Genomic DNA, 85,403 nt, shown 5'->3' on the forward strand with positions numbered 1-85,403 from the left:
GCGGTGGACCGTGTGGCCCTTGATGTCCATTCCGAGGATCTGCTCGGCCCTGGCCCGGGCGTCCTCGGGGCCCTCAGCGACCTTCACACCGCCGGCCTTGCCGCGACCACCGGTCTTGACCTGCGCCTTGACCACCACACGGCGGCTGATGCGGCCCGCTGCCGCCCTCGCCTGGTCCGGGGTGTCGGCGACCTCCCCCTCGGCGAGGGGGACCCCGTACTCACCGAAGAGCTGTTTGGCTTCGTACTCGTGGAGATCCACCGGGCCTCCTGGTGCCGTGGCTTCCTGGTCCTTCCAGTGATACTCCATACTGTATGCAGTATTCAATACCCCGGACGCGCCAACGCGTCCTTCACCCCTCCCGCCCCGCCCGGCCCCTCTTTCCGGACGGGCGGCGTTATTGCATACTGCATACAAGGAGGTTTCGCCATGTCCCAGCCCCCGCCCCCGCCGCCGGCACCCGACCCCTCCGACCGCCCGGAACACCCCGCCGACCACCGCGACGCACACGACGACCGGGACACGTGCCACCGGCGCGAGGTGCGTGACTGGCGGGGCAGGCGCTACGTGCTGGGCCCCTCGGCCCGTACCCTCACCGGCCTCCCCCGAGGCGTGATCCTCGCCCGCGCGCTGGCCGCCGTCGCCGCCGTCGGCGTCCTCCAGTTCGGCTACGGAACCGCCGCCCCCGTCCTGGTCGACGCGCACGGTTGGAGTCCGGCCACCGCGCTCGCCCCCTTCCTGGCCTGGACCCTGGCCCAGGGCGCGTGCGCCCCCGTGCTCCACCGGCTCCGGACCCGCCGGTGGACGGCCCCCGGCACCGCCGTTCCCGCGGGCGCGGTGCTGTGCGCCGCCGCCCTGGCCAGCCTGGGCCACGCCACCACCCCGCTCGCCGTCCTCCTCGGCTACGGGATCCTCGGCGGCGTCGGCGCCGGCCTGGTCTACCACTCCTGCGTCGCACTGGTCTCCGGCTGGTTCCCCGACCGCCGGACCGTGCGTTCCGGAGCGGTCGGCTGCGCCTTCGCCCTGGGCGCGGTTCCCCTCGTGCCCGCGATCGCGGTCGGACTCTCGCCCGCCTCGCTCGCCCCGGCCTGCACCGCGCTCGCACTGACCGTCCTGGCCGTCGGAGCGTCCGCCGGACTCGGCCAGCGGTCGGCCCCGCCGCACTGGTGGCCGCCGGGTTCGGACCCGCGCGCCCGGAGCGTACACACGAGCGCCGACCCCCCGGCCGCCGCCGACTTCACCCCCTCCCAGGCGTGGGGCACGGGCCGGTCCCTGCCCACGCTGCACGCGGTGGTCGCCCTGTCCGGCGCGGCCGCCCTGTTCACCCTCGCCGCCCTGCCCGTCGTCCTGCTCACGGGCGCCTACTCCCCCGCCGCCGCGGGCGCGGCGGTGGCCGTCTTCACCGCCGCCAGCGGCCTGGGGAGGCTGGCCGCGGACACCGCCGCGGCCCGGTTCGGACGCCGGCCCACCCTCACCGCCCTGCTCGCGGCCGGGGCGCTCGCCCAGGCCGGGCTGGCCGCCGCCCTGTCGGCGGGGCAGCCCTGGCTCCTGGTGCCCCCGCTCCTTCTCACGGGTGCGAGCGCGGGCTCGGCCTACCCGCTGACCCGCGCGATCGCCGAGGACCACTTCGGTTCGCGCGACGCGGCGGGCATCCAGAGCCTGGTCTACGGTGCCAAGGCGGTCGGCGGCCTGCTCGGCGCGGGGGGCGCCGTGTGGGCGCTCGCCCAGGCCCCCGCCCACACCGGGGCAGCCGGGTTCACCGCCGCCGGCCTGGCCCTCGCCGCGGCCGCGGTCCTGTCCGCGGGGCTGCGCCGCCCGTTGCCGGTCCGCACGCTCCCGGTTTCCGGAGGGGCCTGGACAGCGACGCGGCGCCGTGCTCCAATGTGACGTACACGGTATACAGTATTCCGTCTACACGACGGCGCGGAACCACCCCGGGAAACACCGACGGAGAACACGCCGCGGGACACCGGAAGGACCGCGGGAAGAAGCACACGAAGGGGGTCGTCGCACCGATGGCCGACGCCACACCAACCAGCGAGCCCGACAAGGACGAGACCACGATCTCCGGCGGCCACCTCGTGGCCAAGGCCCTGAAGGCCGAGGGGATCGACGTCATCTTCACCCTCTGCGGCGGGCACATCATCGACATCTACGACGGCTGCGTCGACGAGGGCATCGACGTCATCGACGTCCGCCACGAGCAGGTGGCCGCGCACGCCGCCGACGGCTACGCCCGGATCACCGGCAAGCCGGGGTGCGCGGTCGTCACCGCGGGCCCCGGGACCACCGACGCCGTCACCGGTATCGCCAACGCCTACCGGGCGGAGAGCCCCATGCTCGTGATCGGCGGGCAGGGCGCGCTCAGCCAGCACAAGATGGGTTCACTCCAGGACCTGCCGCACGTCGACATGATCAGCCCCATCGCCAAGTTCGCCGCGACCGTCCCGCACACCGAGCGGGCCGCGGACATGGTGTCGATGGCCTTCCGCGAGGCCTACAGCGGCGCCCCCGGCCCCTCCTTCCTGGAGATCCCCCGGGACGTGCTCGACGCCAGGGTCCCGCTGGAGAGGGCGCGCATCCCGCGGGCGGGGCGCTACCGCGCCTCCACCCGGCAGGGGGGCGATCCCGCCGCGATCGAGCGGCTGGCCGACCTCATCGTGCGTTCCGAGCGGCCCAGCATCCTGCTCGGCAACCAGGTGTGGACCACCCGGGCCACCCGCTCCGCCGTCGACCTGGTCCGCGCGCTCAACATCCCGGCCTACATGAACGGCGCCGGACGCGGCACGCTGCCCCCGGGCGACCCCCACCACTTCCAGCTCTCCCGGCGGCACGCCTTCACCAACTCCGACCTCATCATCATCGTCGGCACGCCCTTCGACTTCCGCATGGGATACGGCAGGCGGCTCTCCCCCGACGCCACGGTGGTCCAGATCGACCTCGACTACGCCACGGTCGGCCGCAACCGCGACATCGACCTCGGGATCGTGGGCGACGCCGACGCCGTGCTGTCCTCGGTGCTCCAGGCCACGTCCGGCTACGGGGACACCGGGGCCCAGGGCCGCAAGACCTGGCTGGAGGAGCTGCGCACCCGGGAACAGGAGGCCCTCGACAAGCGCGCTCCCCTCCTGACCTCAGACTCCGTCCCGATCCACCCGTACCGGCTGGTCAACGAGATCAACCGGTTCCTCACCGAGGACTCCATCTACGTCGGCGACGGCGGAGACGTCGTCACGTTCTCCGGGCAGGTGGTCCAGCCCAAGGCGCCCGGCCACTGGATGGACCCGGGCCCGCTCGGCACGCTCGGCGTGGGTGTCCCGTTCGTCATGGCCGCCAAGTACGCCCGCCCCGACCAGGAGGTGGTCGCGCTCTTCGGCGACGGCGCCTTCAGCCTCACCGGCTGGGACTTCGAGACCCTCGTCCGATTCGACCTGCCCTTCGTGGGGATCGTCGGCAACAACTCCTCGATGAACCAGATCCGCTACGGACAGATCGCCAAGTACGGCGCCGACCGGGGCGAGGTCGGCAACACCCTGGGCGACGTGAACTACGCGGACTTCGCGCGCATGCTCGGCGGCCACGGCGAGGAGGTGCGCGACCCGGCCGACATCGGCCCGGCGCTGCGCCGCGCCCGCGAGTCCGGCAAGCCCTCGCTCGTCAACGTCTGGATCGACCCCGAGGTCTACGCCCCCGGGACGATGAACCAGACCATGTACAAGTAAGCCCTGGGAAGGAGACACATGGGCAAGGCACTCGACGGTGTCCGCGTCCTGGACATGACCCACGTGCAGTCCGGCCCGTCCGCCACGCAGATACTCGCCTGGATGGGCGCCGACGTCGTCAAGGTGGAGGCGACCGGCGGGGACGTCACCCGGCGCCAGCTCCGGGACCGGCCCGGCGTGGACAGCCTGTACTTCACGATGCTCAACTCCAACAAGCGGAGCGTCACGCTGAACACGAAGAGCCCCCGGGGCAAGGAGATCTTCCTCGACCTGGTGCGCCGCAGCGACGTCCTGGTGGAGAACTTCGCCCCGGGCGCCCTGGACCGGATGGGCTTCACCTGGGAGGTGCTGTCCGAGGCCAACCCGCGTCTGGTCTACGCCTCGATCAAGGGGTTCGGCCCCGGCACCTACGCCGACTTCAAGGCCTACGAGGTGATCGCCCAGGCGATGGGCGGTTCGATGAGCACCACCGGGTTCGAGGAGGGCCCGCCGCTGGCGACGGGCGCCCAGATCGGCGACTCGGGCACCGGAGTGCATACAGTGGCCGGTATCCTCGCGGCCCTGTACCAGCGCGTCCACACCGGCCGGGGCCAGCGGGTCCAGGTGGCCATGCAGGACGCCGTGCTCAACCTGTGCCGCGTCAAGCTCCGCGACCAGCAGCGGCTCGAACACGGGCCCCTCGCCGAGTACCCGGGCGAGGAGTTCGGCGACGAGGTCCCCCGTTCCGGGAACGCCTCCGGCGGCGGCCAGCCCGGCTGGGCCGTGCGCACCGCCCCCGGCGGCCCCAACGACTACGTGTACGTCATCGTCCAACCCGTCGGGTGGGCCCCGATCGCCCGGCTGATCGGCCGTCCCGAACTGGCCGAGGACCCCGGGTGGGCCACCCCCGAGGCCCGGCTCGACAAGCTCGACAAGATGTTCGGCCTCATCGAGGAGTGGTCCCGCGAGCTGCCCAAGTGGGACGTGCTGGCCGCCCTCAACGAGCACAACGTCCCCTGCGGGCCGATCCTGTCCACCCGCGAGATCATCGACGACCCCGTGCTCCGGGAGAACGGCGTCGTCACCACGGTCGACCACCCCGAACGCGGCCCCTACGCGACCGTGGCCTCCCCCATCCGCCTCTCCGACTCACGGGTCGAGGTCGCCCGCTCACCGCTGCTCGGCGAACACAACGCCGAGATCTACGGCGGCGAGCTGGGGCTGACCGAGGAGGAGTTGGCCGCACTGGCGTCGAACGGAGTGATCTAGCGCATGGCCGTCTACACCCCCGAACGTTCCGACCGCGACCGCGCCGCGGTCCGCGCGGTCCTCGACCGGGCCCGGTCCGAGGGGCGGACCGCGCTCACCGCCCCCGAGGCCCGGGTGGTCGCCGACGCGTACGGGATCCCCGTACCCGGCGAGGCCCTCGCGCACTCCGCGGAGTCGGCCGCCGAGGTCGCCGCCGAGCTGGGACTGCCGGTGGTCGCCAAGATCGTCTCCCCCGACATCCTGCACAAGACCGACGCCAAGGGTGTGGAGGTGGGCCTGCGGACCCCGGAGGAGGTCGCCGCCGCCCACGACCGCATCGTGGCCAACGCCCGCGCCCACGACCCCGACGCCCGCGTCGACGGCGTCCAGATCCAGCGGATGGTCGGCGGCGGCCAGGAGGTCATCATCGGTGCGACCACCGACCCCACCTTCGGCAAGGTCGTGGTGTTCGGCCTGGGCGGGGTCCTGGTGGAGGTACTCAAGGACGTGGCCTTCCGGCTCGCCCCCGTCACCCGCGAGGAGGCCCTCGCCCAGATCGGGGACATCCGCGCCGCCGAGGTGCTCGACGGGGTGCGCGGCGCCCCGCCGGTGGACCGGCGGGCCCTGGCCGGGATCATCGAGCGCCTGTCGGACCTGGTCACCGACTTCCCGGAGATCGCCGAGGCCGACCTGAACCCCGTGTTCGCCGCCGAGGACGGTGCCGTCGCCGCCGACCTGCGGTTCGTCCTCGACTTCGCCCCCGCCGAGCGGCCCCGGTCCTTCTCGCGCGAGGAGATCCTGACCGCCATGCGGCGCGTGTTCGACCCGCGGTCCGTCGCCGTCATCGGCGCCTCCAACGAGCAGGGCAAGATCGGCAACTCCGTGATGCGCAACCTCGTGGACGGTGGCTACGAGGGGGAGATCCACCCGGTCAACCCCAGGGGCGGCGAGGTCCACGGCCGCCCGGCCCACACCTCGATCACCGACGTGCCCGGGGACGTGGACGTCGCCGTCTTCGCGATTCCCGCCCGCTTCGTGCCGGCCGCGCTGGAGGAGGCCGGACGCAAGGGGGTGGCGGGCGCGATCCTCATCCCGTCCGGCTTCGCCGAGACCGGCGAGCAGGAACTCCAGGACGAGGTGCTGGCCGTGGCCCGCCGACACGGCGTCCGCCTGCTCGGTCCCAACATCTACGGCTACTACTACACGCCGCGGAAGCTGTCGGCGACCTTCTGCACCCCCTACGACGTGGCCGGGGGCACCGCTCTGACCTCACAGTCGGGCGGGATCGGCATGGCCATCCTCGGTTACAGCCGCAGCACGCGCACGGGGGTGTCGGCGATCGTGGGCGTGGGCAACAAGGCCGACATCGACGAGGACGACCTGCTCACCTTCTTCGGCCAGGACGAGAACACCAACGCCGTGGCGATGCACCTGGAGGACCTCAAGGACGGCCGCGCCTTCGTCGCCGCCGCGCGGGAGGTCGTGCCGAGGAAGCCGGTGGTGGTGCTCAAGGCCGGGCGCACCTCGGCCGGGGCCCGCGCCGCCGGGTCGCACACCGGCGCGCTCGCGGGCGACGACAAGGTCTACGACGACATCCTCCGGCAGGCGGGCGTGGTGCGCGCGCCGGGCCTGACCGAACTCCTGGAGTACGGCCGGGCCCTTCCCGTCATGCCCGCCCCGGCCGGGGAGAACGTCGTCATCATCACCGGCGCGGGCGGCTCGGGTGTGCTGCTGTCCGACGCCGTGGTGGACAACGGGATGTCGCTGTACGAGATCCCGCCCGACCTCGACGAGGCGTTCCGGGCGTTCATCCCGCCGTTCGGCGCCGCCGGGAATCCGGTGGACATCACCGGCGGCGAGCCTCCGTCCACCTACGAGAGGACGATCCGGCTCGGTCTGGAGGATCCCCGGGTGCACGCACTGGTGCTGGGCTACTGGCACACCATCGTCACGCCGCCGCTGGTCTTCGCGGACGTGGTGATCGACGTGGTGAGCAAGGCGCGCGCCGCCGGGACCGACAAACCGGTCGTGGTCTCGCTGTCGGGTGACACCGAGGTGGAGGCCGCCAGCGAGCGGCTCTTCGGGCACGGGATCGTCGCCTACCCCTACACGACCGAGATGCCGGTGAAGGTGCTGGGCGCCAAGTACCAGTGGGCCCGGGCCGCCGGGCTGCTCTGATCCGCGCCGGGCCCGCCCGCCGGGCCCGGCGGCCGTCCCGGTGCGTGCACGATGCCGCCGCGCGCGCACCGGGCGCGTCGATCACCGTACGTCACCGCCGGGAGCCGCCCCGGCGTCCGAGGAAGGAGCCCCGTGTCCCTGGGGGCTGTCGGGGGCAGTGAATCACACATGTAACGACAGACAAGGGAGTCCTCCTTGGCCCCGTCACCCGGTCCCTCCGACCCCACAGGCGACGAAGCCCGAACCGACACCACCTACGAGCGCCCCTTCATCCCCGCCCAGCGCTCCTCCGAATCCGAGCCCGCCGCGGGCGCCCCCAGGCCCGCGGACGGTGAACCCCCCGCCCCCGAGGCGGCCCCCGGTTCCCAGCCGGCCGCGGCCTCCGGCCGGACGATCCGCCTGGCGGCGCCCGGCACGGGTGTGCGCGACACCTGGCGCGCCATGGGCCCGGGGATCGCCGCCGCGATGACGGGCATCGGTGCCAGCCACATCATGCACGGACCCACCGCGGGCGCGCAGTACGGCTACGTGCTGCTGTGGGTGATCCCCTTCGCCTACCTGCTCAAGTACTGCGCGTTCGAGTTCGCGCACCGCTACACCCTCGTCCGCGGCGAGAGCATCATGGAGGCCTACGAGCGGGCCGGCCGCGGACGCGGGAACTGGCCGCTGTGGTACCTGGGATTCCAGTCACTGGCCAACACCTTCGGCATCGCCGGACGCGCACTGGGCTGCGCGGCCATGCTGTGGGCGGCCTTCCCGTTCCTGCCGCTGGAGGCGTGGGCGATCCTGGTCCTGCTCTCCAGCGTCGCCGTCCTCTGGGCGGGCAGGTACAAGGCGCTGGAACTCGCGGTCAAGATCGCCATCATCGTGTTCGCGGTGTGCGTGCTGCTCGCCTTCGTCCTCCAGAGCCCGGCGCCCGGGGAGTACCTGACCCGGTTGGCGCCCACGCTCCCGCCGGCCGGGGCGCTCCTCCTCTTCGGCGCGATGTGGGGGTACTTCCCCACCACCGTCGAGGTCGCGCCGATGCAGTCCAACTGGGCGGTGGACAAGAAGAGCGGCATGGTCCGCGTCCGCGAGCTCCAGCGCCAGGGGTACACGGTCGACGTGGACCCGAACTACCTGCGCAACCACCTGAAGCTGTTCAAGCGCGACATGAACATCTCCTACGTGATCTCGATGCTCACGGGGATGGCGTTCCTCATCGTCGGCGCGGTCGTGCTCAACCCGATCGGCCTGGTGCCGGAGTCGCGGGAGATGGGTTCGACGATCGCCAGCATCTACACCGACACGTTCGGCGCGTGGATCTTCCCGGTGATCATCGCGGGCGGCGTGGCCGCGCTGTGGTCGACGGTCTTCACCTACTTCGACGGCCAGGCCCGGGTCTTCGAGGAGGTGTGCGTCCGGCTCCGCCGCGCCTGGGACACCGAGCGGACGCGGCTGTTCGTCTACCGCGGGTTCCAGCTCCTGTGGGTGGTCGCGGGGACGGCGATCATCCTCGGCCTGCCCCGCCCGATCCTGGTCGTCCAGTTCGCGTCCTTCCTCGCCCTGCTGTTCGCACCGGTGCTGTACTGGCTGAACATCAAGGCGGTCAAGGACAACTTCACCGCCGAGGACCGTCCCTACCTGCCGTCTCGGCTGATGTTCGCGTGGGCCTGGACCGGTGTGACCGGGCTGGTGGTGATCAGCGGCTACGTCCTCTTCCTGGAGTTCCTGCAACCGATGTTCACCTGACCGCCGGGCGGTCAGACGGCTCGGCACGGGCGGGCCCGCCCCCCTTGGGGGAGCGGGCCCGTTCCGCGGCGACCGGCGAACCGGCGCCGCGTCGCCCCTCCTTCACGTGGTGACCGGCTAGCGGGCGAAGCTGAACACGTCGAACGACGCCGCGCCGCTGGGTCCGGCGAAGTTGCCGCTCTGCGAGAAGAGCGCGCCGCCGTAGTAGCCGTCGTAACCGCCGAAGTGGCCGCCGTGGCCGCCGAAGCCGGCCTGGCTCACGATGTTCAGGTTGCTCGCGCCCCCGAAGCCCGCCATGGACTCGTTGTAGGACCAGAAGGCTCCGCTGCCAAAGCCGTCGGTGTGGTTGGCGGACGCTACGGCCGGGACGGCCAGCACGAGCATGGGCGCCGCGAGAACCGCGGCCGCCACACGGCGAACAGTGCGCCTGGGCATGGTCTGCTCCTTTGCAACCGGGGCCTGGTGCCCCACCACCGCGTCCCGACGGATCGCTACGCGGCGGCCTGCCATTGCTCTGAGGTGAACCGCGGGGCCCGGCCGAGGCGCACGGCCGGTGATGTCTGCGGGAGCGGCTGACGCTCTCGTACGCGCCTGATCCCCGCGCGTTCGTGTACCGCATGAAGTCGCGATCGCAACTGTTAACCAATCAACCACTTGCCCGGTCACCGTGGAGTCATATTGTCGCCTCGGTGACCCAATCGGCCCGGATTCTCCTCCGCACAGGAGCGGACCCGCCCCCGAACGGGAGCGGGTCCGCGCCGCGGTGACCGGGGAGCCGGCACCGCGTCGTCCCTCCTGCACCTGGTGGGCGCCTAGTAGGCGAAGCTGAACACGTTGTACGAGGCCGCGCCGCCAGGCCCGGCGAAGCTGCCGCTGGTCCCGTAGAACGAACCGCCGTACCAGCCGTAGTTGCCGTACCAGCCACCGTCGTACCAGCCGTAGTACGGACCACCGCCGTACCACCCGTAGTCGTAGCTGTAGGCGGACGCGGCCGCCGGGACGGCCAGCGCGAGCATGGGCGCCGCGAGAGCCGCGGCCACCACACGGCGAACAGTGCGCCTGGACATGGTCTACTCCTCTGCAACCGGGGCCTGGTGCCCCACCACCGCGTCCCGACGGATCGCTACGCGGCGGCCTGCCATTGCTCTGAGGTGAACCGCGGGGCCCGGCCGAGGCGCACGGCCGGTGATGTCTGCGGGAGCGGCTGACGCTCTCGTACGCGCCTGATCCCCGCGCGTTCGTGTACCGCTGAAGTCGCAATCGCAACCATCCACCAATCAACCACTCACATGGTCACCGTGCGGTCATATTGTCGCCTCGGTGACCCAATCGGCCCGGATTCTCCTCCGCACGGGAGCGGACCCGCCCCCGAACGGGAGCGGGCCCGCGCGTTCCCCCGGCGCGTGCCGACCGCCCGGCGGGCGAAGCCGAGGATGTCGGACGACGCCGCGCCACCGGGTCCGGCGGGGCTGTCACCCGGCGGGGGGGAACGCGCGGTCACGGCACAGCACCGCCGTCTTCCCGGCACTGTCAGCCCATGTGGCCGCCGTGGGCCTTCCTGGACAGCCCGTCGGGGTCGAGGATCTCGATCGCCGCGTACCGCATCTCGATCAGCTGCTCCCGTTCCAGGCGCTTCAACACCCGGTTGAGTGACGGTCGGCGGACGCCGAGCATCGCGGCGAGCGTGCGCTGGGGCAGGGGGACCACCGAGCTGGACGCCTCGTCGAGCAGCAGCCTGGCGGTCTGCTCGGTCAGGGACTTGCCCAGGAGCTCCATGATCCGCCCCTGGCTGGCGTCCAGACGACCGGCGATGCTGGCCAGCCAGCGCCGGGCGAGGGCGCGGTGCTCGGACATGAGGTGCTCGAAGTCCTCGGTGCGCATGTACAGGAGCTCGACGTCGTCGGTCGCGCGCGCCGTGTACGGCAGGGGTTTGTCCAGGAGGAACTGGATGTCGCCGTCCACGTCGCCGGCGTGCCTGATCTCGACCACCGTGCGGTCCTCGCCCGAGCCCACCGACAGCTCCACGTGCCCGGACCGGACGATCCACACCCGGGCGGGGGGATCGCCCTCACGGAAGGCGACCGCGCCCCGGGAGAGCGACTGCCGGTGCAGGAACGTGGCGAGCGCGTTCAGGTCCCGGGGGGTCAGCGGTGCGGCCGATCCCCGGCCGACGCAGCGCGCCACCCACGCCGCCTGCTGGACCCGCGGGTCCGCTGCCTCGGTCCCGTTCAGTCGGCGGTCTGCCCCCGCCGACGTCACCCTCGGGTTCATTTCCGTCCTCCGTCCACGCCGTGGCGCGTTCACAGGCCCCTGGCCCGACGCGCCGCGTGTACGCGGCCGCCGGGGTTCCCCGGCCGCACACGCAAGGGCGGAGGTCCCGCCACGGGGACGAGACCTCCTCGAGGTCAGGTGGGCGATCCCGTGAGGGGGTGCCCGCCTTGCTTCCTGCTAGTTGGCGAAACTGAAGAGGTTCTGCGAACCGGCGCCGTTCGGGCCGGCGAAGGAGGCGCTCGCCTTGTAGAGCGCGAAACCCCCGCCACGGCCACCGAAGCCTCCGCCGTAGTAGCCGTTGCCGGCCGCGGCCGTGATGCTCTGGGACATGGATCCGTTCGGTCCGGCGAACTGGGAGTCCCCGTGCCAGAAGCTGCCGGCCAGGGCGGCCGACGGCAGACCGAATGCCAGCATCGGGGCCGCGACGCCGGCCACCAGAACACGTGCGATCGTCTTCGCCTTCATGGAAGTTCCTTCCTGTGTGACGGACGGGCCCCGAGCCCGCCCGGACCACCAGCGAGTCCCGCCGATCACGCCCTTGTGGGGCGCTCCGGCGGCAACGGGCACCACACAACCACATAAATTCCCCATAATCAGGTTCATCTGTTACCGAAGCGACAGTATTTCTGTCATTTTGCCCGCAACTAGAAAACTGCCGACGATCGCCGCCCGAATCCATACGCACGCCAATGGAACGTCAGAAATCCCGCAGCGGATGCGATTTACCTCGTTTCCGAAGGGGCCGGAACCCAAAGAAGTGTCAGAAAAGCGACACAGTTACGCCCGCGACTCGGCGTGCCGGTCCCCTAATGACCCATGAATCTACGAAAAGCTGCGACTACCTGCATCCGATCCATAGGAGTGCAAATGTCTGAACTCGTTCGACGCGCTGTGCTGGACAAGAGATTCTGGCCCGGGGTCGCGATGGCCGCGCTCATCGGCGGTTCGCTGTCCGTCGCCGGCGTCGCCACGGCCGACACCGTCGACGAAGCCGACCCGGCAGCCCAGGAGCAGGCGGAGCAGCCCGCCGACACCGAGGCGGCCGAGCAGGAGGAGGGGCGTGACGGCGGTCCGTTCAGCGGTCGTCCGCACCACGACGACAACGGCAGCGGGGTGCACGCCGAGACCGAGGACAGCGAGTTCCACGAGGTCTGTGACGGAGCCGGCCCCGGCGGATCCTTCATCGGCCCCTGCCCCCGCCCCGAGGGCGGCGGCGGTGGTGGCGGCGGCGTGGTGACGGGGGAGGCTCCCGAAGAGCTCGCCGTCACCGGTCCGTCCGAGGACCTCGCCCTGGTCGGCGGTGCGATCGCCCTGACCGGTGGTGTGATCATGTACATCACCCGGCGCCGCTCGGAGCGGGCCGAGGAGGCCGCCTCGGAGGCCACCGCGTAACACCTCCGGGACGCCGGAGTCACGGGGTGGGGACCGCACCGGTCCCCACCCCTTCCTCCTGCCCGGAACCCGTGGGGGCCTCCGGCGGCCGGATGCGGCCGCCGGAGGCCCCGGGGACGGCAGGAGCCGCCCGGGTCAGTCCGCCCGCTGCGCGAGTCCGTAGGGATCGAGGATGTCCACCGCGCCGTAGCGCAGTTTGATCAGCCCCTGCCCCTCCAGATCCTTGAGCACCTTGTTCAGGGAGGGACGGCAGACCCCCAACATCTCCGACAGCTTCTGTTGGGGTACGTCGACCACACCGCCGCTGGCCTCGTCCAGGAGCAGCCGGGCGCTCTGCTGGGTGAGCGTGCGGCCGAGCATCCCGACGATCCGGTCGTGCGACTCCGACAGCCGCTCGGCCATGGTCGCCATCCACAGCCGGGACATCTCCGGGTACTCGGCCAGCAGCTCCTCGAAGTCGGGCGGCGCCATGGTCAGGCACTCCGACTCCTCCAGCGCGCGCGCACGGTACGGGAACGGCATGCCCAGCAGCTTCTGGATGTCTCCGTCGATCCCGCCGGGGCGCAGGATCTGCACGATCAGGGGACGGGACCGCCCCTTGACCGCGAGTTCGAGACGACCGGACCGGACGATCCACACCCCCGCGTCGCGGTCCCCCTCCCGGAAGGCGAGCTCCCCCCGGCTGAGCAGGCGGGGCCTGAGCCTGCCGGCCAACGCCGCCACCGCCGCCCGCCCGGGGCGGGCCGCTCCCCTGCTCTCCAGACACGACACGACCCACTCAGCGAGGTGGAACCGCTCGGGGTCCACCGTCTCGCCGCTCACCCTGGGGGCCACGACCCGGATCTCGTCGGTACGTCCCACACCTGTCGCCTGCATGTTCCTCAACGGCTCCTCACCCGAACTCGTGCTCGCCGGCATCCACGGGGATGCGGACGAGGCGGACGGTGGATTCGTGTGGCCGGACAGCCACGCGCAGAAGATGGACGGACGTTCGCCGCGGGAACGGCGCGGGCCGGGAGACGTCTCCCTGGCCTCGGTCACCGGAATCCACGGAGAGTACTGTCACCGATCTGTCGGGGGACGTCCGCGACGGCCGTGGCCGTCGCCGTCGTCGGGAACCCCTGGGGGCGTACGGACGGCCCCAGGGCCGCGGTTCCGTCGCCGGAGCACCCACCGGTCCCCCATCGCGATTAGAGCACGGGGCCCTCCGCGGAGCGGGGAGGACTCCGCGATCCCCACCGCCGAAATAACGAAAAGCTTCCTTTACCGAGAAACGACGAAGGGGCGTCCGACCTCCGGCCGGACGCCCCTCCACACGAACGCGGGTGCCGCTACAGCTTGCCCTCGATCTGGTTCGCGTGGACGTGGACCGACTGCTGGTCCTCGTCGTCGGTGATCGTGAACTGCGCGCCCTTGCCCTTGCCCTGGACCGAGTGCACCTTGCCGGTGCGGATCTGGTCGTCGTGGCGGCTGCTGCGGAACTGCACGCGGTCACCCTGCTTGAACGTCATACCGACTCTCCAAGTGATGAGAATTGCTCACGACCGGCCCCACTCCGCCGCCGATCACCGGCGCCGGACGGCCGACCACTTCGCAACCTAGACCGATCCGCCGTCTCGCCAGGTGAAACGCCAAGCCGAGTGTCACGTGCATGACACTTCTTGTCAGACGGGCGCCATTCTGGGCATGAGACAAGCAAGGTGTTGAAATCCCAACAAAAGAGTCATGATCACCACAGTTCGCTCACATCGCGTCACGGATTGTGCTTTCGTGTGGGTGTCGACTGACGGCAGCACCCGGGCCGCGTCCCAGGACCTCGGCGGGGGTCATGGGTGCAAGGGGCGCCCGTCGACCGGATGGTCACGCTGCCGGGGATGACAACGCCGCACGCCGCCAAGGCGTACCGAAGGGGGGTTTCCATGGGCAAGGGGAAGATCGTGAGTGCCCTGGTCTCCGGGTTCGCGGTCCCGGCCCTGGTGTTCGGCGTGCCGTCGGTCGCGATGGCCCAGAGCGACGGCTCCAGCGGCCAGACCGCCAGCCAGCAGGGCGGCATGTCGTTCCGCCAGGGGGACGACGGATCCAGGGGCGGTGGCGACTACCGCGGCGGTGACCGGCACGGCGACCGACACGGCGACCGACACGGCGACCGGCACGACCGGAACAAGTTCCGGCACGGCCACGCCAACTTCCGCCACTACGGATACGGCAACTACGGCTACCACTGCCACGGCCACTGGCACTGGTACGGGTACCACAACCACTGCCACAACTACGGTCACCACCGCTAGAGACACTCGGGTGATGCCATAATCACAGAGTGTTATCAAAGGGCGTGTCCTCCGCGCTGGTTCCAGCGCGCATGGGACAGGCTCGGGGGAGCGGCCCCGGCCCACGGGCCACGGGCCGCTCCCCATGAGACCGACCGTGTGCCGACGCGTCGGCACACCTGTGGCCGGGGAGGCCCCGCCGGGCGGGGCCTCCCCTTCACGTGCCACCAGCGACGGAAGGACGACCGTTGACCGACCACCGCACCCACCGACCCCCTCGGACAACCGACGCGGGCGGACGCCTCCCCGCCCTGCTCCGTGCTCCGCTCCGGGGCCTGATCATCCTGACCGTCGCCGCGGGCGCGGTCGCGGCGGGATCCGCGACCGCGGCGGCCGCGGGCACCGAGGTCGGCTACGAGCACCGCACGGTCCACCTCACCCGGTTCGAGGCCCGCCTGACCGTGGTCCGGACCACGGTCGGCGAGGACGGTTCCGTGGTCCACACGGAGAGCGAGTACTACGCCGGACCCGAGGGCGGGGGCGCGGACACCGTCCGCACCTGGGTCGACTGACCGGCGACGCGCGCCCTCGCGGACCCGCGGGACACGTCAGTGCAGGAGCTTCAGCCCGACGACTCCGGCGACGATGAGCACCAGGCACAGCACCTTGGCCACGCCCATGCCCTCACCGAACAGGGCCGCACCGACCAGGGCCGTCCCGACGACCCCGACGGCGACCCAGACCGCGTAGCCGGTCCCGAGCGGGATGGTGCGCAGTGCGAACGCCAACCCGCCCATGCTCAGGGCGAGCGTCACCCCGAAGACGACCGAGGGCCACAGGCGCGTGAACCCCTGGGACGCGGTGAGCGCGGCGGCCCACGCCGCCTCCAGCAGGCCGGAAACCAACAGAACGATCCAGGCCATGACCCGAGATACCTCCACGACGCGGCGAACATGTCCGCGCCGTCTTGTCGTTCCGGGTACGGCGCACCTCGTCCGGGGTACCGGGGGCCGGTCCGCGGCGACGGGCACGCGAGACGCCCGTCGGCGGAGGGCCACAGCCCGGTCGTACGGTACAACGCCGCCCTCCGCCCGGGGCTTCCGCCCCGGGCGGAGAGGCGGATCACCACCGCCGGAACGGCGGGCCGGGGCGTGGGCGGGGAGGGCGGAGAGGAAGGGGGCGGGGTCCCCGTCCGCGGACCGGGGTCCCGGGGCCGCGGCGCCCCGGGACCGTCCGCCCGCCGTTCACCGCGCCAGACGACCGCTCACCGCGCGCCGGGCGACCACTCGACGCGCGGCGCCAGCGTTCGGCGCTCGTGAACGCGCGCCTCCTCCCCCGCGGACGTGTCCCTCCTTACAGTTCCGAGTAACGCAGGTCACACCGACGAAACACGGGTGTGACCGGCAGGGCACGTGTCCGCGGACCACGCCCAGGCCCCGCACATCCCCCAGAGGAGTCCACCATGGCACCAGACAAGCAGACCGGGAGTCCGCCCCCGCCGGGCGGAAAGGGCGCGGCCCGGGACGCGGCCTTCGTCGAGATGCACCATGACCCGCGGTTCGCCGAGCTCAAGCGTCGGCTCTACGTCTTCGTCTTCCCCATGAGCCTGGCGTTCCTGGCCTGGTACCTGCTCTACGTGCTGATGTCCGCCTTCGCCCGCGACCTGATGGGGACCGTGCTCTTCGGCACCGTCAACGTCGCCCTCGTGTTCGGCGTGCTCCAGTTCGCCACCACCTTCGGCATCGCCGTGTCGTACACGCTCTACGCGCGTCGGCGGCTCGACGGCCTGGCGACCGAACTGCGCGGGGAACTGCCCGCCGTCACCGAGGAGGGCGGCCGATGATCCTCGCACAGGAAGCGGCGAGCGAGGGCAGCCGCGTGGTCACCCTCGTCCTCTTCGGCCTCATGGTCGCGGCCACGCTCGGTATCACCGTGTGGGCGAGCCGCTCCACGCGCACCGCCACCGACTTCCACTCCGGCGGACGCTCCTTCACGCCGCTCCAGAACGGTCTGGCGATCGGCAGCGACTACATGTCCGCCGCCTCCTTTCTCGGCATCGCCGGGCTCATCGCCCTGTTCGGCTACGACGGCTTCCTCTACTCGATCGGCTTCCTCGTGGCGTGGCTGGTCGCACTCCTGCTCGTCGCCGAGCTGCTGCGCAACTCCGGCCGGTACACCATGGGCGACGTACTGTCCTACCGCATGCGCCAGCGCCCGGTCCGGACGGCCGCGGCGGTCTCCACCGTCGTCGTGTCCATCTTCTACCTCCTCGCCCAGATGGTCGGCGCGGGCGCGCTCATCGCCCTACTGCTGGGCATCCAGCCCGGCGAGACCTTCCTGGGAATGAGCGCCGAGGTCGCCAAGGTCGTCGGCATCGTGGTCGTCGGCCTGCTCATGACCACCTACGTCACCCTCGGCGGGATGAAGGGCACCACCTGGGTCCAGATCGTCAAGGCGATCATCCTCATGTCGGGTGCCGCGCTGCTGACCCTGCTCACCCTGTCGGTGTACGGGTTCGACCTGGGCGCCCTGATGAGCGACGCCGCCGAGGCCAGCGACCACGGCGCCGCCTTCCTGGAGCCGGGCCTGCGCTACGGGGTCGAGGTGTCCGGTGACGCCGTCCAGACGATGTGGAACAAGCTGGACCTGATCAGCCTGGGCATGGCCCTGGTGCTGGGCACCGCGGGCCTGCCGCACATCCTCATCCGCTTCTACACGGTTCCGGACTCCCAGAGCGCCCGTAAGTCGGTCAACTGGGGTATCGGCCTCATCGGCACCTTCTACCTCATGACGCTGGTGCTGGGCTTCGGCGCGGCGGCGCTCGTCGGGCACGAGGCCATCACCGCGCAGAACCCGGCGGGCAACACCGCCGCCCCGCAGCTGGCCCAGACCGTGGGCGAGACGGTCGGCGGCCCGCTCGCGGGATCGGTCCTGCTGGCGCTCATCGCGTCGGCCGCCTTCGCCGCGATCCTGTCCACGGTGGCCGGGCTGGTCATCGCCTCGTCGTCCTCGCTCGCGCACGACTTCTACAACTCCGTGCTGCGGGGCGGTAAGGCGAGCGGCCTGGAGGAGGTCCGGGTCGCCCGGATCGCCGCCATGGCCATCGGCGTCGTCGCGGTCGTGCTGGCCGTGTTCGCCCAGGGTCTGAACGTGGCCTTCCTGGTCGCACTGGCCTTCGCCGTCGCCGCCTCGGCCAACCTGCCGACGCTGCTGCTCAGCCTGTTCTGGAAGCGGTTCAACACGGCGGGCGCCCTGGCGGGGATCTACGGCGGCCTGATCAGCGCGGTCGGCCTGGTCTTCTTCTCCCCGGTGGTGTCGGGGTCGGAGAACGCGCTCATCCCGGGCGCCGACTTCGCCTGGTTCCCGATCCCGAACCCGGCGCTGGTGTCGGTGCCGCTGGGCCTGCTCTGCGCGGTCGTCGGAACCCTCATGTCGAAGGAGCGCGACTTCGACAAGTTCGCCAGGCTCCAGGTCCGCGCGCTGACCGGTGCGGGCGCGGAGAAGGCGGCGGACCACTAGGCAACCGCGGACCACAACGAACACGGGCCCGCCCCGACCGTCCGGGGGCGGGCCCGACCCCTGTGCGGGTTCCCGACGAAGGAGACCACCCAAACGTGACCATCGACACATCACGCTGGGATAGGGTCGTTCTGTGTCATACAGGTGGCTGTCGCGGTTGTCCCCCTCCCGACGGCGCCCGGCGTCCTCGGAGCGCCCGTCGAGTGCCGAGTTGATGCGCCAGATCCACGCCCTGGGGCTCGATCTCCAGGACGGTCTGCACGGTCGGGGCGCGCCCGCCGCCGCCCGGCGCCTGCGTCGGCTGCTCACGGTGGACGGCGTGGTCCTGGCCGACCTCGACGGCCCGGTCGCCGCCCACGGCCGGCGCGTCGGTTCGTCCGACGTGGCGGGCCTGCTCGCCCAGGTCTTCGAGTACGGGGGCGGCACGCGCGGCCGCCTTCCGGACGGCACCCCGGTGTACGCGGTCCCGCTCATGGTGGCCGAGGAGCTGTCCGGGGCTCTGGTGGTCGCGGGCGAGGCGGTGGAGGCCGACGTCGAGGCCGCCGCCGCGCTGGTGGCCGAGCACCTCGACCACGCGGCGCTGCGCCGGGCCCGGGCCCGCATCGCCGCCGCCGACCTGCGGTCGCTCCGGGCGCAGATCTCCCCGCACTTCGTGCACAACGCGCTCGCCGTGATCGCGGCGCTCGTGCGCACCGACCCCGACCGCGCCCGCCACCTGTTGTCGGACTTCGCCGACTACCTGCGCTACGGCTTCTCCGACAAGGGCGACTACGCGACGGTCGCCGACGAGCTGGAGGCCACCCAGACCTACCTCGAACTCCAGCGGGCCCGGTTCCACGACCGTCTCGACATCACCGTGCGCATGGCGCCGGAGGTGCTGCCGGTGGCGGTCCCGTTCCTGGTGGTGCAGCCGATCGTGGAGAACGCCATCCGGCACGGCCTGGAGCGCAAGGAGGGGCGCGGGCACATCAGCGTGTCCGGCTACGGCGAGGGGCCGCTGTGCGTGATCGAGATCGAGGACGACGGGATCGGCATGCACCCGGACCTGGCCCGGTCGCTGCTGGCGGGAACCGGCCCCGAGTCGCGGGGGGTGGGGCTGGCCAACGTGGACCAGCGGCTGCGCGCCGTCTACGGACCCGAGTACGGTCTGGTCATCGAGACCGCGCTGGGAGAGGGGACGAAGGTGACCGTGCGCGTACCGAGGTTCACCCGGGGTGTGGTGGCACCGTGAGGGCACGGCTCAGGGTCCTGGTCGTCGAGGACGAGGCGTCGACCCGGCAGGAGATGGCCGCCCTGCTCGGGGACATGCCCGAGGTCGCGGAGGTCCTGGTCGCCGAGAACGGCGCGACGGCGGTGCGGCTCCTGGGCACGACCACGATCGACGCGGCCTTCCTCGACATCCTCATGCCCGGGCTGGACGGCATGGACGTGGCCCGGGTGCTGAGTGTGCTGTCGGAGCCGCCGTCGATCGTGTTCGTGACGGCCTCGGAGGCGCACGCCGTGGAGGCGTTCGGGATCGGTGCCGTCGACTACCTGCTCAAGCCGATCCGCCCCGAGCGGCTGGCGGAGGCGGTCGGCCGGATCGCCCAGCTGCGGCGGCCCGCCGACGCGGCCCCGCCCGCGGAGGACCTGCACGTGGTGCAGATCGACTCCGGGCGGCGAACGGTGTTCGTCAAGCGCGACGACGTGCAGTTCGTCGAGGCCCAGGGCGACTACGTGCGCCTGCACACCGCCGACGGCACACACCTGATCCGGCTGTCGCTGTCCTACCTGGAGGAGGTGTGGGCGGCGGCGGGGTTCGTCCGCGTGCACCGCGGCTACCTCATCGCCATCCCGTGGGTGCGCGACCTGCGGGTGACCTCCTCGTCGGGTCTGGTGGCGGGAACACCGGCCGGTGACGTTCCGGTCAGCCGCAGGCACGGTCGCCACCTGCGCGAACAACTGCTGGAGGCGGCGCGGCGGGACCAGTTGGGACGGGCCGCGAACGGACGCGGCGCGCCGACCGGGCGGAGCGCCGCCAGGGACGATGACGGCCCCCCGCACCGGCCGGCGCCATGAGCGCGCGCCGTGAGAAGCTGACGAGCCCCCAGACCCGGGTGGCGCTGGCCAGGGGCAACCGACCGGTGCAGCACCTGCTGCCGATCCCGGAGCCGGTGGACACGGAGCGGGCGCGACGCCTGTTCCGCTCCCAGCGGCGGATCGCGGTACGCACGGTCGCGCTGCTGTCGGTGGTGCTCTTCGGGATGAGCGGGGCGTTCGCCCTGTTCCCGGTCCTGGGCAGGATCCGGTGGGCGGAGCTGCCGGTGTCGTGGCTGCTGTTGGCGGTGGCGGTGTACCCGCTGCTGTTCGGGCTGGCGCTGTGGCACGTGCGCTCGGCCGAACGCGCCGAGGAACGGGAGGCGGGGGCGCCCGCGCCCGGGAGCGACGGCACGGGCGGGGACGGACGGTGACCTCCGTCCTGGCCATCGGTCTGGTCCTGGTCACCAGCCTGGTGATCGGTGTCTACGGTGTGCGGGCGGCACGGTCGGCCTCGGACTTCCTGGTGGCCTCGCGCCGCGTCACCCCCCACTGGAACGCGATGGCGATCGCCGGGGAGTACCTGTCGGCGGCATCGATGCTCGGACTGGCGGGCCTGGTGCTCAAGAACGGGGTCGGCGCGATGTGGTACGCGGTCGGGTTCACCGCGGGCTACGTCGCGGTGGTGGCGCTGGTGGCGGGACCGATGCGCCGGTCCGGGGCCTACACCGTCCCCGACTTCGCGGAGTACCGGCTGGGCGCGCCGCGGTTGCGCAAACTCTGCGGCCTCGTGGTGCTGGTGATCATGCTCCTGTACCTGGTGCCCCAGTTCAAGGGGGCCGGGGTGGTACTGACCCTGGTCAGCGGGACACCGTACTGGGTGGGCGTGGTCCTCGCCGGGGTCGTGGTGAGCGGGTCGATCGCCGCGGGGGGCATGCGGTCGGCGACCTACGTGCAGGCCTTCCACTACGCGGTCAAGCTGGCCTTCATCGCGGTTCCCGCCGTGTACCTCGTGGTGGTCGCGGGGGCAAACACCCGGTCCGAGGCGCTGCACCCGGAGTGGGGGACGCACTTCCCCGAGACGACGCCCGTGGAGTTCACCGTGGGCACGCGCTTCCATCTGGAGGAGCCGGTGACGGTGACCGACCCCTCCGGCGCCGCGGTGGAGCTGACGGCGGGCGGGCACACGGTGACGGCGGGGACCGAGTACGTGTTCCCGGCCGGCGCGGGGGTCCCGCACCCGGCGGGCCTACCGGAGCTGGGCGGCGCCCAGTGGAGCAGGCCGCTGCTGGGCACGGGCGGTTTCCCGCTGTTCGAGACGTGGTCGACGCTGCTGGCGATCACACTCGGGTGCATGGGCCTGCCGCACGTCATCATGCGTTTCCACACCAGCCCGACCGCGCACGTGGCCCGTCGGGTGGGTGTGGGCGTGATCGCGCTGCTCGGGCTGTTCTACCTGTTCCCGACGGTGTACGGGCTGTTGGGCCGGGTGCTGACCCCCCAACTGGTGCTGCTGCGCGGCACCGACACGGTGGCGGTGGTGCTGCCCGCAGAGGCGGCTCCGGGGACGGCCGGGACCCTGCTGACCGCGTTGGTGGCGGCCGGGGCGTTCGGCGCGTTCCTGTCGACGTCGTCCGGGCTGCTGCTGGCGCTGGCGGGCGGGTTGTCGCACGACCTGTTCCAGGGGAGCGTGCCCCGGCTGCGGCTGGCGGTCGCGGTGGGGGCGTGCGTGGCGGTGCTGATGGCGCTCCCGGTCCAGGGCATCGACATCAACGTGCTCGTGGTGTGGGCGTTCACGGTGGCCGCGTCGACCTTCTGCCCGCTTCTCGTCCTGGGCATCTGGTGGCGGCGGCTGACGCTGCCGGGGGCGGCGGCCGGGCTGGTCGTCGGCGCGGTGACGGCGACGGGCGCGGTCGGGTGGTCGATCCTCGCGGACACACCGGAGGGGTGGCCGACGGTCCTGCTGGCGCAGCCCGCGGCCTGGACGATCCCGCTGGCCTTCACGACGATGGCGGTCGTCTCCCGGTGCACCCGGCCGCCGGACTGGGCCGAACACGCGGTCCTGCGCCTCCACGCGCCCTGAAGCCGCGGTTTCGGGGGCGCGGCCTAGCCTGACGTCGTACGATCACACCACGGCCCCATTGCACCACAAGGAGTGACGTGCCCCCCTCCCGACATACCCTGCCCGCCCTGATCGCGGCCAGCGGGCTCGTACTCGCCTGCTCCGCGGCGGCCGCGGCCCAGGAGACCGACATCCCGGGCGGAACCGTGGCGACGCCGGACGCGCGGATCCAGGTGCGTGCCGGGTCCTACGTCCTGGTGTGCGCCAACGGGATGCGCGTGGCGGTACGGCCGGGCGCGGCCCCGCCGTGCGAGCCCGCCGGACCGGAGCGGCCGGAACCCGAACCGACCCTTCCCCCCGATCCGGTACCGCCGGTCGAGCCGGAGCGCTCGGCCGACCCCGGTGTCCCCGAGCCGCCGGCCGAGGCCGGGCGCGAGGTGACCGAGCCCGCGACCGCCGCCCCGGCGCCCGCCCCCGCGGAGCCCGGGGCGTCGGCCCCGGCGGAGGATCCCGTCGCCGAGGACCCCTCCGCGTCGCCGGTACCCGCACCCGACGCACCCGAGCCGGTGGACGGGGAGATCCTGGCGGGCCTCCCCGCCCCCGGCGGCCAGGAGACCGCGGGGGCGTTCACCCCCATGCGCACCATGGCCGTCGCCGTGGTCGTCGCCGCCCTGGCCGCGGGCGGTGCGGGCCGCGCCGCCGCTCGACGGACGGTCTGACGGACCGGGGTCAGCGGGCGTCGAGGGCGCGGTCGGTGCGGTCGAAGGCCGCCAGCGCGTCCTCGATCCCCCCGGCGTCGCTGGCGAGGATCCCGTCGTAGGGCGTGCCCAGGTAGAACAGCAGCACGATGGTGCCGAAGACGAACACCAGGTTGACCGCCGCCCAGAAGTAGGCCACCGTCGCACCCCGCCTGATCATGGCGAACGGCAGCACGGCGACGGCCACGGCGGACACGACGGCCAGGATCAACAGGACGGTCGGGACCGTGTCGCCCGCCGCGCCCGCCCGCGCGACGCGCGCGTCGCTCAGATTGGTCAGCTCCTGGCGGGCGGTCAGCCGGTCCAGGCCGTCGCCCGTGTCGGAGACCGACAGGGCCCGGACCGAGGCCGCCAGGTCGGCGAGAGAGTCGTCGCCCTCGGGGCTGACCTCGCCGGACCGCGCCATCAGCGGCCAGTCGTCCTCCACCACCGTGGTCAGGTAGTCGCGCAGGTGCGAGCGCACCACCTCGCCCTCCTCCTCCGGGAAGGCGGTGGTGCTCCAGTACAGCGACTGGGCCGCACCCGCCTCGGAGACCGTGCCGTCCTGGGCCCCCGTGAAGTCCTCCCACCCGATGACGACGCCCATCGCCGCGGCCACCAGGTACAGGGCCAGCGCGCAGGGGGCGACGACGACGCCGACGGCGCCACCGGAGAACTCGTCGCTGACACCGAACCTGCGGGTGGCGAGCACGGCGCCGCCGACCATGGCGACCAGGACTGCGAGGACCAACAGGAGCGACGTCATGAGTTATCCCGGAGGAAGGCGACGGGTGACCGTCCATGCGTAGCACGGGCGGCGCCGTCACCCGGGGCGAAAGGGAGAACGCCCCGAAATGTGCCCGGGCCGGTCAGGGACCGGGGGTGACCGCCCCCGACGGACAGGCGCCCAGCGCGCGGTCGAGCGCCTCGGCGTTCCCCTCCGCGTCGGGGTCGCCGTGCACCACCACCAGGCCGTCCCCGGCGTCCTGGTCGCACAGGCCGGGGGCGGTCAGCGCGCACATGCCGGAACCGATCCGGCGGCACCCGCATGGCGGAGGTGGGCGGGTTCCTGGAACAGATCAACGACGACCTGCTCCGGTCGGCCGAGACATGGCGGTGGGTGTTCGCCGAACGCCGGGGGCGGGGGCCGGAGGCCGGGTAGCGGACGGCGGGCCAGCCGCGGCCCCCGGCGGCTGACCTCCGGCCCCGCACGGGTCTACGCTGGTGGTACCGCCAGTGGACCACGGCGCCGCAGGGGAAGGCACGCACCATGGCGACGTTCAGGATCAACGAGGGGTTCAGCGACACCGTCGACGTCGAGGCCGACCACTTCGTGACCGTCGGAACCTTCGTCGACTTCACCAAGGAGGGCATCGGCGTGGTCTTCCGTATCGCGGCCGACCGGGTGCGCACGATCAAGCGCATCGAGGAGTGAGCCCGCGGCCCGGAGCGGCCCGTCCTCCGTCCCCCGGGCGGGGCGGGCAACGGCCCACGGGACCCAGGGCGGGTTCAGCCAGGTGACGACCGCGGGCACGTCCGACTGGTCGAAGATCCGGTGCGGCACAGGACCGCAACCATGACATGACTCTAAGTAGCTTAGTTATTACACTCTGACCATGCCCACGAAACACATCAAGGACATCAGCGGCAGGAAGACCAAGAAGAGGAGCGTCCTCGAGATCAGCGACATCACGCTGACTCCCGGGGCGCCGGAGCCCGGGAACGTGATCCGCTGCGACATCGACGCCGTCCTGAGGGAACCCGTGGACCTGAGCCAGGTCCAGGTGCGCCAGGTACGCAAGGTCGGCGACCTCAAGCTCGGCGAGAGCACCAGGCCGCTGACCGAGCGGCTGGCGGAGGCGGGCGCCGAACTGTCGGGCGACGTCGACGCCCTGGCCGGTCCCTGGCGGCAGAGCTGGACGGTCAAGGTCCCCTGGCAGGCCCACTCCGGTGAGCTCTGGCTCTGGTGGTACGCGACCACCGGGGACGGCAGGGAGTTCGCCTCCCTGGAGGGGTGGTTCGACTTCAGGCAGGGCTGACGCGGAGAGGTCCCCCGCGGTCCGCGCCGGGTCGCGGGGGACACGGCGGCGGGGGCGCGGGGGCCACGGCTCCCGCGCCCCCGGTGCCGACCCCGTGTGCGGAAGGCGGGGTCGGCGAGGCGTCCGCTGGCCGGTCGGTTACTGACCGAGCCGGTCCAGCAGCGCGTGGTACTCGTCCCAGAGCTCGCTGGGAAGGTGGTCGCCGAAGGTCTTGAAGAACTCGGGGACCAGCGCGGCCTCCTGCTTCCAGATGTCGCGGTCCACGGAGAGCAGGAACTCCAGGTCCTCGCCGGACAGGTCCAGGCCCTCGGTGTCGATCCCGTCGGGGGTCGGCACGTTGCCGATCGGGGTGCCGACCGCCTCGGCGCGGCCCTCCAGGCGCTCCACGATCCACTTGATCACGCGGCTGTTCTCACCGAACCCGGGCCAGACGAAGCGGCCGTCGGCGTCCTTGCGGAACCAGTTCACGTAGAAGATCGTCGGCAGCTTGGCCTGGTCGGCGCCCGCGCCCACCCGCAGCCAGTGGGCGAAGTAGTCACCCATGTTGTAGCCGCAGAAGGGCAGCATGGCGAAGGGGTCGCGGCGCAGCTCGCCGACGGTGCCCTCGGCGGCGGCGGTCTTCTCGGAGGAGACGTTGGCGCCCATGTAGACGCCGTGCCGCCAGCTCAGGGACTCGGTGACCAGCGGGACCGCGGTGGCGCGGCGGCCGCCGAACAGGATCGCCGAGATCGGCACGCCCGCCGGGTCCTCCCACTCGGCGGCGATGGTCGGCGCCTGCCCGGCCGGGGTGGTGAAGCGGGAGTTCGGGTGGGCGGCGGGCTCGGGGGAGTCCGGCGTCCAGTCGCGGCCCTTCCAGTCGGTCAGGTGCGCGGGCGGCTCCTCGGTGAGGCCCTCCCACCACACGTCGCCGTCGTCGGTGAGGGCGACGTTGGTGAAGATGCTGTTGCCCCACAGCGTGTCGATGGCGTTGGCGTTGGTCTCGACGCCGGTTCCGGGCGCGACGCCGAAGAAGCCCGCCTCGGGGTTGATCGCGCGGAGCTGGCCCTCGGAGTCGAAGCGCATCCAGGCGATGTCGTCACCGACCGTCTCGACCTTCCAGCCGGGGATGGTCGGCTGGAGCATGGCGAGGTTGGTCTTGCCGCAGGCGCTCGGGAACGCGGCGGCGACGTAGTGCGACCCGCCCTCGGGGGAGGTGACCTTGAGGATCAGCATGTGCTCGGCCAGCCAGCCCTCGTCGCGGGCCATGACCGAGGCGATGCGCAGCGCGTAGCACTTCTTGCCGAGGAGGGCGTTGCCGCCGTAACCGGACCCGTAGGACCAGATCTCACGCGTCTCGGGGAAGTGCGAGATGTACTTGGTGCTGTTGCACGGCCAGGGCACGTCCTGCTGGCCGGGCTCCAGGGGGGCGCCGACGGAGTGGACGGCCTTGACGAACTCGCCGCGCTCCTCGATGAGGCGCAGGGCCGCCGAGCCCATCCGGGCCATGATCCGCATGGACACCACGACGTAGGGCGAGTCGGTGATCTCGACGCCCAGCTGGGAGATGTCACCGCCGAGGGGACCCATGCAGAAGGGCACGACGTACATGGTGCGGCCGCGCATGGCGCCCCTGAAGACCTCGCCGAAGGTGGCGCGCATCTCGTCGGGAGCGATCCAGTTGTTCGTGGGGCCCGCGTCCTCCTCGCGCTCGGAGCAGATGAAGGTGCGGTCCTCCACCCGGGCGACGTCGGTGGGGTCGGACGTGCAGTAGAAGCTGTTGGGCCGTTTCTCCGGATTGAGCCGGGTGAACGTGCCCTGCTCGACGAGCAGGTCGGTGAGGCGGGTCCACTCCTCGTCGGATCCGTCGCACCACACGACCGCGTCCGGCTGCGTGAGCTCGGCCACCTCGCGCACCCAGGAGACCAGCTCCTCATGGTCGGTCGGGGCAACACCCACATCGATACCCACGTCAGTCACAGCCGCTCCTCTTCGAATGTCGAGATCACTCGCATCATGAACGACGACGCGGGGTAGTGACCAATTGGTATAGGCCAATGGTCTAAATATGTGAACGAGGGACCTCGGATTCCGCTGCACAGCAAGGGATTCGTGTCGTGCACCAGCGTGCCGGACAGCACCCTCCGAGGTCACGCTCCGACACAGGTGGGAGCAGCTTTTCCCAGAACACGGGGCGGTTGCCCCACCAGCCACAACCAACACCGGCGGCCGGTGCTCTTCGTCACACCGCGGGCACCGGCCGCCGTCGGGATCCACTAGACCTCTCCCCTCGGCCGACACGTCACCCCCACTCGTTCTCCCAGGTGGGGGCGGGCGAACCGGGGCTGGGCCCCGGGGAGGAGGACGTGGAGCGGTCAGCGCAGTATCGCGACGGGGCCCTTCGCACCGTGGAGGACGGAGTGGCTCACCGAGCCCAGCAGCAGCCCGCGTACGCCGCCCCGACCCCGGGAGCCCACCACGATCAGGTCGGCGGGGGTGGCCTCCTCCAGCAGCGCGACCACCGGGTGGGCGCGCACGACCCTGGGGACCACGGGCACACCCGGGTGCCTCAGCCGGGCCTCGGCGATCTCCTCCTCCAGGGACTGGCGCGCGGCCTCGGCGGCCGTGGTGTCGTCGAACAGCTCGGGCGGGATGGGGCCGGTGGCCGCGGCGAAGGCCACCAGGGGCTGCCAGGCGCTGACGGCGACCAGCTCGGTGCCGGCGAACTCCGCCTGGGCGAAGCCGAACTCCACGGCCCGGCGGCTGGGTTCGGAGCCGTCGACACCGACGATCACGCGCCCGCGGACACCGTGCGCGGAGGCGTGTGCGTGCGGCATGACCACGACGGGGACGGGAGAGCGCGCGGCCAGTTCGATCCCGACCGACCCCACGAACGCGGCGAGGAAACCGCCGAGCCCGCGCGACCCGACCACGACCGCCGCCGCACCGGGGCCCTCCGCCTCCGAGAGCAGCGCCTCCAGCGGCCGGGCCCGCGACAGTACGGTGTCCGTCGCCAACTCCGGGAAGAGCCGGGACACCCAGTCGGCGGCGTAGGCCAGCAGGCGCTCGGCGGAGGAGGTGTCCGCCCCGCCCGCGTCCGCGGGCCCCTCGTCGGGGACGGGCGCCTCGAAGACGCCCACGGAGGCGGGGGAACAGGCCGCCACGACGATCCGCAGACCGAACCCGCGCAGCACGGCCTGGTGGGCCGTCCACTCCAGCGCGTGCCTGCTGGAGTCGCTGCCGTCCACTCCCACGACCAGCCACCGTGTCGTGGCCGCACCGTCCATCACGTATGCCTTCCTGTCGGACGTGTCCCGGTCCGCGCGGTTCCCGACGGTCACGCACGCGGTGTCTGATGATCCCCCTTACTCCGATCATGGCGCGCCAACACGCACCCGCGGATAACGGTGCCGCCGCGAGTTGGCTGACGTAGGTTCGGAAACGACCCGTGTTCCGCCGGGGAACGGAACGTGAACGGGCCCGGCCACGTCTCATGGGGGAGAAGACGCCGTCGGCGGAACGGGAGGGCGGCATGCCTGACACGAGCACCGCGAGCCTGCACTGGGACTACCGGGACGGAAGGGTGGCCGCCGTGGCGGCGGCCGTGGTCTACAGCCTCTGGGTCCTGGAGGTCGTCCTGCCCGGGGGCGGAGCCGCGCAGGGGGCGCTGGCCGAACCGGGATCGACCTTCGGCCGGTTCCTGGACAGCACCCACCGCACGGCGTCGATCCTGGTCATCGCGGCTGCCGCGCTGGGGCTGTCCCTGGGTGCGAGGCAGACGCGGCGCTGGCTGCGGGTCTCCTGGTGGTCGATGGCCGTGTTCGGCGCGCTCTCCCTGGCCACGTCGCTGATGCCGGGCGCCTGCCGGGTCTCCACCGACGTCGCGTGCGCCGCCGAGTCACTGGCCGAGGGCGTGCACGGCGCCACGGTCGCGCAGGCGCTGATGTCGTTGGCGGCGGTGGCGGCGGCGCTGCTGAGCGTGGTCGCGCTGGCGGTGAACCGGTGGAGCGCCGACGACCCGGCGTGGCTGTTCGTGGCGGTCATGGCCGTGCTCCAGGCGGTGGCGGCCGTCGCCGTCCTGATCCTGGCCGGGATCCTGTACTGGTCCTCCGGTGACGGCGACCCCGGGGTCCCGCTGGGACTGGTGCAACGCGCGCACCTGGCGACGGTCGCGCTGTGGCTGCTCACCGCCGGGATCGTACCCGGCCCCTGGAAACGGGCGCACGACGGTCGGGCGGCAGCGGCCGCCGGCTGACGGGACGGCGGTCCGTCCGTACGCGAGGAGCGGCCCGGACCCCGGCCACCGCCACGAAGGCCGTGGGCCCGGACCGCGGTCTCACCGGAGCGCCGCGGGAAGCGGCCGGGAGTGCACCACGTGGAGCGTGCTCACCGCACGGGTGAGCACCACGTAGAGCCGGTTGGCGCCGCGCTCCTCCGCCGCCACCACGGAGGCGGGTTCGGCGACCACGACGGCGTCGAACTCCAGGCCCTTGGCCAGGCTCGCGGGCACCGCCACCAGGCGGCCCGCGTCCGGACCGGCCTCGCCGAGGAGCGGGGCGGTCAGCCCCTCCGCGACCAGGGCGTCCCGCAGCAGGGGGAGTTCGTGGTCGGCGGCGATCAGTCCCACCGAACCCTCGCCCTTGAGCGCGTCCCGGCACGCCTGGGCGACCGCGGAGGTGACCGGCCCGTCGGCCGCGGTGACGGTCAGGGAGCCCTCCGCCCGACGGACGGCCGACGGGGCGCCCAGCCCGGGGGCGATGACGGGCAGCAGACGGGCGGCGAAGTCGATGATCTGCGCGGGGACGCGGTACCCCCGGTCGAGGACCCTCAGGTGGCCGGTGGGCTTGCCCAGGTGTTCCAGGAGCGTGGACCAGTTCTTCGCCGCCGAGGGGCTGGTGCCCTGGGCGATGTCGCCGAGCACGGTCAGCGACCCCGACACGCAGCGCCGGCCGATCGCGCGGCACTGCATCGGGCTGAGGTCCTGGGCCTCGTCCACGACGATGTGCCCCAGCCCGGCGGGGCGCTCGACGAGCGCCGCCGCCTCGTCCACCAGGGCCAGGTCCTCCTCCGACCACCGCGCCGACTTGGGGCCGCGCGGACTGCCGGGCAGCAGGACGGACCTCTGTTCGTCGGGGCCGAGGACCCCGTCGGCGGCACGGGCGAGCCGTTCGGGGTCGGTGAGCAGACCCAGGACGAGCCTGAGGGGGTCGACCTTGGGCCACAGGGCGTTCACCGCCGACCTGACCGCGGGGTCGCGCCGCACCTGGGCGTGCGTGCGGTCGTCGCAGACCTCCCCCGCGGACTCCATGAGGGACAGCACGGCGTGCGCGATGCGGTGCGAGAGCAGTTCACGGCCCGCCCCGTAGGCGACACCGCGTTCGGCCAACTCGTCCAGGAGGGGGCGCAGGTCCTCGGGGTACAGGCGCCAGCGGCGCGCGCCCCGGCGGACCACCACGGTCTCCTCGGGTTCGCGCAGGTGGGACCACAGGTCTCGGCGCAGGACCTCCGCCATCCGGGCCTCGCCCTTGATCCGGGCGGCGTCGGGTTCCTCGGTCCGGCGCACCCATCCGGCGGCGGGGCGGGAGCGCTCGGGCAGGTCGGCGGTGAGCAGCTCGGTGACCGTGGTCTGGGCGACGTCGACCTCGCCGAGGGCGGGCAGGACGTCGCGGATGTAGGAGAGGAAGGCGCGGTTGGGGCCGATGATCGCCACGCCGGAGCGGGCGAGGCGTTCGCGCTCGGTGTAGAGGAGGAAGGCGATGCGGTGGAGGCCGACGGCGGTCTTGCCGGTGCCGGGTGCGCCCTGGACGCACAGGGTGGTCTCCAGCGGAGCCCGGACCAGGTCGTCCTGCTCGGGCTGGATGGTGGCGACGATGTCGCGCATCGGTCCGGTGCGGGGCCGTTCGATCTCGGCGGCGAGCAGCCCGTCGGCGGGGGCCGCACTGGTGTCGGCGGCCGTGAGCGGTTCGTCCTCGAAGGCGGTGAGGACGACCTCGGATCCCTCCCCGTCCGCCGTGGCGCCGAAGCCGTAGCGGCGACGGTTGAGGACGCCCATGCGGTCGGTGGGCGAGGCCCGGTAGTAGGCGACGCACAGGGGTGCCCGCCAGTCCAGGACCATGGGGCGGCCGTCGGCGTCGTGGACGTGGCGGCGGCCGATGTGCAACCGGTCGGGCCCCCGGCCCCGGTCGGGGGCGGGTCCGTCGTCGACGAGGACGCTGCCGGGGTCGAAGTCGAGGCGGCCGAAGAACAGCGGGGCCCCGGGGACGTCGGCCAGGGCGGCGAGGCGGCGCTCGCGGCCGCGGCGGAGGGCGGCGTTGGTGACCTTGTCGTTGACGACGTCACCGAGCATGAGGGCGGTGCCCTGGACCTCCTCGCGCATCCGGGTCAGGGCTGCGCGGGCGGCGGCGAGGTGGTCGCGTTCGGCCTGGAGCTCGGGGCTCACGGGCACGTCGGAGGGATCGGTCGTGGTCATGGGCGGACCTCGGAGGGGCTGGGCGGGACATGACGCGGCCGCGTCGCGTGCGCGGGTCCCGCCCCGGTCGCCGTGGAAGGCCCGGTTCGTTCCGATCCGTCAGAGCGCACCACACCCCTGGGGGCGCGGCCGGAAAAGAAGCCCCACCCTAGCCGTCGCGGCGGGCGACGGCAAACCCCGACGACGGACAGGACGCGAGGGGCGCACCGGGGTGTGCAGGAGGAGCCGAGCCGCCAGCGAGGAACGAGCCAGGCGAAAGCGACGACGAACACCCCGGTACTCCGCGCCCCAAGCCCTGGCCGAGCCCGCGAGGCCGCATGAGCACGCTCAGGTCTTGCGCAGGCGGACCCGCTGTACCCGGTGGTCGTCTCCCTTGTGGAGGACCAGGGTGGCGCGGCCCCGGGTCGGGCGGATGTTCTCCACCAGGTTGACCTCGTTGATCGTGCGCCAGGTGTTGGCCGCGAACTCCACGGCCTCCTCCTCACCGATGGTCGTGGCCATGTGGTGGAAGTAGGAGCGCGGGTCGGCGAAGGCGGTGCGGCGCAGCTCCCGGAAACGGTCGAGGTACCAGTTGCGGACGTTCTCGACCCGGGCGTCGACGTAGAGGGAGAAGTCGAAGAAGTCGGCCACGGCCAGGTGTCCGGCGGTGGCGGGCTGGAGGACGTTGATGCCCTCGACGATGAGGATGTCCGGGCGGCGGACGGTCTGGCGCTCCCCGGGGACGATGTCGTAGGCCAGGTGGGAGTAGACGGGAATGTCGATGCGCCCGGCGCCCGCCTTCATCTCCGACACGAAGCGCACCAGCGCGCGCCGGTCGTAGCTCTCGGGGAAGCCCTTCCGCCGCATCAGCCCGCGCGCCTGGAGGACGGCGTTCGGATAGAGGAAGTTGTCCGTGCTGACCAGTTCCACGTCGGGGTGGTTGGGCCACTGGGCGAGCAGGGAGCGCAGGAGGCGCGCGGTCGTGGACTTGCCGACCGCGACGCTGCCCGCGACGCCGATGATGAACGGGGAGGGCCGGTCGGTCTCCCCCAGGAAGGCGCGGACGGCGGCGTGCCGCTGCTGGGTGGCGCCCACGTAGAGGTTGAGCAGTCGCGACAGGGGCAGGTAGACGTCCCGCACGTCGTCCAGGGACGTGGGGTCGGTGGTGCCGCGCAGAGCGGCCAGGTCCGCCTCGGTCAGGGACAGCGGCGTGGAGGCGCGCAGGGCGGCCCAGGCGTCCCGGTCGAGCTCCACGTACGGCGAGGAGACGCCGTTCTTCGTCGTGTAAGACACGGTTGACCACCCTAGACGAGGCTCCGAGGCGTACCGGGCAGCCGGTCCCCCCTATCCCTCACCTGGAACGGGAACGTGCCCGAAACCACACGTTCACGTGGCCGACCCGGAAAAAATTCCGTCGGGCCCGGAAGGTGCGAACCGGGTTCCACTCTGCGTGAGCACCCTGCCCCCGACCTGCGCGGTCTACCCCCCATACACCAAATGGTCTATACCGTTACCTGCGAAAACAACCAGTGGTATGGGGTACTGGTTGGTCGATTTACCGTCCGCTTTCACCTACGCTGGCGCTCATGTGCGGAATCGTTGGCTACGTCGGGCCGCAACCGGCGCTTGAGGTCGTCGTGAACGGCCTCGCGAGGTTGGAGTACCGCGGATATGACTCCGCGGGTGTCGCTGTGCAGGGCGGGGGCGCGCTGCACACCGAGAAGCGGGCGGGCAAGCTCGCCAACCTGCGCCAGGCCCTGGAGAACCATCCGATGGCCGGGGACGGCGCGGGTATCGGGCACACGCGTTGGGCGACCCACGGCGCGCCCAACGACGTCAACGCCCACCCCCACGTGGACAACGACCAGCGGGTGGCGGTGGTGCACAACGGCATCATCGAGAACTTCGCCGCCCTGCGCGTCGAGCTGGAGGACCTGGGCTGCAAGTTCACCTCCGAGACCGACACCGAGGTCACGGCCCACCTGCTGGCCACCGAGCTCGGGCAGCGCGGCGACGGTGACCTGGCCGCGGCCATGCGCGCGGTGTGCCGCCGCCTGGAGGGCGCGTTCACGCTCGTGGCGACCTCCGTCGACGATCCCGGCCTCGTGGTCGCGGCCCGCCGCAACTCGCCGCTGGTCGTGGGCCGGGGCGAGGGCGAGAACTTCCTGGCCAGCGACGTCGCGGCGTTCATCGCACACACCCGCGAGGCCGTCGAGCTGGGCCAGGACCAGGTCGTGGAGCTGCGCGCGGACTCCGTGGCCGTCACCGACTACGACGGCAACCCGGTCCCGGTGCGCGAGTACCACGTGGACTGGGACGCGTCGGCCGCCGAGAAGGGCGGCTACGACTACTTCATGCTCAAGGAGATCGTCGAGCAGCCGCAGGCGGTGGCCGACACCCTCCTGGGCCGCGTCACGATGGACGGCCAGCTGACCCTGGACGAGATGCGGCTGACGCCCGAGGAGCTGCGCACGGTCGAGAAGATCGTCATCATCGCGTGCGGCACCTCCTACCACGCGGGTCTGATCGCCAAGTACGCCATCGAGCACTGGTGCCGCATCCCGTGCGAGGTCGAGGTGGCCAGCGAGTTCCGCTACCGCGACCCGATCCTGAACCAGCAGACGCTGGTCATCGCCATCTCCCAGTCCGGCGAGAGCATGGACACCCTGATGGCGGTGCGCTACGCCCGCGAGCAGCGCGCCCGGGTGCTGGCGATCTGCAACGTCAACGGGTCGACCATCCCGCGGGAGTCGGACGGTGTGCTGTACACGCACGCGGGCCCCGAGGTGGGGGTCGCCGCGACCAAGACCTTCCTGACGCAGCTGGCGGCGTGCTACCTGATCGGCCTGTACCTGGCGCAGGTGCGGGGGCTGAAGTTCGGCGACGAGATCAACGCGGTCATCGCGCAGCTGGCCACCATGCCGGAGCAGGTCGAGCGGGTCCTGGACACCGTGGGACCGGTGCGGGACCTGGCGCGGTCGCTGGCCGACGCCGACACCGTGCTGTTCCTGGGCCGCCACGTCGGGTACCCGGTGGCCATGGAGGGCGCGCTCAAGCTCAAGGAGCTCGCCTACATGCACGCGGAGGCGTTCGCGGCGGGCGAGCTGAAGCACGGCCCGATCGCTCTGATCGAGGACGGCCTGCCGGTCGTCGTCGTGGTGCCGTCGCCGAAGGGCCGCAGTGTTCTGCACGACAAGATCGTGTCCAACATCCAGGAGGTCCGCGCACGCGGCGCCCGCACGATCGTGATCGCCGAGGAGGGCGACGAGTCGGTGCGGCCGTACTCGGACGTGCTGATCGAGATCCCGGCGGTGCCGACCCTGCTCCAGCCGATCGTGTCGACGATCCCGATGCAGGTGTTCGCGTGCGAGTTGGCCCTGGCCAAGGGCAACGACGTCGACCAGCCGCGCAACCTGGCCAAGAGCGTCACCGTGGAGTAGCCCTCCACCGGACGAGGACGGGGTGTGCCCGGGGGAGTTCCGTCCCCGCCGGGCGCGCCCCGTCCGTGTTCTCCGGGGCGGTGCCCGCCGCCTCCGCGGTCCCCGGCGGACGCCGCCCCGGGGCCCCCGTCACCGGCTCCGGACGGCGGCGCGCTCGTGGGCGGCCCGTGCGGCGGCCACGTCGGCGTGGGTGGTCAGCAGGCAGCGCAGCGACAGGACGTCGAGGATCCGCGACAGCTGGCGGGGCGGGGAGGCGAGGAGCAGGTGGTGCCGTGCCCCGGTCGCGGTGTGCAGTGCGGCGATGAGGGCGTTCACCCCCGAGGCGTCGATGAACTCCACCGCGGACAGGTCGACGATCACGCAACCGTCGACCGCCTCGGCCACGAGGCGGGCGTACACCTGGTCCGCCGTGGCCAGATCGATCTCGCCGTCCAGCTCGACGACGACGGTCGCACCGCACGCGAACCGACCCTGCTCCGTGTCCAGCACGGTCACGCCTCGCTCCCGGGTTCGGATGGAAGAGAACTCTGCGCAGAACACCGCCGGTCAAATACCGACATGCGCTGACAGCCTACTCCGCCCGAACGGCGAGGCCGATGTACCCCGGAGACATCGGGTGACCGTTATCCGGCCTGGACGGGGCTTATTTCAGTCTTCACCGCCACAAACAGCCCAAACGATCTTTCCTTCGCCCCGGACCGGATCCCATCCCCATGTCCGGCTGAAGGCGGCGACGAGTCCGAGTCCGCGCCCCGATTCGGCGAAATGGTGCGCCTCCACCCTCACCGGACCGTGTTCGACCTGGTCGGAGACCATGCACACCACCTGACGCCGCGCGCCGAGGAGTCGGAACTGCACGAGAACACGCGCGCCCTCCGGGGACCGGCCCTCCGGAACGGCGTGCCGGCAGGCGTTGCCGACGAGCTCGGAGACGACCAGCCGGAGGTCCTCGGCGACCTCCGCCAGCGCCCACTCCCGTGCCGCGCCCGTCGCGAGTTCACGCGCCGCGCGGACCGAGTCGGGCGTCGCCTCGAAGGCCCGGGCCACGGTCTCCGGCGTCCGCGCGCACTCCCCCACGTCGAGGCGGCTCAGCGTGCGATCCCACCAGCCGCCCAGGCGCTCGCTGCTCGCCTCGGCGAGCGGAGGACGGCCCCAGGTTGCCTCGGAGTCGAGTTCCGAAGACACCAACTCTGCGTTCATCACGTTCCTCACGAGGTGATGTCGGTTCACGCGGCCCTGCTTGACGTGGTCAACGTTGCTTACATCTGTAAGTCACGGATGCACGTGCAGCGTAACGGTTGGCAAGACTATAGGACGAAGCACCCCAAACGGTAGGTCCTCGGAGAAGAATTCACGCGCCGGTACACACGATTACACCGGGCACGGTGCCGCAGTTACGGCACACGAACCCAATGCCGACAACCCTGTGCACTTCCGTGACCTCTGGGTATACTGAGCGGTCGCCAGCGCCGACACCGCTACAGGGAGGGTGACGTGGTCGCCGACCGGGCAGAGAATATGCAGGTCACTCAGGATTTCCTGACGAATTCCAGTGGTGGGCCCACCGTGCTGCGCATTCTGCTCGGCACCCAGCTCCGCCGCCTCCGGCAGGCCAGGGGCATTTCCCGCCACGACGCCGGATACGCCATCCGCGCGTCGCACGCCAAGATCAGCCGGATGGAGCTCGGCCAGGTCAGCTTCAAGCCACGCGACGTGGACGACCTGCTCAAACTCTACGGAGTGGACGACGCCGGGGAGCGCGAGGCACTCCTGGGCCTGATCTCCAGCGCCAACGCCCAGGGCTGGTGGCACCAGTACGGTGACGTCCTTCCCCAGTGGTTCAGCGTCTACATCGGACTGGAGGAGGCGGCCTCGGTCATCCGCACCTTCGAGGTCCAGTTCGTGCCGGGCCTGCTCCAGAGCGAGGACTACGCCCGATCGGTGATCCGCCTGTCGCGTACGGCCACCTCCGAGGACGACGTGACCAACCGCGTCAGTATGCGCATGCACCGCCAGCGCCGTTTCGTCGAGCCCAGGGCGCCCCGCCTGTGGGCGGTCATCGACGAGGCCGTCCTGCACCGCCCCTACGGCGACGCCGACGTCATGCGCGGCCAGATCGAGCACCTCATCGAGATGGCGCGGCGGCCCAACATCACCATCCAGGTGGCCACGTTCGCCATGGGCGGCCACGCGGCGGCGGGCGGCCCCTTCAGCATCCTGCGCTTCCCCACCCCCCAACTGCCCGACGTGGTCTACCTGGAGCAGTTGAGCAGCGCCCTGTACTTCGACAAGTACGACGACACCCACCGCTACGCGCTGACGATGGACCACCTCGCCACCCAGGCCCCTCCCCCGAACGAGACCGAGGGCATCCTCCGGGGCTTCCTGGAGCGTTACTCCTAGCGCTCCGGCCGGAGATCGCGACCTTGCTGGCGCGGGGTGGCCGGAAGGCGGGCACGGCCACCGCTGATCATCGGAGTGTGAAGACCGATGATCAGCGGTGGCGGCAGGCCACAGCGCGGACCCCGCCCGCCGCCAGGAGCCGTCCGAGGTCCTGACGGCCCGGACAGTGGGCCGATGGACGCGGGTTGAACCCCGGCGCCGGGTGAGCCACTGCCGGCGACAAGCCGCACAGCCGTGGAGATCACGAACCGCGATGGACGGTCAGTGATCGTCCGACTCGACGAACCGGCCCACCCACGCCCTGAACCGGTCGTCATCCTTCTTTCGCCCGGCCCAGAGCGCGTCCAGGTCCTCCGGCGGCCCAAGGCCGAAATTCCGGTTCAACCAGGTGAGGAACTCATGGTGGCCGTCGCTGTGTTCCTCGACGTCTCCGGAGGCGAGGAACCCGAAGTCGGCGACGGGCTCGCTGTCGACGGCCAGGAGCCGGAACAGCTCCACCAGGTTCCGCGCGATCACATAGAGCTGCCCCTCGTCGCCGACCAGGACGACGGGGAGGGTGGCCAGGTCGGTCCGATCGTCGCACCGCCACAGCGCGTAGTCGGATCCGGAGCCGTTGGCCTGCGCGAAGGGGACGAACCGGCCCAGGAACTCCGGATGCTCCGACCAGGTGTGGAGGCCGGCGTCCGCGCCGTACGCGCGCAGCTCGAAACCCTCCGAGTAGCGGACCGGACCGATCCGGTCCTCGAACTCCTTGAGCAGGTTCAACTCCGGGATCGGCGAGTACGCCTCGCTCATACGGCCTCCTTTCCGGGCCGGGACGCCCGGCGCGGTCGCGGACGTCCTCCACCGGCCGGGTGATGCTCTCCGCGGCGCCCGAACCGCGCCGACGCGCTCGGCGGGGTGGAGCCGGAGGAGGCCCTTCTGGCCAACCCCCGGCGCGACCGGGGGTGAGGGCGGTCACACTACTTTCCGGGCATGTTGTTCACGAATGACCGATTTCGGCCACGACTCAAGAACGATCCCCGGAGAGTGAACCGCCCGGCCTCCTGAAACGTAAGCCATGACGTGCGACGACGCCGACGGGTGACCCCCGGTTCTTCCTCATGTACTTACCGATGTAATCACGTCTGCACGTGCATGAGTTACGCTTTGGGCCGCACCAAGGACGAGACGAACCAGCACGGATCACGGGTCACCCCTGTACTCGGGGCCCGGTCCGCCCGGCGAGAGCCCGGTGGTTCGGACAAGGCGGGCGCGACGCGCCGGACAGCCGCGTACGGACGCCCGCCCACGAGTCCCCCCGAAGTTCCAGGAGGTTGACATGCACTCGATCTACAACGGCGTTCCCGCCACCGACCTGCCGGACGTCACCTGGACCAAGAGCAGCTGGAGCAACCCGGAGGGCAACTGCGTGGAGATCGCGGCCCTCCCGGACGGGGACTTCGCCATGCGCAACTCCCGCGACCCGCAGGGCCCCGCGCTCGTGTACACCACGGCCGAGATCGAGGCCTTCGTCAAGGGCGCCAAGACCGGCGACTTCGACGCGCTCATCGCCTGATCCGGCCTCTGGCGCGGATCCGGCGCCCTCCCCGTGGAGGACGCGGCCGCCCCGCTCCCGGGCCCCCTCACCCCCCACACAGGCCCGCCCGGGAAGCGTCCAGGCCGTCGACCGCCATCCCATCCCACTCCCGGCGGTCGCCGTCCACGGCCAGGACGTGCGTGGAGCCCGGCACCGCGAACGGTGCCGGGCTCCGTGTCCTTCAGTCCCGGTCGCCTACAGGCGGGTGGGGTCCACCAGGCCGTTGGCCTCCACGGGGGCGTTCTCCCACGGGAAGTGGGTCGCGCCCAGCGCGGGCTTGAGGTCGAACAGCCAGGCCGCCTTCTCGTCGTACTTGGCGAAGAAGGGCCTGCCGACCAGCTCGGGGTCGCGCGCCTGGATGAAGTGCAGGACGAACACCTTCTCGCCCGCGACCTCGGTGACGCCGTCGACGCACACCTTGCCCGGGGTGGCCGACATCGACGGACCGCGTACGGTACGCGCCAGGCCGGACACCTTCTGGTAGGCGCCCCGGAAGATGTCGTAGGCCTCGGCCAGCGGCACGGCGAAGTAGTCCTGCGGGCCCGTGTCGCGCTCGACGAACATGTAGTAGGGGACCATGCCGTGGCGCAGGTGCGTGCGCCACATGCTCTCCCACGTGGCCGAGTCGTCGTTGATCGTGCGGATCAGCGGGGCCTGGGTGCGGATGACCGCCCCGGTCCCGCGGATGCGGCGCACGGCCTCCTGCACGAGCTCCGGCGTCATCTCGTTCGGGTGCGAGAAGTGCGCCATGAACGCGAGGTTCTTACCCGAGGCGACGACCTTCTCGAACAGCCGGAGGGTGTCGTCGGCGTCCGGGTCGGTGACGAAGCGCTGCGGCCAGTAGGCCAGCGCCTTGGTACCGATGCGGATGGCCTCGAGGTGCTCGATCTCCAGCAGCGGCTCGATGTACTTGGAGATCACCCCCTCGCCCATGATCATCGGGTCGCCACCGGTGAAGAGGACGCTGGTGACCTCGGGGTGCGTCCGCACGTAGTCGACCAGCTGGTCGATCTCGCTGGAGGCGAACTTCAGGTCGGCGTCACCGACGAACTGGGCCCACCGGAAGCAGTACGTGCAGTACGCGTGGCACGTCTGGCCCTGCTTCGGGAAGAAGAGGACCGTCTCCTTGTACTTGTGCTGGACACCCGGGATGGGCTCCTCGTTGCCCGTCTTGGGCACGTTGAGGTCCATCTGGCCGGCCGGGTGCGGGTTCAGGTTGGCCCGGATCTGGTTGGCGGCCTCGTTCAGCTCCTTGCGCGAGGCACCGGAACGGATCAGGTCGGCGATCCTGGCGACATCGCCAGAGGGCAGCATGTCGGCCTGCGGGAAGACGAGCCGGTAGATCGGGTCGTCCGGCGCCGCGTCCCAGTCGATCAGCTCGTCGACGACATAGCTGTTGACCCGGAACGGAAGCACGTTGGCCACCGCTTGCACCGCGAGCCGCTCGTCTGCGGCGAGACCAGCTCGCGCCGTGAGCTCGTCGAGGTGTTTCGTCGTGTAGGCACGAAACCGACGTCCGGCGGACGGGGACGGTGCCGCGTCTGGCGTTACGCTCACGCCTCTCCTCTCCTGCATGTAGGCAGGGCCGCGACGGGAGACCGCCGGGCAGCCCTGATCAGGCGGGTCCGGTGTGCGCGGACACCGGTGGACCACCTGGTACGGAAATTCAGTGTGTAGTCACACGCGTCCGGACCTCACACGAAGCCCGGACCAGCAAGCGGGTATACCCCGACAAGGGGTTTTGTACCCACCAAGCGCAATATCCAGCCCTGACCTGGACATACGGGAAGTATCCTCGCACGAGCATACGAACCATCCGAACCCAGACGTTCATCCCGCGACCCGATACCGTGGCTGCGGGCCCGCCGCGCGCGACGCGACCACGCGTGACGCCGGCACCGGCCCGTACCGAGGGACCTGCGCGAACACCGGGCGAGCCGCGCGCCCGCCCGCCGACCACACCCGTGGAGGACGGACCGAGTTGAGTGGCACATCCGACGCGGACGCGGACGCCTCCGTCGCACCGCGCACGTCCGCACCGATCATCGCGGTGGACGCGATGGGCGGCGACCGGGCCCCGGGCGAGATCGTCCGGGGGGCGGTCCTGGCCGTCCGGGAACTGGGTCTGCGCGTCGTACTGGTGGGGCGGCGCACGGAGATCGCGACGCTGCTCGCCGAGGAGAACGCGCTCCGCGACGTCCCCGTGGTGCACGCCGAGGACAGTCTGGCGATGCACGAGGGCGCGCTGGCCAGCTGGCGCCGCCCCCGGTCCAGCGCCGCCGTCGCCTGTCGGCTGATCCGGCGCGGTGACGCCGACGCGCTGGTCTCGGCCGGATCGACGGGCGGTGTCGTGGCCACCTCGACCGTCCGCCTGCGCACGCAGCCCGGGGTGCTGCGTCCCGCCCTGGCGGTGACCCTGCCGACCGGGGAGACGCCGACGGTCCTCGTGGACGCGGGCGCCAACGCCGACGCCAAACCGGAGATGCTCGTGCAGTTCGCCCACCTGGGGTGCGCCTACGCCCAGACGGCCTTCGGCGTGGAGCGGCCGAGGGTGGGGGTGCTCACCATCGGGTCGGAGCCGGGCAAGGGCAACAAGCTCGTGCGCCGGGCCACGGAGCTGCTGGCGGCCACCGCCGAGGACTCCGAGACCATGGACTTCCGCGGCAACGTCGAGGGCCACGACCTGCTGTCCCGGAAGGTGGACGTGGTCGTGACCGACGGGCACACGGGGAACGTCGCGCTGAAGTCGGTGGAGGGCACCGCGGCGTTCGCGATGGAGGCCTTCCGGGACGCGCTGACGTCGTCCATGGTCGCCAAGGCGGGCACGCTGCTGCAACGCAGGGCGCTCCGGGACCTGCGCGCGCGGCTGGACAGCGAGACCTACGGCGGAGCGGCACTGCTGGGACTCAACGGGACCGTGGTGATCGCGCACGGCGACAGTCGCGCCTGGGGCGTGGCCCGCGCCTGCCAGCTCGCGCACGACCTGGCCGCGGGCCGGATCGGCGAGCGGATCCGCCGCCGCGTGCACCACCGCCCCCCGAACTGGCTGCACCGCCTGGCCCAGTCCGAGGAGCGCTGACCGGGGCGGACGGCCGCGGGACGCGCGTCACACCGGCCGGTGTCACAGGGTCCCGGGCTTCCTCGTCTCCAGGGGTGTCACCACCGACGAGCACGGAGGAGCACCCCATGGACGCACGACTGGACTTCCTCGCCGCACCGAGCGCCGGCAAGGCCATCAAGCACCTCATGGCAGCGGGCAGGGCCCTCAAGGACCTGCCCCTGCCGGCCAGGACGCAGGAACTGGTGGAGCTGCGCGTGAGCCAGATCAACGGCTGCGCCGTCTGCGTCGACATGCACGCCAAGGAGGCCGCCGCGGCCGGGGAGACCGCGGTGCGGCTGAACCTGGTCACGGCGTGGCGGGAGGCCACGGTCTTCACCGGGGCCGAGCGCGCCGCCCTGGAGTTCGCCGAGCAGGGGACCCGGGTCGCGGACGCGGGCACCGGGGTCAGCGACGAGGTGTGGGCGAACGCCGCCGAGCACTACGACGAGGAGCAGCTCACCGCACTCACGCTGCTGGTCTCCTTCATGAACGCGGCGAACCGGCTGAACATCATCACCCGGCAGCCCGCCGGCGACTACGTACCCGGCCGGATCCACCAGTAGACGGTGCCATCGACCGGCCCGGAGCCCCGCCGGGGCTCCGGGCCCCAGAGCGGAGGGATGCGGTGTGGGCAAGGTGGAGGAGTTCGAGGAGCTGCGGCCGCTGCTGTTCTCGATCGCCTACCGGATTCTGGGCAGTGTGGGCGAGGCCGAGGACGCCGTGCAGGAGACCTGGCTGCGCTACGACGGCTCGACCACCCGGGCCGGGTCGCCCAAGGCCTTCCTGTCGACCACGGTGACCCGGATCTCGATCGACGTGCTGCGTTCGGCACGGGTCCGGCGGGAGGAGTACGTCGGCCCGTGGTTCCCCGAGCCGCTGCTGAGCGATCCCTACCAGGATCCGGCGCGGACGGCGGAGCTGGCCGACTCGGTGTCGATGGCGGCGCTCCTGCTGCTGGAGCGGCTCAGCCCGCTGGAGCGCGCGGTGTTCGTGCTGCGGGAGGTGTTCGCCTTCGGGTTCGACGAGATCGGCGCGACGGTGGGGCGGTCGGAGGCGGCGTGCCGACAGCTGGTGGTGCGGGCGCGGCGGCACATGCGGACCGGACGGCCGCGGTTCGAGGCGGACCGCCGGGACCGGCTGGAGCTGGCGAGACGGTTCTTCGACGCGCTGGAGGAGGGCGACGTGGAAGGGCTGCGGAACCTGCTGACCGCCGACGTGCAGCTGGTCGGGGACGGCGGCGGCAAGAGCCCGCAGCTGGCCAGGACCGTCGTGGGCCCGGACAAGGTGGCCCGGCTGCTGGGCTCGGGCTTCGCCCTGCTGTTCCGGATCGGGGTGTCGTACGAGCCGCACGAGGTCAACGGCCAGCCCGGCGCGGTCTTCCGCGACCGGGGCGGCGGGATCCTCTACGTCATGGCCCTCGACGTGCTCGACGGGCGGATCCAGGCCGTCCGGACGGTGGTCAACCCCGACAAGTTGGGCCACCTCGGGCCGGTCGCCGACGCCTGGTCCGTCGACCGCGAGGTGCGGCGGGCCCGGAGGCGGGAGAGGAGGGACGACTGATCGGGCCCCGCCCTCCCCGGCGACCGGCCGGGACGACCCGGCACGGTCGGTACGCTTGTGCCATGGCCGACCCGCAGGAAGTACTCTCGCGACGGGTCCAGTCCGCCCTCGGCGCCGCCTTCGGCCCCGAGTTCGCCGACACCGACCCCGTCATCCGCCCGTCCCAGTTCGCCGACTACCAGGCGAACGCCGCCCTCGCCCTCGCCAAGCGACTGGGCCGAAAGCCGCGCGAGGTCTCCGCGGCGATCATGGAGCACCTGGACGTGGCCGACGTCTGCCGCGACGTCGAGGTCAGCGGGCCGGGCTTCATCAACCTCACCCTGCGCGAGGACTGGATCGCCGCGCGGACCCGCGACCTGCTCGACGACCCCCGTCTGGGCGTCCCCGAGCAGGAGTCGCTCAACATCCCGGTCGACTACTCCGCGCCCAACGTGGCCAAGGAGATGCACGTCGGGCACCTGCGCACCACCGTGGTGGGCGACTCCCTGGCCCGCACCCTGGAGTTCCTGGGCCACAACGTCATCCGCCAGAACCACATCGGCGACTGGGGCACCCCCTTCGGCATGCTCATCGAGCACCTGCTGGAGGTCGGTGAGGACTCCGGCGACGCCGACCTGCTCACCACCGACCCCAACGCCTTCTACCAGGCGGCCCGGGTCAAGTTCGACTCCTCCGGCCCCGACGCCGACGACTTCGCCCCCCGGGCGCGCCGCCGCGTGGTCGCCCTCCAGGGCGGCGACGAGGAGACGCTGCGGCTGTGGCGCAAGCTCGTCGGGCTGTCCCGCGTCTACTTCAACAAGGTCTACGCCAAGCTCGGCGTGACGCTCACCGACGACCACCTGGCCGGTGAGAGCACGTACAACCACATGCTCGCCGACGTGTGCGACGAGCTGGAGGCCAAGGGCATCGCCGAGGTCAGCGACGGCGCCCTGTGCGTCTTCCTCGACGAGTTCACCGGCCGCGAGGGCAAGCCGGTCCCGCTCATCGTCCGCAAGAGCGACGGCGGCTACGGCTACGCCACCACCGACCTGGCCACCGTCCGCCACCGGGTGGAGGACCTCAAGGCGAACCGCATCCTGTACGTGGTCGGCGCCCCGCAGGCGCTGCACTTCAAGATGGTGTGGGCCACCGCGCGCAGGGCCGGATGGCTGCCGGAGGGCGTGGAGACCACCCACGTGCAGATCGGCAACGTGCTGGGCAGTGACGGCAAGATCCTGCGCACCCGCAGCGGTGCGCCGATCCGGCTCATGGCGCTGCTGGACGAGGCCGTGGACCGCGCCGCGGCGGTCGTCGCGGAGAACCGCCCCGACCTCAGCGCCCAGGAGCGGGCCGCGATCGCGGACAAGGTCGGCATCGGCGCGGTGAAGTACGCGGACCTGTCGGTCTCGCACGACACCGAGTACACCTTCGACTTCGACCGCATGCTGGCGCTGACCGGCAACACGGGCCCCTACCTCCAGTACGCGCAGGCGCGGATCCGCTCCATCTTCCGCAAGGGCGGGCTGGACCCGGAGCGGGCGCGCGGCGCGATCACCCTCGCCGAGGGCGCCGAGCGCGACCTGGCGCTGAAGCTGCTGGCGTTCGGCGGGGTCGTCGCACAGGTCGGCGACCTCCTCCAGCCGCACCGGCTGTGCGCGTACCTGTTCGACCTCGGCCAGGCGCTCACGGCGTTCTACGAGCACTGCCCCGTGCTCACCGCCGAGACCGACGAGCAGCGCGAGTCGCGGCTCGCACTGGTCGCGGTCGCGCTGCGGGTCCTGGTCCAGGGACTGGACCTGCTGGGCGTGGAGGCTCCCGAGCACATGTAGCGACCGTGTCGGGCGCACCGCGTCCCACGCGAACCGGGGAGGCCGGGGCCGGAGGGCTCCGGCCTTCCGCGTGTCCGCGGGACTCCCCGTACCCGCCGCTCCGGGGTGTGCCGCCCCGGCCGGTTCCGGCCGTCCCCCCGGCGAACCGCTCGCGGCCCACGTCATCCCCCGTCAGAGGAAGAGGAGGTGTGTCCGTCCCCGCCCGGGTGGGAGTCGAATGTCTCGCGCCGACCGGCCCCGAACCCGGCGAGCACGGTCGGCACCCCATTTAACGTGGACAAAAGCCAGATAAGCGACAAATGGGAGATTTGGGATGACCGACTTCCCCGCCGAGGTGGGTCCGGGCCCGGGGACCTGGTACCTCGACCCGTTGCACTCCAGCCTGATCTTCGTCGCGCGCTACCTGCGTTTCGGCCGGGTCCAGGGGACCTTCGGCCGGGCCGGGGGCCGGTTCGACGTCGGCGGGGACCCCGCCGACTCCTCGGCGGAGGTCGTCCTGCGGGCGGACAGCGTCAACACCGGCGTCGGTGCCCGCGACGCCCACCTGCGCTCCGCCGACTTCCTCGACACGGACCGCCACCCCGAGATCCGCTTCGCCTCCACCGGGATCGAACCCGGACGCCGGGGCCCGCACGCCTTCCTCCTGCACGGCGAGCTGACCATCCACGGCACCACCGCCCCGGTCACCCTGGACGCCCACTGGGTCGGCGACGCGCCGGACTACGCCTCCCCCGACGACACCCACGGCCACTTCTTCTCCGCGACCGCCCGCATCCGGCTCTCCGACTTCGGCGTGGGCGACGGCGGGGACCTGCCCTGGGGCGGACGCCTGGTCGGCGACGACGTCGACATCGTGCTGGAGGTCCGCGTCCAGAACCAGGACCCGGCGCCGTTCCTGGAGCGGATCGGCCACACCGCGTCCTGAACGGGACCCACCGGGCTGCTGGTCAGCGGTCCGGAGGTCGACGCCTCCGGCCACGCGGAAGGGCCCGAGTCGCTGTTCGTCGGCCTGGACCCGGCGGGCCTCGTCGGAAGGGGCACGACCGTCGTCTCCGCGTCCGCCGAACGCGTCCTCCCGCCGGGACGGCGGGACGCCGTCCCGGCGGCGAAGCGGTCACTCCGCCAGCAGGGCCTCGACCTCGTCCCGGGTGGGCATCGACGAACTCGCGCCCGGCCGCTGTACGGACAGCGCGGCGGCAGCGGCGGCGAACCGCATCGCCTCCTCCGGCGAACGGCCCTCGGCCCGCGCGACGGCGAAGGAACCGCAGTAGGTGTCCCCGGCCGCGGTCGTGTCCACGGCCGTCACCCTGCGCGCCGGGACGTGCACCGGCTCCGCGCCGCGCCGCCCGAACAGGCACCCGTCCTCGCCCAGGGTCAGCAGCACCTCCGGCACGCGCTCCAACAGCGCCGCCAGGGCCTCCCGGGGCTCGGTGCGGCCGGTGATCGCGGCGGCCTCGTGCTGGTTGGGGACGAGCACGTCCACGCACTCCAGCAGCTCGTCGGGCAGCTCGCGCGCGGGGGCCGGGGTCAGGTAGACCGGCACGCCCAGGGCGCTTCCGGCCCGCGCGGCGGCCACGACCGCCGCCATCGGCAGTTCGAGCTGGAGCAGCAGCGCGGCGCGCCCCTCGATGAGGGCCGCGTCGCCGTCGACCGTGCCCCGTACCTCGCCGTTGGCGCCCGGGACCACGATGATCCGGTTGCCGCCCCGGCCGTCCACGACGATGTGCGCCACGCCCGACACCCCGGGCACGGTGCGCAGCCCGGACACGTCGACACCGCTGTCGAGCAGGTTGGCGCGCAGCTCACCGCCGAAGGAGTCCTCGCCCACCGCGCCGAGGAAGGCCACCTCGGCCCCGGCCCGCGCGGCGGCGACCGCCTGGTTGGCGCCCTTGCCGCCGGGCACCTGGCGGAAGTCGGTTCCGGCGACGGTCTCACCGGAGGAGGGCACCTGGTCGACGTAGGCCACCAGGTCCATGTTCACGCTGCCGAAGACGGCGATCCTTGGTGCGCTGCTCACTCGCTCGTCTCCTTCTCACCGTCGAGCTCGACGATCACGGGGGCGTGGTCGGAGGCCCCCTTGCCCTTGCGCTCCTCGCGGTCGATCAGCGCGCCGCTGACCCGGCCGCTCAGCGCCTGGGAGGCGAGCACGAAGTCGATCCGCATGCCCTTCCTCTTGGGGAAGGACAGGGCCTTGTAGTCCCAGTAGGTGTACACGCCGGGGCCGGGGGCGTACCCGCGGACGACCTCGTCGAACCCGGCGTCGACGAGCTCGGCGAACGCGGCGCGCTCGGGTTCGGTGACGTGTGTCCTGCCCTCGAACTCGGCCATGTCCCACACGTCGTCGTCCTGCGGGGCGATGTTGAAGTCACCCATGAGCGCGATCTGCGCGTCCGGGTCGGCGGCCAGTTCGGCGGCGTTCGCCTCGCGCAGCGCCTCCAGCCAGCGCAGCTTGTAGGCGTAGTGCGGGTGGTCGATCTCGCGGCCGTTGGGCACGTACAGGCTCCAGATCCGCACGCCGCCGCAGACGGCGCCGATCGCCCGCGCCTCGACCTCCTCGGGCTCCCCGTACCCGGGCTGCCCGGGGAAGCCGGTGCGCACGTCCTCCAGCCCGACGCGGGAGGCGATCGCGACCCCGTTCCACTGGGAGAGGCCGAAGTGGGCCACCTCGTAGCCGCGGTCGGTGAAGACGGCGGCGGGGAACTGGTCGTCCCGGGCCTTGGTCTCCTGGACGGCGAGCACGTCGACGTCGCTGCGGTCGAGCCAGGCGCCGATCCGCTCCGCCCTGGCCCGGGCACTGTTCACATTCCATGTCGCGATACGCACAGGAAAAGGCTAGGCCATACGGCCGACACGCACGGCAGACCGAGAAAAGGGGTGACGGCGCCGGAGGCGTCCGTTGAGGGTGCCCTGCCCCCTCGCGAAGCGACACCCCAGGCGGTGGGGGGTGACGGGAGGGGGAACCGCGCCGGAGGCGTCCGTTGAGGGTGCCCTGCCCCCTCGCGAAGCGACACCCCAGGCGGTGGGGGGTGACGGGAGGGGGGAACCGCGCCGGAGGCGTCCGTTGAGGGTGCCCTGCCCCCTCGCGAAGCGACACCCCAGGCGGTGGGGGGTGACGGGTGGGCCCCGGTGCGGCCGTCCTCCGCACCGGGGCTGTGCGACTCCCAGCACACGCTCGGTGGTTTGTGTCGCGTCTCCTTTGACGTACGAGCGCTACCCACGGTTCGCATCAGCCCGAACTTTTCTCTGCGGAGGCCGTCGGCCCGTGCCCGCGGAAGGCCCGACCGAGCGTCAGATCGGACACCGACGGGTAGTGCTGTGATACAGGACACATCCCTTCCCGCGATGAGGTGAGCGATCCATGTCGACCGTCGAACCCGGAGCCACCCCCACCGACGCGTCCGAGGTCGACGAACGCCGGGCGCGTGCCGTGGCGGAGCAGGCGCGCGAGGCCGGGTGGAACCGCCCCAGCTTCGCCAAGGAGCTGTACCTGGGGCGGCTCCGCCTGGACCTGATCCATCCCCTCCCCCAGCCCGCCCCCGCCTCCGTCGAGGCCGGGGAGGCCTTCCTCGACCGGCTCCGGGAGTTCTGCCGGGGTATCGACCCCCAGCGCATCGAACGCGAGGAGCGCATCCCCGACGAGGTCGTGAACGGCCTGCGCGCCCTCGGCGCCCTCGGCATGAAGATCCCCACCGAGTACGGCGGGCTGGGGCTCAGCCAGCTCTACTACAACCGCGCCCTCACCCTGGTCGGCTCGGTCTCCCCCGCGATCGGCGCCCTGCTCTCCGCGCACCAGTCGATCGGTGTCCCGCAGCCGGTCGCCATGTTCGGCACCGAGGAGCAGAAGCGGGCCTTCCTGCCCCGCTGCGCGCGCTCGGACATCAGCGCGTTCCTGCTCACCGAGCCCGACGTCGGCAGCGACCCCGCGCGCCTGCGGTCCACCGCCACGCCCAGCGGGGACGGCGACGAGTACGTGCTCGACGGCGTCAAGCTCTGGACCACCAACGGGGTGGTCGCCGACCTCCTCGTCGTCATGGCCCGCGTCCCGGAGAGCCCCGGGCACCGGGGCGGCATCACGGCCTTCGTGGTCGAGGGCGGCTCCCCCGGCATCACCGTGGAGCACCGCAACCGCTTCATGGGCCTGCGCGGCCTGGAGAACGGTGTCACCCGGCTGCACCGGGTACGGGTTCCGGCCGCCAACCGGATCGGGCAGGAGGGCCAGGGGCTGCGGATCGCCCTGTCCACGCTCAACACCGGGCGGCTCTCCCTGCCGGCGCTCTGCGTGTCGGCGGGCAAGTGGTCGACCCGGATCGTCCGCGAGTGGTCCCGCGAACGGGTCCAGTGGGGCCGACCCGTCGGCAGGCACGAGGAGGTGGCCAAGCGGATCTCCTACATCACCGCCACCACCTACGCCATGGAGGCGATGCTCGACCTGGCCGGGCAGCTCGCCGACGACAAGGGCGCCGACATCCGCATCGAGGCGGCCATCGCCAAACTGTGGGCGTCCGAGCACGCGTACGCGATCGCCGACGACCTCGTGCAGATCCGCGGCGGGCGCGGCTACGAGACCGCCGGGTCCCTGGCCGCACGCGGCGAGCGCGGCGTGCCCGCCGAACAGCTGCTGCGCGACCTGCGGATCAACCGGATCTTCGAGGGCTCCTCGGAGATCATGCACCTGTTCATCGCGCGTGAAGCCGTGGACGCGCACCTGTCCGTCGCCGGGGACCTGATCGATCCCGGGACCGCGCGGGCGGACCGGGCGCGGGCCCTGGCCAGGGCGGGCGGGTTCTACGCGAAGTGGCTGCCCACGCTCGTGGTCGGGCGGGGTCAGGTGCCGTCGGCGTTCACCGAGTTCGGGCCGATCGCCCCTCACCTGCGCTTCGTCGAGCGGACGGCGCGCAGGCTGGCGCGGTCGACGTTCTACGGGATGTCGCGGTGGCAGGGGAGGCTGGAGGTCAAGCAGGGGTTCCTCTCCCGGATCGTGGACATCGGAGCGGAGCTGTTCGCGATGAGCGCGGTGGCGGTGCGGGCCCGGCACGACGCCGACGCCCATCCGGAGCGCGGGGACACCCCGTTCGAGCTGGCCGACGCGTTCTGCCGCCAGGCGCGGCTGCGGGTCGAGGCGCTCTTCACCGATCTGTGGGCCAACACCGACGACGTGGACGGCAAGCTGTCCCGCCGCATGATGGACGACTCCTACACCTGGATGGAGGAGGGGGTGCTCGACCCGTCCCTGCCCGGTCCGCTCATCGGTCCGGCCGAACCGGGCCCGTCCGAACTGCCGGACCAGCACCGCCGGATGGGGTGACCGGGCAAACGCCCGTGAACCGGCACCGCGAACTGTCGGCGGCGGGGGCTAGCGTGTGCGGATGGCCGAACCGCACCCCCGCCGCGACGCGGAACTCTCCCTCCCCCAGGCGCGCCGGATCGCCCTCGCCGCGCAGGGCTTCGCCGACCACCGACCCACCGGACAGCCCACACTCGCCCACCTGGCCAAGGTCGTACGCAGGGTGGGGATCGTGCAGATCGACAGCGTGAACGTGCTGGCGCGCAGCCAGTACCTGCCGGTGTTCGCACGGCTCGGCGGCTACGACCCCGCGGTGCTCGACCGGGCCACCACCACGAAGGCGGGCACCAGCGCCGCGCGCCTGGTGGAGTGCTGGGCGCACGAGGCCAGTCTGGTGCCGCCCGCCACCCGTCAGCTGATGCGGTTCCGCATGGAGTACAACCGGGCCCGCACCGACGCGAGGTGGATCAACGGCGTCCAGCGAGAGAAGCCGGAGCTGGTCAAGGCGGTGCACGAGGAGGTGGCCCGGATCGGTCCGGCCACCGCCCGCGAGGTGGAGGCGGCGCTGGCCCACGACCTCCCCCGGGCCAAGGACCACTGGGGGTGGAACTGGTCGGAGGTCAAGAAGTGCCTGGAGTACCTGTTCTGGGTGGGTGACGTCATGGTCGACGGGCGCAACGGGCAGTTCGAGCGCCGGTACGACCTGACCGAGCGCGTGCTGCCCCCGGACCTGCACGGCCTTCCCCTGCCCGAACCCGCCGACGCCCACCGCGCACTGGTCGCGATCTCGGCCCGCGCGCACGGGGTGGCGACCGAGCCGAGCCTGCGGGACTACTTCCGGCTGCGGCCCGACGAGTCCAAGGCGGCCGTCCGGGACCTGGTGGACTCCGGCGAACTGGTCCCGGTCACCGTCGAGGGGTGGCAGCGGCCCGCGTACCTGCACCGGGACGCCCGCGTGCCGCGCCGGGTCGAGGCCCGCGCGCTGCTCAGCCCGTTCGACTCGCTGGTCTGGCACCGCGACCGGACCGAGGAGCTGTTCGGGTTCCGGTACCGGCTGGAGATCTACGTCCCGGCGGCCAAGCGGGTGCACGGGTACTACGTGCTGCCGTTCCTGCTGGGTGATCGGCTCGTGGCCCGGGTCGACCTCAAGTCCGACCGCGCCGGTGGGGTTCTGCTCGCGCGGCGGATCACGCTGGAGGAGGACGCGCCCGCCGACACCCTCGACCAGCTCACCGACCAGCTCGCCCGGATGGCCGAGTGGCTGGGCCTGGTGCGGGGCGTGGGCGGTCCGGCACTCACCGGACGCTGACACGGGTGTTCCGTGCGCCGGGCGGTGCACGGAACACCCCCTTGTGCTCGGTCGCCCCACCCGGCGTTCTCGAACCGGAGGCCCCGCCGCCGAACGGCCCGCCCCCACCACCGCCGCGCGGCGCGTACGGCAGCCCGCACAGAACCGCTATCCCTCCGGCAGCAGGGCGAACCCCTCCATCGCGGCAGCGCCCCTGAGACCCTTGTCGAAGACGGCGAAGGTGGAACAGCCTGGGTCCACGAAGCGAACGGCCTTGCCCGTAGCCAACTGCACCGCGTCATACGCACGCAGTCCGTGCACGGCCGTGAGGCGCACGGCCTCCTCGAGAATCTCCGCGGTCACCGTCACAGCGGAGAAGCGGCGGCCTTCCCCCGGCGCACCGAAGTAGTCCGCCTCGAACCCGGAGACCAGGACACGGGTGTCCGCCACGCCCAGGTCTCCCGTACGGTGCTTCCTCCACAGGGCCGAGGGGACCTCCACACGGGTCAGCTGGGACACCACCATCGGCTCGGCCACCGCCAGCATCACGTCGGATCCGTGCTCCACCGCGTACAGCTTGACCACGGCGGACGTGTCCGCGAAAACGCTCATTCACGCCCCTGCGCAACGAGGTCCTCCAGCGAGGTCCCCCCTCCAGCCGCCCGCCGCGCCCGCTCGAAGGCCTCCCGGCTGGGGCGCGTTCGAGGCGTTCCCGAGGAGTCGAGCAGACCAGCCTGGGCGAGCTTCGCCCGGATGGCCTGTGCCTCGTCGCCCTCCAGATCCGGGTCGGTCGCGGCGCGCAGCACCCGGGTCAGGTACTCGTTCATGCTCACCCCACGGCGCTCTGCGGTGCACTTCACCCGCTGGACCAGCTCGTCTTCGGCTCTCCACGTCACCTGGCTCATAAGGGGAGCCTAGGTGGATGCATGCATGAATGCAACAGTGAGGCGTTCACACACGCACATGGCCAGTGCGGCCACGCTGGACACCCGCTGGGAGCAGGGCAGCCCACCACCTGGAGGCCCCGCCGCCGAACGGCCCGCCCCGACCACCGCCGCGCGGAGCGGTCACCGCAACGGGACCACCGCTCCGGGCGGGGAGAGAGCCCCCACGCGGTGCGGGTGCCCCGTGGGACACCCGCACCACGCCCGACCCACCCGTTCCTCAGCTCCGGCCGCGATCGGGGTCGGCGATCCCGCGTACGGCCCCGGCGACGGCCCGGTAGTCCTTCCTCAGGATCGCGCCGTGGTTGCTGGGGACCTTGGCGTGCATTTTGATGTTCGGGTTGCGGGCGGTCACCGCGTCGAGGCCGGTGCGGATCCGCTCCTGCTCGCCGCCACGGCTTCCGAGGGAGGTCCCCGAGGCGATCACGTACCGCGCCGGAACGGTGACGGCGTCCAGCACCGGACCCAGCTCACGCTCGCGGGAGAGCCTGCCGAGCTCGATGTTGCTGTCGGCCTGCTGTCGGGCGGTCATCCGCGGCACCAGACCCGTCGGGCGCAGCAGCGGCGTCAGCCAGCCCAGTCGCCGGAACAGCGTCCGGATCCGCCGCTCCATGGCCTCGTCCAACCAGTCGTGCGGAAACGCACCGTCGACCATGACCGCGCCCAGGGCGCGCTCCGGGTTACGGCTGGCCCAGTGCGCCGCGACGACCGCCCCGTAGGACCAGCCCACCACCAGCGCCCGTTCCACGCCCCTGGCCGCGAGAACCGCGTCGACGTCCCGGACGGCCGCCTCGAAGGAGTAGTCCGCCGAACGCTTCGACCTCCTGCCCCTGGCCCGCTCGTCGTAGGTGATGTGCCGCCACCCGTCCCCCAGTTCGGCGACGACCCGCCGCCAGTACCCCTGGGTGGCGAACTGGCCGTTGAGGTAGACCACGGGGACACCGGAGCCTCCGGTGTCGGTGACGGCCAGGGCCGTGTCGTCGACCGGCACCATGCCGGTCCATGTCGTGTCGGTCGCGGAGCCGTCGTTCTTCGTCATGGGGGGTCTCCTGGTCGTGTCGGGCGTCCGGTGCGGTTTCGGCGGGACCCGCGCGCGGACCGGGTTCGCGGGCCCCGGAAGCCGGCGGGCCGAGGCCGGGTCGGCTACAGGCCGCGCGCGGTGATGTCGCCCTGGTCGGTGGTCGCGCTGATGGTCAGGGCGGCGTCGGCGCCGTCGGTGTTGGCCAGGGCGTTGTGGATCCGGCCGTGGGAGGTACCGGCGTCCAGGCTGGCGGACACCCCCCGGGCGGCGCCGACGGTCACGTCGCCCATCCGGGTGCGCAGCACGACGGCGCCGGAGACGGCCTCGGCGATCCGGATGCCGCCCTTCTGGGTGCTGATCTGCGCGGGGCCGCCCAGGCGGCCGACCGAGACGCCCTCGAAGGCGGTCAGGCGCGCGCTCGCGGCCTCGTCGACCCTGACCGCGGTCACGCCCTCGACGTCGATGTCACCGAGGCGCCCCACGCCCCGGAACTCGGCGGCCTCCGCCTTCGCCTCGACCCGGGAGTCGGCGGGAAGCTGGACCGTGACCTCCACGGCCCCGGAGGGACCGAAGTACTGGCTCTTCGCCTCCGGGGCCTCGACCCGCAGGACACCGTCGGCGTAGGCGACCGTGACCCGCTCCGCCGCCTTGACGTCGCGGCCCCTGGCGGCGTCGGCGGGCCGAACCTCGACCGTGGTGTCGGACCGGTCGGCCGCGATGACCTGGATACGCCCGGCCGGGATGTTCAGGACGGCGGTGACCGGAGTGGGGGTGTCGAACTTCTGCATCATGCTCTCCCTGCGCGCTCTTTGTTTCCGATGATGGAAAAGCTACGTTGCGTTCTATAATCTGGCAACTACTTCGTTGCGAAGAATCGACATCACAGCAGTTAGATCCACATATTTTGTTGCAATGGATGTAGAACTAACGCAACAATGAGCACTCCATTTGTTGCATTGAGTATGAGCGAACGCTACGTTGCCGACATCAGGGAAGCGCGAAGGGAGACCGCGGTGCCGGGAGGCAGACTCACCCAACGGGAACGCCAGCAGATCTCACTGGGTCTGGCCGACGGCCTGGCCTACGCGGAGATCGCCCGGCGCCTGGAGCGCCCGACCTCAACGGTCACCCGCGAGGTGATGCGCAACGGCGGCCCCACCGGTTACCGCGCCGACCTGGCGCAGCGCGCCACCGAACGCCGCGCCCACCGGCGCAGGCAGGCCCCGCCCCGGGGACAGCGGGGACCGCGCGAGCACGGGCGCGACGACGAGGCCGTGCGCGAGTACGAGGAGACGTTCACGACCCTCCTGATGCACCAGGGGCTGCCCAAGATGGCGGCCCGGGTGCTGGCCTGCCTCTTCGTCGCGGACGCCGGGAGCCTCACCGCGTCCGAACTCGTCGGGCGCCTCCAGGTCAGCCCGGCGTCCGTCTCCAAGTCGATCGCGCTCCTCGAACAGCAGGGCCTCATCCGCCGCCAGCGCGACGGGGGCCGCCGTGAGCGCTACCTCGTCGACGACGACGTCTGGTACCAGTCGACGGTCGACAGCGCCCGCGGTATGGCCCTGATCGCCGAGACCGCACGGCAGGGCGTCAGCGTCCTCGGACACGGCACCCCGTCCGCCAACCGCCTGGAGAACATGGCCCGCTTCAGCGACTTCATCAGCGAGAGCATCCTCCGCGCCGCGGAGCAGGCCCGGGAAGTCCTCCACACGAAGCCCCCCGAGGCGGACCCGGAGACCTCCTGACGCACTCCCGCGCGTGGGGCCCCGGGCGGAACCGCCACCGACTCCGTCTCCGTGGTGGTTTCCGTGGTCGGCACGGAAGCCATCCGCACCCCTGCCGGGAGATGCTGTGACCACAGCGAACGACACCGGGCCGAGCACGGCCCACGAGACCACGGGAGTCACCATGGCCAGCACCGACAGCGACACCTACGGCGGATTCACGGCCGAGGAGCGGGCCGCGATGAAGGAACACGCCCAGGAGCAGAAGAAGGCGGCGCGGCGCACCTCCCGCGCCGACAAGGCCGCGCAGGCGGCGCGCGACGTCCTCGACAAGATCGCCGAGATGGGGGACTCCGACCGGATCATGGCCGAGCGCGTCCACGCCGCCGTCACGGCCAGCGCCCCGGAACTCGCGCCGAGGCTCTGGTACGGGATGCCCGCCTACGCGCTGGACGGCAAGGTCCTCTGCTTCTTCCAGAGCGCGGCCAAGTTCAAGGCGCGCTACGCGACGCTCGGGTTCAGCGACGCGGCGAAGCTGGACGAGGGGGCGATGTGGCCCGCCGCCTTCGCCCTGACCGAGGTGACGCCCGAGGTGGAGGCGCGGATCGCCGAACTGGTGAGGCGGGCCGTGGGCTGAGCGCGCACGCCCGGTGAGCGTCGGGGGCGGCTACCGCGCGGCCCCCACCGCGAGACCGCGGGCGGCAAGCGCCGCCGCGCCGACGGCGGCGTGCTCGCCGCCCGCGAGCAGCAGGGTGCGCGCCGACTGGTACGGGCAGTCGGCCGCGTCGAACGCCGCCGCGGCGGCGAGCTGCCGGGACAGGTCGCCGTCGAGCAGCGCCTCCGCCCGGTCCACCTGGGCGGAGGCGACCGGGTTACCGGCGACCAGCGGCCGGGCGGTCCCGATCCGCTCCCGTGCCTCCGGGTGCCCGGCGAGCACCGCCGCCTCCGCCCGGAGCGCCACGTACCAGTGCAGCCAGACCCAACACACCCACTTCCACACCTCGTCCGGCCTCGGCGCGACCCGTTCCAGCGCGGCGGCCGTGTCCCCGTGGTGGAGCAGGACCATGGCGTCGAAGACCGCGCCGTAACCGTGGCGGTGCTGCTCCGCCGTGTCCGCCCGGTCGGCGATCCCGAGCCAGTCCGCCCGGGCGTCCCGGTCACCGCGCAGGCCGTGGACCATGGCGACCGACGCGGCGGCGGCGCCGAGGGTGAGCGACCGCTGACGGCCGCTCCGCTCCCACGCGTCGCGGAACCGCGCGCTACGGCCGATGACCTCGTCGGCGTGTCCGGCGAACGCGTCCGCGACCAGGGTCCAGGACGTGGCGTTGTGCCCCGCCTCGGCCAGCGGCGGATGGTCGGCGAGCCGTCTCCCCCACCGCCGGGCCTCCGGCAACCGCCCCACCCCGAGGGCGGTTCCGGCGGCCATGGCGAGGGCGTCCGTCAGCTCGTGCGTGCTGGCGGGAGTGGCCGGTACCCCGTCCAGGACATCGATCCGGCGCCGGGCCCCCGCCGCGACGGCGAAGGCGTCACCGGTCCAGCTCCGCCCGCTGGAGAGCGCGTCGAGGGCCGCGGACTCCGCCACCGGGTCGTTCAGGCGCCGGGCGAGATCGACGGCCCGTTCGGCGTATCCGATCGTCTCCGGCACGGTGTGGCCGGTGTCCCCCTGGAGCGCGCCGAACGCGTCCGCGACCACCGCCGCCTCGGCCAGCGCCACGGCCGCCTCGGCGGCGGGGGCGTCACCGGACAGCTCCCGGGCCTGCGCGAGCATGGACGTCACCTCGTCCACGGCGGGAATCCGCGTGAACGAGGTGGAGAAGCGGTACGCGACGGTGGCGGCGGACGCCAGGTCACGGCTGGCGCCGGAGCGGTCCCCCGCCCGGCGGGCGGCCGCTCCGGCGGCGCGGTGGAGACGGAACATGTCGTCGCCGAGTCTTCGGCACCCGGCCACGGCGGCGGCGTGCCGCAGTTCCTCGGCACCGGCGGCGTCGGTGAGCCGGGCCGCCTGCTCGTACCGCTGCTGGGCCTCGCCGAGCAGGTTGCGGCCGAACGCCAGCCCGGCCAGGGCCACGGCGAGACGGTGCGCGTCCGCGCGGCGTTCCACCTGGTCGGCCGCCCAGGTGAGAGCGCTCCGCAGGTCGTCCGCCACGGTGTCGAACCGGGCCCACCGGTCCGTGTCCGACGCCTCCAGGAGAGCCGTCGTGGTGGCCAGGCACCAGTCCACGTGGCGGGACCGGACGGCGGTCGGCTCACCGGCGTCGTCGAGCCGCTCCGCACCGTACTGCCGGATGGTCTCCAGCGCCTGGTACCGGGTACCGGACTCGGACGGCAGCACGGTGAGCAGGCTCTGCTCGGCGAGCCTGCCGAGCCCGTCGACGACCTCACCCGGATCCAGCGGGGCGAACCCGGCGACCTCGGCGGCCGCCTCGGCGGTGAACGGCGCGACGAACACCGACACCCGGCGCAGCAGCGTCCGGTCCTCCGGTTCCAGCAGGTCGTGGCTCCAGTCCAGCACCGCGCGCACCGACCGGTGCCGCTCGGCGGCGCGGGCTCCTCCGGTGAGGATCCGCAGCTGGTCGGAGAGGCCCGCGGTGAGGCCGTCCAGGCCGAGCGTGGCCCACCGCGCCGCCGCCAGCTCGATCGCCAGCGCCATCCCGCCGAGTCCCTCGCAGACGGCCACGACCCCCTCGCTCACCGCCGGACCCGGCGGCCAGCCGACCGCCGCGACCCGCTCCATGAACAGGGCCACCGCCTCCGACTCGTCACCCCCGGCCCGCGACAACGGCGGGACCGGGAACACCCGCTCGAACGGCACCATCAGCCGGGCCCGGCTCGTGGCGAGGACACGCACCCCCGGACAGGCCGTCAGGAGCCGTTCCAGGAACGGCGCCACCCCGTCGAGGACGTGCTCGCAGTTGTCCAGCACCAGCAGCGCCTGACGGTCCGCCAGCTCGGACAGCACCGCGTCGTCGACGTCGCGCCCGGGCTGCTCGCCCGCGCCCACGGCCGCGGCGACCACCGCCCCCACCCGGCCCGGGTCGGTGACCGGGACCAGGTCGACGAACCACACGCCGTCGGCGAAGTCGCCGGACACCTCGGCCGCCACCGCCAGCGCGAGCCGCGTCTTGCCCACCCCGCCCGGGCCGACCGCGGTCACCTGCCGGTGCGCCCGCACCGCCTCGGTCACCTGTTCGCGCTCCCGCACCCGGCCGACGAACGTCGTCAGCGGTGTCGGCAGCGCGGGAGCCGGACGCGACCGGCGCTCCCGGGCCGAGTCGGCCGCGTGCCGGGACAGCGCCCTCCGGTCCGGCACCCCCAGCTTGCGCAGCAGCGACGAGACGTGCGACTCGACCGTGCGCACCGAGATGAACAGACGCGCGGCGATCTCCGCGTTGCTGAGGTGTTCGCCGAGCAGAGCGAGTACTTCGGCCTCGCGGGCCGAGATTCCTGGGGTGGAGGGCACCGACCCATTATCCGTGGGCGCTTCCGTGGTCGGCACGGAGGCGGGGTCCGCCCCCGTCGGGAGAGGCTGTGACCGCGCCGACCGCCGCCGGGAGCACCGGGGCGGCCACGGGCCACGACCCGCGACGAACGGAGTGACCATGACCCCCGCCGAACCCCGCCCCCGAGCCCAGCGCCGCCGCGACACCGAGCACCGGCTCGCCCACGACGTCGACGTCTGGGTGGCCAGCGCCTCGCTGGACGGCACCCCCTACCTGGTGCCTCTGTCCTTCGACTGGGACGGCGAGCGGCTGCTGCTGGCCACCCCGGCGGACAGCCGGACCGGTCGGAACCTGGCCGCCACCCGGACCGCGCGGCTGGCGCTGGGACCCACCCGCGACGTGACGGTGGTCGAGGGCCGGGTCGAGGTCCTCGGGATGGACGCGCTGTCGCGGCGGCGGGGCGACCGGTTCGCCGCACGCACCGGATTCGACCCGCGCGCACTGGCCACGCCCTACCGCTGGTTCAGCGTCACCCCGCGCCGCGTCCAGGCCTGGCGCGAGGTGGACGAACTGGGCGACCGCGAGCTGATGCGCGACGGCCGGTGGCTGGTGTCGGCTTCCCGGTCGTGAACGGCCGCGGCGACCCGATCCCCCGGGACACGCGCGGCCCCTCCTCCGTCAGCTCCCGGTCGGCGGCGGCGCGAGCCCGGCCGCGACCTCGACGGCGATCTCGATGGCCCGGCGGGCGAGCGGTGCGTGGGTGCGCCCGGCCCGCCAGTGCAGGTGGATCTCCCGCGGCGGCGGGGACGGCCGCAGCTCGTGGACGCGGAGCCGGTCGTCAGAGGGGACGCCGGCACCGTGGACGGCGAGCCAGGGCAGCACCGCCGACCCCAGACCCGCCCGCACCATCGACAACAGGGCGTCGTTGACCGCGGTGCGGAAGACGGTGTGCGGACGGGCGCCGCCGCGGGCGATCGCCTGCTCCACCAGGGGCTGGTCGCAGGTCAGCGGCCAGGCCACCATCGGCGCGCCGTCGAGCCGCTCCAGCGGGACCGGGCCCTCGGGGAAGGTACCGGTGTCGGCCACCAGCAGGTACGGATCGTCGAGCAGCTTGAGGTGCTCGACGTCGCCGTCGAGGCGGCCGTCGTGGAACAGCAGGTCCAGGTCACCGATCCGCGGCTGCTCCGGTTCCTCCTCGGACAACCTGATGTCGCAGTCGGGGTACTCGTCCCGCAGGCGGCGCACGACCGCCGGCAGGATCACGTTGGACACGCTCTGGAACGTGCCGATGTCGATCCGGCCGCCACCCGCCCCGAACCGGTCCACGGCGTCGGCCAGTTCCTCCGCCTTCGCCAGCAGCTCGCGCCCCCGACGAAGGACCACGGAGCCGAGGGGGGTGAGCCGTACCGGCCTGGGGCCGCCCGGCCGGTCGAACACCGGGCCGCGCACGGCCCGCTCCAGCGCGGCGATCTGCTGGCTCACCGTGGACTGGGTGTACCCCAGACGGGTGGCCGCACGGCCGAACGAACCCTCGTCGACGACGGCGGCCATCGCCGCCAGGTGGCGCAGTTCGACATCGGTCACATGTTCCAGCGTAGTGTCCTCTATCGCGATGAGCGATCGAACTGATCGGAGATCATCGCTTTTCACGATGGAGTCACGGGGCCTAGCGTGCCGGACATGACCACTCACTCATCCCACGGCGAACAGCTCCTCAGGATCAACGGCGTCGAGCTGTGCGTCGAAACGTTCGGAGACCGCGCGGCCCCGGCGGTCGTCCTGGTCGCCGGGTCGGCCGCCTCGATGCTGTGGTGGGACGCCGGACTGTGCGAACGGATCGCCGCCCGCGGCCGGTTCGTGGTCCGGTACGACCACCGGGACACCGGCCGCTCGACCTGTTACCCGCCGGGGCGGCCGGAGTACTCGGTCACCGACCTGGCCCTGGACGTACTCGGCATCCAGGACGCCCTGGGCGTCGGGCGCGCCCACCTGGTCTGTCAGTCGATGTTCGGCGCGATCGGGCTCATCCTCGGTGTGGACCATCCCGACCGGGTCGCGTCACTGACGTTCGTCTCGGCCTCGACCGGGGCCGACGACCTGCCGCCGCCGTCGGGCGACCTGACCGTGCCGGCCGAACCGGACGCCTCCGACCCGGCCGCGGTCGTCGAGTACGTGGTCGCCGGCGCGCGGGCGTACGCCGGCGGCTCGCCGCACGTCGACGGATCCGCGCTCCGCGCGTTGGCCGAACGCGACGTGGCGCGCGCCGTGAACTACGCGTCGACCCTGGTCAACCACTACGCCATCGAGCTGGACGGACCGGCCCGGGGCGGTTTCGGCGACATCACCGCTCCGACGCTCGTGATGCACGGCGACCACGATCCGCTCCTGCCCCCGCCGCACGGCGAGGCGCTGCGCGACGCGGTCCCCGGCGCGGAGCTGGTGGTCCTGGAGGGGGCCGGACACGACCTGCCGGAGCCGGTGTGGGAGGACTTCGTGTCGGCCCTGGTGCGGCACTCGGACGGCGGACACCCGTGAGCCGGGCCCAGGCCCCGGCGCGGGTCCCGGCGTCGTGCGCGGTGCGCTCCGCGGCGACCCGGCGGAACAAGGAGGAGACGGCGTTGTTCGACTACGACTCGGAGCTGGCCCGCTACCACCGGAGGCTGCGCGGCGCCCTCGGCGTCCGACCCGGTGACCGGGTCCTCGACATCGGCTGCGGTGCCGGCCAGACCACCCGGGACGCGGCCCGGGACGCCGCGCCGGGGACCGCGCTCGGTGTGGACGTCTCCGGCCCGATGCTGGCGCGGGCCCGCCGGCGGGCCGAGGCCGAGGGGCTGCGCAACGTCGGTTTCGTGCGGGCCGACGCCCAGGTCCACGACTTCCCTCCGGAGCACTTCACCCTGGCCGTGAGCCGGTTCGGCACGATGTTCTTCTCCGACCCGGTCGCCGCGTTCGCCAACATCGGGCGGGCCCTGCGCCCGGGTGGGCGCCTGGTACACCTGGTCTGGCAGGCCGCCGACCGTCAGGAGTGGCACACCGCGATCCGGGCGGCGCTCTTCCCCGGACACACGCCGTCGGCGGCGGACGCAGCGACCGGCTCCCCCTTCGCGCTGGCCGACCCGGATGTCGTGTCCGGTGTCCTGACCTCGGCCGGGTTCGCGTCCGTGGACGTCGTCGACGTACGCGAACCCGTCTACTACGGCCCGGACGCCGAGCGCGCGCGTGCCGCCGTACTCCGCCTGTGGATGGCCGAGGAGGCGGTCGCCGATCCGGATGCGGCGGCCGCGGGGCGCGCGCTCGACCGGCTGTACACGACTCTGGACGAGCACGACACCGGCGACGGCGTGTGGTTCGACTCCCGGGCCTGGCTGGTCACCGCGCACCGGCGCTGACCACCCGCGAGGCGCCGCCGCCGGACCTCCACTGAGCACGCATGATCAGGCAATTTTCGTTCAAAGTGGGCTTATTTCGACGCGGGTCACCGGCCTAGGCTGGGAGGTAGGGAACAGCGGCGCGCCCGCCCCGCGCCGCTCCGGCCCCGCCACGGCGAGGGGGACAGCCATGGCCCAGCTCAAGACGGCGATCTCCGACACCGCGCTCGAAGCGCTCCGCTCCGGGCTGACCGGTCCCGTGCTCACTCCCGGAGGACCCGGGTACGAGGACGCCCGCACGGTCTTCAACGCGATGGTCGACCTGCGCCCGAGCGCCATCGCCGAGTGCGCGTCCGTCGACGACGTGCGCCGCTGCGTCGAGTGCGCACGTGAGGAGGGCCTGGAGCTCGCGGTGCGCGGCGGCGGCCACAGCGTCGCGGGCATGGGGCTCACCGACGGCGGCCTGGTCGTCGACCTGCGCCGCATGCACTCCGTGACGGTGGACCCGGAGGCGATGGAGGTCAGGGTCGGCGGGGGCGCCCTCATGCGCGACCTGGACGCGACCACCGCACCGTTCGGACTGGCCACCACGGGCGGCCGGGTGTCGACCACGGGTGTCGCGGGTCTGACGCTCGGCGGCGGCTCCGGATGGCTGGAGCGCAAGTTCGGCCTGGCCTGCGACAACCTGCTCAACGTGGACCTGGTGACCGCCGAGGGCGACCGGGTGCACGCCTCGGCCGGGGAGAACGCGGAGCTGTTCTGGGCGCTGCACGGCGGCGGCGGCAACTTCGGCGTCGCCACCCAACTGGCCTTCCGCCTCCACCCGCTGCCGAGGTTCTCGTTCGGCGTGCTGCTGTTCCACCCCGACACGGGCCCGGGCGTGCTCCGGGTGTACCGGAACCTCATGGAGCGGGCCCCGGACGAGCTCGGCGGCGGCGTCATCTACATGGTTCCGGGCCCGGAACCGTTCGTCCCCGACGAGCTGGTCGGCAGACTCATGTGCGCGGTGGTCCTGACGTGCGTGGGCGACGAGCGCATGCTCCGGGACCTGGCCGCTCCGCTCACCCGGATGGGCGCCGAGGCCGAACTCCTCACCGACATGCCCTACGCGGAGGCGCAGAAGGCCCTGGACGACCCGCCCGGACACCGCAACTACTGGTCGGCGGAGCACATGAACTCGCTGCCGGACGAGTTCATCGAGCGGTTCTGCGCCCGCGCCCACCAGATGCTGGTCCCCTCACCGAGCCAGCACGTCCTCTTCCCGTTCGGCGGCGCCATGGACCGCCCCAAGACCGACTACCCCGTGCCCTGGCGCCATGCCGCGTGGGCCGTCCACCCGCTGGCGATGTGGGAGGACCCGGCCGACGACCACCACGCGCGGGAGTGGGTGCACGACGTGCGGGAGGACACCAGCCCCTGGCGGACCGGGGACGTGTACCTGAACTTCGTCGGGGACGAGGACGCCGAACGCGTCGTGGCCGGGCGCGGCCTGGACAACCACCAGCGGTTGGCCGAGGTCAAGCGGGAGTTCGACCCGGACAACGTCTTCCACCGCAACCACAACATCTGGCCCGCCCACACCGGGTACCAGCCCCCGAGGCCCCGGGCGGGCTGAGGCCGGACGAGGCAGCCCCGCGTGCGACCGCGTGAACTCCAGCCGCGCGCGGGGTCAGTCGTGCGGTGCCCGGGAGACGGCCTCAGACCCGCTCGATGATGGTGACGTTGGCCTGCCCGCCGCCCTCGCACATGGTCTGGAGGCCGTAGCGGCCACCGGACCGGTGCAGCTCGTTGACCAGCTTGGTCATGAGGACGGCACCGGTCGCGCCCAGCGGGTGGCCCAGGGCGATCGCCCCGCCGTTGGGGTTCACCTTCGCCGGGTCCGCGCCCAGCTCCTCGATCCAGGACATCGGCACGGGGGCGAAGGCCTCGTTGATCTCGGTGACGTCGATGTCGTCGATGGTCAGCCCGGCCTTGTCCAGCGCGATCCGGGTCGCGGGGATGGGCGCGGTGAGCATGTACACCGGGTCGTCGCCGACCAGGGACAGCTGCACGATCCGGGCGAGCGGGGTCAGACCGTGCTCGCGCACGGCGCGCTCGGAGGCGAGCAGGACCGCGCCCGCGCCCACGGAGATCTGGCTGGCGACGGCGGCGGTGAGCTCCCAGCCCTCGCGCAGCGGCTTGAGGCCCGCCATCTTCTCCAGGGTGGTGTCGGCGCGCACGCCCTCGTCCCGGGTGACCCCGGCCAGGGGCGCGATCTGGTCGTCGAAGCGGCCGTCCTCGATCGCCCGCGCCGCGCGCTGGTGGCTCTCCAGGGCGAAGCGCTCCAGCTCCTCGCGCTTGTAGCCCCACTTCTCGCACATGAGCTGGGCGCCCCGGAACTGGGAGATCTCCTGCATCCCGTAGCGCTCGACCCAGCCGTCGCCGTACAGGCCCAGGCCGTTGTCGATGGCGAACTGGACGTTGGCGCCCATGGGGACCATGCCCATGTTCTCCACACCGGAGGCCACGACCAGGTCCTGGGTCCCGGACATCACACCCTGGGCGGCGAAGTGCACGGCCTGCTGGGAGGAGCCGCACTGGCGGTCGATGGTGACGCCGGGGACGGACTCGGGGAACCCGGCGGACAGCCAGGCGGTGCGGGCCAGGTCGAGGGCCTGCGGCCCGGCCTGGGTCACGCAGCCCATGACGACGTCCTCGACCGCGGCCGGGTCGACCCCGGTGCGCGTGACGAGTTCCTTGAGCACGTGCGCTCCGAGGTCCGCGGGGTGCACGGCCGCGAGAGCGCCCTTCTTCGTGCCGACGGGGGTGCGTACTGCGCCGACGATGTATGCCTCGGCCACGGGGGTCCTCCAGGGACGTGGGTGACGGTTCTAAACCGAACTGTATTCGGTTTGGCTGCCGGGGCAAGCCCCCGCCCCGGCCTTTCCCCTCCGCCGCAGGTCAGCGGACCCCGCTTCGGGGTCCCCCGGTTCGGTCGGCGCCGCGGTCAGCCACCGCCGCCTCCTCCGCCGCCCCCACCGGCACCGCCGCCTCCTCCCCCGCCACCGCCGCCACCGGCGCCCGCGCCCGCGCTCCGGGAGCCGCTCCCCGATCCGGACCCGTCCCCGAAGAGGTACTCGGCCAGGTGGTTCAGCCCGACCGCCAGCCCCGCGAAGCAGCCGAGGACCATGATGCCGACGACCGCGGCAAGGAGGCCTCCGGAGGGCGGTTCGGGCCGGGCGGAGCCCTCGTCCCGATCCGCGGGGTCGGCGGAGTACACGGACGGGGGAAGGGACAGCCGCACGCTCATGGCCTGTCCGGGGGAGAGCCTCCCGTGCCCGGCGGTCAGCAGCGGCCCGGCGGTGTCCGCGCCCGTCTCCGCCCACGCGACGTCGGCGCAGCCTCCGCGGTCGCCGACGTCCCCCGCGTGGCAGTCGGCACCGATCCCGTCGCGGAGCTCCTCCGACTCCCCCCGTTCCCCCGCCTCTCCCGTTCCGGCCCGGGCGGGCAGGTCGGGCAGGTGGAACGTCGCGGTGGTCGACTCGACGGGAACACTCCATCCGCTGCCGACGATGTCGGCGTAGTAGTCCGCCCCGCCGTCCACGGCCGGCGTGGTGAGTCGTTCGTAGGTGTAGGCGATCTCGAAGACGTGCTCACCGGTGAGCGCCGGGTCGGCCCCGAAGTCGCCGACGCGCACGACGGTCCGGCTCTCCGCACGGGGGTCGCCCTCGCCCGGGCTGATCCGCACCGGCAGGCCGTCGGTGCTCCGGGCCCGGACGCCGGTGAGGGCGAAGTCGCGCCATCCGTAGCCGTCGATCCACCCGGTCTCGGGCAGTTCCCGGGTCAGGCCGTGGGAGGGCCGGTCCCCGAAGTCGTAGGTGATGGTCTCGACCATGTCGACCGATCCCGAGGCGTGGACGGTGACCCGGGCGTCGAACCCCGTGACGCGCCACTCGGCCGGCGGGGACTCCCAGTCCCCGAGGAGGTAGGCGCCGAGACCGAGCAGGAGCAGCAGGGCGACACACCCCGCGAGGACGGCCACGGCACGGCGCCTCTCGCGCCCCCCGCGGGGCCTGGTGGTGCGGAGTGTGTCGCGCTCCTCCCGGCGCTCGTCCGCGCGGCGCGCGTCACGCCTGCGTCGGCGCTCGGCGGCGCGGCGCTTGTCACTCCTCCGTCGGCGCTTGGGGGACCGGGACGCGGGGGCCATCGGGCTCACTCTCTCAGGGGGCAACGCACCGGCCATGATCCCCCGCGGAGCCGGGTCTACGCCTCCCGGGGGCCCGGGTTCCGGCCCAGGGCCTCGGCGTCCTCCTCGTCCCCGAGGGTGTCGGCGGTCATCCGCTCCACCGCGGCCACCACCTCCGGGTGTTCGTCCGGACCGTAGTCGGCCAACAGCGACCGCAGCGCCGTGCGCTGGGCGTCGAACACCGCACGGGCCGCTGCGGCCCCGCTCCGGGTGAGCTCCCAGCGACCGCCCTCCTCGTCCAGGTACCCGGCCTCCAGCAGCTCCCGGTGGATCCGCTCCCACCACTCGTCGGAGACACGGGCGACCCGTTCCTCCTCCTCCCGGCTCAGCGGCCCCATCGTCCCCAGGTGGCTGAGCGCCCAGCACGCCTCGGAGGAGACCGTCAACCCGCTGGCCTCCCGCAGGCGGTCGTACATCCCGCGGGCGCCCTCCTTCCCGCAGTGCCGGAACACCGCCTTCTCCACCTGTGCGAGGGGGCCGCGTCCGGCTGCGACGACCGGCGAGACGGCCTCGTCCAGGTCCGGGGACTCCACGGTGGTGCGCAGCGGGACCTGCCGGAGGAACACCGCGAGGACGAACCCGGCCAGGGCCACGGGCACCGCCCACAGGAACACGGTGTCGATGGCGTCGGCGTAGGCCGCCAGGAACGAGGCCTGTGTTTCGGGGGACAGCTGGTCCACGGTGCGCGGATCGCTCTCCAGCGTGGACAGGTCCACCCCGGGCGGAAGCCGGATCTGCTCGGCGCGGTCGGCGAGGTTGGCGGACAGCCGCCCGGCGAACACCGAGCCGAACACGGCGGTCCCGAAGGAGCCGCCGATCGACCGGAAGAACGTGACCGAGGACGTGGCCACGCCCAGATCGCGGTACTCGGCCCCGTTCTGCACGGCCAGCATCACCACCTGCATCACCAGCCCCAGGCCGAAGCCGAGGACGAAGAAGTAGGCGCCCATGGCCACGTCGGCGGTGTCCGGCTCCATGGTCGAGAGCAGGTACAGCCCCACCGACGTCACCGCCATGCCCGCCACCGGGAAGACCTTGTAGCGGCCGGTGCGGGTGACCAGGCGGCCGCTGCCGATCGAGGTCAGGAACAGACCGCCGACCATCGGCAGGAGGTACAGACCCGAGGCCGTGGGCGAGAGACCGTGCGCCACCTGGAGGAACAGCGGCAGGAAGGCCATCGACCCCATCATCGCGACGCCCACGCAGAAACTGATCGCCATGGGGACCACGATCACCCGGTCGCGGAAGAGTCCGAGCGGCATGACCGGTTCCTCGGCGCTGCGGGCCGTCCACCACCAGGCGGTCCCCAGGGCCAGCGCGGCGGCCGCCAGGCCGAGGATCACCGGCGACGTCCACGGGTACATCGATCCGCCCCACGCGGCCACGAGCGTCAGGCACACGGCGGTCGAGGCGAGCAGCAGGATCCCCGCGTAGTCCACGTGCCCCCGGCCCTCCGGGCGGTGCCGGGGCAGGACCGCGAGCACGAGGAGGAAGGCGACGACGCCCAGCGGCAGGTTGACGTAGAACACCCAGCGCCAGCTCAGGTGGTCGACGAACAGTCCGCCGATCAGTGGACCGGCCACGCTGGCGACACCGAACACGGCCCCGAACAGCCCCTGGTACCTGCCGCGCTCCCGGGGCGAGACGACGTCGCCGATGATCGCCGCCGCCAGCACCATCAGCCCGCCCCCGCCGATGCCCTGGATCCCGCGGAAGACGATGAGCTGGAGCATGTCCTGCGCCGTCCCGCAGAGGGCGGAGCCGACCACGAAGACCGAGATGCAGGTGAGGAAGAGCCTCTTGCGGCCGAACTGGTCGCCGAGTTTGCCCCACAGCGGGGTGCTGGCGGTGACGGCGAGCAGGTAGGCGGTGATCACCCAGGACAGGTGGTTGAGCCCGCCCAGCTCGGACACGATCGTCGGCAGGGCGGTCGACACGATGGTCTGGTCCAGCGCCGAGAGCAGCACGCTCAGCATCAGCGCCGTCATGATGGCCGCGATCCGGACGCCCTGCCCCTCCCGCCGCTCGGTCCCGCTCCGCGCCATCGGTGCTCCCTCCGCCCGGGCCCCTCCCGTCGACGGCGGCCCCTCCGGCCACGGTAGGGAGCGGACACCCGCGGGGAGCCGGGGAACCGCCCCGCGCGTGGGAACCTTTGCCCGCCCTTGCCCGCCCCCCTTCAAAACCGAACGTGATTCGGTTACCGTGTGAGCGCACGTGACCGACGACACCCTCGGGGCAGCACATGAAGCGGGAACTCTTCGACGCCGACCACGACCTCTTCCGCGAGAGCGTGAGGGAGTTCCTCAAACGCGAGGTGGTCCCCCACCACGACCAGTGGGAGAAGGACGGGATCGTGCCACGGAAGGTGTGGACGAAGGCGGGCGAGGTCGGCCTGCTCGGCCACGGCGTCCCCGAGGAGTACGGCGGCACCGGGGTCCACGACTACCGGTACAACACGATCGTCAACGAGGAGATCTGCCGCGCCCACGGCAGCGGCCTGGGCATCACCCTCCAGAACGACGTCATGGCCCCGTACATGGTCGGGCTGACCACCGAGGAGCAGAAGCGCCGGTGGCTGCCGGGCTTCGCCAGCGGCGAGCTGATCACGGCGATCGCCATGACCGAGCCCTCGACCGGGAGCGACCTGCAGGGGATCCGCACCACGGCCGTGCGGGACGGCGACGAGTACGTCGTCAACGGGCAGAAGACCTTCATCACCAACGGCGTCAACGCCGACGTCGTGATCGTGGTCTGCCAGACCGACCCCGACGCGGGCGCCCAGGGCTTCTCGCTCGTCGCCGTCGAGCGCGGCACCCCCGGCTTCGAGCGCGGGCGCAACCTCGACAAGGTCGGGATGAAGGCCCAGGACACCGCCGAGCTCTTCTTCTCGGACGTGCGCGTGCCCGCCGCCAACCTCGTCGGGACGGAGAACCAGGGGTTCATCCACCTGATGCAGAACCTGCCCCAGGAGCGGCTGTCCATCGCCACCTGCGCGGTGGCCTCGGCCGACGCCATGCTCCAGCACACGATCGGGTACTGCCGGGAGCGCACCGCCTTCGGCCGCCCGATTGGGCGTTTCCAGAACTCGCGTTTCGTCCTGGCCGAGATGGCCACCGAGGTGGACATGGCCCGGGTGTACGTCGACCGGGGCGTCGAGCTGCTCAACCGGGGCGAACTCACCGTCGAGGACGCCGCCATGGCCAAGTGGTGGACCACCGAGATGTGCAACCGGGTGATGGACCGCTGTCTCCAGCTTCACGGCGGGTACGGGTACATGATGGAATATCCGGTGGCGAAGGCCTGGCAGGACGCCCGCGTCCAGACGATCTACGGTGGCACCACCGAGATCATGAAGGAGATCGTGGGGCGCGGCCTGGGCCTGTGAGACAGTCCCCGTTCGGGAAGGGTCGGATCGGTCATGAGCGGTGCGTGGGACGGCCTCATCGTCATGGGCCTGCTGGTCGTGCTGCTCGTCATCGGCGTGCGCAAGCTCCGGCCCCGGGTGCACATCCCGTGGACGACCAGCGGGATCGTGGTCTTCTTCGTGTTCGTGTGCCTGCTGCTGTGGGCGTGGTCCTGGCGCTGAGCCCGCCGGACACCGCGAACAGGCGCACGAACACCCGCACCGTTGCGCCCGGGTTCGGGCGCTGAGCCTCCCCGGCACCGTGGACCCGGCTCGCCGCCCCGACCGCCCCGCGGCCGTTCGCCGGCACTCGGCGACCCGGCGTCCGCACCGTGACCGGGCCCGTGTCAGAGGGCCCGGCCGAGGGCCTCGGTCAGGGCGACCGGGGTGACCTCCAGGCGGTCGAAGCGCCAGCCGTCATCGGTGCGGCGCGCCCGGTAGCGGTGGATCCCGGCCGCGACGGCCTCCGTCCCGTCGTCGATGACGAAGACGGCGACGTCGTGGGCCCGGACCGTGGCGACCGCGCCGTCGACCTCGATGACGAGGTTGGACTTGGCGTGCATGGTCCGCTGGTAGCGGTCGTGGCCGGAGCGGGCGAGTCCGACGAGCCCGGCGATACCCCGGGCCTCCCCGCGGACGGACGTGACGACGACGTCCTCGGTGAAGAGCCGGTCGGTCTCGTCGTAGCGGCCCTCGTCGATCCACAGACTGTGGCGGGCGACCAGGTCGGCCAGTTCGGCGCGGTCGGCGAGTTCGCGAACCAGGGTCCCGGTGTCGGTCATGACGACTCCCAAAAAGTTAGTCTTTCTAACGTTAGCTACACGAACGAAAGTACATCGTTAGTGCCACTAACACAAGCGGGGTAGGCTGTCCGCATGGAGATCGGCGACGAACTGCGGTTCGACCGCGGCGACCAGACCCCCGAGCGGCTCAGGGGCCAGTTCTCACGCCTCGTCGGGATGACGGCCGTCCAGGCGCGGCGCGCCGCGGGCGACGCGCTCAGCGCGGTGGGCGCCCGCAAGGACGACTTCGTGGTGCTCGCCGCCCTCGCCGAGTTCGGCCCCGCGAGCCAGGCGAACCTGTCCGACCGCACCCGGATCTACAGGAGCGACCTCGTCGCGGTGCTCAACGGACTCGCGGAGGGCGGCTGGGTCCGCCGCTCCCCCGACCCGGCCGACGGGCGCCGCAACGTCATCACCCTCACCGACGACGGCGAGCGCCGCCTCGCCGAACTCGACCGCGTCCTCGACGGTGTCAACGAGCACATCATGGCCCCGCTCGGCCGCGACGAGCGCGCACAGCTGTTCGCCCTGCTCGGCCGGGTCAACGACCACCTCGCCGGGGAGCCGGAGCGCACGTGACCGGCGCGGCCGGGACGGGCGCCCGGACCGCGCCCGTCGTGGGCCTCAGCCCCGGGTGTCGGCGGCGTAGGGGTCGAAGTCGATGCCCGGGGGCATCGCCCGCGCGAGCGCGCCGCCGAACCGGTCGTCCCTGAGGTCGAGCTGGGCGCTGCCGAAGTCCGCCGACGTGAGGACGTCGCGGATGCCCGGCGGGAAGTGGTCCCAGCCCACCAGGTCCGGGTACTGCCACACCCCGTGGTGGTTCTCCGGCGGGTCGTCGTGTCCGGCGGCGAACCGGAAGGCGTGGGTGGACCAGCCGTCCTTGTGGTAGACGATCCTGGCGTGCGTCCCCTCCCACAGGACATCCGAAGCGGGACGGGTGTCGTACTCGCCGTGCGCCGAGGCGGACACGTACCGCGCCTCCCCGCCCTGGACCCACACCACGACGTGCTCCAGGTCGTGCCGGTGCCCGCAGCAGCCGGGGAGGACCTGGTCCTTCTCGAAGTACAGGGCGTACATGTACGCGCACCAGCCGCCGGCGTCGCAGCGGGAGCGCGAGTAGGAGTTGGTGTTGTCCAGGTCGTGGGCGTCGCGGCAGTTCCCGTTGAGCGCCCCGGAGGTGTTCAGCCCCCCGTTCAGGGTGCCGTCCGGACCGATCGCGGGGGTGGGGTAGCAGCCGTCGGTGTCGTAGTCGAAGGCGGGCTGCCACCGCCCTTCGGCCTCGGTGTGGCTCGCGGGCAGGGCGGCCGGCGGGGCGGCCAGGGCGACGCCCGGCAGGGCGAGGACGAGGAGCAGGGCTCCGAGGAGGGCACGGGCGCCGACCCGGGCGGGTCCGGACATGGGGGGTCCTTCCGGAGGGGGGATCCGGTCGCGTGTGCGGGGGGACACGCGTCAGAGCGCACGTTACTCAGCGTGCTCGACGAGGACAAGGAGTGTGCCGGGGATTTCCCCGGAGCCGACGGGTCGGGGGCCGGGTGTCCCACCGAGGCGGAGGGTCAGGCGGGGCCCTCCGCCGACGCGCCCTCGGTCCGCTCCCCGTCCGCCAGCTCGTCGGCCTCCTCGCCGTGCATCGGCATCTCGAACCACACCGCCTTGCCGTCCGGTGTGGGCCGCGAACCCCAGCGCGCGGCGAGCTGCTCGACGAGGTAGAGCCCCCGACCGCCCTCGTCGTCCGCGGCGGCGCTGCGGATACGGGGCAGCCTCAGGTCGTGGTCGAAGACCTCCACCCACACGGCGGACGCGCCGCGGCGCAGGCGGAGCAGGAACTCCTTCTCCTCCGTGTCCTCGTCCGGCTCGTCGGTGGAGGCGACCTCCTCCAGCAGGTCGGTCCAGTCCTCGTCGAACTCGTCGGCCATGCCGCCCGCGTCGAAGGGGGTCTCGGAGTCCAGGACCCCGTTGCCCGTGAACTCGCGGTGCACCGGGTGCGGGGTGGCGTGGATGACGACGTTGGTGACGATCTCCGAGACCAGCAGGCACGCCAACTCCGCCTGGTCGCGGTCCATCCCCCACTCCTTGAACGTGTTGGCGGCCAGGTGGCGCGCCTCGCCCACGGTGGAGGCCTCGGACCGGAACCAGCCCTCGCGCAGAGCGAGTTCGTCGGAGTGGGTGCGCACGACCAGGAGCGCGGTGTCGTCGTCCATCTCGCCGGGCACGCTGTGCACGGCCGCCTCGGCGATCTGCTCGACGTCCTTGTCGGCGACCTCGGTGACGCGTTCGGCCAGCCGCAGGAGGGCCCCCTCCGGGTCGGGCCGGCCGCCCGCGGGGCGCCGGTCCACCAGGCCGTCGGTGTACAGGACCAGGGTGGCGCCGATCGGGAGCCGCAGGTCGGCCTGGTGGTAGACGATGTCCTCACCGGCGCCGCCGCGCGCGCGGACGCCCAGCATGCGGTCGGTGACCTCCAGGTCGAGGGTCTCGACCGCGTCGGAGGTGACCAGCAGCGGCGAGGCGTGCCCGGCGTTGGCGTAGGACAGTTCGCGGGACCAGGCGTCGTAGACCATGTAGAGGCAGCTCACGCTGGGGATCCACGTGCCGCCGTCACCGTCGGGCTGGCCGAGCTGGCGGACCCACTCGTCGAGTTCCCGGAGGATGTCGGCGGGTTCGCGGTCCGCCTGGGCGAACGCGCGCAGGGCGGCGCGGAGCTGGCCCATGACGGCCGCGGCGTGCGGTCCGCGCCCCTCCACGTCGCCGATGACCAGGCCCACCCGTCCCGCGGAGAGCGGGATGGCGTCGTAGAAGTCGCCGCCGACCTGGGTCTGCACGCCGTAGCCGTGTGCCTGGAGCGGGCCGGCCGGAAGGTAGCGGTGCGCGAGGGTGAGGCCGTCGAGCTGCGGGAAGCTGCTCGGCAGCAGGCTGTTCTGGAAGGCCAGCGCGGTGCTGCGCTCCTCCTCGAAGAGCCGGGCGTTGTCGATGGCCAGGGCCACGCGCGAGGCGATCGCGCCGACCAGGTCGCGGTCGAACCCGCCGTAGGTGCTCTTCTGCCGGGGGGAGAGTCCGGACAGGGCCAGGGTCAGCACCCCGAGCACCTCGCCGCGCGCCCGCAGCGGCGCGGCGATCGCGGAGGTGACGCCGACCTGGCGGGAGACGAGGTTGGACCGGTCGGTGGGCGAGTTCTCCAGGAGGTAGTCACTGCTGACCACGGTCTCCAGGCGGCGCAGGGCCTGGGTGACGAAGTGGCGTTCGGAGTAGTGGACCTCCTCGCCGACCCCGAACCACGTGCGCTCGGGCGGGGTCCAGCCCTCGGCGTGCACCGAGACCTGCCGGACCAGGCGGTCGTGGTCGTACAGGTCGATGAAGCAGTGGTCGGCGAACTGCGGGACGAGGATGCCCGCCACGCCCTTGACCGTGGAGTCGAACTCCAGGGAACTGGCCAGGCGGCTGCCGATCCGCTCCAGCAGGCCGTACTGCTCCTCCACCCGGCCGCTGCGCAGGGCCTCGCGCGCGATCAGGGTGATGCCGTCGATCTCGCCTTCCTCGTTGCGCAGCGGGACCGCCTGGGCGCGCACGTGGATCCAACTGGCGTCGCCCTTGAGCACGGCGAAGGTGCCCTCCCACGGCTCGCCGCGCAGGACACGGCGAGCCAGCTGGGAGGCGTGTTCGCGGTCGGACTCGTGGATCCCGATGTCGAGCAGGGAGAGTCCGACGTAGTCACGGCCGTCGACGAAACCGAAGAGCTCGCGGGCGAAGGGGTTCCAGTACCTGAGCAGGCTGAATCGGTCGATGACGACGATGGCGATCTGCGCCTGGTCCACCACGGCGGCCGTGGCCAGCGCGTCGCTCTCCCGGAAGGGCTCACCCCACCGTGTCATCTAGCCGCCACCTCGCCGTCATGAGCTGCGCACATGCCCGCTCCCGGTACCCCGAACGACCGCACCTTGGGCCGAGCGTAGCAACACCGTCAACGTTCCCGCAGCGCATTGAGACAATCCCGATGTGCCACCCATCCAGGTATACGAACGGTTCACGGCTTGGCGACGAAGATGTGCCCGGCGACGTCCGCCGGAAGGTCGGCGGATCCGGCCTCCCCACCCGTGACGCGCACCCCGTCGTCCGAGGCGCGCAGGACCACTTCCTGATCCGGTTGTACCCCGGAACGGCGGAGGGTGAGCATGATGTCGGCGTCGGACTGCAACTGCTCGCTGATGCGTCGAACGGTGACGGTGGTGTCGCTGTTGCCCGCGACGTCGATCATGGGGACGATCGAGTCGTCGGTGAACGGCTCCGGAGCGTAGTCCTCCAGGCCCAGCTCGTCCAGTCCGGGGATGGGGTTGCCGTGCGGGCACACCGAGGGGGCGTTGAGGAGGGTGACGAGCCGTTCCTCCACCGCCTCGGAGATGACGTGCTCCCAGCGGCAGGCCTCGATGTGGACGTCCTCCCAGGGGAGGCCGATGACGTCGACGAGCAGGCGCTCCGCCAGGCGGTGCTTGCGCATGACGTGGGTGGCCAGGCGTCGGCCCTCCGCCGTCATGACCAGGTGCCGGTCGTTCTCGACGCGCAGCAGACCGTCGCGCTCCATGCGGGCCACGGTCTGGCTCACGGTGGGGCCGCTCTGGTGCAGGCGTTCGGCGATGCGGGCCCGAAGCGGGACGATCCCCTCCTCCTCGAGCTCGAAGACCGTCCGGAGATACATCTCCGTGGTGTCGATCAGCCCGTGTGCGGTCAAGTCTCCCCTCCCAAGGCTCTGTGCCCGTCGCGCGTTCACGGCGGGCACGGCAGGTCTCTCACAACACAGGCCGGGGGTACGTGATTCCCAGGGGCCGAGTGGGGACCGGGACGTCCGCAGGACCGCGGGAGCGACCACCGATACCGCAAGCATATCGCGACGGCACGGACCCGATTTTCGACGGGGTCTCACGATACGGACACGCCGCCAGGGCCCGGATCCGATCGGAACCCGGTACGCGACGGACCGCCCCGGCGCGACGGACCCCGCCGATCCGGGGCACGGGTCCCCGCGCACGTGGGATCGTGGTGTCCTGGGGCTCGAACGCGGCCCCGGCCCGGCCCACGATATACCGAACGAACGTACGAAGCGCCCTCGGAGCGCCTGGAGCGGTGCGCAAGGGGCGCGCGCGAGGCTGCGCGGGGCTCCCCCGAGCGCCCCCGGCGGCACCGCCTCAGGGTGCGAGCCGCTCGATCCGCCAGCCCCCCGCCCCGTCAGAGGTGTAGACGAAGCGGTCGTGCATGCGGTCGGCGCCGCCCTGCCAGAACTCCACCTCCTCCGGGACGAGCCGGTAGCCGCCCCAGTAGGCGGGGCGGGGGATCGGTTCGTCCTCGGCCCACACGTGGTCGAACTCGCGGTAGAGGCGGTCCAGCTCGTCGCGGTCGGCCACCGGCTGGGACTGCCTCTCGCTCGCCCACGCGCCGATCTGCGACCCGCGCGGACGGGAGGCGAAGTAGCGGTCGTTCTCGGCGTCCGTCAGACGGGTGACCCGGCCGGCGACGAGGACCTGGCGGCGGACCGCGTGCCAGGGGAAGACGACGCTGGCACGCGGGTCGGCGTCCAGGGCCCGGCCCTTGCGGGAGGTGTAGTTGGTGAAGAAGCGCAGGCCGCGGCGGTCGTAGCCCTTCATCAGCACGGTCCGGGCGCGCGGCATCCCCGTGGTCTCGACCGAGGCGAGCACCATGGCGTTGGGCTCGGCGAGGTCGGAGGCGTAGGCCTCGTCGAACCACAGGTGGAACTGCGTCATGGGATGGTCGGCCAGGTCGGTACGGCGCAGAGGGTCGCCCATGTACGGTTTCCGCAGTTCGGCAGCGTTTCGGTGGTCCACGTGGGGCATCCTCTCGCGTCACGGGCCGCCCGCGCCACCCCGAACTCCGTCGCGCCACCGGTCACAGGCATCCGGACCGGGGCGCGGGAGGGTCGGCGCTGACCTGACCGCACGAGGCGATGATGTGCTGGCGCTCCCCGTCCGACTCGGGCCCGACCAGGACCAGCTGCACCATGCGGTCGGCGTGCCAGTTGCCGTCCACCTCGCTGTCGAACTGGATGTACCCGGTCATCCCGGACAGGTTCCCGGTGTTCCTGATCCCACCGAGCAGCGCGTCGCGTGTCCGTTCGTGGTCCTCGGGCGTCCGGAGGAACGGTGGCCCGCCGAAACCGAGGACGGGGGCCCGCGTCCGGGTCGTCGCCGCCGACGTCCGCGGTCGGCAGCGCCTCGGCGACCACCAGCAGGGCGTCGTAGGCCACGGCGGCGTGCGCGATCGAGGGCAGGTCCTCCGGGGCGACCTCCCCGTCCACGCAGGCGCTGCCGCCCCGGCTCTGGAGCCCCTCGTGGAACCGGGTGAAGTCCACCGCACGGCCCGCGAAGTAGACCAGGCCCGGGGTGTGCCGCGTGCACAGCAGGGTGAGCTGGCGGCTCAGGTCCGGCGGTTCCCCGCCGCCCGCGGGCCGCTCCCCGGTCTCGTAGAACCGTCGGAGAACTCGTCCGGACCGAGGCCCTCCGGCGGCTCCCACACCCGGCCGCCCTCGGCCCGGAACGCCCGGATGAACTCCTGGGCCGGGTGGGGCCCGTAGGTGTCGCGGTGCTCGCCCTCCTCGTCCAGGGACACGCTGGCGAGGGCGACCGCCGACCGGGCGGGCTCCAGGCCGCCGTCGCCCCACGGCACCCCGTTGTAGGCCCAGTGGGCGGCCTGCGCGGCGATCCGGGAGTTGGCGGGGGCGATGGGGAAGTAGAACCCGCTGTGCTCCCGGTTGCCGTACCGGGAGACGTCGTCGAACGTGGCGGTGCTGCCGACCATGGGCAGTTGGGCGTCGCCGACCATCATGATCGCCTGGCTGTTGGGCACCACGCTGTGGCCGAACCCGACGGCGGCGACCGGGCGGTCCGTGCCCAGGTCCTCGTCCTCCACGAGCCCCGCGATGTCCTCCGCCACCGTCTCCGCGTGGTTCCAGCCCTGCCCCGCGTTGGCGATCAGGAGCCTGGTCTGCGGCCGCCCCTCCCGCGAGGGCCGGTTGTGCCGCTCCTGGCTGTGCGCCAGGCCGAGCAGTTCGCCCTGGACCCCGGAGAGCGAGGGGTCGTCCTCGTCGGCGACGTCCAGCGCCCCGAGGTAGAGCACGGTCACGTAGGGCTCGTCGCCCTCCTCCACGGCCTGGCTCTGCTCGTGGATGAGGTCGGTGACCTCCTCCAGGCGGTCGTGGAACACGAAGTCCCCGGAGGTGACGCCCACGCACTCGGAGCCGATCCGCGTGATGCCCCGGGGGACGAACGCCCCGTCCTGGACGCAGGGGTGCCTGGCCTGGACCAGGTCCGGGATCAGCCACACGCCGAGCAGCGCGGCCGCGGCCGCCACGGCGACCGTCCCGGCGGCCCAGTTCCCGACCAGGGCGGGGACCGTCAGGACCCACTCGGGTTCGGGCCGCCGCAGGAGGCGCTTGCGCTCGTCGTCCGTGGGTGGGGGCACCCTCTGCCCGATGAGTCGGTTGACACCGAGGCCCCCGGCCGCGTACCGCAGGCGGTGCCACCGGCGAACCGCGTCGAGCGGGGCCTCGCCGCGCGCGCTGCGCTCCTTCCTGGGGGTCTGGGGCCCCTCCGGCAGAGCGGGACAGCGGTCGACCGCGAGGAAGCCGTTCACCAGGGACGCGGTCCTGTCGTTGCGCACCTGGACGATCAGGAGGGGGTCGGGGAAACCGCGGCGGAGGCGTTCATCCCCGATCAGTCGGACCAGGTAGCGCTCGACCCGGCTCGCCCGGTGCTGGTCGATGACCAGGACGGGCCGCTGGGACCGCTTGCGGCGCGGGGCGGGCAGGAGCGAGGGGCCGGAGTCGCCGTAGGTCTGGTGGAGGTCGTCCAGGAGGGCGTTGACGGCCAGGCGGTGGATGCCGAGCGGGCGCGGGTGCCTGTCGTCGTCCGCGACACTGGCCGTGTTCTTCTCGTACGCGTGGAGCTGGTTGAGGACGCGGATGCCGCGCGCTCGGTGGTCGACACGGGTGTCCGGGCCGTCGAGGCCGGACGGTTCCCTCCTCGGCTGCGCCGGGCGTTCCGGCTCGGCCTTGCGCTCCTTCCTCCTGGAGAACCTGGACGGGCCGCGCAGCCGCCGCTTGGAGGAAGGGGCCGTCCGTTCCGGGCGTCGGTCGGGTTCCTCCGCCGCGCGCCCGGCGGAGTCCTCTCCCGCTCCCGCAGGCTCGGGGGGATCCTCCCAGACCAGGTAGCGGTGGCGGTGGAGCCAGCGGTAGGACCGCCAGGGCAGCAGGAGGAAGAAGGCGATGACGGCGTAGGAGCCGGCCAGCACCACCGCGGCAAGGACGCCGACGATCCGGTTCGCCTGCTGGGCCCACAACCCCAGGACGGCGAAGGGAGCCGCCGTGACCACGAGTGAGACGAGGAAGGTGAGGAGGGTCAGGATCTTCTCGTCGAGCCCGCCGAAGGTGATGTGCGTCGACACCCTGGCCACGCGTGCGGACATCTGGGCCACGTGGTGGGCGATCCGGCGCCAGAACAGGACGGCCCTGGCCCTGGCGGCGCTCCACCGGCTCCCCAGCCGATCGTGAGCGGTGTCGGCGGCGGGCGACCCGGCGCTCCATCCGGGCGAGGACGGCGTGCGTCCGCGGTCCGGGGCGGCCCCTCAGGGCGTCGAACACCCGGAGGCAACCGTGGTCGGGGCGGTCTCCTGGGACCTCACGGGTGTCGGACGTGCACTCCTTCGCCATGCCGGACCCCTCCCACGGGTTGTGTCGTCTCCTCCACCCCCCGATGGCGGCACCATGAGACATCACGCGGACCCGATGCTTCATCCTCTTTCCGGCAATTCCTCCTGTCCCATATCGGCCAGAACTTCTGGCGATGTGATTCCGCGATATCGGCGTCACGGATGTTCACGCAACCAATCCACGCCCTGACCGGCGGTGTCGGGGGCGCCACCACTACCCTGGGGACCGTGACCGACGACATTCAGATTCCCGCGAACCTGCTGCCCTCCGACGGCCGTTTCGGCAGCGGCCCGTCCAAAGTCCGCCCGGAGCAGCTGGAGGCTCTGGCCTCCTCCGGAACCCGCTACATGGGCACCTCCCACCGCCAGAAGCCGGTGAAGTCCCTGGTGTCCCGGGTGCGCTCGGGCGTGAGCGACCTCTTCTCCCTCCCCGAGGGCTACGAGGTCGTGCTCGGCAACGGCGGTACGACCGCCTTCTGGGACATCGCCGCCCACGGCCTGCTGCGCTCCAAGTCGCAGCACCTGGCGTTCGGCGAGTTCTCCAGCAAGTTCGCGAAGGTCGCCCAGGGCGCTCCGTGGTTGGAGGAGCCCACCGTCGTCAGCACCGACCCGGGCAGCCACGGCGAGGCCGTCGCGGAGGCCGGTGTGGACGCGTACGCGCTCACCCACAACGAGACCTCCACCGGTGTGGCCGCCCCGATCAGGCGGGTGGCGGGCGCCGACGACGACGCGCTCGTGCTCGTGGACGCCACCAGCGGCGCCGGGGGCCTGCCGGTCGACATCGCCGAGACGGACGTGTACTACTTCGCGCCGCAGAAGAGCTTCGCGGCCGACGGCGGCCTGTGGATCGCGGTCATGTCGCCCAGGGCACTGGCGCGCGTGGAGGAGATCGCGGCGGGCGGCCGGTACATCCCGGAGTTCTTCTCGCTGACCACGGCGGTGGCCAACTCCCGCAAGGACCAGACCTACAACACCCCGGCCGTGGCCACGCTCCTGCTGCTCGCCGAGCAGCTGGAGTGGATGAACACCCGGGGCGGTCTGGAGTGGACGGTCGCGCGCACGGCCGAGTCGTCGTCCATCCTGTACAACTGGGCCGAGAAGTCCCCGGTGGCCTCGCCCTTCGTCACCGACCCGGCCAAGCGGTCGCAGGTGGTCGGCACGATCGACTTCAGCGACGACGTCGACGCCGCCGCGATCGCGAAGGTCCTGCGCGCCAACGGCGTCGTGGACACCGAGCCGTACCGCAAGCTCGGCCGCAACCAGTTGCGCGTCGCCATGTTCCCGGCGGTGGAGCCGGGCGACGTCCAGAAGCTCACCGAGTGCGTGGACTTCGTGCTCTCGCGCCTGTCCTGAGGGTTAGCGCCCGAGCGGCGCCGTCCGTCACACGGGGCCGACCGACGACCGGTCGGCCCCGTGCCGCGTCCGGGACCCGGTGCCCGTCGGGCCGGGTCCGTCGTCCGGGCACGGTCGGAGCGGGGTGCGGTCTCGGGGAGAATGGATCCTCCGGCCCCTCTCGCGGGGCGGCCGTGATCCCCCAGGACTCTGTCGTCTACTCCGCTTCCCAGGACGGTTCGGCTGTGCGCAGGAACAAGAAGGAACTCCCGATCACGATCATCTCGCACCGGGGGGCGTCGGGCCACCGCCCGGAGCACACCCTGGCCTCCTACGAGCTGGGGGCCCGGTACGGGGGCGACTTCATCGAGATGGACCTGGTCGCCACCAAGGACGGGAAGCTGATCTGCCGCCACGAGCAGGAGATCGGCGGGACCACCGACGTGGCCGAGCACCCGGAGTTCGCCGACCGCCGCACCACGCGCACGATCGACGGGCACGAGGTGGAGGGGTTCTTCGCCCAGGACTTCACGCTGGCCGAGATCAAGACCCTGCGCGCGGTGGAGCGGCTCCAGGACGTGCGCAAGATGAACGCGATGATGGACGGGTCCTACGAGATCCCGACCCTGGACGAGGTGATCGAGCTCGCGTTCGCGCTGACCGCGGAGCTGAAGCGCCCGATCGGGATCTACCCGGAGACCAAGCACCCCGCCTACCACGTGTCCCAGGGGCTGGAGCTGGAGCCGACGCTGATCGCGACACTGCGCGAGGCCGGACTGACCGGCCCGGAGCCCAGGGTCCCGGTGTTCCTCCAGTCCTTCGAGGCGGAGAGCCTGCGCAAGCTCGCCGAGACGGAACTGCCCCTGGTCTACCTCATGGGCACCGAGGAGCACTGGCTGCACTACACCACCCCGGACGGCCTGGCGGAGGTCGCCTCCTTCGCGCACGCGATCGGCCCGCACAAGAGCCTGGTGGTCCCGACCACCGAGGACGGCGGGCTGGACGAGCCCACCGACCTGGTGGAGAACGCGCACGAGGCCGGGCTCCTGGTGCACCCGTACACGTTCCGCAGCGAGAACCACTTCCTGCCCGAGCAGCTGCGCTCGGACGGCGAGCCGGGCGACTACGGGGGCTTCGCGGCGGAGTACGAGGCCTTCTTCGAGGCCGGGGTGGACGGGGTGTTCACCGACTTCTCCCGGCACGCCTTCCTCGTCCGCGAGCACTTCCTCAACCCGGAGGGGTAGGGGGTCACTGGACGTCGAACTCGTTGCCCTCGGGGTCGAGCATGGTGACGAGCGAGACCCCGGGCTCCTCGATCTCGCGCACCGCGGTCGCGCCGAGTCCCTCCAGGCGCCTGACCGTCGCGGCCCGCCGCTCGGGCCCGACCCGCAGGTCGAGGTGGAGGCGGTTCTTCACCGTCTTCCCCTCGGGGATCCGCTGGAAGAGGAGGCGTCGGCCCAGGCCGATGCCGGTGTCCGCCTGCACGGGGTCGTCGGGGTGGCGGATCGCGGCGAGGGTGACGAACGCCCGGCGCCCGTCCACCTCGGTGTAGTCGTCCTCCCCGACCATGCCCGCCGCCTCCAGGCGTCCGATGAGCGCGTCGTTGTCCTCGGGCTCGTACTCCAGGGCCGCCGCCCAGAAGCGCGAGAGCGCGATCGGTTCGGCGCAGTCCACGACGAGCTGCCAGTCCACGGCCATCGGTGGTCTCCCTGGGATCATCCGGGGGCCGCTGGGCTCCCCCGCGTCAGTGATTCCAGTTATACTGGTTACATGAGCACGAGCGCAACGGGCATGCCGATGCACCCTCCGAACGGGGCGAGCTACCTGTTCGACCCAGGGGCTCTGTGCCTGGAACTGCTCACCACGGGCGGCCCCGACGAGCTGGCCCGGTGGGAGGTGCTGCACGCCCCCGCCGACCTGCACACCTGGCTGGCGGCGTGCCGCCTCCGCCTGGACCCGTCAAAGGTGCGGGTGGCGGAGGCAGACGTGACCGACGCGCGCCGCCTGCGGGACGCGATCCTGCGCGTGACCCGCGCGACGGCGCACGGAAGGCCGCTCCCGGAGGAGGACGTGGCCCAGATCAACCTGTGCGCCGCGAGGGCCCCGCTGGTGCCGGAGATGGACCCCGGCGGGACCGCCTCCTGGGCCTCCCCCGCCGACGCCTCGCAGGCGCTGTCGACCGTCGCCCGCGACGCCGTCGAGCTGTTCACCGGGGCCTACGCCGACCGCGTCCGCGAGTGCGGCGGGCACAACTGCCTGTTGCTCTTCGTCGACACCTCCCGCCCCGGGAGGCGGCGGTGGTGCGCCATGGAGCGCTGCGGCAACCGCGAGAAGGTCCGCGCACTGCGCGCACGACGGAACCAGCCCTGAGGGAGACGCCGCAGAAGAGGTCGGAGTGACGCGGGACGCGGGGTACCGGATCGGGGTGTCACGCACACCGCCCCTGCCCGCCGAACGGGTGTGGCGGTTCATGACCGGCAGGGAGGGGCTGGAGCTGTGGCTCGGCCCGTCACCGTCGGTCGAGCTGTGCCGGGGCGGCACCTACCGGACAGCGGACGGCACCGCGGGCGGGGTGCGCGGCCTCCGCGAGGGGCCGCGGCGCTACCACGTGCGGCTCACGCACCGGCCCCCGGGCGGCGCGGAGACCATGGTGCAGGTCGCGGTCACCCCGAAAGGCGGGCGCTGCGTCCTGTGCTTCCACCAGGAGCGGATGGGCGCCCCCAGGAGCGGGCGGAGCGCCGCGAGCACTGGCGGCGGGTCGTGGACGAGGTTGAGGGGACGCTAACCCCGGCGGGCGAGTAGCACGATCCCGACGATGACCAGCACGGCCACGCCCGAACCGACGAAGGGACCCTCCCCATACTCCTGCCCACGCTCGTCGCCCGCTCCCGGGAAAACCTGGCTTCAGATCAGGTGCGGTGGCTCCACCGGGCACTTCAGCTCGGAGAAAGAATGCCCCGTACCGAGGGCTACGGAACTAGAGGGCGCCTGAAAAGGGTCAGGGCGATACAGACCGGACAGGTGACCCCTACAGTCGGAGGCCGACGGTGCCCGGACGTCCCCCGTACTCCGCTGACCTGTCTGACTCCGAGTGGGAGGTCCTCGCCCCACTCATCCCCGCGCACGGGTCGGGCGGACGCCCCGTCCTACACCGAGCGGCACGAGATCACAGGCGCGCTGGCCTACTGGGCCAGAGCCGGGTGCGCGTGGAGGCTGCTGTCCCACGATTTCCCACCCTGGCAGAGGCGTCCACCACCACTGGAGGCTGTGGCGCCGTCAGGGCCTCTGGGAGCAGATCCTGGATCGCCTGCGCCGGCGCGAACGGATCCGTAACGGCCGCCCCCGGTCCCCAGTGCGGGGATCATCTACTCCCAGAGCGCCAAGTCCGCCGACCGCGGTGGACTTCACGGCTACGACGGAGGCACGAAGGTCAACGGGACCAGGCCTCACCCGCTGGTCGACACGATGGGCCCGTGCTCGCGGTCCGTGTCAGCCCCGCGAACGCTGGAGACCGCGATGGTGCTGCTGTCTGTGACTGGCATCGGACCTGTTCCCGCGTCTGCGGCAGGTCTGGGCCGACCAGGGGTATCGCGGTCAGGACTTCGCGGAGTGGGCGCGCCGGGCGGTGGACGTCACCATCCAGGTCGTCCAGCGGCGTGACGGCGGCTTCCGGGGCACCCGAGCTCCACGGGGTGCTCCTGCGCGTGAGGCGCACCGGTTCGCGGTCGTGCCGCGTCGGTGGGTCGTCGAGCGCACGTTCGCCTGGCTGGGCAAGTACCGGCGCACCGCCAAGGACTACGAGTACCTGGCCGCGAACTCCGAAAGCGTTATCCACCTCGCGATGAGTATGACCCTGCTCCACCGCCTGGCCCGAACACCGCCCTGACCCTTTTCAGACGCTCTCTAGTACTGCAACGACAGATTGTTGCCTGTGCGTCCGCGGTAGTGGCTCGCTCGGGCACGCTGCTGGGAACGGCGTCTGAAGCGGCACCACTCCAGGACATGCTCGACCGGGTGGAAGATCCGCGCTGCCACCCGGTCGAACAAACACCGGATCTCGTTCACGCTCAAGGTGATCCCACACACGCTCGAGGTGTGTTCTGATCCCCCCTTTTGAACAGCTTGTCGGAGCCGAACCAGGCACATTAAAGCGGCCACGGAAAAGGTGATGTTCCGGTACCACGCTCGATAACCTCGCATCTGGTGGCGATCCAGTCTGGCCTCGTTCTTCGCGCTCTGGAAGCACTCCTCGACCGCCCAACGGGACCCGGCCACCCGCACCAGTTCCTCGAGAGAGGTGTCCTCAGAGCTGACCTCAAGAGCCGTCGGTGTGCTTGTAGCAGATGAGGATGCAGGCGGTGCCGAGCATGGCCAGGAAGGTGGAGGCCTTGCGCTCCCAGCGCACGTTCAACCT

General features: G+C 72.1%; 79 protein-coding genes, 1 pseudogene and 1 riboswitch. Of the genes and pseudogenes, 42 read left to right on the forward strand and 38 right to left on the reverse strand.

What is annotated here, in order from left to right; translation table 11 throughout:
* The coding region (locus ACTVAJ_RS28580; RefSeq protein ID WP_470391400.1) for an ATP-grasp domain-containing protein at positions 1-261 on the reverse strand (261 nt) is incomplete at its 3' end.
* Positions 262-429: 168 nt separating this feature from the next.
* Between ACTVAJ_RS28580 and ACTVAJ_RS28585 the strand changes: the two genes are divergently transcribed.
* The 5 genes from ACTVAJ_RS28585 (at position 430) to ACTVAJ_RS28605 (ending at position 8,858) form a co-directional block, all read left to right on the forward strand.
* Complete coding sequence (locus ACTVAJ_RS28585) at positions 430-1,887, forward strand: MFS transporter (RefSeq protein ID WP_470391401.1); 1,458 nt, start codon at positions 430-432, stop codon at positions 1,885-1,887.
* Positions 1,888-2,015: 128 nt separating this feature from the next.
* The gene (locus ACTVAJ_RS28590) at positions 2,016-3,722 is read left to right on the forward strand and encodes a thiamine pyrophosphate-binding protein (protein WP_470391402.1); all 1,707 of its coding nucleotides are present in this window, start codon (positions 2,016-2,018) and stop codon (positions 3,720-3,722) included.
* Positions 3,723-3,740: 18 nt separating this feature from the next.
* Positions 3,741-4,970: a formyl-CoA transferase gene (gene frc, locus ACTVAJ_RS28595; protein WP_470391403.1), complete on the forward strand. Its 1,230-nt coding sequence runs from the start codon at positions 3,741-3,743 to the stop codon at positions 4,968-4,970.
* Positions 4,971-4,973: 3 nt separating this feature from the next.
* A complete protein-coding gene (locus tag ACTVAJ_RS28600) occupies positions 4,974-7,127 on the forward strand; it encodes an acetate--CoA ligase family protein (RefSeq protein WP_470391404.1) in 2,154 nt (717 codons plus the stop codon).
* Between the two features lie 195 nt (positions 7,128-7,322).
* On the forward strand, positions 7,323-8,858 hold the full coding sequence (locus ACTVAJ_RS28605) for an Nramp family divalent metal transporter (protein WP_470391405.1): 1,536 nt from the start codon (positions 7,323-7,325) through the stop codon (positions 8,856-8,858).
* Positions 8,859-8,975: 117 nt separating this feature from the next.
* On the opposite strand, the gene ACTVAJ_RS28610 is transcribed toward ACTVAJ_RS28605, so the two are convergent.
* The 4 genes from ACTVAJ_RS28610 to ACTVAJ_RS28625 all read right to left on the reverse strand — a co-directional run bounded on the left by ACTVAJ_RS28610 (position 8,976) and on the right by ACTVAJ_RS28625 (position 11,594).
* Positions 8,976-9,293: a hypothetical protein gene (locus ACTVAJ_RS28610; protein ID WP_470391406.1), complete on the reverse strand. Its 318-nt coding sequence runs from the start codon at positions 9,291-9,293 to the stop codon at positions 8,976-8,978.
* 377 nt (positions 9,294-9,670) lie between these two features.
* Complete coding sequence (locus ACTVAJ_RS28615) at positions 9,671-9,925, reverse strand: hypothetical protein (RefSeq protein WP_470391407.1); 255 nt, start codon at positions 9,923-9,925, stop codon at positions 9,671-9,673.
* A gap of 463 nt (positions 9,926-10,388) precedes the next feature.
* Positions 10,389-11,129, reverse strand: coding sequence for a Crp/Fnr family transcriptional regulator (locus tag ACTVAJ_RS28620; protein WP_470391408.1), 741 nt, complete (start codon positions 11,127-11,129; stop codon positions 10,389-10,391).
* 177 nt (positions 11,130-11,306) lie between these two features.
* Complete coding sequence (locus ACTVAJ_RS28625) at positions 11,307-11,594, reverse strand: hypothetical protein (protein ID WP_470391409.1); 288 nt, start codon at positions 11,592-11,594, stop codon at positions 11,307-11,309.
* Between the two features lie 402 nt (positions 11,595-11,996).
* Here ACTVAJ_RS28625 and ACTVAJ_RS28630 point away from each other — a divergent pair, with 402 nt between their 5' ends.
* Positions 11,997-12,521, forward strand: coding sequence for a hypothetical protein (locus ACTVAJ_RS28630; RefSeq protein ID WP_470391410.1), 525 nt, complete (start codon positions 11,997-11,999; stop codon positions 12,519-12,521).
* Positions 12,522-12,656: 135 nt separating this feature from the next.
* Here ACTVAJ_RS28630 and ACTVAJ_RS28635 read toward each other — a convergent pair whose 3' ends face one another.
* Together ACTVAJ_RS28635 and ACTVAJ_RS28640 are read right to left on the reverse strand one after the other, a co-directional pair.
* Positions 12,657-13,397: a Crp/Fnr family transcriptional regulator gene (locus ACTVAJ_RS28635; protein WP_470391411.1), complete on the reverse strand. Its 741-nt coding sequence runs from the start codon at positions 13,395-13,397 to the stop codon at positions 12,657-12,659.
* A 455-nt stretch (positions 13,398-13,852) separates the two neighbouring features.
* The gene (locus ACTVAJ_RS28640; RefSeq protein ID WP_470391412.1) at positions 13,853-14,032 is read right to left on the reverse strand and encodes a hypothetical protein; all 180 of its coding nucleotides are present in this window, start codon (positions 14,030-14,032) and stop codon (positions 13,853-13,855) included.
* A gap of 408 nt (positions 14,033-14,440) precedes the next feature.
* Here ACTVAJ_RS28640 and ACTVAJ_RS28645 point away from each other — a divergent pair, with 408 nt between their 5' ends.
* Together ACTVAJ_RS28645 and ACTVAJ_RS28650 are read left to right on the forward strand one after the other, a co-directional pair.
* Positions 14,441-14,809, forward strand: coding sequence for a hypothetical protein (locus ACTVAJ_RS28645; RefSeq protein ID WP_470391413.1), 369 nt, complete (start codon positions 14,441-14,443; stop codon positions 14,807-14,809).
* A 227-nt stretch (positions 14,810-15,036) separates the two neighbouring features.
* Positions 15,037-15,360: a hypothetical protein gene (locus ACTVAJ_RS28650; RefSeq protein WP_470391414.1), complete on the forward strand. Its 324-nt coding sequence runs from the start codon at positions 15,037-15,039 to the stop codon at positions 15,358-15,360.
* Positions 15,361-15,396: 36 nt separating this feature from the next.
* Here ACTVAJ_RS28650 and ACTVAJ_RS28655 read toward each other — a convergent pair whose 3' ends face one another.
* Entirely contained in the window at positions 15,397-15,711 is a 315-nt protein-coding gene (locus ACTVAJ_RS28655) for a DMT family transporter (RefSeq protein ID WP_470391415.1), read from the reverse strand.
* Positions 15,712-15,744: 33 nt separating this feature from the next.
* Positions 15,745-15,808, reverse strand: a riboswitch (guanidine-III (ykkC-III) riboswitch).
* 442 nt (positions 15,809-16,250) lie between these two features.
* On the opposite strand from ACTVAJ_RS28655, the gene ACTVAJ_RS28660 reads away from it, so the two are divergent.
* From ACTVAJ_RS28660 to ACTVAJ_RS28690, 7 genes are all read left to right on the forward strand, one after another.
* On the forward strand, positions 16,251-16,631 hold the full coding sequence (locus tag ACTVAJ_RS28660; protein ID WP_470391416.1) for a DUF485 domain-containing protein: 381 nt from the start codon (positions 16,251-16,253) through the stop codon (positions 16,629-16,631).
* Positions 16,628-18,307 (forward strand): solute symporter family protein, encoded by a 1,680-nt coding sequence (locus tag ACTVAJ_RS28665; protein WP_470391417.1) that lies wholly within the window; start codon positions 16,628-16,630, stop codon positions 18,305-18,307. The genes ACTVAJ_RS28660 and ACTVAJ_RS28665 overlap by 4 nt, the downstream gene beginning before the upstream one ends.
* Before the next feature lie 214 nt (positions 18,308-18,521).
* A complete protein-coding gene (locus ACTVAJ_RS28670) occupies positions 18,522-19,538 on the forward strand; it encodes a sensor histidine kinase (protein ID WP_470391418.1) in 1,017 nt (338 codons plus the stop codon).
* Positions 19,535-20,365, forward strand: a complete 831-nt coding sequence (locus ACTVAJ_RS28675) for a LytR/AlgR family response regulator transcription factor (RefSeq protein WP_470391419.1) — start codon at positions 19,535-19,537, stop codon at positions 20,363-20,365. Before ACTVAJ_RS28670 ends, ACTVAJ_RS28675 begins: the two co-directional genes overlap by 4 nt.
* Entirely contained in the window at positions 20,362-20,757 is a 396-nt protein-coding gene (locus tag ACTVAJ_RS28680; RefSeq protein ID WP_470391420.1) for a hypothetical protein, read from the forward strand. Before ACTVAJ_RS28675 ends, ACTVAJ_RS28680 begins: the two co-directional genes overlap by 4 nt.
* Positions 20,754-22,406 (forward strand): sodium/solute symporter, encoded by a 1,653-nt coding sequence (locus tag ACTVAJ_RS28685; RefSeq protein ID WP_470391421.1) that lies wholly within the window; start codon positions 20,754-20,756, stop codon positions 22,404-22,406. Before ACTVAJ_RS28680 ends, ACTVAJ_RS28685 begins: the two co-directional genes overlap by 4 nt.
* Before the next feature lie 77 nt (positions 22,407-22,483).
* Positions 22,484-23,104 carry a hypothetical protein gene (locus tag ACTVAJ_RS28690; protein WP_470391422.1) on the forward strand — a complete coding sequence of 207 codons (621 nt, stop codon included), beginning with the start codon at positions 22,484-22,486 and terminating at the stop codon, positions 23,102-23,104.
* A gap of 10 nt (positions 23,105-23,114) precedes the next feature.
* Here the strand turns inward: ACTVAJ_RS28690 and ACTVAJ_RS28695 are convergent, their stop codons facing one another.
* Both ACTVAJ_RS28695 and ACTVAJ_RS28700 read right to left on the reverse strand, forming a co-directional pair.
* Positions 23,115-23,888 carry a bestrophin-like domain gene (locus ACTVAJ_RS28695; protein ID WP_470391423.1) on the reverse strand — a complete coding sequence of 258 codons (774 nt, stop codon included), beginning with the start codon at positions 23,886-23,888 and terminating at the stop codon, positions 23,115-23,117.
* 103 nt (positions 23,889-23,991) lie between these two features.
* The gene (locus ACTVAJ_RS28700; RefSeq protein WP_470391424.1) at positions 23,992-24,144 is read right to left on the reverse strand and encodes a ferredoxin; all 153 of its coding nucleotides are present in this window, start codon (positions 24,142-24,144) and stop codon (positions 23,992-23,994) included.
* A 248-nt stretch (positions 24,145-24,392) separates the two neighbouring features.
* On the opposite strand from ACTVAJ_RS28700, the gene ACTVAJ_RS28705 reads away from it, so the two are divergent.
* Positions 24,393-24,557 (forward strand): hypothetical protein, encoded by a 165-nt coding sequence (locus ACTVAJ_RS28705; protein ID WP_470391425.1) that lies wholly within the window; start codon positions 24,393-24,395, stop codon positions 24,555-24,557.
* A gap of 181 nt (positions 24,558-24,738) precedes the next feature.
* Positions 24,739-25,161, forward strand: coding sequence for a hypothetical protein (locus ACTVAJ_RS28710; protein WP_470391426.1), 423 nt, complete (start codon positions 24,739-24,741; stop codon positions 25,159-25,161).
* Positions 25,162-25,299: 138 nt separating this feature from the next.
* On the opposite strand, the gene ACTVAJ_RS28715 is transcribed toward ACTVAJ_RS28710, so the two are convergent.
* Positions 25,300-27,108, reverse strand: a complete 1,809-nt coding sequence (locus tag ACTVAJ_RS28715) for a phosphoenolpyruvate carboxykinase (GTP) (RefSeq protein ID WP_470391473.1) — start codon at positions 27,106-27,108, stop codon at positions 25,300-25,302.
* Between the two features lie 404 nt (positions 27,109-27,512).
* Positions 27,513-28,424 (reverse strand): universal stress protein, encoded by a 912-nt coding sequence (locus tag ACTVAJ_RS28720; RefSeq protein ID WP_470391474.1) that lies wholly within the window; start codon positions 28,422-28,424, stop codon positions 27,513-27,515.
* Between the two features lie 245 nt (positions 28,425-28,669).
* Between ACTVAJ_RS28720 and ACTVAJ_RS28725 the strand changes: the two genes are divergently transcribed.
* A complete protein-coding gene (locus tag ACTVAJ_RS28725) occupies positions 28,670-29,392 on the forward strand; it encodes a DUF998 domain-containing protein (protein WP_470391427.1) in 723 nt (240 codons plus the stop codon).
* 81 nt (positions 29,393-29,473) lie between these two features.
* Here the strand turns inward: ACTVAJ_RS28725 and ACTVAJ_RS28730 are convergent, their stop codons facing one another.
* Together ACTVAJ_RS28730 and coaA are read right to left on the reverse strand one after the other, a co-directional pair.
* Entirely contained in the window at positions 29,474-31,606 is a 2,133-nt protein-coding gene (locus tag ACTVAJ_RS28730) for a HelD family protein (RefSeq protein ID WP_470391428.1), read from the reverse strand.
* A 327-nt stretch (positions 31,607-31,933) separates the two neighbouring features.
* Positions 31,934-32,839, reverse strand: a complete 906-nt coding sequence (gene coaA, locus ACTVAJ_RS28735; protein WP_470391475.1) for a type I pantothenate kinase — start codon at positions 32,837-32,839, stop codon at positions 31,934-31,936.
* A gap of 332 nt (positions 32,840-33,171) precedes the next feature.
* Between coaA and glmS the strand changes: the two genes are divergently transcribed.
* Positions 33,172-35,025 (forward strand): glutamine--fructose-6-phosphate transaminase (isomerizing), encoded by a 1,854-nt coding sequence (glmS, locus tag ACTVAJ_RS28740; RefSeq protein WP_470391429.1) that lies wholly within the window; start codon positions 33,172-33,174, stop codon positions 35,023-35,025.
* Between the two features lie 129 nt (positions 35,026-35,154).
* Here the strand turns inward: glmS and ACTVAJ_RS28745 are convergent, their stop codons facing one another.
* Positions 35,155-35,520, reverse strand: coding sequence for an STAS domain-containing protein (locus ACTVAJ_RS28745; protein ID WP_470391430.1), 366 nt, complete (start codon positions 35,518-35,520; stop codon positions 35,155-35,157).
* 153 nt (positions 35,521-35,673) lie between these two features.
* Positions 35,674-36,225, reverse strand: a complete 552-nt coding sequence (locus ACTVAJ_RS28750; protein ID WP_470391431.1) for an ATP-binding protein — start codon at positions 36,223-36,225, stop codon at positions 35,674-35,676.
* A gap of 318 nt (positions 36,226-36,543) precedes the next feature.
* On the opposite strand from ACTVAJ_RS28750, the gene ACTVAJ_RS28755 reads away from it, so the two are divergent.
* Positions 36,544-37,428, forward strand: a complete 885-nt coding sequence (locus tag ACTVAJ_RS28755) for a helix-turn-helix domain-containing protein (protein ID WP_470391432.1) — start codon at positions 36,544-36,546, stop codon at positions 37,426-37,428.
* Between the two features lie 261 nt (positions 37,429-37,689).
* Here ACTVAJ_RS28755 and ACTVAJ_RS28760 read toward each other — a convergent pair whose 3' ends face one another.
* The gene (locus ACTVAJ_RS28760) at positions 37,690-38,223 is read right to left on the reverse strand and encodes a hypothetical protein (RefSeq protein WP_470391433.1); all 534 of its coding nucleotides are present in this window, start codon (positions 38,221-38,223) and stop codon (positions 37,690-37,692) included.
* 526 nt (positions 38,224-38,749) lie between these two features.
* Between ACTVAJ_RS28760 and ACTVAJ_RS28765 the strand changes: the two genes are divergently transcribed.
* The gene (locus ACTVAJ_RS28765) at positions 38,750-38,986 is read left to right on the forward strand and encodes a DUF397 domain-containing protein (protein ID WP_470391434.1); all 237 of its coding nucleotides are present in this window, start codon (positions 38,750-38,752) and stop codon (positions 38,984-38,986) included.
* Between the two features lie 216 nt (positions 38,987-39,202).
* Here the strand turns inward: ACTVAJ_RS28765 and ACTVAJ_RS28770 are convergent, their stop codons facing one another.
* Positions 39,203-40,564 carry a KamA family radical SAM protein gene (locus ACTVAJ_RS28770; protein ID WP_470391435.1) on the reverse strand — a complete coding sequence of 454 codons (1,362 nt, stop codon included), beginning with the start codon at positions 40,562-40,564 and terminating at the stop codon, positions 39,203-39,205.
* Between the two features lie 424 nt (positions 40,565-40,988).
* On the opposite strand from ACTVAJ_RS28770, the gene plsX reads away from it, so the two are divergent.
* The 5 genes from plsX to ACTVAJ_RS28795 all read left to right on the forward strand — a co-directional run bounded on the left by plsX (position 40,989) and on the right by ACTVAJ_RS28795 (position 46,400).
* Positions 40,989-42,086 carry a phosphate acyltransferase PlsX gene (gene plsX, locus ACTVAJ_RS28775; protein ID WP_470391436.1) on the forward strand — a complete coding sequence of 366 codons (1,098 nt, stop codon included), beginning with the start codon at positions 40,989-40,991 and terminating at the stop codon, positions 42,084-42,086.
* Between the two features lie 107 nt (positions 42,087-42,193).
* On the forward strand, positions 42,194-42,670 hold the full coding sequence (locus tag ACTVAJ_RS28780) for a carboxymuconolactone decarboxylase family protein (RefSeq protein WP_470391437.1): 477 nt from the start codon (positions 42,194-42,196) through the stop codon (positions 42,668-42,670).
* Positions 42,671-42,734: 64 nt separating this feature from the next.
* Positions 42,735-43,667, forward strand: coding sequence for an RNA polymerase sigma-70 factor (locus ACTVAJ_RS28785; RefSeq protein ID WP_470391438.1), 933 nt, complete (start codon positions 42,735-42,737; stop codon positions 43,665-43,667).
* A gap of 62 nt (positions 43,668-43,729) precedes the next feature.
* Positions 43,730-45,475: an arginine--tRNA ligase gene (gene argS / locus ACTVAJ_RS28790; RefSeq protein WP_470391439.1), complete on the forward strand. Its 1,746-nt coding sequence runs from the start codon at positions 43,730-43,732 to the stop codon at positions 45,473-45,475.
* A 313-nt stretch (positions 45,476-45,788) separates the two neighbouring features.
* On the forward strand, positions 45,789-46,400 hold the full coding sequence (locus ACTVAJ_RS28795) for a YceI family protein (RefSeq protein ID WP_470391440.1): 612 nt from the start codon (positions 45,789-45,791) through the stop codon (positions 46,398-46,400).
* A 189-nt stretch (positions 46,401-46,589) separates the two neighbouring features.
* Here ACTVAJ_RS28795 and rbsK read toward each other — a convergent pair whose 3' ends face one another.
* Positions 46,590-47,492, reverse strand: coding sequence for a ribokinase (gene rbsK, locus ACTVAJ_RS28800; protein WP_470391441.1), 903 nt, complete (start codon positions 47,490-47,492; stop codon positions 46,590-46,592).
* A complete protein-coding gene (locus ACTVAJ_RS28805) occupies positions 47,489-48,298 on the reverse strand; it encodes an exodeoxyribonuclease III (protein ID WP_470391442.1) in 810 nt (269 codons plus the stop codon). The genes rbsK and ACTVAJ_RS28805 overlap by 4 nt, the downstream gene beginning before the upstream one ends.
* Before the next feature lie 535 nt (positions 48,299-48,833).
* On the opposite strand from ACTVAJ_RS28805, the gene ACTVAJ_RS28810 reads away from it, so the two are divergent.
* Together ACTVAJ_RS28810 and ACTVAJ_RS28815 are read left to right on the forward strand one after the other, a co-directional pair.
* On the forward strand, positions 48,834-50,780 hold the full coding sequence (locus ACTVAJ_RS28810; protein WP_470391443.1) for an acyl-CoA dehydrogenase family protein: 1,947 nt from the start codon (positions 48,834-48,836) through the stop codon (positions 50,778-50,780).
* 61 nt (positions 50,781-50,841) lie between these two features.
* Complete coding sequence (locus ACTVAJ_RS28815) at positions 50,842-52,068, forward strand: winged helix-turn-helix domain-containing protein (protein ID WP_470391444.1); 1,227 nt, start codon at positions 50,842-50,844, stop codon at positions 52,066-52,068.
* A 147-nt stretch (positions 52,069-52,215) separates the two neighbouring features.
* Here ACTVAJ_RS28815 and ACTVAJ_RS28820 read toward each other — a convergent pair whose 3' ends face one another.
* The 4 genes from ACTVAJ_RS28820 to ACTVAJ_RS28835 form a co-directional block, all read right to left on the reverse strand.
* Positions 52,216-52,659 carry a type II toxin-antitoxin system VapC family toxin gene (locus ACTVAJ_RS28820; protein ID WP_470391445.1) on the reverse strand — a complete coding sequence of 148 codons (444 nt, stop codon included), beginning with the start codon at positions 52,657-52,659 and terminating at the stop codon, positions 52,216-52,218.
* On the reverse strand, positions 52,656-52,952 hold the full coding sequence (locus ACTVAJ_RS28825; protein ID WP_470391446.1) for a hypothetical protein: 297 nt from the start codon (positions 52,950-52,952) through the stop codon (positions 52,656-52,658). Before ACTVAJ_RS28825 ends, ACTVAJ_RS28820 begins: the two co-directional genes overlap by 4 nt.
* Before the next feature lie 259 nt (positions 52,953-53,211).
* A complete protein-coding gene (locus ACTVAJ_RS28830) occupies positions 53,212-54,030 on the reverse strand; it encodes an alpha/beta fold hydrolase (protein WP_470391447.1) in 819 nt (272 codons plus the stop codon).
* A 104-nt stretch (positions 54,031-54,134) separates the two neighbouring features.
* Positions 54,135-54,800, reverse strand: coding sequence for a DUF4097 family beta strand repeat-containing protein (locus tag ACTVAJ_RS28835; RefSeq protein WP_470391476.1), 666 nt, complete (start codon positions 54,798-54,800; stop codon positions 54,135-54,137).
* A gap of 225 nt (positions 54,801-55,025) precedes the next feature.
* On the opposite strand from ACTVAJ_RS28835, the gene ACTVAJ_RS28840 reads away from it, so the two are divergent.
* Both ACTVAJ_RS28840 and ACTVAJ_RS28845 read left to right on the forward strand, forming a co-directional pair.
* Positions 55,026-55,757: a GbsR/MarR family transcriptional regulator gene (locus ACTVAJ_RS28840; protein ID WP_470391448.1), complete on the forward strand. Its 732-nt coding sequence runs from the start codon at positions 55,026-55,028 to the stop codon at positions 55,755-55,757.
* A 163-nt stretch (positions 55,758-55,920) separates the two neighbouring features.
* Complete coding sequence (locus tag ACTVAJ_RS28845; protein ID WP_470391477.1) at positions 55,921-56,373, forward strand: iron chaperone; 453 nt, start codon at positions 55,921-55,923, stop codon at positions 56,371-56,373.
* A gap of 30 nt (positions 56,374-56,403) precedes the next feature.
* Here ACTVAJ_RS28845 and ACTVAJ_RS28850 read toward each other — a convergent pair whose 3' ends face one another.
* Positions 56,404-59,196: an ATP-binding protein gene (locus tag ACTVAJ_RS28850; protein ID WP_470391449.1), complete on the reverse strand. Its 2,793-nt coding sequence runs from the start codon at positions 59,194-59,196 to the stop codon at positions 56,404-56,406.
* Between the two features lie 139 nt (positions 59,197-59,335).
* On the opposite strand from ACTVAJ_RS28850, the gene ACTVAJ_RS28855 reads away from it, so the two are divergent.
* Positions 59,336-59,806 (forward strand): pyridoxamine 5'-phosphate oxidase family protein, encoded by a 471-nt coding sequence (locus ACTVAJ_RS28855; protein WP_470391450.1) that lies wholly within the window; start codon positions 59,336-59,338, stop codon positions 59,804-59,806.
* Positions 59,807-59,854: 48 nt separating this feature from the next.
* On the opposite strand, the gene ACTVAJ_RS28860 is transcribed toward ACTVAJ_RS28855, so the two are convergent.
* On the reverse strand, positions 59,855-60,760 hold the full coding sequence (locus tag ACTVAJ_RS28860; protein ID WP_470391451.1) for a LysR family transcriptional regulator: 906 nt from the start codon (positions 60,758-60,760) through the stop codon (positions 59,855-59,857).
* Positions 60,761-60,856: 96 nt separating this feature from the next.
* Between ACTVAJ_RS28860 and ACTVAJ_RS28865 the strand changes: the two genes are divergently transcribed.
* The 3 genes from ACTVAJ_RS28865 to ACTVAJ_RS28875 all read left to right on the forward strand — a co-directional run bounded on the left by ACTVAJ_RS28865 (position 60,857) and on the right by ACTVAJ_RS28875 (position 64,159).
* Positions 60,857-61,711, forward strand: a complete 855-nt coding sequence (locus tag ACTVAJ_RS28865) for an alpha/beta fold hydrolase (protein ID WP_470391452.1) — start codon at positions 60,857-60,859, stop codon at positions 61,709-61,711.
* Positions 61,708-62,565, forward strand: a complete 858-nt coding sequence (locus tag ACTVAJ_RS28870) for a class I SAM-dependent methyltransferase (protein ID WP_470391453.1) — start codon at positions 61,708-61,710, stop codon at positions 62,563-62,565. The genes ACTVAJ_RS28865 and ACTVAJ_RS28870 overlap by 4 nt, the downstream gene beginning before the upstream one ends.
* 169 nt (positions 62,566-62,734) lie before the next feature.
* Positions 62,735-64,159, forward strand: coding sequence for an FAD-binding oxidoreductase (locus tag ACTVAJ_RS28875; RefSeq protein ID WP_470391454.1), 1,425 nt, complete (start codon positions 62,735-62,737; stop codon positions 64,157-64,159).
* An 82-nt stretch (positions 64,160-64,241) separates the two neighbouring features.
* Here the strand turns inward: ACTVAJ_RS28875 and ACTVAJ_RS28880 are convergent, their stop codons facing one another.
* The 3 genes from ACTVAJ_RS28880 to ACTVAJ_RS28890 all read right to left on the reverse strand — a co-directional run bounded on the left by ACTVAJ_RS28880 (position 64,242) and on the right by ACTVAJ_RS28890 (position 68,814).
* Positions 64,242-65,384: an acetyl-CoA C-acetyltransferase gene (locus ACTVAJ_RS28880; protein ID WP_470391455.1), complete on the reverse strand. Its 1,143-nt coding sequence runs from the start codon at positions 65,382-65,384 to the stop codon at positions 64,242-64,244.
* A gap of 146 nt (positions 65,385-65,530) precedes the next feature.
* On the reverse strand, positions 65,531-66,730 hold the full coding sequence (locus ACTVAJ_RS28885; RefSeq protein ID WP_470391456.1) for a DUF2207 domain-containing protein: 1,200 nt from the start codon (positions 66,728-66,730) through the stop codon (positions 65,531-65,533).
* Positions 66,731-66,786: 56 nt separating this feature from the next.
* Complete coding sequence (locus ACTVAJ_RS28890; RefSeq protein ID WP_470391457.1) at positions 66,787-68,814, reverse strand: MDR family MFS transporter; 2,028 nt, start codon at positions 68,812-68,814, stop codon at positions 66,787-66,789.
* Positions 68,815-69,011: 197 nt separating this feature from the next.
* On the opposite strand from ACTVAJ_RS28890, the gene ACTVAJ_RS28895 reads away from it, so the two are divergent.
* Complete coding sequence (locus tag ACTVAJ_RS28895) at positions 69,012-70,154, forward strand: acyl-CoA dehydrogenase family protein (protein WP_470391458.1); 1,143 nt, start codon at positions 69,012-69,014, stop codon at positions 70,152-70,154.
* A gap of 33 nt (positions 70,155-70,187) precedes the next feature.
* Positions 70,188-70,355, forward strand: coding sequence for a hypothetical protein (locus ACTVAJ_RS28900; RefSeq protein WP_470391459.1), 168 nt, complete (start codon positions 70,188-70,190; stop codon positions 70,353-70,355).
* A gap of 164 nt (positions 70,356-70,519) precedes the next feature.
* Here the strand turns inward: ACTVAJ_RS28900 and ACTVAJ_RS28905 are convergent, their stop codons facing one another.
* A complete protein-coding gene (locus ACTVAJ_RS28905; RefSeq protein ID WP_470391460.1) occupies positions 70,520-70,954 on the reverse strand; it encodes a nuclear transport factor 2 family protein in 435 nt (144 codons plus the stop codon).
* A 93-nt stretch (positions 70,955-71,047) separates the two neighbouring features.
* Here ACTVAJ_RS28905 and ACTVAJ_RS28910 point away from each other — a divergent pair, with 93 nt between their 5' ends.
* Positions 71,048-71,533: a MarR family winged helix-turn-helix transcriptional regulator gene (locus tag ACTVAJ_RS28910; RefSeq protein WP_470391461.1), complete on the forward strand. Its 486-nt coding sequence runs from the start codon at positions 71,048-71,050 to the stop codon at positions 71,531-71,533.
* 45 nt (positions 71,534-71,578) lie between these two features.
* On the opposite strand, the gene ACTVAJ_RS28915 is transcribed toward ACTVAJ_RS28910, so the two are convergent.
* From ACTVAJ_RS28915 to ACTVAJ_RS28940, 6 genes are all read right to left on the reverse strand, one after another.
* A complete protein-coding gene (locus ACTVAJ_RS28915) occupies positions 71,579-72,352 on the reverse strand; it encodes an NPP1 family protein (RefSeq protein ID WP_470391462.1) in 774 nt (257 codons plus the stop codon).
* Positions 72,353-72,507: 155 nt separating this feature from the next.
* Positions 72,508-74,817, reverse strand: a complete 2,310-nt coding sequence (locus ACTVAJ_RS28920) for a SpoIIE family protein phosphatase (protein ID WP_470391463.1) — start codon at positions 74,815-74,817, stop codon at positions 72,508-72,510.
* 152 nt (positions 74,818-74,969) lie between these two features.
* Complete coding sequence (locus ACTVAJ_RS28925; RefSeq protein WP_470391464.1) at positions 74,970-75,671, reverse strand: metal-dependent transcriptional regulator; 702 nt, start codon at positions 75,669-75,671, stop codon at positions 74,970-74,972.
* Between the two features lie 454 nt (positions 75,672-76,125).
* Positions 76,126-76,779, reverse strand: a complete 654-nt coding sequence (gene pdxH, locus ACTVAJ_RS28930) for a pyridoxamine 5'-phosphate oxidase (protein WP_470391465.1) — start codon at positions 76,777-76,779, stop codon at positions 76,126-76,128.
* Between the two features lie 61 nt (positions 76,780-76,840).
* Positions 76,841-77,011, reverse strand: a complete 171-nt coding sequence (locus ACTVAJ_RS28935) for a hypothetical protein (RefSeq protein WP_470391466.1) — start codon at positions 77,009-77,011, stop codon at positions 76,841-76,843.
* Positions 77,012-77,368: 357 nt separating this feature from the next.
* Positions 77,369-79,414 (reverse strand): hypothetical protein, encoded by a 2,046-nt coding sequence (locus ACTVAJ_RS28940; RefSeq protein WP_470391467.1) that lies wholly within the window; start codon positions 79,412-79,414, stop codon positions 77,369-77,371.
* 471 nt (positions 79,415-79,885) lie between these two features.
* Here ACTVAJ_RS28940 and serC point away from each other — a divergent pair, with 471 nt between their 5' ends.
* Both serC and ACTVAJ_RS28950 read left to right on the forward strand, forming a co-directional pair.
* Entirely contained in the window at positions 79,886-81,010 is a 1,125-nt protein-coding gene (gene serC, locus ACTVAJ_RS28945; RefSeq protein WP_470391468.1) for a phosphoserine transaminase, read from the forward strand.
* 224 nt (positions 81,011-81,234) lie between these two features.
* The gene (locus tag ACTVAJ_RS28950; protein ID WP_470391469.1) at positions 81,235-82,233 is read left to right on the forward strand and encodes a glycerophosphodiester phosphodiesterase family protein; all 999 of its coding nucleotides are present in this window, start codon (positions 81,235-81,237) and stop codon (positions 82,231-82,233) included.
* Between the two features lie 4 nt (positions 82,234-82,237).
* Here ACTVAJ_RS28950 and ACTVAJ_RS28955 read toward each other — a convergent pair whose 3' ends face one another.
* Positions 82,238-82,687 (reverse strand): VOC family protein, encoded by a 450-nt coding sequence (locus ACTVAJ_RS28955; protein ID WP_470391470.1) that lies wholly within the window; start codon positions 82,685-82,687, stop codon positions 82,238-82,240.
* A 72-nt stretch (positions 82,688-82,759) separates the two neighbouring features.
* Here ACTVAJ_RS28955 and ACTVAJ_RS28960 point away from each other — a divergent pair, with 72 nt between their 5' ends.
* From ACTVAJ_RS28960 to ACTVAJ_RS28970, 3 genes are all read left to right on the forward strand, one after another.
* The gene (locus ACTVAJ_RS28960) at positions 82,760-83,359 is read left to right on the forward strand and encodes a CGNR zinc finger domain-containing protein (RefSeq protein WP_470391471.1); all 600 of its coding nucleotides are present in this window, start codon (positions 82,760-82,762) and stop codon (positions 83,357-83,359) included.
* A 25-nt stretch (positions 83,360-83,384) separates the two neighbouring features.
* Positions 83,385-83,774, forward strand: a complete 390-nt coding sequence (locus ACTVAJ_RS28965; RefSeq protein ID WP_470391472.1) for an SRPBCC family protein — start codon at positions 83,385-83,387, stop codon at positions 83,772-83,774.
* A 774-nt stretch (positions 83,775-84,548) separates the two neighbouring features.
* On the forward strand, positions 84,549-84,875 hold the full coding sequence (locus tag ACTVAJ_RS28970; protein ID WP_470391478.1) for a transposase: 327 nt from the start codon (positions 84,549-84,551) through the stop codon (positions 84,873-84,875).
* Positions 84,876-85,096: 221 nt separating this feature from the next.
* Here ACTVAJ_RS28970 and ACTVAJ_RS28975 read toward each other — a convergent pair.
* Positions 85,097-85,291 (reverse strand): annotated as a pseudogene (locus ACTVAJ_RS28975) (transposase); the annotation flags it as partial.
* Positions 85,292-85,403: the final 112 nt, after the last annotated feature.

The sequence above is a fragment of the Nocardiopsis sp. KDC1DS13DA1 genome (assembly GCF_055632325.1).

Coding starts and splice junctions, on each gene's coding strand:
- ACTVAJ_RS28585 (WP_470391401.1), top strand. CDS start 430: ATGTCCCAGCCCCCGCCCCCGCCGCCGGCACCCGACCCCTCCGACCGC.
- ACTVAJ_RS28590 (WP_470391402.1), top strand. CDS start 2,016: ATGGCCGACGCCACACCAACCAGCGAGCCCGACAAGGACGAGACCACG.
- frc (WP_470391403.1), top strand. CDS start 3,741: ATGGGCAAGGCACTCGACGGTGTCCGCGTCCTGGACATGACCCACGTG.
- ACTVAJ_RS28600 (WP_470391404.1), top strand. CDS start 4,974: ATGGCCGTCTACACCCCCGAACGTTCCGACCGCGACCGCGCCGCGGTC.
- ACTVAJ_RS28610 (WP_470391406.1), bottom strand. CDS start 9,293: ATGCCCAGGCGCACTGTTCGCCGTGTGGCGGCCGCGGTTCTCGCGGCG.
- ACTVAJ_RS28615 (WP_470391407.1), bottom strand. CDS start 9,925: ATGTCCAGGCGCACTGTTCGCCGTGTGGTGGCCGCGGCTCTCGCGGCG.
- ACTVAJ_RS28620 (WP_470391408.1), bottom strand. CDS start 11,129: ATGAACCCGAGGGTGACGTCGGCGGGGGCAGACCGCCGACTGAACGGG.
- ACTVAJ_RS28625 (WP_470391409.1), bottom strand. CDS start 11,594: ATGAAGGCGAAGACGATCGCACGTGTTCTGGTGGCCGGCGTCGCGGCC.
- ACTVAJ_RS28630 (WP_470391410.1), top strand. CDS start 11,997: ATGTCTGAACTCGTTCGACGCGCTGTGCTGGACAAGAGATTCTGGCCC.
- ACTVAJ_RS28635 (WP_470391411.1), bottom strand. CDS start 13,397: ATGCAGGCGACAGGTGTGGGACGTACCGACGAGATCCGGGTCGTGGCC.
- ACTVAJ_RS28640 (WP_470391412.1), bottom strand. CDS start 14,032: ATGACGTTCAAGCAGGGTGACCGCGTGCAGTTCCGCAGCAGCCGCCAC.
- ACTVAJ_RS28645 (WP_470391413.1), top strand. CDS start 14,441: ATGGGCAAGGGGAAGATCGTGAGTGCCCTGGTCTCCGGGTTCGCGGTC.
- ACTVAJ_RS28655 (WP_470391415.1), bottom strand. CDS start 15,711: ATGGCCTGGATCGTTCTGTTGGTTTCCGGCCTGCTGGAGGCGGCGTGG.
- ACTVAJ_RS28660 (WP_470391416.1), top strand. CDS start 16,251: ATGGCACCAGACAAGCAGACCGGGAGTCCGCCCCCGCCGGGCGGAAAG.
- ACTVAJ_RS28665 (WP_470391417.1), top strand. CDS start 16,628: ATGATCCTCGCACAGGAAGCGGCGAGCGAGGGCAGCCGCGTGGTCACC.
- ACTVAJ_RS28670 (WP_470391418.1), top strand. CDS start 18,522: ATGCGCCAGATCCACGCCCTGGGGCTCGATCTCCAGGACGGTCTGCAC.
- ACTVAJ_RS28680 (WP_470391420.1), top strand. CDS start 20,362: ATGAGCGCGCGCCGTGAGAAGCTGACGAGCCCCCAGACCCGGGTGGCG.
- ACTVAJ_RS28695 (WP_470391423.1), bottom strand. CDS start 23,888: ATGACGTCGCTCCTGTTGGTCCTCGCAGTCCTGGTCGCCATGGTCGGC.
- ACTVAJ_RS28700 (WP_470391424.1), bottom strand. CDS start 24,144: ATGTGCGCGCTGACCGCCCCCGGCCTGTGCGACCAGGACGCCGGGGAC.
- ACTVAJ_RS28705 (WP_470391425.1), top strand. CDS start 24,393: ATGGCGACGTTCAGGATCAACGAGGGGTTCAGCGACACCGTCGACGTC.
- ACTVAJ_RS28710 (WP_470391426.1), top strand. CDS start 24,739: ATGCCCACGAAACACATCAAGGACATCAGCGGCAGGAAGACCAAGAAG.
- ACTVAJ_RS28720 (WP_470391474.1), bottom strand. CDS start 28,424: ATGGACGGTGCGGCCACGACACGGTGGCTGGTCGTGGGAGTGGACGGC.
- ACTVAJ_RS28725 (WP_470391427.1), top strand. CDS start 28,670: ATGCCTGACACGAGCACCGCGAGCCTGCACTGGGACTACCGGGACGGA.
- ACTVAJ_RS28730 (WP_470391428.1), bottom strand. CDS start 31,606: ATGACCACGACCGATCCCTCCGACGTGCCCGTGAGCCCCGAGCTCCAG.
- glmS (WP_470391429.1), top strand. CDS start 33,172: ATGTGCGGAATCGTTGGCTACGTCGGGCCGCAACCGGCGCTTGAGGTC.
- ACTVAJ_RS28750 (WP_470391431.1), bottom strand. CDS start 36,225: ATGAACGCAGAGTTGGTGTCTTCGGAACTCGACTCCGAGGCAACCTGG.
- ACTVAJ_RS28755 (WP_470391432.1), top strand. CDS start 36,544: ATGCAGGTCACTCAGGATTTCCTGACGAATTCCAGTGGTGGGCCCACC.
- ACTVAJ_RS28760 (WP_470391433.1), bottom strand. CDS start 38,223: ATGAGCGAGGCGTACTCGCCGATCCCGGAGTTGAACCTGCTCAAGGAG.
- ACTVAJ_RS28765 (WP_470391434.1), top strand. CDS start 38,750: ATGCACTCGATCTACAACGGCGTTCCCGCCACCGACCTGCCGGACGTC.
- ACTVAJ_RS28780 (WP_470391437.1), top strand. CDS start 42,194: ATGGACGCACGACTGGACTTCCTCGCCGCACCGAGCGCCGGCAAGGCC.
- argS (WP_470391439.1), top strand. CDS start 43,730: ATGGCCGACCCGCAGGAAGTACTCTCGCGACGGGTCCAGTCCGCCCTC.
- ACTVAJ_RS28795 (WP_470391440.1), top strand. CDS start 45,789: ATGACCGACTTCCCCGCCGAGGTGGGTCCGGGCCCGGGGACCTGGTAC.
- ACTVAJ_RS28810 (WP_470391443.1), top strand. CDS start 48,834: ATGTCGACCGTCGAACCCGGAGCCACCCCCACCGACGCGTCCGAGGTC.
- ACTVAJ_RS28815 (WP_470391444.1), top strand. CDS start 50,842: ATGGCCGAACCGCACCCCCGCCGCGACGCGGAACTCTCCCTCCCCCAG.
- ACTVAJ_RS28820 (WP_470391445.1), bottom strand. CDS start 52,659: ATGAGCGTTTTCGCGGACACGTCCGCCGTGGTCAAGCTGTACGCGGTG.
- ACTVAJ_RS28825 (WP_470391446.1), bottom strand. CDS start 52,952: ATGAGCCAGGTGACGTGGAGAGCCGAAGACGAGCTGGTCCAGCGGGTG.
- ACTVAJ_RS28830 (WP_470391447.1), bottom strand. CDS start 54,030: ATGACGAAGAACGACGGCTCCGCGACCGACACGACATGGACCGGCATG.
- ACTVAJ_RS28835 (WP_470391476.1), bottom strand. CDS start 54,800: ATGCAGAAGTTCGACACCCCCACTCCGGTCACCGCCGTCCTGAACATC.
- ACTVAJ_RS28845 (WP_470391477.1), top strand. CDS start 55,921: ATGGCCAGCACCGACAGCGACACCTACGGCGGATTCACGGCCGAGGAG.
- ACTVAJ_RS28855 (WP_470391450.1), top strand. CDS start 59,336: ATGACCCCCGCCGAACCCCGCCCCCGAGCCCAGCGCCGCCGCGACACC.
- ACTVAJ_RS28865 (WP_470391452.1), top strand. CDS start 60,857: ATGACCACTCACTCATCCCACGGCGAACAGCTCCTCAGGATCAACGGC.
- ACTVAJ_RS28875 (WP_470391454.1), top strand. CDS start 62,735: ATGGCCCAGCTCAAGACGGCGATCTCCGACACCGCGCTCGAAGCGCTC.
- ACTVAJ_RS28885 (WP_470391456.1), bottom strand. CDS start 66,730: ATGGCCCCCGCGTCCCGGTCCCCCAAGCGCCGACGGAGGAGTGACAAG.
- ACTVAJ_RS28890 (WP_470391457.1), bottom strand. CDS start 68,814: ATGGCGCGGAGCGGGACCGAGCGGCGGGAGGGGCAGGGCGTCCGGATC.
- ACTVAJ_RS28895 (WP_470391458.1), top strand. CDS start 69,012: ATGAAGCGGGAACTCTTCGACGCCGACCACGACCTCTTCCGCGAGAGC.
- ACTVAJ_RS28900 (WP_470391459.1), top strand. CDS start 70,188: ATGAGCGGTGCGTGGGACGGCCTCATCGTCATGGGCCTGCTGGTCGTG.
- ACTVAJ_RS28905 (WP_470391460.1), bottom strand. CDS start 70,954: ATGACCGACACCGGGACCCTGGTTCGCGAACTCGCCGACCGCGCCGAA.
- ACTVAJ_RS28910 (WP_470391461.1), top strand. CDS start 71,048: ATGGAGATCGGCGACGAACTGCGGTTCGACCGCGGCGACCAGACCCCC.
- ACTVAJ_RS28915 (WP_470391462.1), bottom strand. CDS start 72,352: ATGTCCGGACCCGCCCGGGTCGGCGCCCGTGCCCTCCTCGGAGCCCTG.
- ACTVAJ_RS28920 (WP_470391463.1), bottom strand. CDS start 74,817: ATGACACGGTGGGGTGAGCCCTTCCGGGAGAGCGACGCGCTGGCCACG.
- ACTVAJ_RS28935 (WP_470391466.1), bottom strand. CDS start 77,011: ATGACCGGGTACATCCAGTTCGACAGCGAGGTGGACGGCAACTGGCAC.
- ACTVAJ_RS28940 (WP_470391467.1), bottom strand. CDS start 79,414: ATGTCCGCACGCGTGGCCAGGGTGTCGACGCACATCACCTTCGGCGGG.
- ACTVAJ_RS28955 (WP_470391470.1), bottom strand. CDS start 82,687: ATGGCCGTGGACTGGCAGCTCGTCGTGGACTGCGCCGAACCGATCGCG.
- ACTVAJ_RS28960 (WP_470391471.1), top strand. CDS start 82,760: ATGAGCACGAGCGCAACGGGCATGCCGATGCACCCTCCGAACGGGGCG.